Annotated in this window: 113 protein-coding genes and 3 tRNA genes (2 of these 116 running past the window's edge); 58 read left to right on the forward strand and 58 right to left on the reverse strand. The window is 71.3% G+C overall.

The window, feature by feature from the left end; genetic code table 11:
• On the reverse strand, positions 1–262 hold the 5' portion of the coding sequence (locus QDS12_RS01125; protein WP_279876364.1) for a YciI family protein. 110 nt of this gene lie to the left of the window's left edge; the window shows 262 of its 372 coding nt (coding positions 1–262); its start codon is at positions 260–262; its stop codon lies off the left edge, out of view.
• Between the two features lie 153 nt (positions 263–415).
• Here QDS12_RS01125 and QDS12_RS01130 point away from each other — a divergent pair, with 153 nt between their 5' ends.
• Both QDS12_RS01130 and QDS12_RS01135 read left to right on the forward strand, forming a co-directional pair.
• On the forward strand, positions 416–1,690 hold the full coding sequence (locus QDS12_RS01130; protein WP_279876365.1) for an MFS transporter: 1,275 nt from the start codon (positions 416–418) through the stop codon (positions 1,688–1,690).
• A 123-nt stretch (positions 1,691–1,813) separates the two neighbouring features.
• Positions 1,814–3,007 carry a hypothetical protein gene (locus QDS12_RS01135; RefSeq protein WP_279876366.1) on the forward strand — a complete coding sequence of 398 codons (1,194 nt, stop codon included), beginning with the start codon at positions 1,814–1,816 and terminating at the stop codon, positions 3,005–3,007.
• 3 nt (positions 3,008–3,010) lie between these two features.
• On the opposite strand, the gene QDS12_RS01140 is transcribed toward QDS12_RS01135, so the two are convergent.
• Positions 3,011–3,511, reverse strand: a complete 501-nt coding sequence (locus QDS12_RS01140; protein ID WP_279876367.1) for a DUF664 domain-containing protein — start codon at positions 3,509–3,511, stop codon at positions 3,011–3,013.
• Positions 3,512–3,541: 30 nt separating this feature from the next.
• Here QDS12_RS01140 and QDS12_RS01145 point away from each other — a divergent pair, with 30 nt between their 5' ends.
• From QDS12_RS01145 to QDS12_RS01155, 3 genes are all read left to right on the forward strand, one after another.
• Positions 3,542–4,531: an LLM class F420-dependent oxidoreductase gene (locus QDS12_RS01145; RefSeq protein ID WP_279876368.1), complete on the forward strand. Its 990-nt coding sequence runs from the start codon at positions 3,542–3,544 to the stop codon at positions 4,529–4,531.
• 53 nt (positions 4,532–4,584) lie between these two features.
• On the forward strand, positions 4,585–5,076 hold the full coding sequence (locus QDS12_RS01150) for a hypothetical protein (protein ID WP_279876369.1): 492 nt from the start codon (positions 4,585–4,587) through the stop codon (positions 5,074–5,076).
• Positions 5,077–5,139: 63 nt separating this feature from the next.
• Positions 5,140–5,994, forward strand: a complete 855-nt coding sequence (locus QDS12_RS01155) for a sigma-70 family RNA polymerase sigma factor (protein WP_279876370.1) — start codon at positions 5,140–5,142, stop codon at positions 5,992–5,994.
• A gap of 60 nt (positions 5,995–6,054) precedes the next feature.
• On the opposite strand, the gene QDS12_RS01160 is transcribed toward QDS12_RS01155, so the two are convergent.
• From QDS12_RS01160 to QDS12_RS01170, 3 genes are read right to left on the reverse strand one after another with little or no spacing between them, the layout of a single operon-like run.
• Positions 6,055–6,966: a pseudouridine-5'-phosphate glycosidase gene (locus QDS12_RS01160; RefSeq protein ID WP_279876371.1), complete on the reverse strand. Its 912-nt coding sequence runs from the start codon at positions 6,964–6,966 to the stop codon at positions 6,055–6,057.
• Entirely contained in the window at positions 6,959–7,861 is a 903-nt protein-coding gene (locus QDS12_RS01165) for a PfkB family carbohydrate kinase (protein WP_279876372.1), read from the reverse strand. The genes QDS12_RS01160 and QDS12_RS01165 overlap by 8 nt, the downstream gene beginning before the upstream one ends.
• On the reverse strand, positions 7,858–8,463 hold the full coding sequence (locus QDS12_RS01170; protein ID WP_279876373.1) for a TetR/AcrR family transcriptional regulator: 606 nt from the start codon (positions 8,461–8,463) through the stop codon (positions 7,858–7,860). Before QDS12_RS01170 ends, QDS12_RS01165 begins: the two co-directional genes overlap by 4 nt.
• Positions 8,464–8,532: 69 nt before the next feature.
• Between QDS12_RS01170 and QDS12_RS01175 the strand changes: the two genes are divergently transcribed.
• Complete coding sequence (locus tag QDS12_RS01175) at positions 8,533–9,945, forward strand: DHA2 family efflux MFS transporter permease subunit (protein ID WP_279876374.1); 1,413 nt, start codon at positions 8,533–8,535, stop codon at positions 9,943–9,945.
• An 87-nt stretch (positions 9,946–10,032) separates the two neighbouring features.
• On the forward strand, positions 10,033–10,365 hold the full coding sequence (locus QDS12_RS01180) for a cupin domain-containing protein (protein ID WP_279876375.1): 333 nt from the start codon (positions 10,033–10,035) through the stop codon (positions 10,363–10,365).
• A gap of 12 nt (positions 10,366–10,377) precedes the next feature.
• Here QDS12_RS01180 and QDS12_RS01185 read toward each other — a convergent pair whose 3' ends face one another.
• Genes QDS12_RS01185 through QDS12_RS01195 form a run of 3 tightly spaced genes read right to left on the reverse strand, consistent with a single transcriptional unit; the run spans position 10,378 to position 13,346 of the window.
• Complete coding sequence (locus QDS12_RS01185) at positions 10,378–11,367, reverse strand: aldo/keto reductase (protein ID WP_279876376.1); 990 nt, start codon at positions 11,365–11,367, stop codon at positions 10,378–10,380.
• 21 nt (positions 11,368–11,388) lie between these two features.
• Positions 11,389–12,666 (reverse strand): lactate 2-monooxygenase, encoded by a 1,278-nt coding sequence (locus tag QDS12_RS01190; RefSeq protein ID WP_279876377.1) that lies wholly within the window; start codon positions 12,664–12,666, stop codon positions 11,389–11,391.
• A gap of 5 nt (positions 12,667–12,671) precedes the next feature.
• On the reverse strand, positions 12,672–13,346 hold the full coding sequence (locus tag QDS12_RS01195; RefSeq protein ID WP_279876378.1) for a TetR/AcrR family transcriptional regulator: 675 nt from the start codon (positions 13,344–13,346) through the stop codon (positions 12,672–12,674).
• 88 nt (positions 13,347–13,434) lie between these two features.
• Here QDS12_RS01195 and QDS12_RS01200 point away from each other — a divergent pair, with 88 nt between their 5' ends.
• Positions 13,435–14,328, forward strand: a complete 894-nt coding sequence (locus tag QDS12_RS01200) for a sterol desaturase family protein (protein WP_279876379.1) — start codon at positions 13,435–13,437, stop codon at positions 14,326–14,328.
• 32 nt (positions 14,329–14,360) lie between these two features.
• On the forward strand, positions 14,361–15,029 hold the full coding sequence (locus tag QDS12_RS01205; protein WP_279876380.1) for a FadR/GntR family transcriptional regulator: 669 nt from the start codon (positions 14,361–14,363) through the stop codon (positions 15,027–15,029).
• 72 nt (positions 15,030–15,101) lie between these two features.
• On the opposite strand, the gene QDS12_RS01210 is transcribed toward QDS12_RS01205, so the two are convergent.
• The 7 genes from QDS12_RS01210 to QDS12_RS01240 form a co-directional block, all read right to left on the reverse strand.
• Positions 15,102–16,067: an ABC transporter substrate-binding protein gene (locus tag QDS12_RS01210; protein ID WP_279876381.1), complete on the reverse strand. Its 966-nt coding sequence runs from the start codon at positions 16,065–16,067 to the stop codon at positions 15,102–15,104.
• A gap of 114 nt (positions 16,068–16,181) precedes the next feature.
• Entirely contained in the window at positions 16,182–17,177 is a 996-nt protein-coding gene (locus QDS12_RS01215; protein ID WP_279876382.1) for an ABC transporter permease, read from the reverse strand.
• Complete coding sequence (locus QDS12_RS01220; RefSeq protein ID WP_279876383.1) at positions 17,174–18,763, reverse strand: sugar ABC transporter ATP-binding protein; 1,590 nt, start codon at positions 18,761–18,763, stop codon at positions 17,174–17,176. Before QDS12_RS01220 ends, QDS12_RS01215 begins: the two co-directional genes overlap by 4 nt.
• Positions 18,760–19,197, reverse strand: coding sequence for an RbsD/FucU domain-containing protein (locus QDS12_RS01225; RefSeq protein ID WP_279876384.1), 438 nt, complete (start codon positions 19,195–19,197; stop codon positions 18,760–18,762). The genes QDS12_RS01220 and QDS12_RS01225 overlap by 4 nt, the downstream gene beginning before the upstream one ends.
• A gap of 79 nt (positions 19,198–19,276) precedes the next feature.
• A complete protein-coding gene (locus tag QDS12_RS01230; protein WP_279878442.1) occupies positions 19,277–20,104 on the reverse strand; it encodes an amidohydrolase family protein in 828 nt (275 codons plus the stop codon).
• Positions 20,104–21,087 (reverse strand): aldo/keto reductase, encoded by a 984-nt coding sequence (locus QDS12_RS01235; protein ID WP_279876385.1) that lies wholly within the window; start codon positions 21,085–21,087, stop codon positions 20,104–20,106. The genes QDS12_RS01230 and QDS12_RS01235 overlap by 1 nt, the downstream gene beginning before the upstream one ends.
• The gene (locus tag QDS12_RS01240) at positions 21,071–22,357 is read right to left on the reverse strand and encodes an L-fuconate dehydratase (RefSeq protein ID WP_279876386.1); all 1,287 of its coding nucleotides are present in this window, start codon (positions 22,355–22,357) and stop codon (positions 21,071–21,073) included. Before QDS12_RS01240 ends, QDS12_RS01235 begins: the two co-directional genes overlap by 17 nt.
• 185 nt (positions 22,358–22,542) lie before the next feature.
• Here QDS12_RS01240 and QDS12_RS01245 point away from each other — a divergent pair, with 185 nt between their 5' ends.
• The 3 genes from QDS12_RS01245 to QDS12_RS01255 are packed head-to-tail and all read left to right on the forward strand — an operon-like array spanning position 22,543 to position 25,129.
• Entirely contained in the window at positions 22,543–23,403 is an 861-nt protein-coding gene (locus tag QDS12_RS01245; RefSeq protein ID WP_279876387.1) for a fumarylacetoacetate hydrolase family protein, read from the forward strand.
• Entirely contained in the window at positions 23,400–24,152 is a 753-nt protein-coding gene (locus QDS12_RS01250) for an SDR family NAD(P)-dependent oxidoreductase (protein ID WP_279876388.1), read from the forward strand. The genes QDS12_RS01245 and QDS12_RS01250 overlap by 4 nt, the downstream gene beginning before the upstream one ends.
• Positions 24,153–24,172: 20 nt before the next feature.
• A complete protein-coding gene (locus tag QDS12_RS01255) occupies positions 24,173–25,129 on the forward strand; it encodes a LacI family DNA-binding transcriptional regulator (protein ID WP_279876389.1) in 957 nt (318 codons plus the stop codon).
• A gap of 6 nt (positions 25,130–25,135) precedes the next feature.
• On the opposite strand, the gene QDS12_RS01260 is transcribed toward QDS12_RS01255, so the two are convergent.
• Entirely contained in the window at positions 25,136–25,888 is a 753-nt protein-coding gene (locus tag QDS12_RS01260) for an FCD domain-containing protein (RefSeq protein ID WP_279876390.1), read from the reverse strand.
• A gap of 69 nt (positions 25,889–25,957) precedes the next feature.
• Here QDS12_RS01260 and QDS12_RS01265 point away from each other — a divergent pair, with 69 nt between their 5' ends.
• Genes QDS12_RS01265 through QDS12_RS01285 form a run of 5 tightly spaced genes read left to right on the forward strand, consistent with a single transcriptional unit; the run spans position 25,958 to position 30,136 of the window.
• Positions 25,958–26,731, forward strand: a complete 774-nt coding sequence (locus QDS12_RS01265; protein WP_279876391.1) for a (Fe-S)-binding protein — start codon at positions 25,958–25,960, stop codon at positions 26,729–26,731.
• Positions 26,728–28,182 carry a LutB/LldF family L-lactate oxidation iron-sulfur protein gene (locus QDS12_RS01270; RefSeq protein WP_279876392.1) on the forward strand — a complete coding sequence of 485 codons (1,455 nt, stop codon included), beginning with the start codon at positions 26,728–26,730 and terminating at the stop codon, positions 28,180–28,182. The genes QDS12_RS01265 and QDS12_RS01270 overlap by 4 nt, the downstream gene beginning before the upstream one ends.
• Positions 28,169–28,795 (forward strand): lactate utilization protein C, encoded by a 627-nt coding sequence (locus QDS12_RS01275; protein WP_279876393.1) that lies wholly within the window; start codon positions 28,169–28,171, stop codon positions 28,793–28,795. Before QDS12_RS01270 ends, QDS12_RS01275 begins: the two co-directional genes overlap by 14 nt.
• Positions 28,796–28,805: 10 nt before the next feature.
• Positions 28,806–29,663 (forward strand): alpha/beta fold hydrolase, encoded by an 858-nt coding sequence (locus QDS12_RS01280; protein WP_279876394.1) that lies wholly within the window; start codon positions 28,806–28,808, stop codon positions 29,661–29,663.
• 47 nt (positions 29,664–29,710) lie between these two features.
• Complete coding sequence (locus QDS12_RS01285) at positions 29,711–30,136, forward strand: VOC family protein (RefSeq protein ID WP_279876395.1); 426 nt, start codon at positions 29,711–29,713, stop codon at positions 30,134–30,136.
• Here QDS12_RS01285 and chrA read toward each other — a convergent pair.
• Positions 30,131–31,246: a chromate efflux transporter gene (chrA, locus tag QDS12_RS01290; RefSeq protein ID WP_279876396.1), complete on the reverse strand. Its 1,116-nt coding sequence runs from the start codon at positions 31,244–31,246 to the stop codon at positions 30,131–30,133. The genes QDS12_RS01285 and chrA overlap by 6 nt on opposite strands.
• Positions 31,247–31,339: 93 nt before the next feature.
• Between chrA and QDS12_RS01295 the strand changes: the two genes are divergently transcribed.
• Entirely contained in the window at positions 31,340–31,486 is a 147-nt protein-coding gene (locus tag QDS12_RS01295; protein ID WP_279876397.1) for a hypothetical protein, read from the forward strand.
• 123 nt (positions 31,487–31,609) lie between these two features.
• Here QDS12_RS01295 and QDS12_RS01300 read toward each other — a convergent pair whose 3' ends face one another.
• From QDS12_RS01300 to QDS12_RS01325, 6 genes are all read right to left on the reverse strand, one after another.
• The gene (locus tag QDS12_RS01300; protein WP_279876398.1) at positions 31,610–32,962 is read right to left on the reverse strand and encodes a cytochrome P450; all 1,353 of its coding nucleotides are present in this window, start codon (positions 32,960–32,962) and stop codon (positions 31,610–31,612) included.
• A gap of 84 nt (positions 32,963–33,046) precedes the next feature.
• Positions 33,047–34,165: a trypsin-like peptidase domain-containing protein gene (locus QDS12_RS01305; protein ID WP_279876399.1), complete on the reverse strand. Its 1,119-nt coding sequence runs from the start codon at positions 34,163–34,165 to the stop codon at positions 33,047–33,049.
• A gap of 91 nt (positions 34,166–34,256) precedes the next feature.
• Entirely contained in the window at positions 34,257–34,559 is a 303-nt protein-coding gene (locus QDS12_RS01310) for a DUF1905 domain-containing protein (protein ID WP_279876400.1), read from the reverse strand.
• 59 nt (positions 34,560–34,618) lie between these two features.
• Positions 34,619–35,002, reverse strand: coding sequence for a hypothetical protein (locus tag QDS12_RS01315; protein WP_279876401.1), 384 nt, complete (start codon positions 35,000–35,002; stop codon positions 34,619–34,621).
• A 61-nt stretch (positions 35,003–35,063) separates the two neighbouring features.
• A complete protein-coding gene (locus QDS12_RS01320) occupies positions 35,064–35,489 on the reverse strand; it encodes a pyridoxamine 5'-phosphate oxidase family protein (RefSeq protein WP_279876402.1) in 426 nt (141 codons plus the stop codon).
• Between the two features lie 97 nt (positions 35,490–35,586).
• Positions 35,587–36,606, reverse strand: coding sequence for a galactose mutarotase (locus QDS12_RS01325; protein WP_279876403.1), 1,020 nt, complete (start codon positions 36,604–36,606; stop codon positions 35,587–35,589).
• Positions 36,607–36,985: 379 nt separating this feature from the next.
• Here QDS12_RS01325 and QDS12_RS01330 point away from each other — a divergent pair, with 379 nt between their 5' ends.
• The gene (locus QDS12_RS01330; protein WP_279876404.1) at positions 36,986–38,065 is read left to right on the forward strand and encodes a hypothetical protein; all 1,080 of its coding nucleotides are present in this window, start codon (positions 36,986–36,988) and stop codon (positions 38,063–38,065) included.
• Positions 38,066–38,176: 111 nt separating this feature from the next.
• Here QDS12_RS01330 and QDS12_RS01335 read toward each other — a convergent pair.
• A tRNA-Leu gene (locus QDS12_RS01335) sits at positions 38,177–38,260 on the reverse strand.
• A gap of 187 nt (positions 38,261–38,447) precedes the next feature.
• On the opposite strand from QDS12_RS01335, the gene QDS12_RS01340 reads away from it, so the two are divergent.
• Genes QDS12_RS01340 through pknB form a run of 7 tightly spaced genes read left to right on the forward strand, consistent with a single transcriptional unit; the run spans position 38,448 to position 47,174 of the window.
• Positions 38,448–39,149, forward strand: a complete 702-nt coding sequence (locus QDS12_RS01340; RefSeq protein WP_279876405.1) for a DUF3662 and FHA domain-containing protein — start codon at positions 38,448–38,450, stop codon at positions 39,147–39,149.
• Positions 39,149–39,622, forward strand: a complete 474-nt coding sequence (locus tag QDS12_RS01345) for an FHA domain-containing protein (RefSeq protein ID WP_279876406.1) — start codon at positions 39,149–39,151, stop codon at positions 39,620–39,622. The genes QDS12_RS01340 and QDS12_RS01345 overlap by 1 nt, the downstream gene beginning before the upstream one ends.
• Complete coding sequence (locus QDS12_RS01350) at positions 39,619–40,914, forward strand: protein phosphatase 2C domain-containing protein (RefSeq protein WP_279876407.1); 1,296 nt, start codon at positions 39,619–39,621, stop codon at positions 40,912–40,914. Before QDS12_RS01345 ends, QDS12_RS01350 begins: the two co-directional genes overlap by 4 nt.
• Positions 40,915–40,916: 2 nt before the next feature.
• Complete coding sequence (locus tag QDS12_RS01355) at positions 40,917–42,332, forward strand: FtsW/RodA/SpoVE family cell cycle protein (protein ID WP_347882171.1); 1,416 nt, start codon at positions 40,917–40,919, stop codon at positions 42,330–42,332.
• Positions 42,329–43,828 (forward strand): penicillin-binding protein 2, encoded by a 1,500-nt coding sequence (locus tag QDS12_RS01360; protein ID WP_279876409.1) that lies wholly within the window; start codon positions 42,329–42,331, stop codon positions 43,826–43,828. Before QDS12_RS01355 ends, QDS12_RS01360 begins: the two co-directional genes overlap by 4 nt.
• Positions 43,825–45,387, forward strand: coding sequence for a protein kinase (locus tag QDS12_RS01365; RefSeq protein ID WP_279876410.1), 1,563 nt, complete (start codon positions 43,825–43,827; stop codon positions 45,385–45,387). Before QDS12_RS01360 ends, QDS12_RS01365 begins: the two co-directional genes overlap by 4 nt.
• Positions 45,384–47,174: a Stk1 family PASTA domain-containing Ser/Thr kinase gene (gene pknB, locus QDS12_RS01370; protein WP_279876411.1), complete on the forward strand. Its 1,791-nt coding sequence runs from the start codon at positions 45,384–45,386 to the stop codon at positions 47,172–47,174. The genes QDS12_RS01365 and pknB overlap by 4 nt, the downstream gene beginning before the upstream one ends.
• A 42-nt stretch (positions 47,175–47,216) precedes the next feature.
• Here the strand turns inward: pknB and QDS12_RS01375 are convergent, their stop codons facing one another.
• Positions 47,217–47,993: a DUF881 domain-containing protein gene (locus QDS12_RS01375; RefSeq protein WP_279876412.1), complete on the reverse strand. Its 777-nt coding sequence runs from the start codon at positions 47,991–47,993 to the stop codon at positions 47,217–47,219.
• A gap of 65 nt (positions 47,994–48,058) precedes the next feature.
• On the opposite strand from QDS12_RS01375, the gene QDS12_RS01380 reads away from it, so the two are divergent.
• Complete coding sequence (locus tag QDS12_RS01380) at positions 48,059–48,511, forward strand: cell division protein CrgA (protein WP_279876413.1); 453 nt, start codon at positions 48,059–48,061, stop codon at positions 48,509–48,511.
• A gap of 294 nt (positions 48,512–48,805) precedes the next feature.
• On the opposite strand, the gene QDS12_RS01385 is transcribed toward QDS12_RS01380, so the two are convergent.
• Together QDS12_RS01385 and QDS12_RS01390 are read right to left on the reverse strand one after the other, a co-directional pair.
• Complete coding sequence (locus QDS12_RS01385; RefSeq protein WP_279876414.1) at positions 48,806–49,720, reverse strand: rhomboid family intramembrane serine protease; 915 nt, start codon at positions 49,718–49,720, stop codon at positions 48,806–48,808.
• A gap of 12 nt (positions 49,721–49,732) precedes the next feature.
• Positions 49,733–50,239: a peptidylprolyl isomerase gene (locus QDS12_RS01390; RefSeq protein WP_279876415.1), complete on the reverse strand. Its 507-nt coding sequence runs from the start codon at positions 50,237–50,239 to the stop codon at positions 49,733–49,735.
• A 91-nt stretch (positions 50,240–50,330) separates the two neighbouring features.
• Between QDS12_RS01390 and QDS12_RS01395 the strand changes: the two genes are divergently transcribed.
• A complete protein-coding gene (locus QDS12_RS01395; RefSeq protein ID WP_279876416.1) occupies positions 50,331–50,810 on the forward strand; it encodes a hypothetical protein in 480 nt (159 codons plus the stop codon).
• 26 nt (positions 50,811–50,836) lie between these two features.
• Here the strand turns inward: QDS12_RS01395 and QDS12_RS01400 are convergent, their stop codons facing one another.
• The 14 genes from QDS12_RS01400 to dnaA all read right to left on the reverse strand — a co-directional run bounded on the left by QDS12_RS01400 (position 50,837) and on the right by dnaA (position 64,415).
• A complete protein-coding gene (locus QDS12_RS01400) occupies positions 50,837–51,178 on the reverse strand; it encodes a DUF3817 domain-containing protein (RefSeq protein WP_279876417.1) in 342 nt (113 codons plus the stop codon).
• Positions 51,175–51,933: an SURF1 family protein gene (locus tag QDS12_RS01405; protein ID WP_279876418.1), complete on the reverse strand. Its 759-nt coding sequence runs from the start codon at positions 51,931–51,933 to the stop codon at positions 51,175–51,177. Before QDS12_RS01405 ends, QDS12_RS01400 begins: the two co-directional genes overlap by 4 nt.
• A gap of 132 nt (positions 51,934–52,065) precedes the next feature.
• Positions 52,066–52,138, reverse strand: a tRNA-Ala gene (locus QDS12_RS01410).
• 8 nt (positions 52,139–52,146) lie between these two features.
• On the reverse strand, positions 52,147–52,281 hold the full coding sequence (locus QDS12_RS01415) for a DLW-39 family protein (protein WP_279876419.1): 135 nt from the start codon (positions 52,279–52,281) through the stop codon (positions 52,147–52,149).
• Between the two features lie 54 nt (positions 52,282–52,335).
• Positions 52,336–52,409 (reverse strand) — tRNA-Ile (locus tag QDS12_RS01420).
• Between the two features lie 133 nt (positions 52,410–52,542).
• Positions 52,543–53,106, reverse strand: a complete 564-nt coding sequence (locus QDS12_RS01425) for a DUF3566 domain-containing protein (RefSeq protein ID WP_279876420.1) — start codon at positions 53,104–53,106, stop codon at positions 52,543–52,545.
• Positions 53,107–53,108: 2 nt separating this feature from the next.
• Positions 53,109–55,763, reverse strand: a complete 2,655-nt coding sequence (gene gyrA, locus QDS12_RS01430; protein ID WP_279876421.1) for a DNA gyrase subunit A — start codon at positions 55,761–55,763, stop codon at positions 53,109–53,111.
• Positions 55,763–57,853 (reverse strand): DNA topoisomerase (ATP-hydrolyzing) subunit B, encoded by a 2,091-nt coding sequence (gene gyrB / locus QDS12_RS01435; protein WP_279876422.1) that lies wholly within the window; start codon positions 57,851–57,853, stop codon positions 55,763–55,765. The genes gyrA and gyrB overlap by 1 nt, the downstream gene beginning before the upstream one ends.
• 197 nt (positions 57,854–58,050) lie before the next feature.
• Entirely contained in the window at positions 58,051–58,614 is a 564-nt protein-coding gene (locus tag QDS12_RS01440) for a DciA family protein (RefSeq protein WP_279876423.1), read from the reverse strand.
• Positions 58,607–59,749 (reverse strand): DNA replication/repair protein RecF, encoded by a 1,143-nt coding sequence (gene recF / locus QDS12_RS01445; RefSeq protein ID WP_279876424.1) that lies wholly within the window; start codon positions 59,747–59,749, stop codon positions 58,607–58,609. Before recF ends, QDS12_RS01440 begins: the two co-directional genes overlap by 8 nt.
• Positions 59,750–59,785: 36 nt before the next feature.
• Positions 59,786–60,421, reverse strand: a complete 636-nt coding sequence (locus tag QDS12_RS01450) for an HAD family phosphatase (protein ID WP_347882177.1) — start codon at positions 60,419–60,421, stop codon at positions 59,786–59,788.
• The gene (gnd, locus tag QDS12_RS01455) at positions 60,418–61,320 is read right to left on the reverse strand and encodes a phosphogluconate dehydrogenase (NAD(+)-dependent, decarboxylating) (RefSeq protein ID WP_279876426.1); all 903 of its coding nucleotides are present in this window, start codon (positions 61,318–61,320) and stop codon (positions 60,418–60,420) included. Before gnd ends, QDS12_RS01450 begins: the two co-directional genes overlap by 4 nt.
• Before the next feature lie 54 nt (positions 61,321–61,374).
• Positions 61,375–62,508: a DNA polymerase III subunit beta gene (gene dnaN, locus QDS12_RS01460; RefSeq protein ID WP_279876427.1), complete on the reverse strand. Its 1,134-nt coding sequence runs from the start codon at positions 62,506–62,508 to the stop codon at positions 61,375–61,377.
• A 473-nt stretch (positions 62,509–62,981) separates the two neighbouring features.
• Entirely contained in the window at positions 62,982–64,415 is a 1,434-nt protein-coding gene (dnaA, locus tag QDS12_RS01465; RefSeq protein ID WP_279878445.1) for a chromosomal replication initiator protein DnaA, read from the reverse strand.
• Between the two features lie 664 nt (positions 64,416–65,079).
• Between dnaA and rpmH the strand changes: the two genes are divergently transcribed.
• From rpmH to QDS12_RS01505, 8 genes are all read left to right on the forward strand, one after another.
• On the forward strand, positions 65,080–65,217 hold the full coding sequence (gene rpmH, locus QDS12_RS01470; RefSeq protein WP_279876428.1) for a 50S ribosomal protein L34: 138 nt from the start codon (positions 65,080–65,082) through the stop codon (positions 65,215–65,217).
• 42 nt (positions 65,218–65,259) lie between these two features.
• On the forward strand, positions 65,260–65,607 hold the full coding sequence (gene rnpA / locus QDS12_RS01475; protein WP_279876429.1) for a ribonuclease P protein component: 348 nt from the start codon (positions 65,260–65,262) through the stop codon (positions 65,605–65,607).
• Complete coding sequence (yidD, locus tag QDS12_RS01480; RefSeq protein WP_279876430.1) at positions 65,604–65,864, forward strand: membrane protein insertion efficiency factor YidD; 261 nt, start codon at positions 65,604–65,606, stop codon at positions 65,862–65,864. The genes rnpA and yidD overlap by 4 nt, the downstream gene beginning before the upstream one ends.
• A gap of 22 nt (positions 65,865–65,886) precedes the next feature.
• Entirely contained in the window at positions 65,887–66,849 is a 963-nt protein-coding gene (gene yidC / locus QDS12_RS01485; RefSeq protein ID WP_279876431.1) for a membrane protein insertase YidC, read from the forward strand.
• The gene (locus tag QDS12_RS01490; RefSeq protein WP_279876432.1) at positions 66,846–67,346 is read left to right on the forward strand and encodes a R3H domain-containing nucleic acid-binding protein; all 501 of its coding nucleotides are present in this window, start codon (positions 66,846–66,848) and stop codon (positions 67,344–67,346) included. The genes yidC and QDS12_RS01490 overlap by 4 nt, the downstream gene beginning before the upstream one ends.
• A 65-nt stretch (positions 67,347–67,411) precedes the next feature.
• Positions 67,412–68,161 (forward strand): 16S rRNA (guanine(527)-N(7))-methyltransferase RsmG, encoded by a 750-nt coding sequence (rsmG, locus tag QDS12_RS01495; protein ID WP_279876433.1) that lies wholly within the window; start codon positions 67,412–67,414, stop codon positions 68,159–68,161.
• Between the two features lie 161 nt (positions 68,162–68,322).
• Complete coding sequence (locus QDS12_RS01500) at positions 68,323–69,261, forward strand: ParA family protein (RefSeq protein WP_279876434.1); 939 nt, start codon at positions 68,323–68,325, stop codon at positions 69,259–69,261.
• A complete protein-coding gene (locus tag QDS12_RS01505; protein ID WP_279876435.1) occupies positions 69,258–70,265 on the forward strand; it encodes a ParB/RepB/Spo0J family partition protein in 1,008 nt (335 codons plus the stop codon). The genes QDS12_RS01500 and QDS12_RS01505 overlap by 4 nt, the downstream gene beginning before the upstream one ends.
• Positions 70,266–70,423: 158 nt before the next feature.
• Here the strand turns inward: QDS12_RS01505 and QDS12_RS01510 are convergent, their stop codons facing one another.
• A complete protein-coding gene (locus QDS12_RS01510; RefSeq protein WP_279876436.1) occupies positions 70,424–71,746 on the reverse strand; it encodes a PLP-dependent aminotransferase family protein in 1,323 nt (440 codons plus the stop codon).
• 101 nt (positions 71,747–71,847) lie between these two features.
• Between QDS12_RS01510 and QDS12_RS01515 the strand changes: the two genes are divergently transcribed.
• Complete coding sequence (locus QDS12_RS01515; RefSeq protein ID WP_279876437.1) at positions 71,848–72,531, forward strand: GNAT family N-acetyltransferase; 684 nt, start codon at positions 71,848–71,850, stop codon at positions 72,529–72,531.
• Between the two features lie 48 nt (positions 72,532–72,579).
• Here the strand turns inward: QDS12_RS01515 and trxA are convergent, their stop codons facing one another.
• The 7 genes from trxA to QDS12_RS01550 all read right to left on the reverse strand — a co-directional run bounded on the left by trxA (position 72,580) and on the right by QDS12_RS01550 (position 81,131).
• Positions 72,580–72,909 carry a thioredoxin gene (trxA, locus tag QDS12_RS01520; RefSeq protein WP_279876438.1) on the reverse strand — a complete coding sequence of 110 codons (330 nt, stop codon included), beginning with the start codon at positions 72,907–72,909 and terminating at the stop codon, positions 72,580–72,582.
• A 93-nt stretch (positions 72,910–73,002) separates the two neighbouring features.
• Positions 73,003–74,007, reverse strand: a complete 1,005-nt coding sequence (trxB, locus tag QDS12_RS01525; RefSeq protein ID WP_279876439.1) for a thioredoxin-disulfide reductase — start codon at positions 74,005–74,007, stop codon at positions 73,003–73,005.
• A 70-nt stretch (positions 74,008–74,077) separates the two neighbouring features.
• Positions 74,078–74,695, reverse strand: a complete 618-nt coding sequence (locus QDS12_RS01530) for a hypothetical protein (protein WP_279876440.1) — start codon at positions 74,693–74,695, stop codon at positions 74,078–74,080.
• Positions 74,696–74,773: 78 nt separating this feature from the next.
• A complete protein-coding gene (sigM, locus tag QDS12_RS01535) occupies positions 74,774–75,442 on the reverse strand; it encodes an RNA polymerase sigma factor SigM (protein WP_279876441.1) in 669 nt (222 codons plus the stop codon).
• Positions 75,439–77,259 carry a protein kinase family protein gene (locus tag QDS12_RS01540; RefSeq protein WP_279876442.1) on the reverse strand — a complete coding sequence of 607 codons (1,821 nt, stop codon included), beginning with the start codon at positions 77,257–77,259 and terminating at the stop codon, positions 75,439–75,441. The genes sigM and QDS12_RS01540 overlap by 4 nt, the downstream gene beginning before the upstream one ends.
• Before the next feature lie 55 nt (positions 77,260–77,314).
• Positions 77,315–78,937, reverse strand: a complete 1,623-nt coding sequence (gene murJ / locus QDS12_RS01545; RefSeq protein ID WP_279876443.1) for a murein biosynthesis integral membrane protein MurJ — start codon at positions 78,935–78,937, stop codon at positions 77,315–77,317.
• A complete protein-coding gene (locus tag QDS12_RS01550; RefSeq protein ID WP_279876444.1) occupies positions 78,930–81,131 on the reverse strand; it encodes a DUF6049 family protein in 2,202 nt (733 codons plus the stop codon). Before QDS12_RS01550 ends, murJ begins: the two co-directional genes overlap by 8 nt.
• A 74-nt stretch (positions 81,132–81,205) precedes the next feature.
• On the opposite strand from QDS12_RS01550, the gene QDS12_RS01555 reads away from it, so the two are divergent.
• Entirely contained in the window at positions 81,206–82,633 is a 1,428-nt protein-coding gene (locus QDS12_RS01555; protein WP_279878447.1) for a CCA tRNA nucleotidyltransferase, read from the forward strand.
• Between the two features lie 51 nt (positions 82,634–82,684).
• Positions 82,685–83,167 (forward strand): SRPBCC family protein, encoded by a 483-nt coding sequence (locus tag QDS12_RS01560; protein ID WP_279876445.1) that lies wholly within the window; start codon positions 82,685–82,687, stop codon positions 83,165–83,167.
• Between the two features lie 106 nt (positions 83,168–83,273).
• On the opposite strand, the gene QDS12_RS01565 is transcribed toward QDS12_RS01560, so the two are convergent.
• On the reverse strand, positions 83,274–84,356 hold the full coding sequence (locus tag QDS12_RS01565) for an inositol-3-phosphate synthase (protein WP_279876446.1): 1,083 nt from the start codon (positions 84,354–84,356) through the stop codon (positions 83,274–83,276).
• A 13-nt stretch (positions 84,357–84,369) separates the two neighbouring features.
• Entirely contained in the window at positions 84,370–84,966 is a 597-nt protein-coding gene (locus QDS12_RS01570) for a PadR family transcriptional regulator (RefSeq protein ID WP_279876447.1), read from the reverse strand.
• 154 nt (positions 84,967–85,120) lie between these two features.
• On the opposite strand from QDS12_RS01570, the gene QDS12_RS01575 reads away from it, so the two are divergent.
• The 3 genes from QDS12_RS01575 (at position 85,121) to QDS12_RS01585 (ending at position 90,049) form a co-directional block, all read left to right on the forward strand.
• Complete coding sequence (locus QDS12_RS01575; RefSeq protein ID WP_279876448.1) at positions 85,121–87,478, forward strand: transglycosylase domain-containing protein; 2,358 nt, start codon at positions 85,121–85,123, stop codon at positions 87,476–87,478.
• A 10-nt stretch (positions 87,479–87,488) separates the two neighbouring features.
• Positions 87,489–88,928: a glycosyltransferase 87 family protein gene (locus tag QDS12_RS01580; protein ID WP_279876449.1), complete on the forward strand. Its 1,440-nt coding sequence runs from the start codon at positions 87,489–87,491 to the stop codon at positions 88,926–88,928.
• A gap of 146 nt (positions 88,929–89,074) precedes the next feature.
• A complete protein-coding gene (locus tag QDS12_RS01585; protein WP_279876450.1) occupies positions 89,075–90,049 on the forward strand; it encodes a hypothetical protein in 975 nt (324 codons plus the stop codon).
• Positions 90,050–90,402: 353 nt separating this feature from the next.
• Here the strand turns inward: QDS12_RS01585 and QDS12_RS01590 are convergent, their stop codons facing one another.
• The 3 genes from QDS12_RS01590 to QDS12_RS01600 are packed head-to-tail and all read right to left on the reverse strand — an operon-like array spanning position 90,403 to position 93,640.
• The gene (locus tag QDS12_RS01590; RefSeq protein WP_279876451.1) at positions 90,403–91,434 is read right to left on the reverse strand and encodes an alanine racemase; all 1,032 of its coding nucleotides are present in this window, start codon (positions 91,432–91,434) and stop codon (positions 90,403–90,405) included.
• Between the two features lie 4 nt (positions 91,435–91,438).
• The gene (locus QDS12_RS01595; protein ID WP_279876452.1) at positions 91,439–92,575 is read right to left on the reverse strand and encodes a peptidoglycan bridge formation glycyltransferase FemA/FemB family protein; all 1,137 of its coding nucleotides are present in this window, start codon (positions 92,573–92,575) and stop codon (positions 91,439–91,441) included.
• Between the two features lie 57 nt (positions 92,576–92,632).
• A complete protein-coding gene (locus QDS12_RS01600) occupies positions 92,633–93,640 on the reverse strand; it encodes an LLM class flavin-dependent oxidoreductase (protein ID WP_279876453.1) in 1,008 nt (335 codons plus the stop codon).
• A gap of 172 nt (positions 93,641–93,812) precedes the next feature.
• On the opposite strand from QDS12_RS01600, the gene QDS12_RS01605 reads away from it, so the two are divergent.
• From QDS12_RS01605 to QDS12_RS01625, 5 genes are all read left to right on the forward strand, one after another.
• Positions 93,813–94,418 carry a sigma-70 family RNA polymerase sigma factor gene (locus QDS12_RS01605; protein ID WP_279876454.1) on the forward strand — a complete coding sequence of 202 codons (606 nt, stop codon included), beginning with the start codon at positions 93,813–93,815 and terminating at the stop codon, positions 94,416–94,418.
• Complete coding sequence (locus QDS12_RS01610) at positions 94,418–94,897, forward strand: hypothetical protein (protein WP_279876455.1); 480 nt, start codon at positions 94,418–94,420, stop codon at positions 94,895–94,897. Before QDS12_RS01605 ends, QDS12_RS01610 begins: the two co-directional genes overlap by 1 nt.
• 33 nt (positions 94,898–94,930) lie before the next feature.
• The gene (locus QDS12_RS01615) at positions 94,931–96,496 is read left to right on the forward strand and encodes a S8/S53 family peptidase (protein WP_279876456.1); all 1,566 of its coding nucleotides are present in this window, start codon (positions 94,931–94,933) and stop codon (positions 96,494–96,496) included.
• A 33-nt stretch (positions 96,497–96,529) separates the two neighbouring features.
• The gene (locus QDS12_RS01620; protein WP_279876457.1) at positions 96,530–98,956 is read left to right on the forward strand and encodes a CHAT domain-containing protein; all 2,427 of its coding nucleotides are present in this window, start codon (positions 96,530–96,532) and stop codon (positions 98,954–98,956) included.
• A gap of 61 nt (positions 98,957–99,017) precedes the next feature.
• Positions 99,018–99,323 carry a hypothetical protein gene (locus QDS12_RS01625; RefSeq protein WP_279876458.1) on the forward strand — a complete coding sequence of 102 codons (306 nt, stop codon included), beginning with the start codon at positions 99,018–99,020 and terminating at the stop codon, positions 99,321–99,323.
• 62 nt (positions 99,324–99,385) lie between these two features.
• Here the strand turns inward: QDS12_RS01625 and QDS12_RS01630 are convergent, their stop codons facing one another.
• Complete coding sequence (locus QDS12_RS01630) at positions 99,386–100,180, reverse strand: deoxyribonuclease IV (protein ID WP_279876459.1); 795 nt, start codon at positions 100,178–100,180, stop codon at positions 99,386–99,388.
• A 98-nt stretch (positions 100,181–100,278) separates the two neighbouring features.
• Between QDS12_RS01630 and QDS12_RS01635 the strand changes: the two genes are divergently transcribed.
• From QDS12_RS01635 to rplI, 10 genes are all read left to right on the forward strand, one after another.
• Positions 100,279–100,572, forward strand: a complete 294-nt coding sequence (locus QDS12_RS01635) for a metal-sensitive transcriptional regulator (RefSeq protein ID WP_279876460.1) — start codon at positions 100,279–100,281, stop codon at positions 100,570–100,572.
• A gap of 32 nt (positions 100,573–100,604) precedes the next feature.
• Positions 100,605–100,808: a heavy-metal-associated domain-containing protein gene (locus QDS12_RS01640; protein WP_279876461.1), complete on the forward strand. Its 204-nt coding sequence runs from the start codon at positions 100,605–100,607 to the stop codon at positions 100,806–100,808.
• Positions 100,805–101,707 carry a hypothetical protein gene (locus QDS12_RS01645; RefSeq protein WP_279876462.1) on the forward strand — a complete coding sequence of 301 codons (903 nt, stop codon included), beginning with the start codon at positions 100,805–100,807 and terminating at the stop codon, positions 101,705–101,707. The genes QDS12_RS01640 and QDS12_RS01645 overlap by 4 nt, the downstream gene beginning before the upstream one ends.
• On the forward strand, positions 101,697–103,871 hold the full coding sequence (locus QDS12_RS01650) for a heavy metal translocating P-type ATPase (RefSeq protein ID WP_279876463.1): 2,175 nt from the start codon (positions 101,697–101,699) through the stop codon (positions 103,869–103,871). The genes QDS12_RS01645 and QDS12_RS01650 overlap by 11 nt, the downstream gene beginning before the upstream one ends.
• A gap of 176 nt (positions 103,872–104,047) precedes the next feature.
• Positions 104,048–105,022: an acetylxylan esterase gene (locus QDS12_RS01655; protein ID WP_279876464.1), complete on the forward strand. Its 975-nt coding sequence runs from the start codon at positions 104,048–104,050 to the stop codon at positions 105,020–105,022.
• A complete protein-coding gene (locus QDS12_RS01660) occupies positions 105,019–106,254 on the forward strand; it encodes a D-arabinono-1,4-lactone oxidase (protein ID WP_279876465.1) in 1,236 nt (411 codons plus the stop codon). Before QDS12_RS01655 ends, QDS12_RS01660 begins: the two co-directional genes overlap by 4 nt.
• A 131-nt stretch (positions 106,255–106,385) precedes the next feature.
• On the forward strand, positions 106,386–106,673 hold the full coding sequence (gene rpsF / locus QDS12_RS01665) for a 30S ribosomal protein S6 (protein WP_279876466.1): 288 nt from the start codon (positions 106,386–106,388) through the stop codon (positions 106,671–106,673).
• 90 nt (positions 106,674–106,763) lie between these two features.
• Positions 106,764–107,333 (forward strand): single-stranded DNA-binding protein, encoded by a 570-nt coding sequence (locus QDS12_RS01670; RefSeq protein ID WP_279876467.1) that lies wholly within the window; start codon positions 106,764–106,766, stop codon positions 107,331–107,333.
• A gap of 72 nt (positions 107,334–107,405) precedes the next feature.
• Positions 107,406–107,642, forward strand: a complete 237-nt coding sequence (gene rpsR / locus QDS12_RS01675; RefSeq protein WP_153325512.1) for a 30S ribosomal protein S18 — start codon at positions 107,406–107,408, stop codon at positions 107,640–107,642.
• Between the two features lie 15 nt (positions 107,643–107,657).
• On the forward strand, positions 107,658–108,110 hold the full coding sequence (gene rplI, locus QDS12_RS01680) for a 50S ribosomal protein L9 (RefSeq protein ID WP_279876468.1): 453 nt from the start codon (positions 107,658–107,660) through the stop codon (positions 108,108–108,110).
• Between the two features lie 160 nt (positions 108,111–108,270).
• On the opposite strand, the gene QDS12_RS01685 is transcribed toward rplI, so the two are convergent.
• Together QDS12_RS01685 and QDS12_RS01690 are read right to left on the reverse strand one after the other, a co-directional pair.
• Entirely contained in the window at positions 108,271–108,849 is a 579-nt protein-coding gene (locus QDS12_RS01685) for a DinB family protein (protein WP_279876469.1), read from the reverse strand.
• A 9-nt stretch (positions 108,850–108,858) separates the two neighbouring features.
• The gene (locus QDS12_RS01690) at positions 108,859–110,184 is read right to left on the reverse strand and encodes an MATE family efflux transporter (protein WP_279876470.1); all 1,326 of its coding nucleotides are present in this window, start codon (positions 110,182–110,184) and stop codon (positions 108,859–108,861) included.
• A gap of 466 nt (positions 110,185–110,650) precedes the next feature.
• Between QDS12_RS01690 and dnaB the strand changes: the two genes are divergently transcribed.
• Complete coding sequence (gene dnaB, locus QDS12_RS01695; RefSeq protein ID WP_279876471.1) at positions 110,651–112,072, forward strand: replicative DNA helicase; 1,422 nt, start codon at positions 110,651–110,653, stop codon at positions 112,070–112,072.
• 138 nt (positions 112,073–112,210) lie between these two features.
• On the opposite strand, the gene QDS12_RS01700 is transcribed toward dnaB, so the two are convergent.
• On the reverse strand, positions 112,211–112,298 hold the 3' end of the coding sequence (locus QDS12_RS01700; protein ID WP_279876472.1) for a hypothetical protein. 272 nt of this gene lie beyond the right edge of the window; only the last 88 of its 360 coding nucleotides appear in the window; the start codon falls outside the window, past its right edge; it ends in the stop codon at positions 112,211–112,213.

Genomic DNA, 112,298 nt, shown 5'->3' on the forward strand with positions numbered 1-112,298 from the left:
CGGGAACGTCGAGGATCGCGAACCCGCCCATCTGCTCCTTGCTCTCGGCGTAGGGGCCGTCGGTGACGACCGGTGCACCGCTGGAGGCGTCGACGACAGTCGTCGCCTCGGGTCCGTGCAGGCCACCGCCGAAGACGAAGATCCCGGCCGCTCGTGCGTCGGTCACGACGGCGTCGACGTCCGTCATGATCTGCTGGAGCTCCTCGGGGGCCAAGGTGGCGTAGTCGGGCTCGCCGACCACCGCGATGAGGTACTGCGTCATGTCGGTCTCCTCTCGTGGGCAGCCGGTGTGGCTGCTCCCACCCCTCCCACGAAGGGAGCGGCCCCGATCCGACAGCCTTCCTGGATTTCTCGGATTCGGGAAGCAGATAGATCGGCCACTAGGTTGTCGCCCGCAGGAGCAGAGAGGCGAGCGGTGGCGCTGAGAGATCTGGTGGCGGACACGCGTCCGCTGCGCAACGACCACTTCCGGCGGCTGTGGATCGCAGAGATCATCACCGTCATCGGGGCACAGCTCACGGTCGTCGCCATCCCGGCTCAGATCTACGCAGAGACGGGCTCGTCGGCGTACGTCGGCCTGACCGGCGTCTTCGGGCTCGTCCCGCTCGTCGTCTTCGGTCTCTACGGCGGCGCGCTGGCCGACGCCTTCGACCGCCGCACCATCATGCAGGTCACGACGGTCGGCCTGATCGTCATGAGCGCGCTGTTCTGGATCCAGGCGGCGGCCGGGGGTCTCGACGTCTGGCTGCTGCTCGTGCTCTTCGCGGTGCAGCAGGCGTTCTTCGCGGTCAACATGCCGACGCGGGCCGCGCTGATGCCCCGCATCCTCACGGCCGAGGACCTCCCGGCGGCCAACTCGCTGCACTACACGGTCGCGATGGCGGGTGGCATCGCCGGACCGCTGGTCGCCGGCGTGCTCATCCCGATCACGGGCCTGTCGTGGCTCTACTTCATCGACACGGTCTGCCTGTTCGCCACGCTCTACGCGGTCGTGCTGCTGCCCCGGCTGCCGGTCGAGGGCGTCACGGTGAACCCGGGCCTGCGCTCGGTGATCGACGGCTTCGTCTACCTGCGGACGCAGCCGGTGCTGATGATGAGCTTCGTCGTCGACATCATCGCGATGATCTTCGGGATGCCGCGAGCGCTCTTCCCCGAGATGGCGCACGTCGACTTCCACGGACCGGAGGAGGGCGGCCTCGCGTTCGCCCTGCTGTTCGCGGCGATCCCGGCCGGCGCCGTCGCCGGCGGCGTCTTCTCCGGCTGGATCTCCCGCGTCTCGCGCCAGGGCCTGGCCGTGGTGTGGTGCATCGTCGTCTGGGGCGTCTCGATCGTCGTCTTCGGTGTCGCCGTCGCCCTGGCCGGGCACGCCCGCACGGCGATGCTCGTCGTCGCCGTGCTCGCACTGGCCGTGGGCGGCGCCGCCGACATGGCGTCGGCCGCCATGCGTACGTCGATGCTCCAGTCGGCCGCCGACGACTCCGTCCGCGGACGCCTCCAGGGCGTTTTCACGGTCGTGGTGGCGGGCGGGCCGCGGATCGCCGACACCGTCCACGGCGCTGCCGCCGTCGCCCTCGGCGCTGCCGCGACGGCCGCCGGCGGCGGGGTGCTCGTCGTCGTCGGCGTGGTGATCGCGGCAGCCGCGGTGCCGTCGTTCGTGCGCTACCGCGTGCTGCAGACGACGAGGTCCTGACCCGCTTCTCCCGCGAATCGGCGATGGACAACCGCCGTGCGCCGGGCCAGCATCGGCTCCACGTGCTCCACGTGCTCCACGTGCTCCACGTGCACTGAGCCGCCACCTCTCCTGGAGATCTCGATGCCGACCATGACGTCACCGGTCCGGGCGACCGCTCGCGCCCTCGTGGGCGCGGCCTTCGCCGCCACCACCCTTGTCGCCGCCCTGCTGCCGACGGCTGCCGCCCCGGCCGCCGGCGATCCGCCGGGCAAGCCCGTGACGGTGATGACGCGCAACATCTACCTCGGCGCCGACATCAACCGGCCCGTCAACGCCGCGCTCGCGGCCCAGGCGAAGGGCCTGCCTCCGCAGGCGGTGCTCGTCGCTCTCGCCAACGCCACACACGTGACCAGGGCGGTCGTCGACCGCACCGACTTCACCGTGCGGGCCGGGCTGCTCGCGTCGGAGATCGCCGCCCAGGACCCCGACCTGGTCGGCCTCCAGGAGGTCGCCTGGTGGCGGCACGGCCCGCTCCAGCTCGACCAGGTCGGCGTGCCGAACGCCGCGGTCACCGACTACGACTACCTGCAGCTGCTGCTCGACGCGTTGGCCGCCGACGGGGCGCGCTACGTCCCGATCGTCGTCGGCACCCGGGCCGACGTCGAGTCGCCGAGCTTCACCGGAACGGGGTCCGCAGATGCGCGCGACGTTCGGCTGACCATGCGCGACGTCATCCTCAAGCGCGCCGACAGCAGCGTGAAGGTCCTCGACGTCCACGACCAGGTCTACGCCAACAACCTGGCCGTCTCGGTCGCCGGTGTCTCGATGAGGTTCGACCGGGGCTTCGAGTGGGCCGACGTACGCGCCGGGTCGACGTCGTTCCGGTTCGTGAACACGCACCTGGAGTCGGCCAGCTCGGACTACGCCCTCGCGCAGGCCACCCAGCTGCTCAGCAGCGCGCCGGCGTCGGGCACGAGCACCGTGTTCGTCTGCGACTGCAACTCCGACCCGCTCAACCACACCGTCAAGCCGGCGGACCACGTGCAGCACAGCGCGCCGTACGACCTGATCACCCGGACCTTCACCGACGAGTGGCTGCGCTGGCGACCGGCGGCGGAGGGGTGGACCTCGGGTCTCTCCGAGACCGTCGACGACCCGACCGCCGCCCGGTTCGACCACCGCATCGACATGGTCTTCGGCCGGACCGCCGCGGGGCAGCCGCTGCAGGTCGACCGCGGGCTCGTCACGGGTACGTCGGTCGACGACCGCGACCCCGCGACCGGGCTGTGGCCCTCCGACCACGGCGGGGTGGTGCTCCGGCTGCGTGGCCTCTGACGGTCAGCCGAGCAGGCCCCGCACGTAGGCCGCCTGGCCCACGTGCTGGGTCGCGTCGTTGACGACGCTGACCAGGCGGACGCCGAGCGTCACCGGCGGGTTCCAACGCTCGTCGACGACGCGGTCGAGGTCGGCGTCGGTGACCGTGTCGAGGTAGGCGAGCGTCGCCGCATGGGTGGCCCTGAGGTAGTCGGTCAGCAGGTCCGGGCCGGCCCTGACCTCGCCGACCTCCTCGGTCGTCATGCCGTAGCCGCTCGCCGACGGGTCGAGCGGGAGCGCGAAGCGGTCGACGAAGCCCTGCGCGGTCCACACCTCCTCGGTCCCGGCGACGTCGGCGATCTGGGCGTCCTCCCCGCGCGCGATGTGCCAGACCAGCCACGCGATCGTGTTCGCGTCGGCCCCGGGCCGGGCGGTGAGCTGGTCCTCGGAGAGACCGTCGACCACGCGCTCGGCGCTCTCGACGACCCGGGTGAACGCGTCCTTCAACAGCTCAGAAGGGGTCATGGGGTGACGGTAGCCCGGTTACCGCAACGCATGACCAGGTTCGGCTACACCCTCATGACCGAGCAGAGCGGGCCGCGTGAGCTCGTGTCGTACGCCGTCGCCGCGGAGCGCGCCGGCTTCGACTTCGAGGTCTCCAGCGACCACTACTCCCCGTGGCTGACCGAGCAGGGCCACGCGCCGTACGCGTGGTCGCTGCTCGGCGCGGTCGCGCAGGCGACCGAGCGGGTCGGACTGATGACCTACGTGACCTGTCCGACCATGCGCTACCACCCGGCGGTGGTGGCGCAGAAGGCGGCGACGGTCGCCCTGCTCAGCGACGGCCGCTTCACCCTCGGGCTGGGCAGCGGCGAGAACCTCAACGAGCACACGATCGGCGCGGGCTGGCCGGCGCTCGAGACCCGCCACGAGATGCTGGCGGAGGCGATCGAGATCATCCGGGAGCTGCACGCCGGCGGCCTGGTCACCTTCCGCGGGGAGCACTTCGACGTCGACTCGGCACGGGTGTGGGACATCCCCGAGGACGGCGTGCGGCTCGCCGTCGCCGTCGCTGGCGACCGGGCCGTCGAGCGGTTCGCGCCGCTGGCCGACGACCTCATCGCCGTCGAGCCGAAGGCCGAGGTGATCACGGCCTGGAACGGCACGGCGGGGGCGCGCACCATCGGTGAGGAGGCCCGGGCGATCGGGCAGATCCCGATCTGCTGGGATCCGTCCGAGGACGCGGCGGTCCAGCGGGCACACGCACAGTTCCGGTGGTTCGGCGGCGGCTGGAACGTGAACTCCGACCTGCCGACCACGGCGGGCTTCGCGGCCGCCTCCCAGTTCGTGCGTCCCGAGGACGTGGCGGAGTCGATCCCGTGTGGTCCCGACCTCGACAAGATCGTCGAGGCGGTCTCGGCCTACTGGGAGGCCGGCTTCACCGACGTCGCCCTCGTCCAGGTCGGTGACGAGGGCCAGCAACGCTTCCTCGACGAGGCCGCCGAGCCCCTGCTCGAGCGCCTGCGGGCCGCGGCGCCGTCCTGATCTTCGGACGGCGTTGTGTGACCTAGCGCACACCGGCGGGCTACGGTGTGGCCATGCCTCTGCAGCAGGAGCTCGACAGGAAGCTGCGCCGCGGTCTCACGCCGGAGCGGCGGGCGGCGTTGTGGGTGCTCGCCGTCGCGCTCGCCGCGGTCGCGATCCAGTTCCTCTGGGTCGGCGCGACCCGGCTCCTGGAGGGGCCGAGCGCGGGATGCGACCGGTCGGTCGGCAGCTGGCCGTCCGGGCCGCTGACGTTCCTGACCGGCGGCGTCCTCGCGGCAGCACTGCTCTCCATCCCGATCGGGCACCGCGGTCACCGCAAGCCCACGCTGATCATCAGCAGCGGCGCGGTCTTCGTCGTGTCGGTCGCCTCGGTGCTGTTCATCCTCGGCTGGTGGGCGGCGGGGCACTCCCCGTCGTCGGCCTGCGGCAGCGTGGCCGGCTACTTCGGCCCGCTCGTCCCCTTGCTGCTGGTCGCCCACATCTCCGGCTTCCTCTGCCGCGACACGATCAAGGGCGGCACGCCGCAGCCGCTCGCCGAGGACTGACCGTCACACCCTCCGTCCGGCGTTCGTCATGCCTGTGACGACCGCAACCGGGAGGATGTAGGCATGGACCAGCTCGCCACCGACTTCGAGGCGGAGCGACCGCGGCTGCGCGCGATCGCCGCCCGCATGCTCGGCTCGACCGCGGAGGCCGACGACGTCGTGCAGGAGGCCTGGCTGCGGCTGGCTCGCACGCCCGACGTCGACAACGCACCCGCCTGGCTGACCACCGTCGTGTCCCGGCTCTGCCTCGACCAGCTCCGCTCCCGCAAGCGCATCGAGTCCTACGACGCGGAGGCGGCCGCCCTGCCCGAGTCGCCCATCGACCCGGAGGCCGACGCGGTCCTCGCCGACCAGGTCGGGGCAGCGTTGCTCGTCGTCCTGGAGACGCTGTCGCCGGCGGAGCGGGTGGCGTTCGTGCTGCACGACCTGTTCGCGGTCCCCTTCGACGACGTGGCCGGTGTGCTCGGACGCTCGCCGGCCGCCGTACGCCAGCTCGCGTCGCGGGGCCGCCGGGCTGTCGCCGGTGGCGACGTCGAGACGGAGCGACGCACCCACCACGAGGTGGTCGACGCGTTCCTCGACGCCGCCCGCGGCGGTGACCTCGGGCGGTTGCTGTCACTGCTCGCGCCCGACGCGATCATGCAGTCCGACGCGGCCGGGATCGCCATGGGCACCGACCCGGTCTACGCCGGCGCCGACGCCGTCGCGGCCCGCTTCAACGGCGTGCGCGGCGCCCAGCCCGTCACGGTCGACGGCTGGTCGGCCGCTGCCTGGGTCCACCATCGCGACGTCAAGGTGGCGTTCCTGTTCACCGTCGCCGACGGTCTCATCACCGGTGTCGACCTCGTCGCCGACCCGGAGACGCTGGGCCGGATGGAGGTCGAGGTGGGGAGGAACCGGGCGCGCGACGGCAGGTGACCGTCGGTTCGGCCTCCTTCCTGAAGCCTGGCGGGGTCAGGTGGATGACCGAACTGACGGTCACCTGTCGGCGTACGCCGCCGCCACCGCCGCGCCGAACCAGGCGTTGTTCTTCACCAGCGCGATGTTGGCGGTGAGCGAGGCACCGCCGGTGATCTCGACGATCCGACCGAGCAGGTAGGGAGTGATGTCCTTGCCGGTGACGCCGAGCCGGTCGGCGTCGGCCAGGGCCCGCTCGATGATGCCGCCGATCTCGGCGGCCGGGATCTCGTCGTCGACAGGGATCGGGTTCGCGACGACGACGCCGCCCGGGAGGCCGAGCGACCACTTCGCCCGCAGCACAGCGGCGGTCTCCTCGGGACCGTCGACCCGCATGGGGGCGGCGAATCCGGACGAGCGGGAGTAGAACGACGGGAACTCGTCGGCACCGTTGACCAGTACCGGGACGCCGAGCGTCTCGAGCATCTCGAGCGTGAGCCCGATGTCGAGGATCGACTTCACGCCGGCGGAGACGACGGCGACCGAGGTCCGGCCCAGCTCGGTGAGGTCGGCGGAGACGTCGAAGCTCTGCTGTGCGCCTCGGTGGACGCCGCCGAGCCCTCCGGTGACGAACACCCGGATCCCGGCGAGCGACGCCAGCCGCATCGTCGCGGCCACGGTGGTCGCGCCATGGAGGCCGCGGGCGACGACGAAGGGCAGGTCGCGGACCGAGACCTTGACGACGTCGGGGTCGGAGCCGAGCAGCTCCAGGTCGTCGGGCGCGAGCCCGACCCGCGGTACGCCGCCGAGCACCGCGATGGTCGCGGGCACGGCGCCCTGCGACCGCACGATCGCCTCCACTTCGCGGGCCATCTCGACGTTGCGTGGATAGGGCATGCCGTGGCTGATGATCGTGCTCTCCAGCGCGACGACGGGGCGGCCTTCGGCGAGCGCGTCGGCGACCTCGTCGGTCAGCCGGATCTGGTCATGCACTGGTGCTCCTGACGAGGGTTGCGGTGAGGTCCGGGCGGACGGTGGCGGGGCTGGCGACGGTGAGGGCGGCGGCCGCCTGCCCGAGCCGGGCCGCCTGCTCGGGGGTCGCACCGGTGAGGAGGAAGTGGCAGAACGCCGCCAGCATGGCGTCGCCCGCCCCGGTGACGTCGACGACCGTGCCGCCGCGCGGCGGGACGACGACGGCGCCGTCTGGCGTCGACAGCACCGAGCCGGCCGGGCCGAGCCGGAGCCAGACGAGCTGCGCGCCGCACTCGTGCAGCGCGGCGACCGCCGCTTCGCGGTCGGTCTGTCCCGTGAGCGCGGTCAGCTCGTCGGCGTTGGGCGTCAGCAGGAACAGCGGCCGCCTGATCGACGCGGCGAGGCGGCTCGCCTTCGGCACGGAGACCGGGTCCACGACGACGCGTACGCCGGCCGTCTCGGCCGCGTCGAGCACCGCCGTGACGGTCGCCGGCAGCAGGTTGCCGTCGACCACGACCAGGTCCGCCGCGGCGATCCGCTCGCGAACCGCAGTGATGTGGGCAGGGGTGAGCGACTCGACCGCCGCCATGTCGGCGACGGCGACGACGAGCTCGCCCCCGTCGTCGAGGACGGCCGTGTAGGTGCCGGTCCCGACCTCGCTGCGTCGCACGAGCGAGACGCCGACACCAGCGGCCGCCGTGGCGGCGAGCAGGTCGTCACCCAGCGCGTCGGGGCCGATCGCCGTGAGGAGCGTCGTCGCCGTGCCGAGCCGCGCGAGGTTCTCGGCGATGTTGCGGCCGACGCCGCCCGGCGTCAGCGAGGCCGAGCCGGGATTGCTGGTGGCGGCCACGACCGGGGCCGCGCTGCGCGCCTTGAGATCGACGTTGGCGCCGCCGATCACGAGGACCTCGCTCACGCATCACCCCGGTGGTGCTCGGCGACGTACGTCGCGAGGCTGGTGTCGTCCGGGAGGCAGCTCGCGACCAGGTCACCGAGGGGACCGGCCTCGGTCCCGAAGGCCCCCATCGACAGCAGCACGTTGAGAAGCATGCCGTAGGCGACGAAGTCCCGGACCTCCTCGTCCGGCCAGCCGGTCTCCTGCAGGGTCGCGAAGATCGTGCCCATCCCGGCGCGCGCGACGTCACCGATCTCCGGGACCGAGGCCGCCGCGAAGCCGTGCATCAGCACGTGGAGCAGGTCGCTGTCGGCGAGCAGCATCGTGTAGGTGTGGCCCATCCGGGCCTTGTCGTCCTCGCTGGCGGGGTCGAACGGGCCCTCCTCGAGGATGCCCCGGAAGGCCGCGTCGATCCGGCCGCAGGTGCGGTCGAGGACGGCCAGGAACAGGTCCAGCTTGGTGCCGAACATCCGCACGACGTAAGGCTGGCTGACGCCGGCCTCCTTGGCGACCGCATCGGTGCTCGTGCCTGCGTAGCCGCCGGCCGCGAACGCTCGCGTGGCCGCCTGCAGGATCAGCTCGCGGCGTTCCTCAGCAGGCATCCGGATATTCATGGTTGACATGTTATCAGTCGATTACTTATCGTCGTGACAGCGCTTGTAATCATTCGATGCCAACTTCAGGAGTCAGCGATGTCAGCACTCACCAACCAGCGGACGGAGCCGTCCGTACGGCCGACGGCCGCACGCCGCGTGCCGCTGTGGGTGGCGATCGCCGCCGTCAGCCTGCCGATGTTCATGGCGACCCTCGACAACCTCGTGATGACCACGGCGCTGCCGGTCATCCGGGCCGACCTCGGCGCCAGTGTCACCGACCTGTCGTGGTTCCTGAACGCCTACACCCTCGCGTTCGCCACGTTCATGCTCCCGGCCGCGACGCTCGGCGACCGGCTCGGCCGCCGGCGCGTGATGCTCGGCGGCATCGTGGTCTTCACGGTGGCCTCGATCGGTGCCGGCCTCTCCGACTCCTCCGGCGCGCTCATCACGGCCCGCGCGGTCCAGGGCCTCGGCGCGGCGGCGATCATGCCCCTGTCGCTCACGCTGCTCGCGGCCAACGTCCCGGCGCGGCTCCGGCCGGCGGCGATCGGCATCTGGGGCGGCGTCTCCGGCCTGGGTGTCGCGCTCGGGCCGGTGATCGGCGGCGCGGTCGTCGAGGGCGTGAGCTGGCAGGCGATCTTCTGGCTCAACGTGCCGGTCGCCGTGCTCGCGGTGCCGCTCATCCTCGCCGCCGTCAACGAGTCCCGCGGCGCGTGGCAGCGGCTCGACGTGGTCGGGACGGTGCTGCTCGGCGGCGCGGTCTTCCTCGGCATCTGGGGCATCGTGCACGGCAACGACGACGGCTGGACCTCCGCCGGTGTTCTCACACCGCTCATCGCCGCCGCCGTCCTCGTCCCCGCGTACGTCGTCCACGCGCTGCGCCGCACGGACGCGGTGCTGCCGCTGCGGCTGTTCGCCTCCCGCAGCTTCTCGGTCGCCAACGTGGTCGCGCTCGGGTTCACGGCGGGCATGTTCGGCGCGGTGTTCCTGCTCTCGCAGTACCTCCAGGTCGTGCAGGGCTACTCCCCGCTCGGCGCCGGGGTCCGGACCCTTCCGTGGACGGCAGCGCCGATGGTCGTCGCGCCCGTGGCCGGCATGCTCGCGGGGCGCATCGGTGTCCGGCCGCTGCTGCTCTCCGGGCTCGCGCTGCAGGCCGGCTCCCTGGTCTGGTTCGCCGGGCTGGCCGAGTCGGGGTCGTCGTACGCCGCCTTCGTCCCCGCCCTGGCGATGGCCGGTGTCGGCATGGGCCTGGTGTTCCCGTCGGTCTCCAACGCGACGCTCGACGGTCTGCCGGACAGCGACTTCGCGACCGCGAGCTCGGCGAACTCGACCGTCCGGGAGTTCGGCGTGGCACTCGGGATCGCGCTGCTGGTGGCCGTCTTCCTCGGCAACGGCGGCCAGATCGCACCGGACGGCTACGACGGCGCGATCGGTCCGGCGCTGCTCACGGGAGCCGGTGCGGTCCTCGTCGCGTTCGTCGCCGCGCTCTTCGCCCCGCGCCGGTCCTGACCCCCGCAGACGGCCGGCGGACCGGTCGCCGAGGCGACCGGTCCGCCGGCCGTTCCCACGGCGGCCCGAGCGTGGCAGTCTGTGCGGGTGTTACCCCGCACGCACGACGCGCTGGCGATGGGTCTCGAGGACCTGCCACTGGCGGCGGTCGACGTGCGCGACGGAGAGCCGACCGCCGGCATCGTGACGCTGCACGAGGACTTCGGCGTCGAGATCGGCGTGTGGGAGCTCACCGAGGGCACCGTGACGGATACCGAGGTGGACGAGGTGTTCGTCGTGATCGCGGGCGCGGGCTGGGTCACCTTCGCCGACGGCGAGCGGATCGCCCTGCGCCCCGGTGTCGTCGTCAGGCTGCGAGCGGGCGAGCACACCACCTGGACGATCACCGAGACGCTGCGGAAGGTCTGGGTCGGTCCCTGACCTCCGCTCGGCTCACCAGCGCGAGTGGATCGCCTCGCGCAGGTGGGTGTCGTAGAGCCGGTGGACGGCGTCGTCGAAGCCGGCGGGCAGCTCGATCGACCCGGCCACCGCGTTGGCGCGGGCCTGGTCGGGGTTGCGGGCGCCGGGGATGACGGTCGAGACCTCCGGCAGGGAGGCGACCCAGGCGAGCGCGGCCTGGGCGGGTGTCACGTCCGGGAGGCTTCCGCGGACGAGCTCGCTGAAGTCCTGAGCGGCCCGTACGCCGGTCGCGTAGTCGACCCCCGAGAACGTCTCACCGACGTCGAAGGCCTCACCGTGGCGGTTGTAGGTGCGGTGGTCGTCGGCCGCGAACGTCGTGTCGAGGTCGTAGCGCCCGGACAGGAGCCCGCTCGCGAGCGGCACGCGGGCGATGATGCCGACACCGGCGGTGGCAGCGGCGGGCAGCACCTCGTCGAGCGGCTTGAGGCGGAAGGCGTTGAGGATGATCTGCACCGAGGCCACGCCCGGGCGGCGGATCGCGGTGAGCGCCTCCTCGACGGTCTCGACCGAGACGCCGTAGTTGCGGATCCGCCCCTCGGCGACGAGGGTGTCGAGCGCGTCGAACACCTCGTGGCTGGAGTAGACCGGCGTCGGCGGGCAGTGCAGCTGGACCAGGTCGAGGGCGTCGACGCCGAGGTTGCGGCGGGAGCGGTCGTTCCACTCCCGGAAGTTGTCGAGGACGTAGTTCTCCGGGATCTGGTCGACCCGCCGGCCCATCTTGGTGGCGACCGTGACGCCGGAACCGGCGTTCGCCTTCAGCCACGAGCCGATGAGGGACTCCGAGCGGCCGTCACCGTAGACGTCGGCGGTGTCGAAGAACGTCACGCCGGCGCCGTACGCCGCGTCGAGCACCGCGAGAGCGTCGGCCTCGTCGACCTCACCCCAGTCGGCGCCGAGCTGCCAGGTGCCGAGGCCGATGACGGAGACGGAGCGGCCGGTTCGTCCGAGAGTGCGCGTCTGCATGCGCCCACCCTAGGAGAGGCCTCAGGCGAGCAGCTCGGGGGTGAGCTCCTCGACGCAGGCGACCCCGGCGAGGCCCATCGTGAGGTCGAGCTCCGCGACGACGTTCTCGACCACGGCCCGCACGCCTGCCTCGCCGGCGAGCGCCAGGCCGTAGACCCACGGCCGGCCGAGCAGGACCGCGTCGGCTCCGAGCGCCAGTGCGACCGCGACGTCGGCGCCGCTCCGGACGCCGCTGTCGAACAGCACGGGCACCCGCCCGCCGACCTCCGCGACGACGCCAGGGAGCGCGTCGAGGGAGGCGATCGCGTTGTCGACCTGCCGGCCGCCGTGGTTGGAGACGACGATCCCGTCGACTCCCTGCTCGAGCGCGAGCCGGGCGTCGTCGGGGTGCTGGACGCCCTTGACCAGGATCGGGAGGTCGGTCATCCGCCGGAGCCGGGCGAGGTCGGCCCACGTCAGGTCGGAGCGCGAGAAGACGTCGAGGAATGTCTCCACCGACGCCCGCGGGAGCGGCGAGCGGATGCTCTCGCGCAGGGTCCCGCCGGCCCACCGCGCGTGGTGCCTGGCCATCGACAGGAGCGAGCGCACGGCGGCGATCGTCGGTCGCGGGGTCGGCTCGGTGGAGGCGGGGCGTGCCGCCGCCAGGGTCCGGAAGGCGGGGTCGGAGAGGTATTGCGCGATCCCCTCGCCGCGGGCGAACGGCAGGTAGCCGAGATCGAGGTCGCGGGTGCGCCAGCCGAGCAGGTGGGTGTCGAGGGTGACGACGATCGCGTCCGAGCCGATGGCCTCGGCCCGCTCCACGAAGGACCGTACGACGGTCTCGTCGCTGCTCCAGTAGAGCTGGAAGAGCCGCGGGGAGTCGCCGAGCGTCCGGGCGGTCTCCTCCATCGGCACGCTGCCCTGCGTGGAGAGGACCATCGGCACGCCGAGCGAGCGGGCCGCCCGCGCGACGGCGTACTCGGCGTCGGGGTGGGCCATCTCGAGCACGCCGATGGGTGCCAGCAGCAGCGGGGCCGGGATCGTGCGGCCGAGCAGTGTCGTCTCCAGGGAGCGGCTGGTGACGTCGACGAACATGCGCGGCACGATGCGGTGCCGCTCGAACGCGGCGGTGTTGGCGGCGACCGTGCGGTGCTGACCGGCGCCCCCGGCGACGTAGGCCCACGCCTCCTTGCCCATCCGGCGCCGGGCCGCCGACTCCAGCTCACGCGGCTCGACCGGGACGACCGGCCGGTGCCCGAAGAGTCCGGCGCGGTAGATGCGCCCCTGGATGTCGCGCCCGATGCTGGCTCCGATGCTCACGGGCGTCAGTCTGCCGTGGTCCCCGGCGGCAGCGTGGCGCCGAGCACCAGCTGGAACAGCCGGACGCACCGTGCGGTCATCGACGCGGGCGTCTCGTCGGGGTGGTCCAGCCACCACGTCACCAGCGAGTCGGCGACCGACATCCAGACCGCCGTGAGCGCGGAGACGTCGCGGGGATCCTCGTTGCCGGCGAGGCGCATCATCTCGCCGACGCCCTCCTCGGCCAGCGCCGTGAACCGGTCCGTGTAGAGCGCCAGCTCGGCCGCGATGCCCTGCTCGCCGCGCGGGATCGTCGGGTCGAAGAAGAGCCGCCAGATCCACGGCTGCCGCTCGAGCAGCACGAAGGTGCCCTCGAGCGTGCGCAGCGCCCGCTCCAGGCCCACCGCGTCGCCGCGGGCGATCCGCTCGAACTCGCCTGCGAGGATCTCGATGGCGCGGTGCAGGCAGGCCCGCAGCAGGCCTTCCTTGGAGCCGAAGTAGTTGTAGATCAGCGGTTTGGAGATCCCGGCGCGCTCTGCGATGTCGCCGACGGAGGTCGCCGCGAAACCCTGCGTGCCGAACACCTCGGTCGCGACCTCGACGATCTGCTCCTCCCGATCGGCCCGGGGCACGCCCTTCGTGCCGGCGTTGCGCCGTCCCGAGCCTGCCGAGGGAGAGCGTCGCGTCGTCGTACGGGCCATGCCGGGATCCTAGGCACGAGAACTTAACCGGTGGTAACTTACCGCAGAGTCATATTGTTGCCGCGATCACATCCCCAGGACGGAGCCGATGAAGGACTTCTTCGACCCCACGCAGAACCCGGTGGGCTTCGCCATCCCGTTCTTCATCCTCACGATCGTGCTCGAGCTGGCGGCGCTCAAGTGGCTCGACCACGACGACAACGTCACGGGGTACGCGTTCAAGGACGCGCGGACCTCGATCCTGATGGGCCTCGGCTCGCTGGTGACCACGACGCTCTTCAAGCTCGCCTTCTTCTGGCTGTTCGTGCTGGTCTACGAGCAGGTCGCGCCGTGGCACCTGCCCAACACCTGGTGGGCGTTCCTCGTGACGCTGCTGGCCGTGGACCTCTCCTACTACTGGCAGCACCGCTTCGTGCACCGCGCCCGGGTGGGTTGGGCGGCCCACCAGGCCCACCACTCCAGCGAGTTCATGAACTTCGGCACCGCGCTGCGGCAGAAGTGGAACCCCTGGTTCGACGTGTTCTTCCTGCTGCCGCTGCCGCTGCTCGGCGTCTCGCCGGGCGTGATGTACGTCGGCCTGGGCGTGAACCTCATCTTCCAGTTCTTCGTCCACACCGAGATGGTCGACAGGCTGCCGCGCCCGATCGAGCTCGTCTTCAACACGCCGAGCCACCACCGGGTCCACCACGGCTCCGACCCGATCTACCTGGACCGCAACTACGCCGGCATCCTCATCGTCTGGGACCGCATGTTCGGCACGTTCCAGCCCGAGCTGCACCGGCCGCGCTACGGCCTGACCCACAGCGTCGACACCTACAACCTGCTCACGCTCGAGTACGGCCACTACGCCGACCTCTGGCAGGACCTGAGGACCGCCGGCAGCTGGCGCGACCGGCTCGGCTACCTGTTCCGACCGCCGGGCTGGGCTCCCGAGCGGAGCGCCGCCACCGCCACCGAACCGGTCGTCGAGCGCGCATCGTGAAAGATCGGATGTCTGCTCCGTAGACTCCCCTCGTGGCCGTGACTGACGAGGCGATCCTCAAGATCAAGGAGATGCTCCTCAGCGGGGACCTGCGCCCCGGTGACCGGCTCCCGCCGGAGAAGGAGCTGGGCGAGCGCCTCGGCCTCTCGCGCAACTCGCTGCGCGAGGCGGTCAAGGCCCTGGAGCTCATCCGCGTGCTCGACGTACGACGCGGGGACGGCACCTACGTCACCAGCCTGGAGCCGCGCCTGCTCCTGGAGGCGATCGGCTTCGTGGTGGACCTGCACCAGGACGGGACGGTGCTGGAGCTCTTCGAGGTGCGCCGCATCCTCGAGCCGGCCGCCGCCGCCATGGCGACCCGCCGCGCCGACGCCGACGACATCGCCCGGCTCAACGCGCTGGTCGCCGAGGTCGCCCAGCAGACATCGGTGGAGGACCTCGTCGCGCACGACCTGGAGTTCCACCGCTGCATCAGCGAGATGTCGGGCAACTCCTACCTGAGCAGCATCCTGGAGCAGCTCTCCAGCAGCACCCTGCGGGCGCGGATCTGGCGCGGCCTCACCGAGGAGCGGGCGGTGGAGCGCACCCTCGCCGAGCACCAGGCCATCGTCGACGCGATCGCGGCCGGCGACGCCGACCTGGCGCGCTCCTGCCTGACGGTGCACATCAGCGGCGTCGAGCGCTGGCTGGCCAAGGCCTGAGCGGAGACGGCGAAGGGCGGGGCGGCCGCAGCCACCCCGCCCTCGCCTCCGTCGACGGTCCCCGTCAGGGGGTCACTTGTAGAGGACCGCCTGGATCTTGGGGTCGTTGATGTTGGTCTTGTCGTACCAGTAGAAGCCGGTGTCGATGGTCTTCGGCAGGTCCTCGCCGTTGATCGCCTTCATCGCGGCCTTGACCAGCTCGGCGCCCATGCCGACCGGGTTCTGGGTGATCGCGCCGGCCATGATGCCGTTGTTGATCGCGTCGATCTGGGCCTGCCCCGAGTCGAACCCGACGACGACGATGCCCTTCTTGCCGCTCTCCTCGACGCCCTTGACGACGCCGATCGCGGAGCCCTCGTTGGAGCCGTAGATGCCGGCCACGTCGGGGTGCGACTGGATGATCGACTTCGTGATGTCGGCCGACTTGGCCTGGTCACCGGCGCCGTACTGGACCGGGAGCAGGGTGATGCCGGGGGCGTTGGTCTTCATCCAGTCGATGAAGCCGTCACGGCGGTCGGTGCCGGACTTGCTGGTCTGGTCGTGGACGACCATCGCGACCGTGCCCTTGCCACCGAGCAGGTCGGACATGTGCTTGGCCGCCTCGGCGGCCGCCGCCTTGTTGTCGGTCGCGGCGGTGGTGAGGGGGATGTCGCTCTCGACCCCGGAGTCGAAGGCGATGACCGGGATGTCCGCGCTCTTCGCCTGGTCCAGCAGCGGCGCGGCCGCCTTGCTGTCCAGCGCCGCGAAGCCGAGGGCGTCGGGCTTCTTGGTGATGGCGTTGCTGAGCATGGTCATCTGCTGCTCGACATCGGTCTCGGCCGGCGGCCCCTCGAAGGTGATCCGGGCGCCCTCCTTCTTCGCCTCGTCCTCGGCGCCCTGCTTGACGGCCTGCCAGAACTGGTGCTGGAAGCCCTTGGAGACGATGGCGATGTAGGGCTTGCCGCCGCCGGAGGCGCCGTTGTCGTCACTGCCGCAGGCGGCGAGCCCGAGCGCCAGCGTCACCGCGGCCGCTGCCGCTCCGACACGTCGGATGTTCATGAGTCACTCCCTTGTGCTGTTGATACTTCTGGTGGTGGGGGTGCGCCGGCCGCCGAGCAGACCGGTGGCGTGCCGGCAAGAGGCCGGCAGGAGGTCGAGCGGGCAGGCGGTTCGCTAGGCCTCCTTCTTGCGGATCATGTCCGCGTAGACGGCGACGAGGATGACCACGCCGAGGATGACGTTCTGCCACTCCTGGGGGATCGACATGATCTGGAGGCCGTTGTTGAGGACCGAGATGATGAGGGCGCCGATGAGGGTGCCGACGATCGACCCCTTGCCGCCGGCGAGCGAGGTGCCGCCGATGACGACGGCGGCGATCGCCTGCAGCTCGTAGCCCTGGCCGGTCGCGGGCTGGGCGGACGCGAGCCGCGCGGAGATCATCACGCCGGCGAGGCCGATGAAGAGGCCGGCGAGCGTGTAGATGAGGATCTTCCAGCGGCGCACGTTGATGCCGGAGAGCGCGGTCGCCTCCTCGTTGCTGCCGATCGAGAAGGTGTAGCGGCCGAGGATGGTCCGGTTGAGGACGATGGCGCAGATGACCGTGGCGGCGAGCAGGACGAGCACCGCGTTGGGGAAGTCGAAGCCCAGCAGGTTGCCGGTCGAGATCTTCACGTAGCCGGGGTGGTCGGAGAAGTAGATCGGCGCGCTGTGGGAGATCACCAGCGCGAGGCCCTGGGCGACCAGCATCATCGCCAGCGTCGCGATGAAGGGCGGGATCTTCAGCAGCGCGATGTTGACGCCGTTGACGAGGCCGATGAGGCCGCCGAAGAGGACCGCGCCGAGGATGCCCAGCCAGATCGGCAGGTCCCAGTTGGTGATGAAGACGCCGGCCATCACGGCGCACAGCGTCATGCCGGTGCCGATCGAGAGGTCGATGCCGCCGGTGATGATGACGAACGTCGTGCCGAGCGCCAGCGTGCCGATGACGACCGTGGAGAAGAGGATGCTGGTGACGTTGCCGTAGGTGAAGAACGTCGAGTTCGCGATCGAGAAGAACGCGAAGATGACGATCAGGCTGGCGAAGGCCAGCAGCTGCTGCAGACGGCTCTTCAGCCCGCCCAGCCAGCTCGGCATCGCGGCCGTCTCGGCCGCGGTGTTGAGGGTGCTCATCGGTCTCCCACTTCCGGGTCGGTGTCGTTCGGTTGGCCGGACGTCGCTGCAGCGGGCACCAGGCCCAGCTCGGTGGCGTCGGCGACGTTCTCGTCGGGTCGGAGCGTGGCGAGGTGCATGACCCGCTCCTGGGTGGCCTCGTGGTGCTCGAGCACGCCGCTGACGCGGCCCTCGGTCATCACCACGACGCGGTGGGACATCCGCAGCACCTCCGGCAGCTCGCTGGAGATCATCACGATCGACTTGCCCTGCTCGGCGAGCTCGTTGAGGAGCGCGTAGATCTCCTCCTTCGCGCCGACGTCGATGCCGCGGGTCGGCTCGTCGAAGATCAGCACGTCGCAGTCCTTGACGAGCCACTTCGCGATGACGACCTTCTGCTGGTTGCCGCCGGAGAGGAACTTGACGGTCTGGCTGACCGACGGCGTCTTGATCGACAGCGTCTTGACCATGGCCTGGGCCCGCTCGCGCACGGCGCCGAAGTCGACGAACCCGAACCGGCTGAACCGCTCGGCGAGTGAGCTGAGGCCGATGTTGGCGCTGACGTCCTGCTCGAGCAGCAGGCCGAGCGCCTTGCGGTCCTCGGAGAGGTAGCCGATCCGGTGCCGGGCCGCGTCGGCCGGGTTGTGGACGGCGATCTCCCGACCCCGCAGCCGGATCGTGCCGGCGGAGATCCTGTCCGCGCCGACGATGGCGCGGGCGACCTCGGTGCGTCCGGCGCCCATCAGCCCTGCGAAGCCGAGGATCTCGCCCTCACGCAGCTCGAAGCTGACGTCCTTGAGGAGCTCCTTGGTCGACAGGCCCTCGACCTCGAGCAGGACCGCGCGGTCCGGCCGGACGTTCTCCGGCTTGGCGTCGCTCGTGATCGCGCGTCCGACCATGAGCGAGATGACCTCGCGCAAGGTCGTCTCGCGGGTGTCGAGCGTGTCGACGTACCGGCCGTCGCGGATGACGGTGATCCGATCGCTGATCGCCTTGAGCTCGTCCATCCGGTGCGAGATGTAGATGACGCCGGTGTCGGGGCTCTTGAAGCGCCTGATCAGGTCGTGCAGCGTCTGCACCTCGGCGTCGTTCAGCGCCGCGGTCGGCTCGTCCATGATGAGGACCTTGGCGTCGTGCGAGAGCGCCTTGGCGATCTCCACCATCTGCTGCTTGGCGACGGTGAGGTCGCCGACCCGGGCCCGCACGTCGAGCGGCAGCCCAAGCCGGTCGATGAGCTCGGCGGCCTCCTTGTTGAGCGCCCGGTCGGAGAGGAAGACGCCCGAGCGCGGCTCACGCCCGATGAAGATGTTCTGCGCCACCGTGAGGTGGGGCATCAGGTTGAACTCCTGGAAGATGATGCTGATGCCCTTCTCCTGGGCATCCTTCGGCCCGAGGACCTCCAGCGGCTCGCCGTTGAGCCGGAAGGTCCCGCTGTCCGCGGTGTAGACGCCGGAGAGCAGCTTCATCAGCGTCGACTTGCCGGCGCCGTTCTCGCCGACGAGGGCGAGCACCTCGCCGTGACGCAGGTTCACCCGCATGTCGTCGAGCGCCTTGACGCCCGGGAACTCCTTGCTGACTCCCTCGACCTCGAGCAGGTAGTCGCTCATCGGGCGGTTCCTCTCTGCCCGTCGGGCGCCGGCACGACGCCCTTGCGGACGATGACGTTGCCGTAGGTGCGGATCTCGCCGGTGCGGACCACGAGGTACGCCGATCCGGCGACGTCGTAGAACGCGTGCCGGTCCACGAAGCGGACGCCGTCGAGACCGACGCCGGCCGCGTCGGCGAGCTCGCGCTGCACCGGCAGCACCTCACCGTCTGCGCTGGCCATGAGGTCGACCGCCGGGCGGTCGTCCAGCGGCAGCACCGAGCACACCGCGCGGAGCAGGTCGGGCGTGGTGATGCCCGGGAAGTCGAGGAGCCGATCCGCGAGGCGGTCGGCGGGAAAGTGAGCGTCCGCCAGGCAGACCGCATCCGAGTGACCCATCGCGTCGAGCGCGGCGAGCAGGTCGCCGGTCAGCAAGGGGTCGAGGCCGAGAAGCACGTGGAACCTCCTCCAGAAATCGATTTCTGTACCGTAGAGGTGACGCGCGTCACCGTCAACCGGCCACGACGGGGGGCACTCATCGGGCCGCTCCGATCCGGTAGACCCGGGCGGCCGTGGCGCCGAGGACCTCGTCCCGCTCGGCCGGCGCGAGCTCGCCCACGAGGGCGCTGACGACGTGCCAGTGGGGGTCGTAGCCGCCGTCGGGGACCGTCATCGGCCAGTCGCCGCCGTAGAGCAGCCGCGCCGGCCCGAAGGCCTCGAGCGCGAGCTCCCACACCGGGCGCAGGGCCTGGGTGGTGAAAGGCTGCCCGGGCGACTGCAGCCCGGACACCTTGGCGACCGTGTTCGGCCGCTCGGCGAGGGCGCGCAGCGTCTTCTCCCAGGCGGTCATCGCGTCGGTGCCGCGCGGCGGCTTGCCGAGGTGGTCGACGACGATGGTGAGCTGGGGGTGGTCGTCGGCGAAGGACGCCAGGCCCGGCAGGTGGCGGGGCCAGGCGTCAGGGACGTCGAGCGGCAGGCCGCGGGCGGCGAGCAGCCCGAGGCTCTCGCGGACCGCCGGCAGCTCGAGGAAGTCGTCGCGGGGGTCGTCGTGGACCAGGTGCCGCACGCCGCAGAGCCGGTCGCCGTACGCGTGGAGCTGCGCGGCGGCCGTGGCCGGGTCGTCCAGGCGGACCCAGCCGACCACGCCCGCGACGAACGGGTCGCCGGCCGCAGCCAGCATGGCGCGGGTGTCGGCCTCGGTGTCGGCCGCCTGGACGAGGACAGCGGCGTCGACGCCGGCGGCCGCCAGCTCGGTGCGCGCGTCGGCGAGCGAGAACGTCCGGTCGAGCGGGCCCGGCGGGATCCAGCCGTAGTCGCCGCTGGCCAGGTCCCACAGGTGCAGGTGGGCGTCGATGACAGCCATCACGGCACCAGTCCCTCGGTCGCCAGGTCGGCCCACAGCGCCTCGGGGACGTCGGCCGCCAGCCGGGCGGCGTTCTGCCGCACCTGGTCGGGACCGGCGCCGCCGACGACGACAGCCCGCACGACCTCGTGGCGCAGTGGGAAGCGCAGCGCGGCGGTCGGCAGGTCCACGCCATGGGCGCGGCAGACCTCGGCGATCCGGCGGGCGCGGGCGAGCAGCCCGGGCGGCGCGGGCTCGTAGTCGAACCGCGCGTCGTCGCGGGGTTCCGGTCCCGCGGTCAGGCCGGAGTTGAAGACAGCGGCGGCGACGACGCCGACCCCGTGCTTGCGGCAGGCCGGGAGCACCTCGTCGGCCGCTGAGGTGTCCACGAGGGTGTAGCGGCCCGCGACCATGAGGAGGTCGACGGCGCCGGAGGCGGCGGCTCGCGCCAGCGCGTCGTTGACCATCGAGCCGACGCCGACCGCGCGCACCAGGCCCTCGTCACGCAGCGCCGCGACCGCCGGGAGGCCGTCGCCCAGCGCGCGGTCGAGGCCGCCCTCGACATCGGCTCGCTCGGGGTCGTGCAGGTAGACCACGTCGACGGCGTCGAGGCCGAGCCGCTCGAGGGACTCCTCCAGGCTGCGGCGTACGCCGGCGGGCGTGAGATCCCACTGCCGGCGGAGGTCGGCCGGGACGACGAAGTCGTGGGCGAGGTCGAGCGTCCCGGCGCCGGCCGGATCGGGGACGAGCAGACGCCCGACCTTGGTGGAGAGCGTGAAGTCTGCGCGCGGCTTGGTGGCGAGGAAGGCGCCCAGCCGGCGCTCGGACAGGCCGAGGCCGTAGTGCGGCGCGGTGTCGAAGTGCCGGATGCCGGCCTCCCAGGCGGCCTCGAGGATCGCGTGCGCCTGCTCGTCGCTCAGGGCGCGATAGAGGTTGCCGACGTTCGCCGCGCCGTAGCCGAGCCGGCCCAGCGAGGCCGGGGCCGGCTCAGCCGCGCGAGCCATGGCGGTAGGTCTCGAGCGCTGCCTCGAGCATCTCCGCGCCGCTGCCCGGCGCGGTCGGCGTCACATAGTGCCCGTCGCTGATGACCACCGGCGTGACGAAGTGCTCGTGGAGGTGGTCGACGAACTCCACGACCCGGCCCTCGGTGCTCCCCGAGACCGCGACGAGGTCGAACATCGACAGGTGCTGCACGACCTCGCACAGCCCGACGCCGCCCGCGTGGGGGCAGACCCGCACGCCGAACTTCGCGGCAAGGAGCAGGATCGCGATGTTCTCGTTGACGCCGGCGACGCGGGTCGCGTCCAGCTGCAGGACCTGCAGCGCCTCGGCCTGGAGCATCTGCTTGAAGATCACGCGGTTGGCGACGTGCTCGCCGGTCGCCACCGGGATCGGCGCGACGCCCCGCGCGATGGCGGCGTGGCCGAGGATGTCGTCCGGGCTGGTCGGCTCCTCGATCCAGGCCACGTCGTAGGGCGCGAGCTCGCTCATCCAGTCGACGGCCTCGGCGACGTCCCAGCGCTGGTTGGCGTCCACCGCGATCGCGATGTCGGGCCCGACGACCTCCCGCGCGATCGCCAGGCGGCGTACGTCGTCCCGACGGTCGGCGCCGACCTTGAGCTTGATCTGGGTGAACCCCTCGGCCACCGCCTCGCGGCAGAGCCGGGCCAGCTTGTCGTCGTCGTAGCCGAGCCAGCCGGGCGTGGTCGTGTAGGCGGGGTAGCCGGTGCGCAGGAGGTCGGCCTCGCGCTCTGCCCGGCCGGCGACCGCCTGGTGGAGGATCTCCAGCGCCTCGTCGCGGGTCAGCGCGTCGCTGAGGTAGCGGAAGTCGACGAGGTCGACGATCTCCTCGGGGCTCAGCGAGGCGAGCAGCTGCCACAGCGGCTTGCCCTCGCGCTTGGCCCGCAGGTCCCAGGCCGCGTTGACGACCGCGCCGATCGCCATGTGCATGATGCCCTTCTCCGGGCCCAGCCAGCGCAGCTGGCTGTCGTGCACGAGCTCGCGCCAGAAGCCGCCCAGGTCGCCGAGGACCTCCTCGACGTCACGGCCGAGCACGTGGTGCCGGAGCAGGTCGATCGCCGCCACCTGGACGTCGTTGCCGCGCCCGATCGTGAAGACGAAGCCGTGTCCGCTCATCCCGTCGGCCGCGTCCGTACCGATCCGGACGTAGGCCGCCGAGTAGTCGGGGTCCGGGTTCATCGCGTCCGACCCGTCGAGGGACAGCGACGTCGGGAACCGAACGTCGTCGGTGTCGAACGTCGTGAAGCGGCTCACGGGTCTCCTTCGGGATAGGTTGCGTGCTGCCGACAACCGGTGACAGCGGTCACACCCTAGACATCGGATGTTTTGTTGGTCAACAGGCTCGACAGGGCCGTTTTCGATCCGTAATCTCGCCTGCGTCCCCTCGAAAGATCCGACGACTGCCGCCGCCTCATCTGCAGCGGTGTGACGGGAGCACCATGAGATTCGCCCGCCTCGGCCCGCTCGGCGCCGAGCGACCCGTCCTCGTTCGCGAGGGCACCGGCTACGACCTGTCCGCCATCACGCCCGACATCGACGGCGCTTTCCTCGCCGCCGGCGGCCCGGCACGCGCGGCCGCCGCTCTCGCCGCGGGCGAGCTGCCGCAGGTCGACCTCGACGGACTGCGCGTCGGCGCACCGATCGCGCGTCCGGGCTCCGTGCTCTGCATCGGCATGAACTACGCCGCCCACGCGGCCGAGTCGGGCTCGGCTCCTCCGGAGGTGCCGATCCTGTTCCTCAAGACGTCCAACACGGTCGTCGGTCCCGACGACGAGGTGGTCATCCCGCGCGGCAGCGACAAGACCGACTGGGAGGTCGAGCTGGGCGTCGTCATCGGCCGCCGGGCGGCCTACCTCGACTCACCGGACCAGGCGATGGACCACGTCGCCGGCTTCGTGCTCGCCAACGACGTCTCCGAGCGCACCTTCCAGCTGGAGGTCTCGGGCGGCCAGTGGAGCAAGGGCAAGTGCGCTCCCGGCTTCAACCCGACCGGGCCGTGGCTGGTCACCCCCGACGAGCTCGACCACACCGCTCTCGGCCTGCGCAGCTGGGTCAACGGCGAGCCACGCCAGGACTCCTCGACCGCCGACATGATCTTCTCGGTGGAGCACCTCGTGCACCACCTCTCCCAGTACCTCACCCTCGAGCCGGGCGACCTGATCCTGACCGGCACGCCCGAGGGCGTCGCGCTGTCGGGTCGGTTCCCCTACCTGCGGGACGGCGACGTCGTCGAGGTGGAGATCGACGGGCTCGGACGCCAGCGCCAGACGTTCGTCGCGTGGACGGAGGAGGCACGATGAAGGACTTCGACGGTCTGGTCGCCGTGGTCACCGGCGGCGCGAGCGGCATCGGTGCGGCGATCGCGACCACCCTGCAGGAGCGGGGCGCACGGGTCGCCGTGCTCGACCTCGACCCCAGCACGGCGCCGCCCGGCACGCTCGCGGTCCGGGCCGACGTCACCGACGACGCGTCGGTCCGCGAGGCCGTCGACACGGTCGTGCGGGAGCTCGGCCGGCTCGACGTCGTCGTCAACAACGCCGGCATCGGGGCGCAGGGCACCGTCGCGGACAACTCCGACGAGGAGTGGCACCGGGTCTTCGACGTCAACGTGCTCGGCGGAGTGCGGGTCAGCCGGGCCGCGCTCCCCCACCTGCGCGAGTCGCCGTCGGCCGCGATCGTCAACACGGGCTCGATCGCCGCGACCGCCGGGCTGCCGCAGCGGGCGCTCTACAGCGCCAGCAAGGGCGCCGTACTCGCCCTCACCCGGGCGATGGCGGCCGACCACCTCTGGGAGGGGATCCGGGTCAACTGCGTCAACCCGGGCACGGCCGACACACCGTGGATCGGTCGCCTGCTCGACCAGGCGGACGACCCCGCCGCGGAGCGGGCCGCGCTCGAGGCCCGGCAGCCGCACGGACGCCTGGTGAGCGCCCAGGAGGTGGCCGACGCCGTCGCCTACCTGGCCAGCCCGTCGTCGCGCTCCACCACGGGTACGACGATCGCGGTGGACGGTGGCATGAACGATCTCCGGCTCCGGCCGAGGTCCTGACGCCGTACTCTCGGCGCACCATGGCCACGATCTATGAAGTCGCCGCGAAGGCGGGCGTCTCCCCCGCCACCGTGTCACGCGTCTTCAACGGGATCACGGTGAGACCGGGCTACGCCGAGCGCGTCCGGGCGGCGGCCGAGGAGCTCAGCTTCGTCCCCAACCGGACCGCCCGGCGGCTACGGCGGCAGGCCTCCGAGGTGATCGCGCTCGTCATCCCCGACATCGAGAACCCGTTCTTCACCGCGCTCGCCCGTGGGGTCGAGGACCGGGCGATGGCCGGCGGGTTCTCGGTCGTCCTCTGCAACAGCGACGAGCAGCCGGAGAAGGAGACGCGCTACCTCCAGGTCGCGCTCTCGGAGCACATGGCCGGCGTCGTGCTCGCGCCCGCCGGCGACCACCCCGAGCTCGACGCCCTCCTCGGCCGTTCGACGCCGGTGGTCGTCGTCGACCGACAGGCGCCGCACCACGACCTCGACACGGTCGTGATGGACGACGAGGCGATCGGTCGCGACGAGACGCTCCGTCTCTACGACGGCGGTGCCGCGCTCGTCGCCTGCATCACCGGCCCGACCGGCGTCGGCACCGCCCACCGGCGTGCCGAGGGCTGGGCCGAGGCGTTCGCCTCACGGAGCCCGGACGCGGACCCCGCGACCTACCTCGAGCGGGCCGACTACCGCGTCGAGGGCGGCCACACCGCGATGGAGCGGCTGCTCGACCTGCCGACCCCGCCTGACGCCGTCCTCGTCGCCAACAACCTGATGGGCGTCGGCGCGACCCGGGCGCTGGCCGAGCGCTCGTCCGACGTCACGCTGCTCATCCTCGGCGACCTGCCGTTCGGGATGTTCCCGCGGCCGGGCAGCCGGGTCGTCCCGCTCCCGGCCCGCCGGCTGGGCACCGAGGCCGCCGACCTGCTGCTCGCCCGGATCAAGGGCGACCGCACTCCGACCCGGACGGTCGTCCTCGACGCCGGGCTCTGACGGGAGTCAGCGGTCCCCGTCGAGCCGGGCGTGCGCCGACCGGATGTGCGCCTCGACCAGGTCGGCGGCCGCGGCGCCGTCCCCCGCCGCGATCGCCTCGTAGACGCCACGGTGCTCCTCGGACAGTCGCCGGCGCACGGCCGGCCAGTCGTCGCCGAGCCGCTCGAGGCTGGCGAGGATCGGCTGCCGCATCGCCTCGCGGATCGCGATGGTCATGTCGGCGACGAGCCGGTTGCCGCCCGCCTCGGCGATGGCGATGTGGAAGGTGGTGTCGAGGTCGTTGTAGGACCGGCGGTCCTCGTCGACGCCACCCTCCAACGCCTCCATCGCCGCCAGGGGCGCGGCGATCGCGCTCATCGCGGCCCGGGTGGCGTTGGCGGCTGCGAGCGCCGCGCTCGACCGCTCCAGCGTGATCCGGGCCTCGATGACGTCGCCGACCGGGAAGTTGGCGAGCGCGACGTGGACGCGGAGGAGGCGGGTGAGGGCCTCCGACGGCATCGCGGAGACGACCGTCCCGGCGTCCGGACCCGAGCCGACCCCGGCCCGGACCACCCCCTGCGCCTCCAGCGTCCGCATGGCCTCGCGCACCGCGGCGCGGGAGACCTGGAGCCGGGCCGAGAGCTCGCGCTCGCCGGGGAGCCGGTCGCCCACCTTCAGCGCCCCGGCCAGGATCTGCTCCTCGACCTGGTCGACGACGTGCTGGTAGGCGCGGACCCGCTCCACCGGGCGCCAGGCGTCCCCCGCCCTTGCGTCGATCACGGCCGTCACCCTACAGTCGCGCCATGTGGTCTGACCACATCGAGGTCGGCCAGATATGAGGAGGTACCGGTGCGCGTCGCGTTGTTCGCCACCTGCTTCAACGACGCGATGTGGCCCGAGACGCCGAAGGCGGTCGTCACCGTCCTCGAGCGGCTCGGCTGCACCGTCGAGTTCCCGCTCGGACAGACCTGTTGCGGCCAGATGCTCACCAACACCGGCTACGCCCGCGAGGCGCTGCCGCTGGTCGAGCGGTTCGCCGACGTCTTCGAGTCCTATGACGCCGTGGTGGCTCCGTCCGGCTCGTGCGTCGGCTCGGTGCGGCACCAGCACAGCGGCGTCGCCCGGGACTGCGGCCGGACCGACCTGGCCGAGCGCGTGGCGACCGGGGCCCGGAAGGTCTACGAGCTCAGCGAGTTCCTCGTCGACGTGCTCGGGGTGACCGACGTCGGGGCGAGGTTCCCGCACCGCGTGACCTACCACCCGACCTGCCACTCGCTGCGGATGCTGCGCGTCGGCGACAAGCCCCTGGAGCTGCTCCGGGCCGTGCGCGGCATCGACCTGGTGGAGCTGCCCGGAGCCGAGGAGTGCTGCGGGTTCGGCGGGACGTTCGCCCTCAAGAACGCCGACACCTCGGTCGCGATGGGCTCCGACAAGGCCCGGCACGTGCGCGAGACCGAGGCGGAGGTCCTGGTGGCCGGCGACAACAGCTGCCTGGCGCACATCGGCGGCCTGCTGCGACGGCAGCGGGCCGGCGTACGCGTGATGCACCTGGCGGAGGTGCTGGCCTCCACCGAGGCGGACTTCGCGCGCGGCCAGGAGCTCGGGGCGGAGGCCACGCGATGAGCGGGACGTTCGTGGGCATGCCGGCCTTCCCCGACGCCGCGCGCGAGGCGCTGGCCGACTCCCAGCAGCGCCGCAACCTGCACCACGCCACGCACACCATCCGCGACAAGCGCGCCCGCGTGGTCGGCGAGGTGGGCAACTGGGAGGAGCTCCGGGTCGCCGGTGCCGAGATCAAGGACCGGGTGCTGACGCACCTCGACACCTATCTGGAGCAGCTCGAGGAGTCGCTCACCCGGGCCGGCGCGACGGTCCACTGGGCCCGCGACGCCGAGGAGGCCAACCGGATCGTCGTCGAGCTCGTCCGGGCGACCGGCGCCGACGAGGTGGTCAAGGTCAAGTCGATGGCGACCCAGGAGATCGAGCTCAACGACGCGCTCGAGGCCGCCGGGATCGACGCCTGGGAGACCGACCTGGCAGAGCTCATCGTGCAGCTCGGCCACGACCTGCCGAGCCACATCCTCGTGCCGGCGATCCACCGCAACCGGGCCGAGATCCGGGAGATCTTCCTGCGCGAGATGGGCCAGGTCGGCACGCCGGCCCCCGACGGGCTGACGTCGGAGCCGCGCGAGCTCGCCGAGGCCGCCCGCCGCCACCTGCGCGAGAAGTTCCTCCGCTCCCGGGTCGCGATCTCGGGCGCCAACTTCGCGGTGGCCGACTCGGGGACGCTGGTCGTCGTCGAGTCCGAGGGCAACGGCCGGATGTGCCTCACCCTGCCGGAGACCCTGATCAGCGTCGTCGGCATCGAGAAGGTGGTCCCGACCCTCGCCGACCTCGAGGTCATGCTCCAGCTGCTCCCGCGCAGCTCGACCGGCGAGCGGATGAACCCCTACACCTCGATGTGGACCGGCGTGACGCCCGGCGACGGGCCACAGGACGTGCACGTCGTGCTGCTCGACAACGGCCGGACCGAGGCGCTCGCCGACGAGCTCGGGCGGCAGGCGCTGCGCTGCATCCGGTGCTCGGCCTGCCTCAACGTCTGCCCGGTCTACGAGCGGGTCGGCGGCCACAGCTACGGCTCGGTCTACCCGGGTCCGATCGGTGCCGTGCTCAACCCGCTGATCCGCGGCACGTCGACCCCGGTCGACAAGTCGCTCCCCTATGCCTCCTCGCTCTGCGGCGCCTGCTTCGACGCCTGCCCGGTCCGCATCCAGATCCCCGACCTGCTCGTCAGGCTGCGCACCCGTGTCGTCGACGAGAAGCGCGGTGGGATCCCGTCCGGCGAGGAGATCGCGATGAAGGGGACCGCCTGGATGTTCGCCGAGGCCAAGCGCTGGGAGCGTGCGCAGAAGGGCAGCGAGCTGGCCGGACGGGCACTGCGCCGTCGAGACGGGCTCGGCCGGCTGCCCGGCCCGCTCTCGGCCTGGACCGACGCCCGCGACGCACCCGCGCCGCCGGAGGAGACGTTCCGCAGCTGGTGGCGACGAGAGCGAGGGACCGATGAGCGCGCGTGACGAGATCCTCGGCCGGGTCAGGACGGCACTCCAGGACGCCCCGGACAGCCCGCCTCCGGCCTGGACGTACGGCGCCGGGGCGGCCGTGGCCGACGTACCGGCCCTGTTCGCGGAGCGGGTGGAGGACTACCGGGCGACCGTGCAGCGCGTCGGGGCCGGTCAGGTCGCCGATGCCGTGACCGAGGCGCTCGGAAGCGCCGGCACCGTCGTCGTGCCGGACGGCCTGCCGTCCGAGTGGCTCCCCGACGGGCTCGAGACGGTCGTCGACGACGGCTCGCTGGGAGCCGGCGACCTCGACCGGATCGACGCCGTGGTCACCGGGTCGGCGGTCGGCATCGCCGTCACGGGGACGATCGTGCTCGACCACGGGCCCGGCCAGGGCCGGCGCGCGCTCTCCCTCGTGCCGGACCTGCACGTCTGCGTGGTGAGGGAGGCGGACCTGGTGGCCGACGTGCCCGAAGCGGTGGCGCGGCTGCAGTCCTCGATCGACGCCGGTCGTCCGCTCACCTGGATCAGCGGGCCCTCGGCGACCAGCGACATCGAGCTCCAGCGGGTCGAGGGCGTCCACGGACCCCGGACGCTGCGGGTTCTCCTCGTGAGCGAAGGGCCCTAGGCTGCCTGAGGTGACCGAGCACGTGCCCAGCCGCCACGTCCTGTCCGCCGACGGCGTCTCGCTGGCCGTCTACGAGACCGGTGAGCCGGGGCGGCCGACGGTGGTCGCCGTGCACGGCTACCCCGACGACCACACCGTCTGGGACGGGGTGGTCGCGCTGCTCGCCGCGGACTTCCACGTCGTCACCTACGACGTGCGCGGAGCCGGTGCCTCCGCGGCGCCGCAGCAACGAGAGGGCTACCGGATCCCGCACCTGGTCGACGACCTGCTCGCCGTCGTCGACGCCACGGCTCCGGGCGAGGACGTGCACCTCATCGGGCACGACTGGGGATCGGTGCAGAGCTGGGGCGCCGTCGTGGACGAGCGGCTCGAGCAGCGGCTGCTGTCCTTCACGTCGATCTCGGGACCGAGCCTGGACTACGCGAGCGCGTGGCTGCGCGGGATCCGGCGCCACCCGGGGGCGGCGCTGCGACAGCTGGCCGAGTCGTCCTACATCGGGTTCTTCCAGCTGCCGGTCGTCCCCGAGGCGGCGATCCGCGCGGGTCTGCTCGACCGGCTGCTCGCGTGGAGCTCGGGGGTCCAGGCGCCCCGGTCCCAGCGGGACGCGGTCAACGGCCTCGAGCTCTACCGCGCCAACTTCCTCAACCGGATGGCGTCGCCGGAGCCGCGGTCGACCGTCGTGCCGGTGCAGGTGATCGCACCGAGCCGCGATCCCTACATCTCGACCCGGCTGGCCTGCGAGGCCCCCGAGCCCTACGTCCCCGACCTGCGCACGCACGTCGTCGACGGCGGCCACTGGATCGTCTCGCGGAAGCCGGACGTGGTCGTCGACCTGTTCCGGGCGTTCGCGGCCGACGTGACCAGGTGATCGCCGACCCCTGTCGGAGCGCCGGTGGCCGGGTCTAACGTCGCTCCATGGCCAGCAAGCTCAATCCCTACCTGTCGTTCCAGGACACCGCGCGCGACGCGATGGAGTTCTACCAGTCGGTCTTCGGCGGCGAGCTGTTCGTCAGCACGTTCGGCGAGATGGGCGACCCCGACGCGGCGGGGGCCAACCTCGTCATGCACGCGTCCCTGCAGACCCCGGCCGGCTACGTGCTGTTCGCGTCCGACACCCCACCGGGCATGGACTTCACCCCCGGGAGCCAGATCGCGGTGAGCTTGAGCGGCGACGGCGACTCCGCCGACGAGCTGCGCGGCTACTGGAGCAAGCTCTCCAGCGACGGCACCGTCCGGATGCCGCTCGAGCGGCAGATGTGGGGCGACGACTTCGGCATGGTGACCGACCGGTTCGGCATCGACTGGATGGTCAACATCGCCGGCGGCGACGCCAGCTCATGACGCCAGCGCGACGGCCGTGCCCACCACGGCGGCCGTGACCAGGACGGCGACGACACCGCGGCGCAGCACGAAGAGCGCCACGGCCGCACCGGCCAGGACGGCGTACTGCCAGGCGTCGGTGAGCTCGCGTGCGAGCGGGACCGCCGAGCCGTAGATCGCGCCGATCGCGGCCGGCCCGGCCCCGGCGAGGAACGCCTGCGCCCGCCGGTCCGCGCGGAGCCTGTCGAAGTGCCGGCCGCCCAGCAGCACGAACGCGAAGGACGGACCGAACGCCACCACCGCCGCGAGCAGCCCACCGACCAGTCCCGCCGCGGCATAGCCGACGACGGCGACGGTGTGGACGACCGGGCCGGGCGTCACCTGGCCGAGCGCGACCGCGTTGAGGAACTGCGACCCGCTCATCCAGTGGTGCTCCGCCACGGCGTCCGCCTGCATCAGCGGGATGATGACGAACCCACCCCCGTAGGAGAGCGCGCCGACCTTGAAGGAGGTCCACGCGAGCGAGAGCAGTGCGCCGGCCCCGACCGTCCCGCCGCCGGCGACCGCGAGCGGGAGAACGGCGGAGAGGTCCCTGGCCGGGTGCCGGACGATCAGCTCGACGAGGCCGCACGCGAGCAGGACCACCACGACCCACGGACCGAGCAACGCGGCGGCGGCCGCACCCGCCGCGGCGTAGACCGCCCAGCGGGCCGTCGACTCCCGGCGGCCCCAGCTGGCAGGGGTCAGCCCCCAGCCGGCGTGGACGGCCACGGCCGCGACCGCCGCCCCGGCGCCCGCGCCCGCGCCGAGCACCCAGTCCGGCGGGCCGCCGAGGAACAGGGCCGCCAGCGCGAGGATCGCGACGAGCCCCGGCACGATGAAGGCGAGGCCGCCGACGACCGCGCCGGCCGGGCCGCGGACCCGCCAGGCGGTGAAGATCGCCAGCTGGGTCGACGACGGCCCCGGCAGCAGGTTGCAGGTCGCGATCGCGTCCTCGAACTCCTCCGCGTCGATCCAGCCCTCGCGGTCGACGCACAGCTCGCGCAGGAGCCTGATGTGGGCAGGGGGTCCGCCGAAGCCGAGGCAGCCGATGCGCCCCCAGGAGCGGAGGACGGTCAGCAGGCCGGGCACGGAGCCCATTGTCCCGTGACGAGCAGGGCGGCGCGCGACTCCTCGGGACGTGCGCGGATATCCGGCGCGTCCACCGGGTACGAGGGGTCCGCCATGAGCACCGATACGAAGCCCCTGCACGGCCGTCACCGCGCCGCGGTGGAGACCCGTTCCGCGTTCCGGCCTACCGTCCGGCCGATGCTGCTCGGCGGCGCGACCGTCGCGCTGGTGTCCCTGATCCTCACCTGGCAGGTCCTCTGATGCGCCTTCACGTCCGGTCCCTGATCCAGGTGTCCGTCTCGCTCACGCAGGCGGTCGTCCTCCTGAGGGCACGCCGCACCGCCTGACAGTTCCCTACGCCGTCGGCGGGACCGCGTCCCCGCGTCAGGTCAGGCGTGCCGGCAGGTGCTCCCACCCGCGCAGGATGCGGGTGTCGCGACGCCGCGCGCCCGGCTCGAGCCGGAGGTCGGGGAAGCGCTCGAAGACCGCTCGCAGCCCGACCTCGCCCTCCATCCGAGCGAGCTGGGCGCCGAGGCAGTAGTGCCGCCCGGCCGAGAACGACACGTGCTCGCGGGCGTTCGCACGCGTGATGTCGAAGCGCTCCGGGTCCTCGAACACGTCGGGGTCGCGGTTGGCCGCCGCGAGCACCGTCGTGACCGGACGACCGGCGCCGATCTGCTGACCGCAGACCTCCGTGTCGCGCAGCGCGATCCGCCCGGTGAGCAGCACCGGCGGGTCGTAGCGCAGCACCTCCTCGACCGCGTTGGACCACGGGGCACGGCCACCGAGGAGCGCGTCGAGCTGGTCGAGGTGCTCGCGGAGCAGCACGATCCCGTTGCCGAGCAGGTTGACCGTGGTCTCGAAGCCGGCCGCCAGCACGAGGCCCGCGGTGGCCTTGAGCTCCCGCTCGCTGAGGCCGACGCCGTCCTCCTGGGCGGTGAGGAGCTGGCTGAGCAGGTTGTCCCCGGGGTGCCGGCGCAGGTGCTCGAGGTGCCCGGTGAGCCAGTCGTCGAACTCCACGAGAGCGCTCTCGATGGTCCGGAACTGCCCCCAGCCGACACCGAGGTCGAGGGCGGCGCCGGCCTGGTTGCCGAGCTCGAGGATCCGCTGCCGCATGCCCTGGGGGACGCCGAGGATCTCCGAGATGACGATGACCGGCAGCTGCCCGCAGTAGCCGGCGACCAGGTCGACCGGCGAGGTCGGGTCGATCGAGTCGAGCAGCTCGGCCGCGATCTCCTCGGTGCGCCCGCGCAGCTTCTCGACGGCCCGCACGCTGAAGACGCGGGTGACGAGCTTGCGGTAGCGCGTGTGGTCCGGCGGCTCGGTGACCAGCAGCGACGGCGGCTCGACGGGGTTGAAGACGTCGGTCGCCGCCCACCGGGCCAGCCGCGACATCGACCCGGAGGTCGTCGGCAGGCCCGTCGAGAAGTCGTTGCTGCTCAGCACCTCCTTGACGGCCGCGTGGGACGCGGTCATGAAGCTGAACCTGCCCTTCGCCAGCGTCCCGCTGTCGCGCAGCTCGTCGAAGATCGGCACCAGTCGGTCGGTCCGTCCGTTCTCGGCCGCCGCGGTGATCAGGCGGCCCTGCAGGTCGCCCTGGCGGGCGGCGCGACCGATGACGGTGCGGGGGATGCCGTGGCCCAGGCTCCAGCGGACCAGCGGCTTGACGGGCTCCGTGACGCGGTCGGCGAGCCGGCGGGCGAGGCTCGGGGCGGGCACGGTCGACAGCTTGAGCATGGATGACCTCCTGCCTCGCACGATACGGCGTGGCCCCGACGCCGGGACAGCGTCGGGACCACGGGTCGAGCCGGGCGGGCCGCGTCAGGCGACGGGTGCGCGCCCGAGCGTGACGGTCGCGGTGTGCGCCTGGCCGCTCGTGTCGGTCCAGCCCACCCGCACCCGGTCCCCGGCGTCGTGCTTCGCGACAGCGGTCGACAGCTGGTCGATGGACGTGACCTCGGCGCCGCCGAACGACGTGATGGTGCTGCCGGTGGTGATCCCGGCGTCGGCCGCGGCACCGTTGTCGACGAGCCCCGCGACGACCGGGGCACCGGAGGCCCCGTAGAGCTGCACGCCGAGTGCGCCGTCGTACCCGAGCTCGATGTCGCCGGTGGTGTCGCCCGCGATGATCCGCGTCGCGAGGTCGAGCACGGTGCCGATCGGGATCGCGTAGCCGGTGACGTCGGCGCGCCCGCTGGAGGCGGCGACGTTCATGCCGATGACCTCGCCGTCGGAGTCGAGCAGCGCGCCGCCGGAGTCGCCGGAGACGACGTCGGCGTTCACCTGGATGAGGTGGCTGAGGCTCTCGGTGCCGCCCTGGTCGTCGGAGACGGTGATGTTCGAGCTGGGGGCGGTGACGGTGCCGTCCGCGGCGAGCAGCGTGCCGCCGCCCTCGGCGTTGCCGACCGCGGTGACGGCCTGGCCGGTGGTGGCGCCGCCCGTGTCGGTCGTGACGGTCGCCAGGCCACTGGCGTGCTCGAGCTGGAGCACCGCGACGTCGTCGGTCGCGTCGTAGCCGACGACGTCGGCGACGTACTCGCGCCCGGTGCTCGGCACGGTGACGGTGATCGACGTGCTGTCGGCGACGACGTGGTGGTTGGTGAGGACGATGCCGTCCGCGGTCAGGACCAGCCCGGTCCCGGCGGCCTCGCCGGTGCCGTAGTCGACGACGGTGTCGACGAGGACGACGCCGGTCGACTCCTGGGCGGTCGCCTGCTGGGCGTCGAGGGTGCTGGTGGTGGGGTACGACGAGTAGCCGCCGTAGCCGTAGCTCTGGTCGCCCCCGTCGCCGCCGTAGCCCGAGCCGGCCGACCAGCCCCCGCCGAGTCCGGGGTAGCCGTAGTCGGCGGCGGCGACGGCCGCCGGAGCGGCGACGGGAAGTGCGACCAAGGGCGCGGCCAGGACGGTGGCGGCGACGATGCGACGAAGACGGTGAGCCATGGGGAGCCTCCTGGGGACGGGAACGACTCGACTGTCCGCCTGCCCGCTGTGGGGTTCCTGTGGCGCAGCCCGGATCCTCCTACGGAGTCGGCTACGGGCTCAGCGCCGCGCCGACCACGACCAGCCGGACCGTGACCTGGTCGCCGTCGTCGAGCCCCTCGCTGCGCCGGACGGCCGCCTTGACGCCGAGGAGGTAGCGGCCCTCCTTCGGGAACAGCGAGGTCTCGTACGACGTCTCGCCGATCGTCGCCCGCACCGGGATCACGCCCCAGCCGTAGGTCACGGCGTTCGCGATGTCGCGGATGTCCTCGCTCTCCTCGTCGGGAACGGCGACGTAGTAGAACGGCGCCGGCCCGCGCCACGTGAAGATCGGGCCGGAGAAGGTCAGCTCCATGTGATGCTCCGGTGATGCTCCGGTGATGCTCAGGTGGTCCTCGGTCGGTCGTCGCGGGCTCAGCCGGCGAGCTCCGCCGCCACCATGAGCGGTCGGACGCCACTGAGCCGCTTCTCGTAGCGGACGTGGTCGGCGTACTGCTCGAGAACGTGCCAGAGCGCCTCGTGCGCCGCCCACGGCAGCGGCTCGTCGCCGCGGTGCCAGGTCTCGCCGAAGCTGATCCACACCGGCACCCACTCCCCCGCGCACTCCCAAGCGCCGCGCTTGGCGATCAGCAGGGTGCGCCGCACCTGGAACGCGGTGCGGGGGCCGTCCAGGCAGATCGGCGCGGTCCGGATCGGCCACAGGCGCAGGTCGCGCTCCATGAGCTCGAGCTCGAGGTCGACGAGGGCACGCGGCTCCACCAGGACTGTCGCAACGATCTCGTGGGGCCGGCGCCTCATGGAGCGACGCTAACCCGCGGTCGCCGCTGACGAAAGGTCCCACATCCAGGGGCAGCGACGGTCAGCGGTTGGCGTCCGCCCGGCCCCAGAGCCGCCGGCCGGTGACCTCGACCGGGTCGACCCGCACGACGAGGCTGCGCGGGCCGGGGACCCAGACCCGCATCTGGAGCACGGAGTCGGGCACCTCGTCGCCGTCCACCACCTGCGCGGTTCCGATGGCCACGACGCTCCACGCGGACTTGTCGACGTGGTCGACGTGGTCGACCTCGACGGCCACGCGGCCGCCGTGCACCTGGCGCCCCAGCGCCGAGTAGGGCTGCGTCCGGAACCACAGGGACTGATGGGTCACGGTGTAGTTGACGGGGACGATCGCGGTGCCGTCGGGTCCCGACCACGCGACCCGGGCGACCTCCTCCGTGGGAAGCAGGCGCCAGCAGTCGTATGCCGTCAGGACCGCTGGAGGCCGGGTGCCGGACGGGGTCGTCACGGCGTGCCCCGCATCAGGCGCGGACGTTCACGCACAAGTCCCACCTCCTGGCCGTCGGCTCCTCCCAGTACCCAGGTCCGGCCGCCTCAGCGGGCACTCAGAGCGTTCCGAACCGCCACTCGATCGTGGAGCGGTAGGTCTCCCCGGGCGCGAGGCGCGCGGACGGCCAGGTGGGGTGGTTCGGCGTGTCCGGGGACAGCTGCGGCTCCAGCGCGATCCCGTCGCCGACGCGGTAGCGCCGACCGTCGCGGCCGGGGCCGCCGAGGACGTTGCCCGTGTAGACCTGCAGGCCCGGCTGGTCGGTCAGCAGCTCGAGCGAGGTGCGCGTCCGCGCCGAGGACAGCAGCGCCGCGGGACGCAGTCCGGCGCCCCTGACGACGAAGTTGTGGTCGATCCCGCCGGCATCGGCCAGCTGCGGCTCGTCGACCCGCAGCACCGGACCGAGCAGCGTCGGCGTGCGCAGGTCGAACGGCGTGCCGTCGACCGGGGCGTGGTCGCCGAGCGGGATCCCGGTCGCGTCCACGGGCGTGAAGTGGTCGGCGTAAACCGCGAGGGTGTGGGCGTCGACCGTGCCCGCACCGTCACCGTCGAGGTTGAAGTAGCTGTGGTTGGTCATGTTGACGACCGTCGGCGCGTCGGTGGTCGCCGTGTGGATGATCCGGACCGTGGCGCCGTCCACCTCGTAGGTGACCGACGCCGTCACGGTGCCGGGGAAGCCCATGTCGCCGTCGGGGCTGACCAGCGTCAGCGTCACGGAGGTGGCGGAGGACGACGCGACGGTCCACAGGCGCTTGTCCCAGCCGTCGGGGCCGCCGTGCAGCGAGTTCCCACGGTCGCTGGTCCCGATCGTCACGGGCGCGCCGTCGAGCGGAAACCGCCCACCGGCGATCCGGTTGGCGTAGCGGCCGATCGTCGCGCCGAGGAACCCGTCCACGCCGAGCAGGTGCGCGACCGTGTCACGGCCGAGCGCCACGTTGCGTCGTACGCCGTCCCCGCCGGTGACCTCGACCCGGTGGGCCGTCGCCCCGAGGGTGAGGACGTCGACCACGACCCCCGGCGCCGCACCGATCGTGACCCGCTCGACCGGCCGCCCGTCCGGCATCTCCCCGAAGCCCATGGGCGGAACGCTATCGAGCGCCTCGGAGGACCGACCGCACCGCCTCGTCGGTCCGCGCGGCACCTCGAGGCAGGCGGGGCTGATCCAGCTCTCCACCCGGGCAGTCCGGCGACCCATGCCTCACCGCATCGATCGCGGCGGCCACGACGGCTGCTGGGACACCGACGGTGCCATCCGAAGACGCTCCGCCGGATGCGGTGGGCCAACGCGAAGATCAAGGAGACGTCCGCCCAGGCCATGGTCACCGGCTGAGCCGGCGGCGGCCGCGCCGGGCGGAGGACTGGTCCCACCGGTCGCCGGGGCGTAGAAAGGACCCACGGTCGAGCGGACGACGGTCCTCGTGGTCGGTCACGACAGCCTGACACCCGGAAGGCGGAAGATGCCGCACGAGACAGGCAGCGAAGTCCAGGACGAACAGCTCCCCCGGCCGACCCGGTCACTGCGCGCGACGTGGATCCGGCGAGCCATCCTCCTCGTCCTCGCCATCGCCTGCGCGCGCATCATCATCGACCTCGTCGGGTCGATCGACTGGCACGCGGTCTGGGACGGCATCGACCACCTGCACACCTGGCAGCTCGCGCTCCTCATCGTGCTCGTCGTCATCCGCCAGACGCTCAACGCGATGCCGCTGGTCTACTTCATCCCCGGCCTGTCGGCGTTCCGCGCGACCGCGTCCGACCAGGGGGCGACGCTGATGTCGATGATCGCGCCGCCCACCACCGACCACGTCTTCCGGCTCGTGGTGCTGCGCTCGTGGGGCATCGACCTCGGGCGGGGAGCCGCCGGCAGCACGGGCAACATCCTCGTCTTCTACATCGCGCGCTGGATCGCCCCGCTCGTCGGCGTCGTGCTCCTGGCCCCCGTGAGGTTCGACCTCACCTACCTGGTCGTCGCCGCCGCGTCGCTCGTGGTCGCCGTGGCGATCCTCGTGGGCGGTCTCCTGGTGACCCGGTCGCAGGCGCTCGCCCAGCGGCTCGGTCGCTGGGCAGGCACCTGGGCGGCGCGCGTACGCCGCTCGGTCGACCCCGAGGCCTGGGCGTCGGCGACGGGCGGCTTCCAGACCCACATCGCCGACCGCTTCAACACCGGCGTGATGCTGTCCATCCCGACGCTCGTCGCCAAGCTCCTCGTCGACGCGACGATCGCCCTGTCCGCCATCCGGTTCGTCGGCGTCAGCGGCGACCAGCTCGCGGCGGTGGAGGTCATCGCCGCCTTCCTCGTGGTCTTCCCGCTCACGCTGTTCCCGTTCCAGGGGATCGGCCTGCTCGACGCGACCCTCGTCGCCGCGCTGACCGGCGTCGGCGGCGTGCAGCTCGAGGCCCAGCTCGTGGCCGCGATGGTGACCTACCGGGTCGTCACGCTCGGCGTGCCGGCGCTCATGGGCCTGCTGTTCATCCTCGTCTGGCGGCACACGACGCAGGAGCCGGTGCGGTTCCGCTCGACGGGGCGGTCGGACTGACCTCTCGAGCCTCCTCGGATGCCTCCGGAGATGAAGGCCCGAGATGACGGCCGGAGATGACGGCCGGAGATGAAGGAAAGCCCCAGGGAGACCCTGGGGCTTTCGTTCACGTGCGCGAGGGGGGAGTTGAACCCCCACGTCCTTTCGGACACACGGACCTGAACCGTGCGCGTCTGCCTATTCCGCCACTCGCGCGTGAAGCAGTCCGAACGTTATCCCAGGCCCGGCTCGGCGCCCAAACCGGCGTGCGCCGCCCCCACCGAACCCGCCCCGGCGGCGCGCGTCCGAGCCACCCCTGAATGGCCCCGATACGATCGACAGGCCCGCCGGAGATCCTGCGGGCTTTCATGCATGTGGACACGACTGGACGTGAGGAGGCGCCGTGGGCGGGCTGCAGCGGTTCGAGCAGCGCCTGGAGTCGATGATCTCCGGCGTCTTCGCCCGGGCCTTCCGCAGCGCAGTGCAGCCGGTGGAGATCGCCGCCGCCCTGCAGCGCGAGTGCGACAACAACGCCCAGGTGCTCTCCCGGCAGCGGCGGCTGGTGCCCAACGACTTCCACGTCGAGCTGAGCCAGCCCGACCTCGACCGGCTGCAGCCCTTCGACACGGCACTGGTCGACGACCTCACCCACCAGCTGCAGGACTACGCCGAGGAGCAGGGCTACGTCTTCCCGGGCCCGATCGCGATCGACTTCGAGCGCGCCGACGACCTGACCACCGGCCGCTTCCGCATCAAGAGCGGCGCGAAGGCACAGGTCAGCGGCAACGCGACCGAGACGCGGATGACGCGTGCGTCGGCGTACCTCGAGGTCAACGGCACCCGGCACCCCCTCGACCGCAACCTGGTGGTCGGCCGCGGCAACGACGCCGACCTCCGCATCAACGACCCGGGCGTGAGCCGACGGCACGTCGAGTTCCGCGTGAGCCACGGTCCGGTGCCGCAGATCGAGGTGCACGACCTCGGCTCGACCAACGGCATGCTCGTCAACGGCCAGCGGATGGTCCGCGCGCTGGCCGACGACGGCACCGAGGTACAGATCGGGAACACGACCATGACCGTCCGCCTGGTGGAGGAGCCGGCCTGATGTCCGAGCTGACTCTCTTCCTCATCCGGATCGCCTATCTCGCGATCCTCTGGATCTTCGTGCTGAGCGCCGTCTCGGTGATCCGCTCCGACATGTTCGGCGCACGCGTGCCCGAGCCCACCCGAGGCGGCGGCGCCGCTGCCAAGGCACGCAAGCAGCCGAAGGCTCGCCCCAGGAAGGGCGTCCCCACCCACGTGCTGGTCGTCGAGGGCGCCAACGCCGGGGAGCGCGCCGACCTGGCCGACGCCCCGGTCCTGATCGGCCGCGGCACCGACGCCGCCATCAGGCTCGACGACGACTACGTCTCCACGCGGCACGCCCGGATCGCGGCCAGCGGCGACCAGTGGTTCGTCGAGGACCTCGGCTCGACCAACGGCACCTACATCGGCACCGTGCGGATCAACCAGCCGACCACGCTGACGCTCGGCACCCAGGTGCGCATCGGGAAGACGATCCTGGAGCTGCGCAAGTGACCCTCCAGCTGCGCTTCGCGGCCATCTCCGACGTGGGGCGGGTTCGCAAGGACAACCAGGACAGCGGGTACGCCGGCCCCTGGCTGCTCGTCGTCTGCGACGGCGTCGGCGGCGCCGCGCGCGGCGACCTCGCCTCCAGCACGGCCGTCCAACAGCTCCGCAACCTCGACGCCGCGCCCGACCCCGAGCACACCGCCGACGAGCTCGTCGGCCAGGTGGCCGGTGCCCTCCACCGCGCCCACGACCGGATCGCCGAGCTGGTCGACCACGACCCGGCCCTGAGCAGCACGAGCACGACCGCGACCGTCTGCCTCTTCGACGGCGAGCAGCTCGCCGTCGGCCACGTCGGCGACAGCCGCGCCTACCTCTTCCGCGAGCACGGGCTCAGCCAGGTCACGCACGACCACACGTTCGTGCAGACCCTCATCGACGACGGCCGGATCACCGAGACCGAGGCGCGCTCCCACCCGCACCGCAACCTGATCCTCAAGGCGATCGACGGTCAGCGCGAGGCCGAGCCCGACCTCTTCGTCGTGCCGCTGCAGGCGGGCGACCGGCTGATGCTGTGCAGCGACGGCGTCTGCGGCGTCCTCGACGACGGCCGGATCGCCGACGTACTGGCCGGCGGCAGCGCCGACTACGCGGCCGTCGAGCTGGTCAGGGCCAGCCTGGAGGCCGGCAGCAGCGACAACGTCACCTGCATCGTCGCCGACGTCGTCGAGGCGGGCGCGGTCGACGGGGCTGACGGGGACCTCGAGCCGCAGCTCGTCGGGGCGGCCGCCGAGCTGCGCCGTCGCCGGCTGTTCAAGGGTCACCGCAGCGGCGACACCGGCGAGCTCGAGCCGATCGTCGCGGACGGCCTCGGCGATGACATGGAGGGCCTGCCCCCGGGCGCCATCCCCGACGACCCTCTCGACCCGGACCTCCACGAGGCGCTGCGCTACGCGCCCCGTGCCCCGCGCCGCGCCGTCTGGCTGCGCCGGATCCTCGCCCTCGCCGTGGTCGTCGGCATCGTCTGGATCGGCGCCGCGGCCGCCTGGTCGTGGGGCCAGAAGCAGTACTTCGTCGGCGTCGACGGCGACGACGTCACGATCTTCCGGGGACTCAACACCTCGTTCGTCGGGATCGACCTGTCCACGCCGTACCTCCGCACGGACCTCGCGGTCGACCAGCTCGCCAGCTATGACGCGCACCAGGTCCGCCAGGGCGTGACGCAGAGCGACCTCACCGACGCGCGCCGCTACGTCGACAGCCTCGCCTCGCGGATCGGCACCGACACGGGAGCCGAATGACGATGGCAGCACTCTCCCCGGTCCGGGCCGTCACGCAGGCCACGATGTTCCGCAGCCGTCGCGGCGCGGAGCTGTTCCTGCTCGTCCTCGCCCTCTTCGTCGGCATCGGCGCCTACGCGGCGGTGGGGCTCGGCGTCGACCAGCAGGTCCCGCCCGACATCGTCGGTTACGGCGGCTGGCTGGTCGCCCTCGTCGTCGCGGCCCACCTGACGGTCCGCTTCGTCGCGCCGTACGCCGACCCGGTGCTGCTGCCCGTGGTGGCCGCGCTCAACGGGCTCGGTCTGGCGGTCATCCACCGGATCGACCTCGCGAAGACCGACACCGACTTCGCCGCGAAGCAGCTGTTCTGGATGACGGTCGGCGTCGGCCTGTTCATCGCGACCCTGGTCTTCCTCTCCGACCACCGCGCGCTGCAGCGCTTCACCTACACGTCCGGCCTCGCGGCGGTCCTGCTGCTCCTGCTGCCCCTCGCGCCCGGCCTCGGTACCGAGATCAACGGCGCCCGGATCTGGATCCACGTCGGCGGGCTGAGCTTCCAGCCGGGCGAGATCGCGAAGGTGCTCCTGGTCATCAGCTTCGCCGGCTACCTGGTGCTCCACCGCGACGCCCTCGCGCTGGCCGGCCGCCGGTTCGCCGGCATCGACCTGCCCCGCGGTCGCGACCTGGGTCCGATCCTGGCGATGTGGCTGGTCAGCCTGCTGGTCCTGGTCGCGCAGCGCGACCTCGGCTCCGGTCTGCTGTTCTTCTGCCTGTTCATCGTGATGCTCTACGTCTCGACCGAGCGGGCCGGCTGGCTCGTGGTCGGCGGGTTCCTCTTCGCGGCGGGCGTCACGGCGACGTACGTGCTGTCGGGGAGCATCGGGTTCCTCGTCCACGTCCGCAACCGGTTCGACATCTGGCTCAACCCGATGGAGTACTACGACCGCACGCCGGGCAGCTTCCAGCTCGTCGAGGGCCTGTTCGGCATGAGCTGGGGCGGGCTGCTCGGCCGCGGCTTCGGCGAGGGCCGGCCGACGCGCGTGCCCTACGCCGAGTCGGACTTCATCATGGCCGCGATCGGCGAGGAGCTCGGCCTGACCGCGGTCATGGCCGTGATCCTGCTCTACGGCCTCATCGTCGAGCGCGGCCTGCGCATCGCGCTGATCTCCCGCGACAGCTTCGGCAAGCTGATGGCGACCGGTCTCGCGGCCCTCGTCGGCCTCCAGGTCTTCACCGTCGTCGGTGGCGTCACCCGGCTCATCCCGCTCACCGGACTGACCACACCCTTCTTGTCCTACGGCGGGTCGAGCCTGGTCGCCAACTGGGTGATCATCGCGCTGCTGCTGCGCATCTCCGACCACGCCCGCCGTCCCCTGCCCGACCTCTCCGTCCCCGACGACCAGGACGAGATGAACACCCAGGTCGTGAAGCTGCCATGAACAAGCCCATCCGAACCATCTCGATCTTCCTGATGCTGCTCTTCGCGGCACTGCTGATCAACGCGACCTACCTGCAGTACTACGCGTCCGGGAAGTACAACGACGACGCGCGCAACCGCCGGGTCGTCGACGCCGACTTCTCCCGCCACCGCGGCGCCATCCTGGTCGGCCGGGACCCCGTGGCGGAGAGCGTGAAGTCGGACGACCTCTACAAGTTCCAGCGCACCTATCCCAAGCCGCTGCTCTACGCCGCCCTCACCGGCTACTTCGCCTACGGCGGCTCGATCACGGGTGTGGAGAAGTCGCAGAACGCCGTCCTCTCCGGCAACGACTCCCGCCTCTTCGTCAACCGGCTCATCGACCTGCTGGGCAACAAGGGCCCCGAGGGCGGCGACGTCGAGCTGACGGTCAACGCGAAGGCGCAGAAGGCGGCCTACGACGCGCTCACCTCGCTCCCGGGCAACGTGAAGGGCTCCGTCGTCGCGCTCGAGCCGAGCACCGGCAAGATCCTCGCGATGGTCACCACGCCGACCTTCGACCCCAACAAGGTCGCGACGCACGACTTCCAGGCCAACCAGAAGGCGTTCAGCAAGCTCGAGGCGGACCCGGGCAAGCCGCTGCTCAACCGAGGCGTCCAGATGGCGCTGGCGCCGGGCTCGACGTTCAAGGTGGTCACGGCGAGCGCCGCCATCAGCTCCGGCAAGTACAACGCCGACTCGATGGTCCCCGGCGGGGCGACGTACCAGCTCCCGCAGACCTCGGGCGAGTCCGGCCTCATCGACAACGAGGGCCGCGACTGCGGCGTGAAGACCGTGAAGTTCACGCAGGCGATGGAGAACTCCTGCAACACCGTCTTCGCCCAGCTCGCCGTCGGCGTCGGCGCCGACGCGATGCAGAAGCAGGCGGAGGCGTTCGGGTTCAACGCCGACCCGTCCTCCGTCTTCAACGACCTCCAGGGCACCAACGGCAAGACCACGCTGGTGAAGTCGAACTTCCCCACGGACATGAACCCGCCGCAGACCGGCCAGAGCGGCATCGGGCAGTTCGAGGTACGCGCGACGCCGCTGCAGATGGCGATGGTCGCGGCAGGCATCGCCAACCACGGCACGGTCATGAAGCCCTACCTCGTCGACCAGGTGCAGTCGGCCGACTCAGACACCGTCGCGACCACCGAGCCGGAGAAGTTCTCCCAGGCGGTCACTCCCGAGACGGCCCGCGAGGTGACCAAGCTGCTCGTCGCCACGGTCAACGAGGGCACGGCCTCCCCCGCAGCCATCACCGGCATCCAGGTCGCCGGCAAGACCGGCACCGCCCAGAGCGGCCAGGACAACGTGCCGCCGTACGCCTGGTTCGTGTCGTTCGCGCCCGCTGACAACGCCAAGGTCGCGGTCGCCGTCATGATCGAGAGCGCCGACATCCCGCGTGACGACATCGCCGGCGGCAAGTGGGGCGGTCCCATCGCCAAGAAGGTCATGGAGGCGGTGTTGAACCAGTGATCCCGCCCGACAACGGCACCGAGGACGGCACCGTCTACGCCGACGACGCAGGCCGCTACCAGCTCCAGAGCCGCATCGCCACCGGTGGCATGGGGGAGGTCTGGCGCGCCCGCGACACGGCCCTGGGACGGGACGTCGCGATCAAGCTGCTCAAGCCCGAGCTGGCCGGCGACCCGGTCTTCCGCACCCGCTTCGAGGGTGAGGCGAGGCACGCCGCCGGGCTGCACCACCCGGGTATCGCCGCGGTCTACGACGTCGGCGAGCAGATCCTCCAGGACGGCTCGGTTCGCCCGTTCCTCGTGATGGAGCTGGTGGACGGCCGGCCGCTCTCCTCGGTCATCCGTCCCGGCGTCGGGATGGACCCGGCGGTGGTGCGCGACCTGCTCGCCCAGGCTGGCGACGCCCTCGCCACGGCCCACGCGGCCGGCATCGTGCACCGCGACGTCAAGCCGGCCAACCTCCTGGTGACGCCCGACCGGAAGCTGAAGATCACCGACTTCGGGATCGCCCGCGCGCTCTCCTCCGCCGCCGTGACCGGGACCGGCGCTGTGATGGGGACGCCGCAGTACCTCTCGCCCGAGCAGGCCCGCGGCGAGGTCGCCACGCCGGCCTCCGACGTCTACGGGCTCGGCGTCGTCGCCTACGAGTGCCTCGCCGGGCGGCGGCCGTTCGAGAAGGAGACGGCAGTCGCGACGGCGTTGTCCCACCTCAACGACCCGGTCCCGCCGCTCCCGGACACCGTCCCCGCCGACCTGGCGGCCGTCGTGATGCGGGCGCTCGCCAAGAAGCCCGCCGAGCGCTTCCCCGACGCCGCCGCCTTCGCCGCGGCGCTGCGGGGCGAGCCCGGGCCGGGCGAGGCCCCGACCCAGGTGGTCGCGCCCATGATGGCCCCGCCCCCCGACGCCACCCAGGTCATCACCGGGGTCGGCGCGCCCGTTCCCCCGACCTCGGCCACGCCCGCCCAGGAGGCCGAGGAGGAGCCCCAGGAGGAGCGCCGTCGCGTGAGTCCCTGGCTGATCGCCGGCATCGTCGCGCTCGTCCTCGCGATCGCACTGGTGATCTGGCTGCTGCTGCGCGACGGCGGGAACGACACGCCCCCGCCCGAGCCGACCACCCCGACCGCGACGGCCACGACCCCGACGCCGACCGAGGCCACGTCGCCGACCGAGACGGCGCGGACGTTCGACCTCGACGAGGCCGACTACGTCGGTCGGGACCTCGACGAGGTCCTCGCCGACCTGCGCGGCCTGGGCCTGGAGACCCGCACCCGGGAGGTCGCCAACCCCGGCGACCAGACCGCCGAGACCGTCACGGCCGTCTCGCCGACGCGCGGCCTGCAGGAGGGTGACCGCGTCGAGGTCGCCTACTACGGCCGGCCGACTCCCACCCGGTCGCCGACGACGCAGTCGCCGACCCAGGAGCCGACGACGCCCGCCCCCACGACCACTGCGCCGCCCACGCCCCCCGCGACGACGCCGCAGACCGCCCAGACCGACACCAGCACCGCCACCGCGAGCGACACCCTGACGCCCGCAGCCCGGAAGGACATGTCCCGATGACCAACGCAGAGCCGACGATCGTCGGCGGCCGTTACGAGCTCGGTGAGCTCCTCGGCCGCGGCGGCATGGCGGAGGTGCGCAAGGGCACCGACACCCGCCTGGGCCGGGTCGTCGCCGTGAAGCGGCTGCGCACCGATCTCGCCAGCGACGCGACGTTCCAGGCTCGCTTCCGCCGGGAGGCGCAGTCGTCCGCTTCGCTGAACCACCCCGCGATCGTGGCCGTCTACGACACCGGCGAGGAGGTCACGCCGGACGGCGTCCACCAGCCCTACATCGTGATGGAGTACGTCGCCGGCCGGACGCTGCGCGACATCCTCCGCGAGGGCCGCAAGATCCTGCCCGAGCGGGCGCTCGAGATCACGTCGGGTGTGCTGTCGGCCCTGGACTACAGCCACCGGGCCGGCATCATCCACCGCGACATCAAGCCCGGGAACGTGATGCTCACGCCGTCGGGCGACGTCAAGGTGATGGACTTCGGCATCGCCCGCGCCATCAGCGACGCGCAGTCCACGATGACGCAGACCGCGGCCGTGGTCGGCACCGCCCAGTACCTCTCCCCCGAGCAGGCCCGCGGCGAGACCGTCGACTCGCGCTCGGACGTCTACAGCGCCGGCTGCCTCCTCTACGAGCTGCTCACCGGCCGTCCGCCGTTCGTGGGCGACTCGCCGGTGGCGGTCGCCTACCAGCATGTCCGCGAGCAGCCGCAGCCGCCGAGCGACCATGACACCGAGCTGCCGCCCGAGGTCGACGCGATCGTCATGAAGTCGCTCGCGAAGCGCGTGGAGGACCGCTACCAGTCGGCGGCGGCGATGCGCAGCGACATCGAGCGCTACCTCGACGGCCGCCCGATCTCGGTGGTGGCTGCCGCTGCGCCCGTCGGCTCCGCGCAGGGCGGGCCGCCGACCTCGACGGTCGTCGCCGCTCCGCTCACGGCCGCCGGCACCGGGCCGGGCGCACTCGAGGAGGAGGCCGAGGACGAGCACCGCTCCCGCACCGGCCTGCTGATCTTCCTGGGCGTGCTCGTGATCGCGCTGATCACCGCCGCCGTGCTCCTCTGGCCCAAGCTCTTCCCGAGCTCTCCCGACCAGATCCAGGTGCCCCGCCTGGTGAACCTCACCGAGGCACAGGCCCGGTCGGCGATCGGCGACGCCGGGCTGACGGTCACCAACGTCGAGTTCGACAACAGCGACACCGTCGCGGCCGGCAGCGTGATCCGGCAGCAGCCCCAGCCCGACACCTACGTCGACCCCGGCTCGGGCGTCGAGATCACCCTGTCGGCGGGCAAGCCGCAGGTAGCGGTGCCGAACGTCGTGGGCATGCAGCTCAAGGACGCGAAGGCGGCCCTGGAGCAGGCCGGGCTCACCGCGAAGACCCAGGAGCGGGAGTCCGACGAGCCGAAGAACAAGGTGCTCGAGTCCAACCCGACCCCAGGCCTCAAGGTCGACGCCGGGCAGCCGGTGACGCTCTACTACTCCGACGGGCCCGAGCAGGTGCCGGACGTCCGCGGCAAGACGCAGGCCCAGGCCGAGCAGATCCTGCGCGACGCCGGCTTCGACCCGGAGGCCAGGCCCGAGCCCAACACGACCCAGCCGAAGGGCACCGTCGTCGACCAGTTCCCGCAGGCGCCGGAGACCCGCAAGCAGGGCGAGAAGGTGCTGATCTTCGTGTCGACGTACGAGCCACCGCCGCCGGTCACGACGCCCAGCACCCCGTGCATCACGCCGACGCCCGGCATCCCGCCGCTGCCCGGCGAGCCCTCCGCCTGCCCGACCAACGGCCAGCAGTGACGGGTCGGCGCATCCCCGGACGGCGGGGATGCGCCACCCGGTTCAGTCGATCGGGCGCGCGTAGGTCAGGTCGCGCAGGCCGCCGTACGCCGGCGCGGTGACCCGGCTCCGCTCCTGCATGCCCCAGCCGATCGCGATGTCGGGGTTGGCCGCCTGGTCGCGGTAGACCTTGACGTAGGCGTCGTCGTCGATCGAGCGCGTCAGGTCGGCGGGGTTGCCGACCGCCTCGATGACGAACGGCTGGGGATAGGGCACGCCCTGGAGCTGGATCGTGCTGCCCGAGCACTTGATGCCGGTCGTGCTGATCACGCGCTGCCCCTGGATGGTGACCGCGTTCGCGCCGCCGCGCCACAGGGCGTTGACGACGGCCTGGACGTCCTGCTGGTGGACGACGAGCACGTTGGCCGCCTGGTCACCGACCTTCTCGAGCTTGTCCTGGGGTGCGTCGGAGAGCGTGATCCGGACGCCGGGCCCGCTGTGCGCGACGAGGCCGGCCGGGTCCTTGAGCTCGTCGACCTCCCGCTTGTAGCGCTTGACCGTGTTGTCGTCGACCTGCTGGGTGAGCCGGCTGACCTCCTTGTCGGTCTGCGCGACGCGTTCCTCCAGGTGGGTGTAGCGCAGCTTCTCCGAGCCCGTGACGGTGGCGAGGTCCGTGTAACGGCCGGGCCGCAGGTCGGTGCCCTCGCTGTTCTGGGCGCTGACGACGAACAGGCCGCCGCAGATCAGGATGACCAGCGGCGTGCCGACCCGCCACGCGGAGAGCCGACGCGCACCCCGCCCGGACCCGTGGGTCGGGGCTTTGTGCGGGTGGCCGGTCATGGCGACTAGGCTACGGCGCACGTGCGCCAGCACCACAGTCGTCACCGAACCCAGGAGTCTTCCTCGTGCCCAAGCTGAAGCCCTCGAAGGACTTCGTCGACCCGACGCGAGGACCGGTGTTCAGCGTCCGCTTCATCGTGTCGCTGATCCTGATCGTCGTCGGGATCGCCTGGATCGCCTACTACTACGTGGCGGTCCGGCCCGGTGACGACGGCAAGGCGGGCAGCCCCGCGTTCATGGCCGACTGGGGCAACTGGAACTACCTCATCGGGTTCGGGCTCTTCTTCCTCGGCCTGTTCGTCTCCGCCCACCCCTCGACGCCGCTCGGTCGTGGCCGGGGAGTCGTCGTGGGGATGCTCGGCTGCTTCCTGCTCGGCCTGGCCTGGATCTGCGTCTTCTACATCTTCTCCGACGACCTGTCGAACCTGTGGGTGTTCAACGACCTGGGTCAGAAGAACCTCGTCGTCGGCATCGCGTTCATGGCCACCGGGTTCGCCTTCGCGACCAGGTGGGAGTGACGGCACCGGTTCGTCACGTTTGAGAACGCCGCTCCTGGGCAACCAGGGCGGCGTTCCTGCTTTTCGGGGCGGTTCTTCACAACTCGGGATAAACCTGTGGACGAATCACAAGCATGTGATTCGTCCACAGGTGTGTGCACAGGGTGTGCATTTTCACGCCGATTCGCGGCTGTTCACGTTGGCGCGCGACCCGCCGAGGGGTCGCGCGAACGACAGTCGAGCAGCCCGCACACACCGGTGGGCGGCGGGCACCCGCGCGTACCCCTCAATTGGGTACGGCGGCCGGGCTCGGGCTCAGACGAGGGCGGCGGTCCGCAGAGCGATCGTGACCGCGATGGCGACGGCGACCAGCCCCATCCCGCCCCACTGGATCTGCCGGCGGCGCTTGCGCGGCGCCCACACGATGACGGCGGAGACGAGCACGCCGCCGATGAAGCCGCCGAGGTGGCCCTGCCAGGAGATGTTGGGCACCGAGAGGGTCAGCACCGCGTTGATGGCGATCCACACCAGGATCGACGAGGCGTTCGTGCGGGTGCGCACCGCGACGACCAGCAGCGCGCCCATGAGGCCGAAGATCGCGCCCGAGGCACCGACGGTCGGCGTGTAGAGGGGGGCGGTCGCGTAGACGAGAGCCGAACCGGCCAAGCCGGAGAGGAGGTAGAGCGCGAGGAAGCGCGCTCGGCCGAAGAGCTGCTCGACCTGCGGACCGAGCACCCACAGGGCGAGCATGTTGAAGCCGATGTGCAGCACCTCGACGTGCGTGAAGGTGCTGGTGATGAGCTGCCAGTAGGCGCCGTCACTGACCCCCGGGTGATAGGTCCCGGCGTGCGCGGTGCACGTCTCGCGGGAGACGTCGAAGCCGGCCGGTCCGATCTCGCACAGCCCGCTGGGGCGCAGCTCTAGGTAGGACAGCAGCCTGCTGCTGTTACGGCCCGTGACCATCACCAGGAGCCACACGACGGCGTTGATCCCGATGAGCACCATCGTCACGAAGCCGGGGGCGGACGGGCGCAGGCCGCCGTACGTCGTCCGGACCGGACGCTGCGTGCTGCGCCCCTCCTTCACGCACTCGGGGCACTGGAACCCGACCGACGCAGCGGTCATGCAGTCGGGGCAGATCGGGCGCTCACACCGCTGGCAGCGGATGTGAGCCTCGCGGTCGGGGTGCCGGTAGCAGGTCGGCACCCCGGCCGCGGAGGACTCCGTCACTGTGGGGCCGCGTCAGACGATCTCGACGGACTCGATGACGACGGCGTCCTTCGGACGGTCGCCCGGGCCGGTCGCCGTGGTGGCGATGGCGTCGACGACGTCGCGGGAGGACTGGTCGGCGACCTCGCCGAAGATCGTGTGCTTGAAGTTCAGCCACGACGTGGCGCCGACGGTGATGAAGAACTGCGAGCCGTTGGTGCCCGGGCCGGCGTTGGCCATCGCGAGCAGGTAGGGCTTGTCGAAGACGAGCTCGGGGTGCGGCTCGTCCTTGAAGGTGTAGCCCGGGCCGCCGGTGCCGGTGCCGAGCGGGCAGCCACCCTGGATCATGAAGCCCTCGATGACGCGGTGGAAGGTGAGGCCGTCGTAGAACGGGCCGGTCTTGCCGTTGCCGGCGTCGTACGCCTTCTCCCCGGTGGCCAGGCCGACGAAGTTCGCGACCGTCTCCGGCGCGTGGTTCGGGAACAGGTTGAGGGTGATGTCACCCCGGTTGGTGTGGAGGATGGCCTGCTGGTCCGCCATGACTGTCCTTCTCTGATGTGGGTACTGCTGATTGAGTGCGGGTCGATCCTCGCACGCCTGCCCAATGCCCACGACGTCAGGAGGCCCCACGATGACCAGGCAGACAACGCTCCTCGAGCGCGCCACCGACCGGACCACCGATGCGGTGGAGATCGCGGTCGAGGCGGCACAGGAGTTCATCGAGAACACGGCCAAGCCGTTCGTGGAGAACACGGCCAAGCCGGCGATCCAGGGAGCGGCCGCCAAGACGGCCCCGATCGTCGCCGCGGGCGCCGGCATCGCGGCCGAGCGCGCGACGCAGGCCAAGCAGTTCGCCGAGGCGAAGTCTCAGGAGCTGACCGGCCACCCGAAGAAGAAGCGCAAGGGCCGCAAGCTGCTCATGTTCGCCCTGCTCGGCGGCCTGCTCGGCGCCGCGGCCGTGCTGGCTCGCAAGTTCATGGGTGACTCCGGTGAGTGGACGTCGGCCGGGCCGGCCTCGACGCCCGACAGCCCCGGCGAGACGCTCTACACCGACGAGCCGGTCGACGACCTGACCACGCCGGTCAACAAGCCGCCCTACAGCCCGAGCTGACCCGAGCTGACCCGAGCTGCCGAGCCTCAGACGGTCGCGAGCTCCGGGTGGTCCGCCTGCACACGGCGGATCGCCCGGAACTCCGCCCAGAAGCTGGCGATGGGGATCGTGCCGCAGATGAGCGTCACGATCGTGAAGGGCAGGTCCCATCCCGCCTTCCGCGACAGGATGAACGTCGTGACGAGGTAGACCATGTAGAGCCACCCGTGGGCGACGCCGACGTTCTGGGAGATCCAGCGGCCGGCGTCGTGCGCGGAGGTGCCGTCGGCCGCGAACAGGTCCATCGGCAGTCCGACCAGCACGAGGACGATGAGCAGGACCCCGACGACCGTCGCGATCACCTTGTAGAAGTTGAGCGTGCCCTTCACGTCCCTGAGGGTACGGCGTCCGCCTGAGCGTCCTTCTCAGGGGCCGGTCGAGTGACGTCCAGCATGTGACGCCACCAGATGTAGATGACGAACCCGCCGAAGACCCACCACTCGAGGCCGTAGAGGAAGTTGCGCAGCCCGGTCGTGGTCCCGGCGTCGGGCAGCTGCTCGACGGTGGCCGCCTGGAGGCCGGCCCCGGGCTGGCGGTCGATCACGAAACCGCCGTAGAGGTCCTGGTCGACGTGCTGGATGACGTCGGCGATCCGCAGCTGCGGGAGGACGTCGTCGGTCGGGTCGTCGTCGACGACGCCCTGGTCGCCCTCCGGCGGCTGCAGCCAGCCCGTGAGGTCGACCGATCCCGTCGGCGGGGCCGGCGCGTCCGCGGGGCTCTGCACCCATCCCCGCACCACCGGCATGGCCGGCTTGCCCGGACCCCCGACCGCGACCGGGGTGACCACCCAGTAGCCGTCGACGCCGTGGTGCCGGCGACCGCTGATGTAGAGCGTGCCGTCGGGCACCCAGTCGCCGCTGATCTCGACCGGGTGGCCGACCATCAGGCCCGGGAACGGGTCGTCGGGCCCCATGACGTCGCCGAGCGGCTTGACCGCTGCCTTCGTGGCGTCCTGCTTCTCCGCCGTGCGGTGGTCCTGCCACACGCCCAGCTGCCAGAGGCCGAGCCCGACCGTGCCGGCCAGCAGCACCAGTGCCAGCAGGTGAGCTCCCCACAGACGCGGGGACCAGATCTTCGGCGGCACGCCTGTCAGGGTACGTCCGGGCAGGTCAGGACGCGCAGACGGCGAGAGTCGCCCGGGTGTGATGTCCGCCGCGGTCCCCTCGGAGACGCCGCGAGGCCCTCGTCCGCGGGACGAGGGCCTCGTGCGAGTGAGTGGAGCGTAGGGGACTCGAACCCCTAACCCCCTGCTTGCAAAGCAGGTGCGCTACCAATTGCGCCAACGCCCCTGATGCAGTCAGGCCTGGTGGGTGGGACTGACGGTGTCGGTGGCCTCCGCCCACTGGGCCCGCTCGGCGTTGCTCTTGTCGAGCTGCTTCTTGGCGAGCACGGCGCCGGCGGCTGCGAGTGCGATCAGGATCAGCTTCTTCACTGTCGTCTCCTTGTGAAAAGCCCCGGTCCGCTGTCGCGTCCGGGGCTTGTTCCGTGGGCCTAGGAGGACTTGAACCTCCGACCCCCACATTATCAGTGTGGTGCTCTAACCGTCTGAGCTATAGGCCCGGGTGGCTGCCGGGTGGAAGCCCCGACGGCCGATGGCAGACATTACCCGAGCGGCCGAGCGGCCGCCAAAACGGCGGGACGTCAGACGTTCCGGCGGCCAGGCCGACCGGCTCGTACGACGTCCCGGCGCCGGTCAGCGGTCTTCGGTCAGGGTGACGTCGATGCCGCCGAGCAGCGCCGCCGCCATGTTGTAGAGGAACGCGCCGAGCGTGGCGACAGCGGTCATCAGGACCACGTCGATCACCGCGACGATCATCGTGAAGCCCATGACGCGCGACATGCCGACGTAGTCGGTGACGTCGAACGAGCCGGCGTCCTGGCCGCCGACGATGTCCTGGACCGTCTGGTTGATCGAGTCCCAGACGCCGGCGGCGCCGAGCACCGACCAGACGATGAAGACCGACACGATGGTCACCACGCCGAGCGCGATGGACAGCAGGAACGACGTCTTCATGACCGACCACGGGTCGATCCGGGTCAGCCGCAGCCGGGCCCGCCGCGGGGGACGGGCCCCCTGGCGACTCCGCTGTGGCGGCGTCGATCCGGTGTTCGCCGCGCGGAACTCGTCCGCCGCGGCGCTCAGTCTGTCCTTGACCTGCTGGGCGAACCCCGGGCGTACGGCGGTGTCGTCGTCGCGCTGCTGCGCGGGACGCCCGCCCACCCGAGTGGCGGTTCGCTCGCCGGGACGCTCAGGCATCCTCACTCCTCCGTGTCGTCGGCTGTCTCAGCCGCACCTGCGGCGTCGGCCGCATCGATTGTTGCATCCGCGTCCACATCGACCTTCGGAGCGGCGCCCGGCTCGCGGGACGCATCGGCCACGGCCGCGGCCAGCTCCTCGTCCATCTCCTCCTCGCGGGTCTCCACCGAGCGGGCCACCACGGCGACCGAGTCACCGTTCTTCGGCGACACGAACTTCACGCCCATGGTGGAGCGGCCCTTCGCCGGGAAGTCGGCGTCGATGGGCGAGCGGACGACCTGTCCGTTGGTCGTGATGGAGAGGATCTCGTCGCCGTCCTTGACGATGAACGCACCGGCGAGCACGCCGCGCTTCTCGTCGGTCAGCTGCATGGCGCGTACGCCGAGACCGCCACGGTTCGTGATGCGGTACTCCGAGATCCGCGACCGCTTGGCGAAGCCGCCGTCGGTGATCGTGAAGACGTACTGCACGTCCTCGTCGGACTCCTCGTGCGCCGCGTCGGCGGCGCGGATGATCGACATCGACAGCACCGCGTCGCCGTCGCGGAACTTCATGCCCGTGACGCCGGAGGTCGCGCGGCCCATCGGCCGCAGCTGCTCGTCGCTCGCGACGAACCGCACCGCCTGGCCCTTCCGCGAGACCAGCAGGATGTGGTCGTCGGGGTTGACCAGCTCGGCGCCGACCAGCTCGTCGTCGTCCTCGCGGAAGTTGATCGCGATGACGCCGGCCTGGCGCGGCGAGTTGTAGTCGGCCAGTCGGGTCTTCTTGACCAGGCCGCTCCGCGTCGCGAGGACGAGGTAGGGCGCCTGCTCGTAGTCGCGGATCGCCAGCACCTGGGCGATCGACTCGTCCGACTGGAACGACAGCAGACCGGCCACGTGCCCGCCCTTGGCGTCACGTGCCGCCTCGGGGAGGTTGTAGGCCTTGGTCCGGTAGACCCGCCCGGCGGTGGTGAAGAACAGCAGCCAGTGGTGGTTGGTCGTGGCGATGAAGTGCTCGACGACGTCGTCGCCGCGCAGCGTCGCACCGCGCACGCCCTTGCCGCCGCGCTTCTGCGAGCGGTACTGGTCGGCGCGGGTCCGCTTGGCGTAGCCACCGCGGGTGATGGAGACGACCAGCTCCTCGTCGGGGATGAGGTCCTCCATGGAGAGGTCCCCGTCGGCCGCGATGATCTGCGTGCGTCGGTCGTTGCCGAACTTCTCGACGATGCCGTCGAGCTCCTCGACGACGATGGCCCGCTGGCGCTCCGGCTTGGCGAGGATGTCCTTGAAGTCGGCGATCCGGACCTCGAACTCGGCCAGCTCGTCGATGATCCGCTGGCGCTGCAGGGCGGCCAGCTGGCGCAGCTGCATGCCGAGGATCGCCTCGGCCTGCAGCTCGTCGATGTCGAGGAGCTGGATGAGGCCCTCGCGGGCCTCGGCCACGTCGGGCGAGCGGCGGATGAGCGCGATGACCTCGTCGAGCATGTCGAGCGCCTTGACGAGACCGCGCAGGATGTGGGCCCGCTCCTCGGCCTTGCGCAGGCGGTACGCCGTGCGCCGCTGGATCACGTCGATCTGGTGCGCGACCCAGTGCGAGATGAACGCGTCGATCGGCAGGGTCCGCGGCACGCCGTCGACCAGCGCCAGCATGTTGGCGCTGAAGTTGGTCTGCAGCTCGGTGTGCTTGAGCAGGTTGTTGAGGACGACGCGAGCCACGGCGTCGCGCTTGAGCACGACGACGATCCGCTGACCGACCCGCGAGGAGGTCTCGTTGCGGACGTCAGCGATGCCCTGGACCCGGCCGGAGTCGGCCAGCTCGGCGATCTTCACGATCAGGTTGTCCGGGTTGACCATGTAGGGCAGCTCGGTGATGACGAGCATCGTGCGGCCCGACTTGTCCTCGTCGACCTCGATGATCGCGCGCTGGGTGATGGAGCCGCGACCGGTGCGGTAGGCCTGCTCGATGCCCGAGCGGCCCACGATGAGCGCGCCGTTGGGGAAGTCGGGACCCTTGATCCGCTCGATGAGCGCTTCCTGCAGCTCCTCGCGGGTCGCCTCCGGGTGCTCGAGCGACCACTTCGCGCCCTCGGCCACCTCGCGCAGGTTGTGCGGCGGGATGTTGGTCGCCATGCCGACCGCGATGCCGGCGCTGCCGTTGACCAGCAGGTTGGGGAACCGCGCCGGCAGGATCGTCGGCTCCTGGGTCTTGCCGTCGTAGTTGGCGGTCATCTCGACGGTGTCCTCGTCGATGTCCCGCACCATCTCCATGGCGAGCGGCGCCATGCGGCACTCCGTGTAGCGCATGGCCGCGGCCGGGTCGTTGCCCGGCGAGCCGAAGTTGCCCTGGCCCTGCACGAGCGGCGCCCGCATCACCCACGGCTGCGCGAGGCGCACGAGGGTGTCGTAGATCGCCGAGTCGCCGTGCGGGTGGTAGTTACCCATGACGTCGCCGACGACGCGGGCGCACTTGTTGAAGCCGCGGTCGGGCCGGTAGCCGCCGTCGTACATCGCGTAGAGCACGCGACGGTGCACGGGCTTGAGCCCGTCGCGTACGTCGGGCAGGGCCCGGCCGACGATGACGGCCATGGCGTAGTCGATGTAGGACTGCTGCATCGACTGCTGGAGCTCGACCGGCTGGACCCGGCCTCCGGCCGGGGGAGTGGGAGTCTCAGTCATCAGATATCGAGGAACCTAACGTCCTTGGCGTTGCGCTGGATGAAGGAGCGACGCATCTCGACGTCCTCACCCATCAGGATCGAGAAGATCTCGTCGGCGTGGGCGGCGTCCTCCAGGGTGACCTGGAGCAGCACGCGGTTGTCGGGGTCGAGCGTGGTCTCCCACAGCTCGTCGGCGTTCATCTCGCCCAGACCCTTGTAGCGCTGGATCGGCGCTTCCTTGGGCAGCTTCTTGCCCTGGGCCTGCCCGTCGCGTACGACGGCGTCGCGCTCCGCGTCGGAGAAGACGAACTCGTGCTCGGCCGGCTTGTTCCACTTGATGCGGTAGAGCGGCGGCTGTGCGAGGTAGACGTGGCCGGCCTCGATCAGCGGCTTCATGAAGCGGAACAGCAGCGTGAGGAGCAGCGTGTTGATGTGGTGGCCGTCGACGTCGGCGTCGGCCATCAGCACGATCTTGTGGTAGCGCAGCTTGGCGATGTCGAACTCGTCGTGCACCCCGGTGCCGAGCGCCGAGATGATCGCCTGCACCTCCTGGTTGGCGAGCACCTTGTCGAGGCGGGCCTTCTCGACGTTGAGGATCTTGCCGCGGATCGGGAGGATCGCCTGGATGCGGTTCTCCCGGCCCATGACGGCCGAGCCGCCGGCGGAGTCACCCTCGACGATGAAGATCTCGCACTCTTCGGGGTTGTTGGAGCTGCAGTCGCGCAGCTTGCCGGGCAGGCCGCCGCCACCGAGGATGCCCTTGCGGTTGCGGGCGAGGTCGCGTGCCTTGCGGGCCGCGATGCGGGCGGTCGCCGCGGCCTGCGCCTTGCGGATGACCTCCTTGCCCTCGGCCGGGTGCTGCTCGAGCCAGGCGCCGAGCTCGTCGTTGACGACGCCCTGGGTGAAGCCCTTCGCCTCGGTGTTGCCAAGCTTGGCCTTGGTCTGGCCCTCGAACTGCGGCTCGCCGATCTTGAGGCTGATGATCGCCGTGAGGCCCTCGCGGATGTCGTCACCCGTGAGGCGGTCCTCCTTCTTCTTGATCAGGTTCCACTCCTCGCCCCAGCGGTTCATCAGGCTGGTGAGCGCGGCGCGGAAGCCCTCCTCGTGGGTGCCGCCCTCGGGAGTGTTGATCGTGTTGGCGAAGGTGTGCACGGCCTCGTTGTAGGACGACGCCTGCCACTGCATCGCGAGCTCGAGGCTCATCGGGTTCCGAGCGTTGCCGGCGGTCTCGGCCTCGAAGTGGATGACCGGGGAGACCGGCGTCTTCCGCTTGTTGAGGTACTCGACGTAGTCGGCGAGCCCGTTCTCGTACTTGAAGATCTGCTCGAGGATCTTGTGGCCGCCCTCCTCGGCCGCGTGGACCTCGGAGGCGCCGTCGATCTCGACGGTCTCGTCGGCGACGGCCTCGGCGATCTCCTCGGTCTCGGGCCGCTCGTCGCGCAACACGATCTGCAGGCCCTTGTTGAGGAACGCCATCTCGCGGAAGCGGGTCGAGATCGTCTCGAGGTTGTACTCGACGGTCTCGAAGATGTCGGGCGAGGCCCACCACGTGACGGTCGTGCCGGTGCGCTCGCCGTCCTCGAGGGGGCGGACCTGCCGGAGCGGGTAGTCGGGCGTGCCGAGCGAGAACTCCTGCTCCCAGAGGAAGCCGCGGTTCTTCACCTGCAGGTGAAGACGCGTCGAGAGCGCGTTGACCACCGACGAGCCGACACCGTGGAGTCCACCGGAGACCTTGTAGCCGCCGCCGCCGAACTTGCCGCCGGCGTGCAGCACGGTGAGCGCGAGCGTCGCTGCCGGGAGCTCCTGGCCGGGTGCAGTGTCGGTCGGGATGCCGCGACCGTTGTCCTCGACGCTCACCGAGCCGTCGGGGTTCAGGGTCACGAGGATGTTGTCGCAGTATCCGGCCAGCGCCTCGTCCACCGCGTTGTCGACGATCTCCCAGATCAGGTGGTGGAGACCTCGCGCGCCGGTGGAGCCGATGTACATGCCCGGCCGCTTGCGCACAGCCTCGAGACCTTCGAGGACCTGGATCGCGGAGGCGTCGTACTCCACCTGAAGGGGGGTGGTGGGGGTGGGCTGGATGTCGGCGGTCTCGTCGGCTTCGCTCACGGCCCTATGTTACCGGTTGGAAGGCCGGAATCCACGATGCTGCCTTCCGGAGGGGGACATCTGGGGAGGAAAGGTGCCCCGAGACGCCGCATAAGCGGGGCTGCGAGCGCCGTACGGGGAGACGGATGGGTCCCGGTACCGTCGTGCGGACGTCAGAAGGGCAGAGACACCGCGACGACACCGCGACGACACCGCGATCAGCCGTAGGTGTCCCGTGGGCCCCGACCGTCCCGTGAGGAGAGTCGGCCCTTCTTCCATGACGGCCCGTGCGGGCCGAGCACCTCGATGGCGGTGACGGTGCCGTGACCGAGCTCCTCGTTGAGCCGGCGGACCACCGTCGGCCCGAGCAGCCGCAGCTGGGTCGCCCAGGCGGTGGAGTCGGTGCGGACCACCAGCCGGCCCTCGCCGAACGACTCCGGCGTCGCGTGGTCGGCGATCTCGGAGCCGACGATGTCGGACCACCGGCCGAAGACGCCGTGCACGCGGAGGTCGAGCTCCCACCCGTGGTCGGCGACCAGCCGGCCCAGGGTCGCGTCGAGGAGCTGGGGGTCGCGGTCGTCGGGGTGGCTGCCGCTCACCCGGCCGCGCGCGGGCGGCTGGTCCCGGCGCCGCTTGCGGGTGACCTTGCGCGTCGACGAGCCGGCCGTCGCACGCATCAGCGCGCGGGCCAGGTCGAGCCCGTCGGCGGCCGGCGTCTCGTCGTCGGCGTCCGCGTCCCCACGAGCCGTCTCGGGCAGGTCGGGTGCGTCGTCGTCAGTCATCGCTGGTCACCTCCCCGCCGGACACGAGGTAGCGGGTGCCACGGAGCGCCTCGGGTACGTCGGCGCCGACCGCCGCCGTGACGAGCACCTGCTCGGCGCCGGCCACCAGCGCCGCGAGCTGCTCGCGTCGCTCGCTGTCGAGCTCGGCGAAGACGTCGTCGAGGATCAGGATCGGGTCGTCGCCGTCGGCCCGGAGCAGGTCGTAGGACGCGAGCCGGAGGGCGAGCGCGAAGGACCACGACTCCCCGTGCGACGCGAAGCCCTTCACCGGGAGGTGTTGGTCACCGGCGCCGATGGTGAGCAGCAGGTCGTCGCGGTGGGGTCCCACGAGCGAGACCCCGCGGTCGAGCTCGTCACGCTGGCGCCGGGCGAGCTCGGTGTGGATCGCCTTCTCCAGCTCCGGCTGCGTGGTCGCGCCCTCGAGGTCGAACGACGGCCGGTAGGCGATCTCCGCGTCGTCGCGGGACGCGCCGCGGGCGACGGTCTCGTAGGCCTTGCCGACGTACGGCCGGAGCGCGTCGGTGAGGGCGAGCCGCTCGGCGAGGATCTCGGCGCCGGTGCGCGCGAGGTGGTCGTCCCAGACGGCGAGCGTCGCGAGCACCGAGTCCTGGCCGCCGCGGCCGCCGGCCCGGCCGCTCTTGAGGAGCGAGTTGCGCTGCTTGAGGACGCGGTCGTAGTCGGCGCGCGCGCCTGCGAGGCGCGGCGTGCGCAGCACCATCAGGTCGTCGAGGAAGCGCCGTCGCTCGCCGGGGTCGCCCTTGACGAGGGCGAGGTCCTCGGGCGAGAAGACGACGGTGCGCACCAGCCCGACCAGCTCGCGGGTGCGCGGCAGCGGCGACCGGTTGATCCGAGCGCGGTTGGCCCGGCCCGGGTTGATCTCGACCTCGAGGATCGCGGTGCGGCTGTCCTTGACGACGGCCGCCCGAACCACCGCCTGGTCGGCGCCGGCCCTGACGAGTGGGGCGTCGGAGGCGACCCGGTGCGACTGCAGCCGCGAGAGGTAGTCGATCGCCTCGACGAGGTTGGTCTTTCCCTGGCCGTTGCGGCCGACGAACGCGGTCGCGCCCGGCCCGAGCTCGACGTCGGCGCTCTCGTAGGACCTGAAGTCGTGGAGGGTCAGGTGCGAGACGTGCACGACTCCTCCTCCCCGAACGCCGGTCCGGAGGCAACTCTAAGCGGGAGCGGGGACGACGCCGTGCTCGGCCAGCAGCTTCTCCAGCTGGTCGTGCCCGTCACGCAGGTGCCAGTGGATGCCGGCCATCCCGACCTCGCGGGCGCCGTCGACGTTCGGCTCCACGTCGTCGACGAAGAGGACCTGCTCGGGCGGCGCGCCGATCAGCTCCAATGCCCTGCGGAAGTACGCCGGGTCGGGCTTGGCCAGCCCGAGCTCGGCCGAGTAGCAGGACACGTCGAAGAGGTCGTCGTACCCGAGCTCCTCGCGCATGTACGCCGCCCGGCGCAGGCTCTGGTTGGTGCCCAGGTGCACCCCGAACCCCGCGGCCCGCAGCCGGCGCACCAGGTCGAGACTCGCCGGCACCGGCTCGATGCGGTGCCAGACGGACTCGAAGACCTCGTCCGGCGAGGCCGTCACGCCGTAGCGGTCGAGGACCTCGCCGAGCACCTCGACGGCGTCGCGCTCGCCCCGGATCGCGGGCTTCTCGGCGGCGAACATCTCCTCCAGGAACACGTTCGCGCGTACGCCGAGCCACTCCTCGAACGCGGACTCCCACCCACCGGGCCGGTGCTGCAGGACGCCGTCCGCGTCGAGGAGGACGTGTCGGATGCCGTTGGCCGACAGGGCGATCAGGCCTCCGACTCGGAGATGACGGCGTGGCCACCGAAGCCGTTGCGCATTGCGGCGATCGCCTTCATCGCCACGTCGTCCTCCTGGCGGGAGACGAAGCGGGCGAAGAGCGACGCGGAGATGGCCGGCATCGGGACCGCATTGTCGATCGCGGCCTGGACGGTCCAGCGGCCCTCGCCCGAGTCCTCGGCGTAGCCCCTGATCTTGTCCAGGTGCTCGTCGGCGCGGAGCTGGTCGACGAGGAGGTCGAGCAGCCAGGAGCGGACGACCGTTCCGGTGCGCCACGACGCGAAGATCTCGGGCACGTTCTGGACGATGTCGACCTTGTCGAGCAGCTCCCAGCCCTCGGCGTAGGCCTGCATCATCGCGTACTCGATGCCGTTGTGGACCATCTTGGCGAAGTGGCCGGCACCGGCCGTCTCGCCGCAGTGGACCAGGCCGTCGTCGGTGCCCTCGGGCTTGAGCGCCTCGAGAGCGGGCATGACCTTCTCGGCCTCGGTGGCCTTGCCGCCGTACATCAGCGCGTAGCCGTTCTGGAGGCCCCACACGCCACCGGAGACGCCGCAGTCGACGAAGCCGATGCCCTTCTCGCCGAGCGAGGCGGCGTTGAGGGCGTCGTCGGTGTACTTGCTGTTGCCGCCGTCGACGACGAGGTCGCCCTCGTCGAGGATCTCCTTGAGCTCGGCGATGGTCGACCGGGTCGGCTCGCCCGCCGGCACCATCACCCAGACGACGGTCGGGCCGTCACCCAGCTTCCGCAGCTGCTCGACCATGTCGGACAGGCTGCTCGAGTCGGTCAGGTCTTGGTTGCGGTCATAACCGACGACGGTGTGGCCGGCGTTGCGCAGACGCGTGCGCATGTTGCCGCCCATCTTCCCGAGGCCGACGAGTCCGATGTGCATGGCGATCCTCTCGTGGTTGGTCCCGATCTCCCTGGTGCCCACTTGGGGCCGAGATCAGGACAGCAGGCGACGCGGCATCAGCAGGTAGCGGAACCCGGGGTCCGCGTCGGCGGCCGAGCCGCTGAGGACGACGGGCTTCGATGCCTGCGTGAACGCGAGCTCGACGGTGGGCTGGTCGATGGCGGTGAGACCGTCGAGCAGGAACTGGGGGTTGAAGCCGGTGGTCAGCTCCTCGCCCTGGATGTCGGCCTCGATCGACTCCGAGGCCTGGGCCTCCTCGCCGGACCCGGCGTCGAGGGTCAGCACGCCGTCGGAGAACTTCAGCTGCACTGCGGTGTTGCGCTCCGCGACCAGGGAGACCCGCTTGACCGACTCGACCAGCGCCGCCTTCTCGACGAGCGCCTTCGTGAGGTGCTCGTTGGGGAACAGGCTGCGCACCTTCGGGAACTCCCCGTCGAGCAGCCGGGTCGTGGTCCGTCGTACGCCGCCCGCTGCGGCGCCCTCGAAGCCGATGATGCCCTCGCCGGCACCGCCGGTCGACAGGGCGATCGTGACCTCGCTGCCGTTGGTCAGCGACTTGGCGGTGTCGGCGAGCACCTTCGCGGGGACGAGCGCGGCGAGCGTCTCGTCGGGGGTGCTCGGGTTCCACTCGAGCTCGCGGATGGAGAGCCGGAAGCGGTCCGTCGCGAGCAGCGAGATCGTGGAGCCGTCGATCTCCAGCCGGACGCCGGTGAGCACCGGCAGCATGTCGTCACGGCCTGCGGCGGTCACGGCCTGGGACACGGCGTGGGCGAAGACGTCACTCTTGACGGTGCCGGCCGCGGTCGGCATCTCGGGCAGCGTGGGGTAGTCCTCGACCGGCATGGTCTGGAGGCTGAAGCGCGCCGAGCCGCAGGTCAGGCTCGCGCGGGCACCGTCGAGGGTGAGCTCGACCGGCTTCGCCGGCAGGCTGCGGACGATGTCGGCGAGCAGCCGGCCGCTGACGAGCGCCTTGCCCTCGTCGGAGACCTCGGCGGACAGCGTGGCGCGGGCCGACGTCTCGTAGTCGAAGGTCGACAGCACCAGGCCCTCGTCGCTCGCCTCGATGAGGAGTCCGGAGAGAACGGGAGTGCTCGGCCGGACGGGCAGGCTGCGGGCAGCCCAGGCGACGGCATCCGCGAACACGTCGCGGTCGACGCGGAACTTCACGATGTGTGGTCCTTCTTGCTCGGGCGTGGGTGGTGCTCCAGGCGTGGGATCTGAATCCTGCCACGCGATGGGGACGCTCGGCACGGGCGGGTGAAAGGAAGGCTCACAAGTTGTCGTTCGCGGGCTGTTGTCCCCAGGAAAGGGGCGTTGTGGGTTTTCACGGAGGATCGATCAGGATGTAGGTCCGACGGAGTCATAGGGTCCGTGGAAACTGTGGAGAACCGACGTCGTTGCAGGTCGCGGGCCGGAACGGTGCGCACAGGGCATGTGGATTCGGTCGTGGAGAGACGACGGGTCGTGTGAGCGGCGTGGTCGCTGTGTGGGTTCCTCCCGGGCTCGTCCTCAGATCCTCCCCGTGTAATTCCGACTGTTCGGCCCTCGAACTACACAAGTCTCGTGATGTCGCGCGGGAAGACGGAAGTCCCCCGCGAGCTGGGTCGCGGGGGACTTCGAACACGGTTGCCGTCGGGGGCCTAGGTCTGGCGCGCCTGCAGCTTCACGCGGTTGGTGAGCTCGCTGACCTGGTTGAAGACGGCGCGGCGCTCGGCGAGCAGCTGGTTGATCTTCCGCTCGGCGTACATGACGGTCGTGTGGTCGCGGTTGCCGAACTGCGCGCCGATCTTGGGCAGCGACATGTCGGTGAGCTCGCGGCACAGGTACATCGCGATCTGACGCGCCATGACGAGGTGCCGGCCGCGCGACGGCCCGGTGAGCTCGTCGATGGACAGCCCGAAGTAGGCGGCCGTCTGGGCGATGATGAGGCCAGCGGTGATCTCCGGCTCGCCGCCCTCGGGGATGAGGTCCTTGAGGACGATCTCGGCCAGGGTCATGTCGACCTCCTGGCGGTTGAGGTTCGCGAACGCCGTGACCCGGATCAGCGCACCCTCGAGCTCGCGGATGTTGGTCTGGATCTTCGTGGCGATGAACTCGAGCACGTCCGGCGGCGCGGTCAGCCGGTCCATGGCCGCCTTCTTGCGGAGGATCGCGATGCGGGTCTCGACGTCGGGCGGCTGGACGTCGGTGATCAGGCCCCACTCGAACCGGTTGCGCAGCCGGTCCTCCAGAGCCTCGAGCCGCTTCGGTGCGCGGTCGGAGGTGAGCACGATCTGCTTGTTGGCGTTGTGGAGCGTGTTGAACGTGTGGAAGAACTCCTCCTGCGTCTGGGTCTTGCCCTCCAGGAACTGGATGTCGTCGATGAGCAGCACGTCGACGTCGCGGTAGCGGCGCTTGAACCGGTCCTGCCGGTCGTCGCGGATCGCGTTGATGAACTCGTTCGTGAACTCCTCCGAGCTCACGTAGCGCACCTTCGCCCCGTTGTAGAGGCTGCGGACGTAGTGGCCGATGGCGTGGAGGAGGTGGGTCTTGCCCAGCCCGGACTCCCCGTAGACCAGCAGCGGGTTGTAGGCCTTGCCGGGTGCCTCGCTGACGGCCACGGCCGCGGCGTGCGGGAAGCGGTTCGACGAGCCGATGACGAAGGTCTCGAAGGTGTACTTCGGGTTGAGCCTGGTCTCGAGCGCGCTCGGCCGGGCGTCTCCCCCTGGCGGCGGGGTCGACGGCACCGCGCCCAGATCGGGCATTGTCGACATATCGACTTGTGGACTTGACGAGCTGCCGAGCTGCTCGTCGAGCGGGGCCTGCGGTGCCGTCGGCGCCTCCATGGAGACGATCGGCTGGATCTCCAGCTCGGGGTTCACCGTGACGGCGATCCTGACCTCGCGGGCCAGCTCTCGGCTCAGCGCGTCCTCGAGGTCCTTGCGGAGTGCACCCTCGAGCCGGTTGCGCGTGAAGTCGTTGGGGACGGCGATGATCGCGGTGTCACCGTGGATGGCGACGGGCTGGCTGGTCCGCACCCAGGCCTGCTGGCTGGGCTGGAGCTCGCGGACCACGGCCGACCACGCTGACTCCAGCGACGCCTCGCCGGAGTCGCTCGCCGACCCCTCTGGTCCTGTCGTCGCCGGCTCCGGAGCTGACGTGTCGTCCACGCTGGTCAGCCTTCCCTGTCAGGAGTCGCAGGCGTCGGTACGACGGCCGCGATCGATCGTGGTCGTGATGGTCTCCACAAGTTTGTCCACAAGCTGTGAACCCGACTCGCACTGTGTGGACCGAGCCGGACCGAGACACGGCGCCGATCGGGATCCTCGGACATCTTCGCAGGTCAGAGCGGTTTCCGAGTGATCTTCCGGCTGCTCCCCCCGCGGAAGCGTCCGAGGTTTCTCGGCGACGGCAGGGAACCTCGGTACCTGAGGAAACTAACCCTCGCGGCTGGTTCCGAGCAACCCGTTGTCCACAGGCCACGACGATCGTCCCGCGGGTACTGTCCGAAGGAGTGACCGGGAGGGTCGCCGTGGTTTGACCCTGTGAGTTGCCACCGCGTACCGTTGGGCGGTCGCCGGTAGCAGAAAAGAGCGTCGACCGACGCCGCATGTCCACGGAACCCCGATGCCTCGGGGCTCGACCGCGGGCGGGCGGTGCCAGCCGACCGGGTCGATCCACCGTGGTCTGCACAGTGGATCACGGTGCTGCCGACTGTTGCCGGGCGACACGCCAACCCGATCCACCGAAGGAATTCTCGTGAGCAAGCGTACGTACCAGCCGAACAACCGTCGTCGCGCCAAGACGCACGGCTTCCGCCTGCGCATGCGCACCCGCGCCGGCCGCGCGATCCTTGGGGCTCGCCGCCGCAAGGGCCGCAAGACCCTCGCCGTCTGAGTCGGCCCGGTCCCCCGCTGACCCTCGCGTCGGCGCACTGCTGTGCTGGCCCGTGCTCACCGGCTCACCGACGCCGCTGACTTCGCCTCAGCGGTTCGCGGTGGCCGCCGCGCGGGCAGCCGCACGCTGGTCCTCCACCTCGAGAGCCTCGAGGGTGAAGGACCGGTGCGCGTCGGCTTCGTCGTCAGCAAGGCCGTGGGACCGGCGGTGACCCGCAACCGCGTGAAGCGGCGACTTCGACACCTGGCCCGGGAGCAGCTCTCCGTCACGGAGACGCCGCTCCCGGGCTCTGCTGTGCTCGTGGTCCGGGCGCTCCCGGCGGCTGCCGGCGCCGACTACGAGGAACTACGCGCTGACCTGGCTCGTTGCTGGGAGCGGGTGACCTCGTGATCGATCCGGTGAAATACCTGCTCATCGGCCTGCTGAAGGCCTACCGGCTGCTGATCAGCCCGCTCTACGGACAGGTGTGCCGCTACCACCCGAGCTGCTCGGCGTACGCGCTGGAGGCGGTTCAGGTGCACGGCAGCCTGCGAGGGAGCTGGCTGGCCGTACGCCGGGTCGGGCGCTGTCACCCCTGGGCCGCTGGCGGCTACGACCCGGTCCCCGCCCCTCGACCTTCCCGTGTGCGCACGGGCACGTCCCACTGACCCCGTTAGGAGCCCTGACCTCGTGGGAGATCTGCTGAGCACCATCGGCACCCCGCTCTATTACGCCATCTCGGCGATCTGGTTGGCCTGGCACCGGCTCTTCGCCCTGCTGCCGATCTCGTCGGGATGGGCGTGGACGCTGGCGATCATCGGCCTCACGGTCACGATCCGGGCGCTGCTGATCCCGCTGTTCGTCAAGCAGATCAAGTCCAGCCGCAACATGCAGCTCATCCAGCCGAAGGTGAAGGAGCTGCAGAAGAAGTACGGCCACGACCGTGAGCGTCTCGCCCAGGAGACGATGAAGCTCTACAAGGAGACGGGCACGAACCCGTTCGCCTCGTGCCTGCCGCTCATCCTGCAGATGCCGATCTTCCTCTCGCTGTTCCACCTGCTGCGCAACGCCGCGAACGGCGAGGCCAAGGGCTTCCTGACGACGGCCGACGCGAAGGAGATCCAGAACGGCGAGATCTTCGGCGCGAAGATCTCCGAGTCGCTGACCAACCACACCACGACGAACGTCGTGGTCCTCGCGATCATCCTGGTGATCGCGATGACGGCGACGACCTTCACCACGCAGCGTCAGCTGATGAGCAAGAACATGCCGACCGACGCGATGAGCGGTCCGTACGCCCAGCAGCAGAAGCTGCTGCTCTACGTGCTCCCGATCGTCTTCGCCGTCGGTGGTATCGCGTTCCCGATCGGTCTGATGCTCTACTGGACGACCTCGAACATCTGGACGATGGGCCAGCAGTTCTACGTCATCCGCAACAACCCCGCGCCGGGCACTCCTGCCGCGAAGGCCAAGGAGGAGCGCGACCGGGCGAAGGCCGCCCGTCACGGCGTCGTCGCCGTGGACGGTCCTCCCGCGACCGACGTCCCCGAGGCCGATCGCCGGCCCGCCCAGCGCCAGCAGCCGAAGCGCCAGTCGCGCGAGCAGCGCAAGTCTTCCCGCCCGAACCAGCCGAAGAAGGACGACAACCCATGACCGAGGAGATCACCGACCCCACCGGCCACGACGCCGACCGCGTGAAGCAGCTCGAGCAGGAGGGCGACATCGCCGCCGACTACCTGGAGGAGCTGCTGGACATCGCCGACCTCGACGGTGATCTGGACATGGACGTCGAGGGCGACCGTGCGGCCGTGTCGATCGTCGGCGCTGAGCTCTCGCAGCTCGTGGGGCGGGATGGTGAGGTCCTCGACGCGCTCCAGGAGCTGACCCGCCTCGCCGTCTACCGCGAGACCGGCGAGCGCTCGCGGCTGATGCTGGACATCTCGGGCTTCCGCGCCGACAAGCGCACGGCGCTCGAGAAGGTCGCTGCGGAGACCGTGGAGAAGGTCAACGCGACGGGTGCGCCCGTCGCGCTCGACCCGATGTCGCCGTTCGAGCGCAAGGTCGTCCACGACGCCGTCGCCAGCGCGGGCCTGACGTCCTCGTCCGAGGGCGTCGAGCCGCGGCGCTACGTGGTCGTCCAGCCGGCCTGACGGCCTCGTTTCACGTGAAACCCCCGGCTTGCGGCCGGCCCGTTTCACGTGAAACATCGACCACGATGACTGACCAGACAGACCACGGAGCACCCTCCCTGCCCCCGGCGATGCCGGACACGGCAGGGAGGGTGTTTCCTCTTGAGCGGCTGCCACTCGCCGAGCGGTACGGCGGCTGGCTCGCGGACGACGGCGTCGTCCGTGGCCTAATCGGGCCCCGGGAGGTCGATCGGCTGTGGGACCGCCACATCCTCAACTGTGCGGCTCTCGCGGCTGCCCTCCCGGAGAGCGGGACCGTCGCCGACGTCGGGTCGGGCGCCGGACTGCCCGGGCTGGTGGTGGCGATCGTCCGTCCGTCGCTCGAGGTGACCCTCATCGAGCCGCTCTTGCGCCGGACCACGTTCCTCAGCGAAGTCGTCGCCGACCTGGGCCTGGCGAACGTCGAGGTGGTCCGCGGGCGTGCCGACGCGCTGCACGGTCACCGCACCTTCGACGTGGTGACCTCCCGTGCCGTCGCTCCCCTGGGCCGACTGCTCGAGTGGTCCATGCCGCTCGTCGCGCCGACAGGTGCGCTCGTCGCCATGAAGGGCTCGGGGATCGCCGCTGAGATCGAGGAGGCGCGACCGGTGCTGGACAAGCTCGGCTGTGCCGAGCCCTCGATCTCCGAGCTCGGATCCGGCCTGGTGGAGTCGACGACCTTGTGCGTCCGGGTGGCCTGGGCAGATCCGGCGAAGGTATCTTTGCCCTCTGCTCGGCGGCCGACGGGCTCGGCGAAGAAGAAGCGTAGACAACGAGACCGGAGGCGGAACGCGTGACCGACGGGGACCAGCGCAACATCGGCCAGCCGGAGTTTTCCACCGGTGGAACCGTGCCCTCTGAGCGTGAATATCCACAGAACGGTGTGTCTCATCCACAGGATGGCAATGCAGGCGCGGACGATGTTTCACGTGAAACACGGACCGGGACGACGTTCCAGGTGAAGACCGCGGCCGACCTCGCGGCGTTCTCCGTGGACCTCGCTGACAGCGAGACTCCCCTCGCGCGGGCAGCAGAGAACAGCGTCCTGGCGCGCATCGGATCCCAGAACCGGCCGGCGATCCCGCGACCGGTGGCGACCCGGATCTTCGTGGTCGCGAACCAGAAGGGTGGCGTCGGCAAGACGACGTCGACCGTCAACGTGGCTGCGGCACTCGCCCAGCTGGGCCAGCGGGTGCTCGTCATCGACCTGGACCCGCAGGGCAATGCCTCGACGGCGCTGAGCATCGAACACTTCCAGGGGACGCCGGGCACCTACGAGCTCCTCGTCGACGGCTCCCCCCTGGAGGACGTCGTCGTCCCCTCCCCCGAGATCGCCGGGCTGGACGTCGTACCCGCCACGATCGACCTCGCCGGCGCAGAGATCGAGCTCGTCAGCGTCGTCGCGCGTGAGAGTCGGCTGCAGAGGGCCCTGAGCGCCCACGCGCGGGTCGGCGCCGCCGACGAGGCGGGCGAGGACCGCTGGGACTACGTCTTCATCGACTGCCCGCCGTCGCTGGGGCTGCTGACCATCAACGCGCTCGTCGCGGGCGCCGAGCTGCTCATCCCGATCCAGGCTGAGTACTACGCCCTCGAGGGACTCGGCCAGCTGCTCAAGACCGTCGACATGGTGCGGGCCCACCTCAACCCCGAGCTCGCCGTGTCGACCATCCTGGTCACCATGTACGACGCCCGCACGCGACTGGCGTCGGGGGTGGCCGAGGAGGTCAAGGCGCACTTCGGCGACCAGGTGCTGCGCACCTACATCCCCCGTTCGGTGCGCGTCTCGGAGGCGCCGTCGTACGGCCAGACGGTGATGACCTACGATCCCGGGTCACCGGGCGCGCTCAGCTATCTGGAGGCGGCCCGTGAGATCGCCTCGAACGGAGTGAGCAGATGAACAAGCCTGCGGCCAAGCGCGGCCTCGGTCGAGGGCTAGGATCGCTCATTCCCACGGCCCCGGTTGTCAACCAGGACGTCCGGGATCCGGACTTTGCCCCAGGATCGACGAACAGCCACACCGCGGACCCCGGGTCCATCGCCCCCACGAACGGCCGCCAGATCGAAGAATCGGTGCTGGCGCCCGTCGAGGGGGCTCATTTCGCCGAGATCCCGGTCGGGTCGATCCGACCGAACGCGGTCAACCCGCGCCAGGTCTTCGACGAGGAAGCCATGGCCGAGCTGGTCCACTCGATCAAGGAAGTGGGCCTCCTCCAGCCGGTCGTCGTGCGCAAGACGGGCGACGACGACTACGAGCTCGTCATGGGCGAGCGTCGGTGGCGCGCGACCCAGCAGGCAGGGCTCGACACGATCCCCGCGATCGTGCGCGAGACCGACGACACGGCGATGCTGCGCGACGCGCTGCTGGAGAACCTCCACCGCGCCCAGCTCAACCCCCTCGAGGAGGCGTCGGCTTACCAGCAGCTCCTCGAGGACTTCGAGTGCACGCACGATGAGCTCGCGAGCCGGATCGGTCGCTCGCGTCCGCAGATCAGCAACACCATCCGCCTGCTCAAGCTCTCCCCCGCCGTCCAGCGCCGGGTGGCTGCCGGCGTACTGTCCGCCGGCCACGCCCGGTCCCTGCTCGCCGTCGAGGATGCAGGGGTCCAGGACCGGCTGGCGCAGCGGGTCGTCGCGGAGGGCATCAGCGTCCGCGCGCTCGAGGAGATCGTGGCGGTCGGCGACGGCACCGACGGCAAGCCCCAGCGGACCGTGCGCGCCAAGCCGGTCGCCCCGGGCCTGGCGGAGATCTCCGACCGACTGGGTGACCGCCTCGAGACGCGGGTCAAGGTCGACCTGGGCCGGGCCAAGGGCAAGGTGACCATCGAGTTCGCGACGCTCGACGACCTGCGTCGGATCGTCGAGATCATCGACCCGCGCAACCGCACCGACCGCCCGATCTGACCCGCAGATCGATCTAGCGATAAGTCGGTTTGTCGACAAAGCGACGAATCGCCCTGCGGACGGAGTACCCGGTTCACCGGGTAGAACGGAACTCCCGGGGTGCCATGACGCCCCGGAAGTGACGGAGTACCCGGTGAACCGGGTACTCCGTCCCAGCGTCAGTGAACGTCGGTACCCGGGTTGTCGAGACCGGCGCCGAGACGCAACTCGCGGGTGTCGCCGAACGTGTCGAGCAGCTCGAGCTCGGCCTCGATGACGCCGGCGAGGCGACGTACACCCTCGCGGATCCGCTCGGGCGTCGGGTAGCAGTAGGACAGCCGCATCGACGACGAGCCGAAGCCGTCGGCGAAGAAGGCGGTGCCGGGCACGTACGCGACGCGGGCGGTCACGGCACGGGGAAGCATCGCCTTGGCGTTGACGCCCGGCGGCAGGGTGAGCCAGACATAGAAGCCGCCGTCGGGGACGTTCCAGCGGACCGACGCCGGCATCATGTCGGACAGGGCGCCGATCATCGCGTCGCGGCGCTCGCGGTACATCTCGCGGAACTGCTTGATCTGACCCTGCCAGTCGTGCACCGAGAGGTAGGCCGAGATCGCCATCTGGCTGAACTGCGGCGGGCACAGCGTCGCGCTCTCCTGCGCGAGCACCAGCTTCTCCCTGACCGAGTGCGGGGCGAGCGCCCAGCCGACGCGGAAGCCCGGCGCGAAGGTCTTCGAGAACGACCCGAGGTAGATGATGTTGTCGCTCTGCAGCGACCGCATCGCCGGGAGCGGGTCACGGTCGAAGCCGAGCAGGCCGTAGGGGTTGTCCTCGAGGATGAGGATGCCCTCCTCGGCGCAGATCTCGACGATCTCGTGGCGGCGCTCGACCGACAGCGTCACGCCGGCGGGGTTGTGGAAGTTCGGGATCGTGTAGAGGAACTTGATCGTCTTGCCGGCGGCCTTCGTCGCCCGGATGGCGTCGCGCAGCGCCTGCGGCACGAGACCGTCGGCGTCCATGTCGGCGTGGACGACCTCGCACTGGTAGCCCTTGAAGACGCCGAGGGCGCCGACGTACGACGGCGCCTCGCAGATGACCACGTCGCCGGGGTCGCAGAACACGCGCGTCACGAGGTCGACCGCCTGCTGCGAGCCGACCGTCACGACGACGTCGTCGGCGTGCGCTGCGATGCCCTCGAGCCGCATCACGTCGCAGATCTGCTCGCGCAGCTCGGGGACACCCTGACCGGAGCCGTACTGCATCGCCGTGGGGCCGTCGGTCGCGACCAGGTCGGCGATGGCACCACCGACGACGTCGAGCGGCAGGCCCGAGATGTTCGGCATGCCACCGGCCAGCGAGACCACCTCGGGCCGCGACGCCACCGCGAAGAGGGCGCGGATCTCGGAGGCGGTCATCCCTGCCGTGCGGGCTGCGTACCGGTCGACGTAGGGGTCGAGGACTGACGGTTGACGCGTGGGCACGGAGGATGGCAGAGATTCCATGATCCTCCTAGCATGAACGATGACCCGCGCCGACGTACACCGTCTCGGACAACGGTCGCGTCACATCTGCGCCGCCGGCAGGAGGACCAGGAGGGCATCGCGTGTCCCGGAAGGTTGCCAGGCTCACCCTCGACCGTTTCGAGGAGCTCCGTGCGCCCTGTCGCAGCTGCCTGTTCTGGGAGCTCGACCCCGTACGCCGGGCCCAGGTGTGCGACGGCGAGGAGACCGACGAGAAGGAGGCGTGGCTCTCCGGGGTCCTGCGTGAGTGGGGCTCGTGCGGACGGGTCGTCCTGGTCGACGACCGGCCGGTCGGCTACGTCGTCTACGCGCCCGAGGCGTTCGTGCCCGGCGCGGCGAGCTTCCCGACCGCGCCGATCTCCTCTGACGCCGTGCTGCTGACCACCGCGTGGGTGCACCCGGACCACCGCGGCGGGGGGCTCGGCCGGATGCTCATCCAGGGCATGGCCCGCGACCTCATCGAGCGCGGCGGGATCAGGGCGGTGGAGGCGTTCGGTGACCGCGGGTTCAGGAGCGGCGTCCACGGGCAGCGGTGCGCAGCACCCGAGCAGTTCCTCGCGCGGGTCGGCTTCAAGACCCACCGCGCACACCCGACGGCCCCGAGGCTGCGGATGGAGCTGAAGGGCGCCGTGCGGTGGCGCGAGGAGGTCGAGGGGGCGCTCGAGCGGCTGCTGGGGGTCGTACGGCCGAAGCAGCCGGCGCCGAAGGCGACCCGCGGGACCCCGAAGACGCCACTGCCCCAGCACCGTGAGGTGCCGGGGCAGTGAGAGGGTCTCGATGCCCTCGCCGAGCGGCTCGGGCCGGTCGACCAGCGATCAGGCGATGAACTCGGAGAGCTCGTTGAGGATCGCGGCCTTCGGGCGGGCACCGACGATGGACTTCACGACCTCGCCGCCCTGGTAGACGTTGATGGTCGGGATGCCGGTGACGCGGTAGTTCGACGGAGTGACCGGGTTCTCGTCGACGTTCATCTTGAGGAACGTCACCTTGTCGCCGTGCTGGCCGGCGATCTCGTCGAGGATCGGGGCGACCTGCTTGCACGGGCCGCACCACTCGGCCCAGAAGTCCACCAGGACGGGCTTGTCGGACTTGAGGACCGCGCTGTCGAACTCGGCGTCGGTCACGGCGGAGATGTTGTCAGCCACTTCGGGCCACCCTTCGGTGTCGGTTGAACGAAACGTCTGTGGAGAGAACCTACGGCGTACGTCGGGCATTCCCGGCCGACGTACGCCTGCGGCTCAGGCGTCGGCGAACGCCGCGTCGACCTCGGACTCCTCGGCGGCACGGCGGGCCGCGGCCGTCTCGTGCTCGAGGATCGCGAGGAACCGCTCGGCGTCGAGCGCCGCGGCGCAGCCGGAGCCCGCGGCGGTGATCGCCTGGCGGTAGGTGTGGTCGACCAGGTCGCCGGCGGCGAACACGCCGCGCAGGTTGGTCGCGGTCGAGCCCGTGTGCGTCAGGACGTAGCCCTCGGCGTCGAGGTCGACCTGGTCGGTCAGGAGCTCGGAGCGCGGCTCGTGACCGATCGCGATGAAGAGGCCGGTGGCCGGGAGCTCACGGGTCTCGCCGGTGATGGTGTCCCTCAGCGTGAGCGAGGTGAGCCGGTCGTCGCCGTTGATGCTGTCGACGACGCTGTTCCACTCGATCTCGAGCTTGGGGTCGGCGAAAGCGCGCTCCTGCATGATCTTGGAGGCGCGCAGCTCGTCGCGGCGGACGATGAGGGAGACCTTCGAGCCGAAGCGGGTGAGGAAGGTCGCCTCCTCGATGGCGGAGTCGCCACCGCCGACGACGGCGATGTGCTGCTCGCGGAAGAAGAAGCCGTCGCAGGTCGCGCACCAGGAGACGCCCTTGCCGGACAGCGCGTCCTCGTTGGGCAGGCCGAGCTTCTTGTAGCCCGAGCCCATCGCCAGGATGACGGCCTTGGCGTAGAACGTGCCGCCGTAGGTGACGACCTTCTTGACCTCCCCGGTCAGGTCGACCTCGATGACGTCGTCGGCGACGAGCTCGGCGCCGAAGCGCTCGGCCTGCGCGCGCATGTTCTCCATGAGCTCCGGGCCCATGATGCCGTCGCGGAAGCCGGGGAAGTTCTCGACCTCGGTGGTGTTCATCAGGGCGCCACCGGCGGTCACCGATCCCTCGAAGACGAGGGGCGCCAGCGACGCGCGGGCGGCGTACACGGCGGCCGTGTAGCCGGCCGGGCCGGACCCGATGATGATGACGTTGCGCGGCTCGGACTGGTCGGTCATTGCTCTCCTCGGTTGACTCCTTGGCTCCAACGGATCCTAGGTGAGGTTTGTTCCGTGTCCGGTCACGCCGTCAGCGAGCCGGAAGCGTCACCGACGCGAGGACGTCGGCGGTTCCGCATTGGAGGACCTCGGCCTTCTGCCGGCCGTGCGCCGGCGGGCGCAGCGCCAGCATCGCCGCCCGGCCGTCGAACATGACCGGGTGCACGGATCCGGTGCCCCAGTCGGCGCCGGCGCACGCGAAGTCGGGGGGCGCGGACGGCTGCGAGAGCGCCGCACCGGTGCTCGGCAGGACGACGACGGCCCGCCGTACGTCGGCCTCGAGCGTGGCGCTGTGCAGCTCCGGCAGCACCGCCTGCTCGGCGCTGGGGGACGCGGCCCGGCCGCCCGACGAGGCGCTCGAGGACTTGTCGGAGGCCGACGACCCCGGTCCCTCGGGCCACAGCGCGCGCAGGCTCACTCCGCCGACCACGACGGCGGCGGCGGCGACGAGAGCGGTCGCCCAGCGGCGCCGGCGACCGACGGGATGCGCCCGTCGGAGCGGGGTGGCGGCGGACTGCTCACGCCGCTCGGCCGCCAGGTCGTCGAGGACACCCTCGAGCCGCGCGGCGACGTCGGCCGGCATCGGCTCGTCGGCGCGCGCGTCGGCGAGCAGCCGGCGAACCAGCTCCTCGTCGGGGGTGTCGGGCATGTCGTCCTTCTCTGGGCTCTGGGGGTCGTGCATCGGGCGGCTCGGAGACGGTTGATGGCTCACCGCCGCCAGCGAGGCTCAGCCCGGTGGCGCCCGGGCGGGCGGGTCCGCGGATGGGACGGGCGGGAGCGGCTGCTGGTTCCCCTCGGCGGCGACCGGCGGCACCGGGTCCAGGACCCCGGCGTCGCGCAGCAGCACCGCCAGCCGTGCCCGGCCGCGGGAGCATCGGGACTTCAGCGTGCCGAGCGGTACGTCGAGCACGGCCGCCGCCTCGAGCACGGGCATGCCCTCCATGTCGACGAGCACGAGCGCTGCACGCTGGTCGGCCGGGAGCTCGCCGAGGGCGGCCAGCACGAGGCGGCGCTGGTCGGAGCGCTCGGCGGCGAGCGCCGGGTCGCTCGCGTCAGCGGCCGCGGCCGGGAGAGGAGCGTCGTGGTCGTCGGCCAGGGCTGTGGTGCGTCGTACGGATGCGGCGCGGAGGCGGTCGACGCAGGCGTTGACGACGACGCGGTGCAGCCAGGTGCTGACGGCCGCATCCCCGCGGAACGTCCCGGCCCGGCGGTACGCCGCCACCAGCGCGTCCTGCAGCCCGTCGGCCGCGTCCTCGGGGTTGCCCATGGTGCGCAGCGCGACTGCCCAGAGCCGGTCGCGGTGCCGGGCGAACAGCTCGGCGAAGGCGTCGCGGTCGCCGGCGACGTGGGCGGCGAGCAGCTCACGATCGGGGCGCCCGTCCGCCCGGTCGGTCACGCCCGCGTGCCGATCACGGAGACCTCGGACAGCTCGGCCCGGAAGCCGCCGGCGACCTGCGGCAGCGAGGTGAGCCAGACCGTGACGAACCGGCCGGTCGCCGCCGGGTCGATCGGGACCTGGGTCCGCTCCGCCGCCGTGGCCCTGGCCGCCGGGGTGCCGAGGTCGTCCGCCGACGTCGGGGCGGACGCCCCGACGTAGATCGAGACGCCGACGCCCGGCTGCGCGAAGGTCAGGTCGACGCGCGAGACGTGGTGCGCGGTCTTCAGGTCGACGATGAGCCCGACGCCGCTCTTGATGCCACCCGGGCCGAGGTTCTGCCGGTAGGTGGAGGTGCGCCAGCTGGTCGAGGGGTCGCCGTCGACGGCCCGGGGCGCGAGGTCGCTGTTCTCGGCCGGGGGCGAGCCGAGCGGGTCGAAGTCGTTCGCCGTCGTGCCGGAGATCGGCCGGGCCGCGGGTGTGGAGGTCGGGGTCGCCCGGGGCGACGTCGTGGGCGTGTCCGCGGCGTGGTCGCCGCCGTCCCGGACCTGCCAGGCGACGATGCCGCCGATGACGAGCAGCAGCAGGGCGCCGAGCAGCAGCCCGAGCCGCAGCCAGCGCCGTCCCGGGACCGGCGGCTGTTCGGGCTCCGCGTCGAACGGCCAGTACGCCGCCGAGTCGGCCGCCCGCTCCGAGGTCGACGCGGTCGACGGGGTCGACGGACGCGCGCGGCGGGCCGGTGCGCCGTCGGACGGTTCGGGCGCGAACAACGGTCGCTCCGGCGGCGGCTCGAGCGGTGGCGGCGGCTCCGGCGCGTCCTCGCGAGGCGCGAACCAGGCGTCGTACGGCGTATCGGCGGGGTCCTGCGCCCCGGGGGCCTCCGTGTCGTCGAAGACCGGGAGGCCGGCCACGGTCGCCTCGGGCTCGGCGGCGGCCGGCGGCTCGTCCTGCTCGGACTCCTCCTGCGCCGCCGCCTCCTCCGGCTCGGCAGCCGGTGCCGGCGCAGGCGCAGGCGTCCGGCCGACCACCGACGTCGGCGAGTTGTCGGCGAGCTCGTCGGAGAGCCCGTTGCGGTCGCCGACGTAGCCCGCGAGCACGGCGTGGATCTCGCCGGCGGTGTTGGGTCCGGCGTGCCGGCCGTGCGACCGGTTCAGCACCTCGTCGACCAGGTCGTCCAGGACCCGCGGTACGCCGGCCCGGATCTGCCGCGGCCGCAGCACGCGGTACTCGGTCCCGTGCTGCTCGCGCGGGGCCCGCGGCACGGCGGACTCCGAGAGCCCCGGCCACTTTCCGGTCAACGCGAAGTGGAGGAGGCCGGCCAGGTCGACCACGTCGATGCCGATCCGGTCGCCGTCGAGGCCGTAGAGCGCCGCCTCGACGGCGAAGCCGATGATCCGGACCGAGCCCGTCGTGTCGATGAGCACGTTCTCGGGGTTCAGCCGGCCGTGCGCGACACCGCGGTCGTGCGCCGTCTCCAGCGCGCTCGCGACCTCGTCCACGATCCAGGCGGCGCGCCGCGGTGGGAGCGGTCCCTCGGCGGCGACGAGGTGGTCGAGCGACGTGCCCTTGCCCCACTCGTTGACGACGTAGCAGATCTCGCCGTCGTTCTCGACGTCCAGCACCCGGAGCAGACGCGGCTCGACGATGCCGGCGGACTCGCGGGCGGCGTCCAGGAGCCGCTCCGCGCGCTCGTCGTGGGCGTCGATGACGTGGATCGCGACCGGCCGGGAGAGGACCCGGTCGTGGCCCCGCCAGAAGCGGCCCTGCCCTGACTCGGTGAGCAGGTCGTCGAGCCGGTAGCGCCCCGCGAGCACGTCCCCAGGACGCTTCCTCGTCATGGCACCTCCCCCCGGTGACCGACCCGCACCCCGTCGGGTCGCCATCGTAGGACGATCAACGTCCCAGACGTCGTGTCATCGTGTCGACGACGTCGGTGAGCTCGGTGATCCGCATCGCGCGGGCGACCACGAGCAGGACCCCGAGGCCGACCGCGCCGACGACCGCGCACTGGACGAGCGAGCCGGCCAGGCCGTAGGTGTCGGACATTCCCGGCACGACCAGGACGACCGCGAGGGCCACGGCGACCGCCGCGACGACGGCGAGCGCCAGCCGGACGAGGAAGCGCAGCAGCGTGCGGGTCGTGAGGCCACCGAGCCGGTGCGACAGCGTCAGGTAGGAGACCAGCGCGCCGACGGCGTACGACAGGCCGTAGGCGATCGCCAGCGCCGGAGTCGTCTGCTTGTCGGAGGCCAGGCTCACCAGCACGAGCGCGGCGACGATGTTGGTCGCGGCCACGGCGCACTGGATGTAGAAGACGACGCGGTTCTCCTCGCGCGCGTAGAAGCCGCGCAGCAGGAGGTAGTGGACGGTGAAGAACACCAGCCCGGGGCCGAAGAGAACCAGCGTGGGCACGTAGTTCTGCACGTCGGCCCTCGCGGCGCCGTAGCCCCACAGCACGTGGGCGGCCGGGCTGGCGACCAGGGGCAGGAACGCGGCGAACGGGATCATCACGGCCAGCGCCGTGCGGAGGGTCGGCGCGAGCGTGCCGGCCAGGCCGCGCCGGTCGCCGGCCTCGGCGTACGACGACATCCGCGGCAGGATCGCGGTCGCCAGCGAGACGGTGACGATCGCGTGCGGGACCATGATGATGAGGAACGTCTGGCCGTAGACGGTGTAGCCGGTGCCGGTCGACGTGCGGTCCGCCGTACCGGTCGAGGCCAGGTGCACCACGACGGCGTACGCGATCTGGTTGGCGATGACGAAGAGCACCGTCCAGCCGCCGAGCCGCAGGGTGTGGCCGAGCCCGGAGTTGCGCAGGTCGAAGCGCGGGCGCAGCGACACCCCCGCCGCGCGGAGGTAGGGCACGAGGACGAGCAGCTGGGCGACGATGCCGAGGGTCGAGCCGACACCGATGAGGAGGCCGCGCCCGCCGGTGAAGGCCCCGTGCAGCGGGTCGTCCGGGCCGAAGACCACCAGGTAGGTGATCAGCACGGCGACCGAGATGACGTTGTTGGCGATCGGCGCCCACATCATCGGGCCGAAGTAGCGCCGAGAGTTCAGCACCTGCCCGACGAGTACGAACATGCCGTAGAAGAACACCTGGGGCAGGCAGTAGCGGGCCAGCGTCACCGCCGAGTCGTACGACGCCGCGCTCCACGAGTTCGACACGAAGATCCGCATCCACCACTGCGCGGTGAGCATCAGCACCACGGTCACCGCCGCGAGGAAGACGCCGACGAGGGTGATCACCCGGCTCGTGTAGGCCTCGCCCCCGTCCGGGTCGTTCTTGAGGGACCTGACCAGCTGCGGCACCAGCACGGCGTTGACGACGCCGCCGGCCAGCAGGATGTAGAGCATGTTCGGGATCGTGTTGGCGATGTTGAACACGTCCGCGTGGATGGCGTTGCCGAGCGCCGCGGCGAGGAGGGCCGACCGGACGAACCCGGACGCCCGCGAGACGAGCGTGCCGGCCGCCATCACGGCGCTGCTGCGGAGGACTGACTGCTGCTCACTCACCGGCATGCACCTGGTGCTCCGATCGGGCGGCCGGAGCGTCGTCGTCCGGGAGGTCGGGTCGGCGGGCGGCGCGCACGCGGCGCACCAGTCGGACGGCGATGGCCCCGAAGAGCAGGGCGCCGCCGACGGCGAGGAAGAGCCAGATGATCCGGCTGACATGGGCGGCCCGGATCGGCACCCGCACCGACTCGCCGAGGCGGGTGCCGTCGGAGTCGACGAGCTGCAGCTGCACGTTGTGGACGCCGGCGCGGGTGGCCTTCGCGTCCAGCAGCACGGTGATCCGCCCCAGCGCGGCGATCTGGACCGAGCGCGGCGCCGAGACGGCGATGCCGGGGTCGTTCTGGAGGGCGCGGATCGCGACGGTCACGGGCTGGTCGAGCCCGTTGACGACCGTGGCGGCGAAGCGCCCCGACGCACCGGACAGGGTCACGCCCGACGGCGCCTGCACCCGGATCTGGCCGAGCTGGGTCTCGATCCAGCCGCGCGAGGAGGCGGCACCGTCGCTGACGCTGTCGCGGGCCGGGTAGCCCAGGTCGGTGAGGGCCTCGTCGACGACCTCGGCGGCGACCGTGTCGTTGCGGGCGAGCACCCGCTGCAGCGTGCGGCCGGTCCTCATGAGCGCGTTGGCGGAGGCGAACCGGGTGCCGGGGAGCTGCTCGCGCGCGGCGCTCGCCGGGTAGTGCAGGTCCTTCTCGTCCACCTGGGTGGCGAGCTGGCTGTTCATCGCCGCCCCCAAGCCGTTGAGCTGCAGCCACGGCTGCGAGAGGCCCCTCACGAAGCCGGCCGGGTCGGCCACGTGCCACCGCTCGGGCAGGGTCACGACGAGCGGCGGGTGGGTCGGGTCCAGGGCGCGTACGGCGGCCTCGGCGAGCACGCGCTGCCGCAGGGAGACGCCGGCCAGCGGGTCGTCGGGGCCGGGCCCGCCGCTGGCGGCGGCGCTGGAGGAGACGGCGACCCGCCACGCGCCCGCGCTGAGCACGGCCGGTGCGGCGCTGCCGGTCGACGCGAGGTCTTCCGGCAGCGCGGCGTCGGAGAGCACCATCGGCGTCCCGGTCTCCGTCATGGTGAGCGCGTCGGGGCTCAGTACGCCACGCGGCGGGGCGTTGACCTGGGTCGCGGTGATGCCGAGACCCTCGAAGAGGGCGACGCTCCTGCTCCGGGCGGTCTCGTAGACCTCGGGGTCATGAGCGGCTGCAGCGGACAGGTCGAGGTCGCCGTACGGCAGGGCGAGCACCTCGGACTGCTTGAGCACGGGCAGGATCGCGTCGAGCCAGCTGCTGGCGAGCGTCGCCACGGTCGTCGTCTGCGAGTCGGCCGCCGGGTCCGGCTCGGCGGATGGCGACGGGGTCGGCGAGGCGGACTCGGTCGCGCCGCCGTCGGACTTCTCGGTCGGCGCGATGTTGCGCGGCGGGTTGCCGGCCGCGAGCTGGCGCACGGCGTCGACGACCCCGGGGTCGACCAGCCAGCTGAGCGACTGGCCGCCGCTCGACGTCGCCGCCTCCCGCGCCCGGGCGAGGCGGCCGGTCGGCGAGAGCAGCCGCTGCCAGGCGTCGAGGTCGGCGACGGAGCCGTCCGGGTTGTGCACCACGTGGGCCCGCAGCGGCACCAGCACGGCCGCACTGACCGGGGCGGTGTTCCCGCGCAGCAGCGGCAGGAACGTCCGGGCGCGGCCGTCCGCCACCTTGTCGTTGCCGTCGGGCCCCGAGCCGAGGGCGTGGACCCCGAACCAGTAGACGCCCGGCTGGGTCGACGGCAGGTCCTTGCGGGGGACGATCAGCGTGTAGGGCGTGGCCTCGCCAGGCTGGAGGTCGCCGATGCGCACCAGGTCGGTGAGGATCCGCGGACCGACCTCGACCGTCTGGTCGACCCCGGCGGCGGCGGCCAGCTCGCCGGTGGTCGTCATGGGCGCGGCGGACGCGAACGGGTACAGCGTCACGTCGACCCAGGGCTGGTCGTCGGTGTTCGTCACGGTGCCGGTGACGGTGACCGTCCCACCCCGGTGCGGCGTCATCGCCGACGGGGTCAGCGTGTCGATGGTGACGGCGAGCGGCGCGGCGTCGTCCGTCCGGTCCGCCGCGTGCGCCGGAGCCGGCACCAGCCCGATGAGCCCGATCAGCACCGTCAGGAGTCCCCCGAGCACCGCGGCGAGCACGGCGGTCTGGGCGCGACGAAGCGCCGCTCGGGGTCGAGGCATGCAGGCGAGGATATCGGCCGCGTCTGAGTGGTCTCTTAGACTGCTCACCCGTGTCCGAAACTGCCCTCCCGCCCCTGACGATCGCCGACGTGCAACGCTCGGTGACCGCCGAGCTGGACCGCATCGGACCAGTGATCGACGAGCTCGGCGAGCTGTTCGCCGCGGCCGGCCACGAGCTGGCCCTCGTCGGCGGGCCGGTCCGCGACGCGATGCTCGGCCGCCAGCACAACGACCTGGACTTCACGACGTCGGCGCGCCCGGACGACACCGAGGCGATCCTCAAGCGGTGGGGGGACGCCACCTGGGACATGGGCCGCGACTTCGGCACGATCGGCTGTCGCAAGGGGCCGTGGCAGGTCGAGGTGACGACGTACCGCTCGGAGACCTACGACCCGAGCTCGCGCAAGCCCGACGTCGACTTCGGCGACTCGCTCGCCGGCGACCTCGGCCGCCGCGACTTCACCGTCAACGCGATGGCGGTCCGGCTGCCCGGCCGCGAGGTCGTCGACCTGTACGGCGGCGTGGTCGACCTGGCCACCCGGGTGATCCGCACCCCGGGGACTCCGGAGGCGTCCTTCTCCGACGACCCGCTGCGGATGATGCGCGCCGCGCGGTTCGCCGCCCAGCTCGGCTTCGACGTCGCGCCCGAGGTCGTCACCGCGATGACGGAGATGGCCGACCGGATCTCCATCATCAGCGCCGAACGGGTCCGCGACGAGCTCGTGAAGCTGGTCACCGCGCCCCACCCACGGCGCGGGCTGACCCTGCTCGTCGACACCGGTCTGGCCGACCGGGTCATCCCCGAGCTGCCGGCCCTGCGGCTCGAGCGCGACGAGCACCACCGCCACAAGGACGTCTACGAGCACACCCTCACCGTGCTCGAGCAGACCATGGACCTCGAGTCGCGGCTCCCGGGCGGCGGACCCGACTTCATCGCCCGATTCGCCGCCCTCATGCACGACGTCGGCAAGCCCAAGACGCGGCGCTTCGTCGACGACGGCACCGTCACGTTCCACCACCACGACGTCGTCGGCGCCAAGCTGACCCGCAAGCGGATGCAGGCGCTGAAGTTCTCCAACGCCGACATCGACGCGGTGGCCCACCTGGTGGAGCTCCACCTGCGCTTCCACGGCTACGGCTCGGGCGAGTGGACCGACTCGGCGGTACGGCGCTACGTCCGCGACGCCGGCGACGAGCTGCAGCGCCTCCACATCCTCACGCGTGCTGACTGCACCACCCGCAACCGGCGCAAGGCCGAGCGGCTCTGGCGCACCTACGACGCCCTCGAGGAGCGCATCGAGCGGCTGGCCGAGGAGGAGGAGCTGGCCTCGCTGCGGCCGGCCCTCGACGGCAACCAGATCATGGCGATCCTCGGGCTCACCCCCGGCCGCGAGGTCGGCGAGGCCTACCGCTACCTCATGGACCTGCGCCTCGACGAGGGTCCGATGTCGCCGGAGGAAGCCGAGGCCCGGCTCCGCGAGTGGTGGGCGGCCCGCGGCTGATCACGATCAGCACCTCGCCACGGAAGTGACTGGTCAGTAACGTGTGGCGGCATGACGACCACAGCCGCCGCCTCCGCCACCGGGTCCGAGCTCAAGGCCACCCTCACCGTCGCAGCCGCGCCCGCCCAGGTCTGGGCCCTCGTGACCGATGTCGCCCGGATGGGCGAGTGGAGCCCGCAGGTGGTGAGGACGTTCGTGCTCCGTGGCCCGGTGCGGCGCGGCACCCGCTTCCTCAACCTCAACCACCAGGGCTGGAAGCACTGGCCGACCACCGCGAAGGTCGTCCGCTTCGAGCCGCACCGCGACTTCGCCTTCCGCATCAGCGAGAACCGCACGGTGTGGTCGTTCCAGCTCGAGCCGACCGCCGACGGCGGCACGTTCATCACCCACCGGCGCGAGACGCCGCACGGGATCTCGCCGGTCTCCAACGCCCTGGTCGGCGCCGCTCTCGGCGGTCAGGCCGCCTTCGTCCCGGAGCTCCTCGAGGGGATGAGCCGGACGCTCGAGCGCATCAAGGCCGAGCTCGAGGGCTGACCCTCACCCGACACGAAGGCGAAGGCCCCGCCTCCCGGGTGACGGGAGGCGGGGCCTTCGTAGTCTCGATGCGCTAGGTGGCGCTCGCTAGTCGACCAACGAGGGGTCACTCGCCGGAGATGAACTTCTCCAGCAGGGCGCGACCCTCGGTGTCCTCGATCTGGACCGGCGGGCTCTTCATGAGGTACGCCGACGCCGGGATGATCGGGCCGCCGATGCCGCGGTCCTTGGCGATCTTCGCGGCGCGGACGGCGTCGATGATGATGCCGGCGCTGTTCGGGGAGTCCCAGACCTCGAGCTTGTACTCCAGGTTGAGCGGGACGTCACCGAACGCACGACCCTCGAGGCGGACGTAGGCCCACTTGCGGTCGTCGAGCCACTGGACGTAGTCGGACGGGCCGATGTGGACGTTCTTGTCCTCGACCTTGCCGGCGAGCTCGCCCTTGAGGTTGGACGTGACGGCCTGGGTCTTCGAGACCTTCTTGGACTCCAGACGCTCACGCTCGAGCATGTTCTTGAAGTCCATGTTGCCGCCGACGTTGAGCTGGTAGGTGCGGTCCAGCGCGACGCCGCGGTCCTCGAACAGCTTCGCCATGACGCGGTGGGTGATGGTGGCACCCACCTGCGACTTGATGTCGTCACCGACGATCGGGACGCCCGCGTCCTCGAACTTCTTGGCCCACTCGGGGTCGGAGGCGATGAAGACAGGGAGGGCGTTGACGAAGGCCACGCCGGCGTCGATCGCGCACTGGGCGTAGAACTTGTCGGCCTGCTCGGAGCCCACGGGCAGGTAGGAGACGAGGACGTCGACCTGGGCGTCCTTGAGCACCTTGACGACGTCGACCGGCTCGGCGGCCGACTCCTCGATCGTCTGCTTGTAGTACTTGCCGAGGCCGTCGAGCGTCGGGCCGCGCTGGACCTCGACGTGCTTGAACGGGACGTCGGCGATCTTGATCGTGTTGTTCTCGGAGGCGTTGATGGCCTCGGAGAGGTCCTTGCCGACCTTCTTGTCGTCGACGTCGAACGCGGCGACGAACTCGACGTCGCCGACGTGGTACTCGCCGAACTTGACGTGCATCAGGCCGGGCACCGTCGAGGACGCGTCGGCGTTCCCGTAGTACTCGACACCCTGGACGAGGGAGCTGGCGCAGTTGCCGACTCCCACGATTGCTACACGTACCGAACCCATCAGGGCTCCCTTCCTAGTTCTGAGAAGCGTGCGGGTCGCTCTCGGTGGAGCTCCGCTGAATCGGATGTGTTGAAGGGTTCCTCTCGGCGTTGATGAGGTCGGAGAGCCACCGCACCTCTCGCTCGACCTGTTCGACGCCGTGCCGTTGCAGCTCGGCGGCGTACCGGTCGACCTCCGCCTGGGTCATCGACAGCTCGCGCTGAACGCGGTCCAGCCGCTCCTGGAGGCGGGTACGGCGTCCCTCGAGGACGCGCAGCCGGATCTCCATGTCGGTGCGACCGAAGAACGCGAACCGGATGTCGAAGTTGTCGTCTTCCCATGCGGTGGGACCGACCTCCGACATCAAGCGCTCGAACTCCCGATGGCCCGCCTCGGTCACCCTGTAGACGATCCGCGGGCGACGGGTCACCGGGGTGACCGACGCCGTCTCCTCCTCGATGAGGTGGGCCCGCAGCATCTTCTTCAGGGTGGGGTAGAGCGAGCCGTAGGACAGCACCCTTCCCCAGCCGAGCATGAGGTTGAGCCGCTTGCGCAGCTCGTAGCCGTGCATAGGACCCTCGTGCAGCAGTCCGAGGACTGCCAGCTCGATGGTCTCTGCGCGACGTGCCATGCGACCTATCGTAGCGATATATCCGCGTGTTGCGAACCCCCGGTACATCGGCGGGTCATGTCGGAGTCGAGGAACGGCTCGCGAGGGTGGGACAGGGGCGCGGCGTACTTCGGGGATCTGCGATCGCTGGGGACAGTGCGTACCCTGTTCACCCGTGAGTTCTCCGACCCCGAGTGGTAAGCGCCGTGCGCCCGAGAAGAAGGCACCCGCCGGGGGGCGGGGCAAGGCGGCCACCACCAAGACCCCACGCAACCTGAAGGGCTGGCTGCTCTGGGCTCTCAAGTGGGGCCTGGTCAGCCTCCTCGGCCTGATCGTGCTCGGCGCGATCGTCCTCGTCGTCGCCTATCAGAAGACCTCGATCCCGAACCCGAACAAGGCCTTCCAGACCCAGACGACGAACATCTACTACGCGGGCGGCAAGAGCAAGATCGGCCAGTTCGCGGTCCAGAACCGCGAGTCGATCGCCTACGACGAGATGCCGGCCTGCATGAAGACGGGCGTCGTCGACGCGGAGAACCGCTCCTTCTGGACGGACAAGGGCATCGACCCGAAGGGCATCATCCGCGCGGCCTTCACCAACGCGAAGAGCGGCGGCACCACGCAGGGAGCCTCCACGATCACGCAGCAGTACGTGAAGATCCTCTACCTCAACCAGGAGCGCACCTACACGCGCAAGATGAAGGAGGCCTTCCTCTCGCTCAAGCTGCAGCGCACGCTGAGCAAGCAGGAGATCCTCGAGGGCTACCTCAACACCATCTACTTCGGCCGCGGCGCCTACGGCGTTCAGGCGGCCTCCCACGCGTACTTCGACAAGCCGGCCGCGAAGCTCACCGTCCCGCAGTGCGCCGTGCTCAGCGCGGTGCTCAACAACCCCTACCGGCTCGACCCGGCCAACGGCGACGCCAGCGAGGCGGCGCTGCTGTCCCGCTACCGCTACGTGCTCAACTCGATGGCCGACGCCGGTGACATCACCGACGACGAGGCCGCGAAGGACGAGGCGGCGCTGCCGAAGTTCCCGAAGGTCAAGGCGAACTCGTCCAAGGGCGGCCAGAAGGGCCACATGCTCGCCCTCGTCAACAACGAGCTGCACCAGCTCGGGTTCAACGACGAGGAGATCGCCGGCGGCGGACTCAGGGTCACGACGACGTTCGACAAGCAGGCGATGGCCAACGCCGAGGAGGCGGTGAAGGAGGCCGCCCCGACCCAGGCGAAGGACGGGTCGAAGATCACCGACAAGCAGCTCCATGTCGGTGTCGCCTCCGTCGTGCCCGGCACCGGAGCGCTCGTCGGCTTCTACGGCGGCCAGGACTTCCTCAAGTCCGAGATCAACTGGGCCTCGGCCGGCGGCATGGCGGGCTCGACCATGAAGCCGTTCACGCTCGCCGCTGCGCTCGAGTCCGGGTTCTCGCTCAAGGACACCTTCGACGGCAACTCGCCGTTCACCTACCCCGGCTCCACGCTCCAGGTGCACAACGAGGGTGAGCAGGCCGGCGAGGCGAACGGTCACTCGTACGGCTCGCAGATCACCGCGATCACCGCGCTGGAGCAGTCGGTGAACACCGCGTTCGTCGACATGTCGAGCGCGATCCCGAACGGTCCGAAGAAGGTCTACGAGACCGCCACGAAGATGGGCCTGGCTCCCGAGCAGGCGCAGCAGGACCTGCCGGGCATCCCGTCGAAGACCCCCGACCTGTCCCCGAAGGACAGTCTCATCACGCTCGGCCGGGCGCAGGCCAGCCCGATCAACATGGCCAACGCCTACGCGACCATCGCTGCCGGCGGCAAGCGGGCCAACGTGCACGTCATCACGAAGGTCGTCGACCGCACCGGCGCCGTCCGCTACCAGTACAAGAACCACACCGAGCAGGTGATCCCCGAGGACGTCGACGCGGACGTCGCCTACGCGATGCAGCAGGTCGTCAAGAACGGCACCGGCCGTAGCGCCCTGCCCCTCGGTCGGCCCACCGGTGGCAAGACCGGCACCGCCACCAACGACAAGGGCGAGGTGTCCTCCGCGTGGTTCGTCGGCATGACGCCCCAGCTGTCGACCGCCGTCATGTACGTGCGCGGCAAGGGCCGTGAGGCACTCGACGGCTGGATGCCGTCGTACTTCGGTGCCGACTACCCGACCGACACCTGGCTCGCGGTGATGAAGCGTGACCTCGAGGGCAAGGAGGTCCTGGACTTCCCGCCGCCGGCCTGGGTCGACGGCAACGCGCCCGCCCACGGTCACGAGCCGGTTCCGACCAAGGCGCCGGAGCCGCCGAAGCCCACGAAGACCAAGACGCCGAAGGCGACCAAGACCGCCTCGCCTCCGCCGCCGCCGACCAGCTCGGCCGCGCCGTCGCAGACGCCCACCCCGACGCCGACGCAACCGACCTGCGGTGTCCTGAACCCGTGCGACACGCCGACCGGCAACGGCAACGGCAACGGCAACGGGAACGGTAACGGGAACGGTGGCGGCAGCACTGGCACGCCACCACCACCCCCCGGGCGTAACGAGACTCCCTGAGCCGATGCCCGTGGCCGTCGTACACCCGACCGAGGACGACCCCGTCGCCCGTGCGCTGAGCGAGGGCATCGGGGGTCCCCGGGGTGTGCACGCCCGCGGGCACCGCTGGTGGACGCCGGTGCGGCTGCTGCTGGCGCTGACGGCGCTGACGTTCGCGCTGGGGATGGTGCAGAAGTCCGGCTGCTTCGCCGACACCTGGGAGGACGGGACCGCCCGCTACACCCAGATGTGCTACTCGGACCTCCCCTACCTCTACACCGCGCGGGGGTTCGCCGAGCTGAACTGGCCGTTCAGCTCCGACCCGCAGGTGCGGGCGCGCTACGAGGTGATGGAGTACCCGGTCGGCATCGCCTACTGGGCCTACGGCGCCGCCTGGGTCACGCACTGGCTGAACGGCTCGCCGTCGCTCGACGAGCGCTACGTGGCGCCGGTGGAGAGCCTGTGGGGCATGCCGGACGTGCATCGCGAGATCCGGCTGTACGTCGTCGTCAACGCGATCGGCTTCGCGGTCCTGGCGCTCCTGTCGACGTGGCTGCTGGCCGGCGTACGGCGTGACCGGCCGTGGGACGCGGCGGGATTCGCCCTCGCGCCGACATTGCTCGCCGCCGGGCTGGTCAACTGGGACCTCGTCGCCGTCGTGTGCGTCGCCGGCGCGCTGTTCGCGTGGTCACGCGATCGACCCGGCTGGACCGGCGTCATGATCGGGCTGGGGACGGCCGCGAAGCTCTACCCGCTCTTCCTGCTCGGCGGGGTGCTGGTGCTGGCCTGGCGCTCGCGGCGATGGGCGTCGTTCGGTCGAGCGCTCGCGGGCGCGGTCGTCACATGGGGTCTCGTGAACCTGCCGGCGTACCTGTCCGGGCCCGACCAGTGGAAGGTGTTCTGGTCCTTCAACTCCGGCCGGACCGCCGACCTGGGCTCGCTGTGGCTGGTCGCCTCCGACGTCTTCCACACCACGTTCGACGCCCCGACCATCAACCACTGGTCGTGGCTGCTCTTCATCGCGTGGTGCGCGGCCGTGCTGGCGGCGGGGGTGCGCGCCCGACGTACGCCGACGCTCGCAGAGCTGGGGCTGCTGATCGTGACGGGCTTCCTGCTGGTCAACAAGGTCTACTCGCCGCAGTACGTCCTGTGGCTGCTGCCGTTCGCCGTCCTCGCCCGGCCGCGCTGGCGCGACCAGCTCGTCTGGCAGGGCGCCGAGCTGGTCTACTTCGCCGCGGTGTGGTGGTACCTCGGTGGCTTCCTCACCTCGGGCCGGGGCGACTCCCACCCGGTCTACGACCTCGCGGTGCTCGTCCGCGTCGCGGGGCAGCTGTTCCTCGTCGCGCTGGTGGTGCGGTCGTGGTTCCCGCGGGTGTCGGGCGCTGCCGCCGTGGGTGGTGAGCCATCAACCGATGACGCCGGGCGGATGGTTGACGAGTCCCCGCTGGTGGGGGCTGCTGTCGGGCGGTGAGTGGTCGACCGTTCGGTGGGCGCGGACGGTTCATGAGTGACCGCTGGGCCGGGCTGCGTGCACAGAGCGGCGCTGCAGCAGGCTTCTCCACAGACGCGCGACTGACCCCTGCCGGGGGGACGTCGTGACCGCTTGCCTGAGCGGTCATGAAGGAGATCCCGTCCGAGCTGATGTCCGGACCCTTCACACGACGCCAGGCCCGCGCAGCCGGTGTCACGGACAGGATGCTGCAGAGCAAGCGGTTCGTGAGGGTGCATCACGGGGTGTGGCGACTGGCGTCGTACGAGATGACCGGCCCGGACCTGGTCGTCGCTGCGCGACTGGCGCTACCAGATCGGGCGCGCATGACCGGGCTCACGCGCATCCAGGCGCTCGGGCTCGACTTCGGGCCGAGTACGCCGGTGCGCTTCGTCATCGAGGGCGACCACCACCTGGCGCTCAAGGGCGTCTTCCTGCACCGGACCCGGAAGCTCGCGCCGGGTGGCGCGATCGCCGTATCGCCGGCTGCCGCCTTCCTCGCCTTCTGCGCCGAAGCCCGGGCGATCGATGCCCTCAAGGTCGGGGACTGGCTGCTGCACCACGCCCACATGACGGTCGAGGAGGTCCGCGAGCTCGCCCTCGCGGCCCTGTGGCGCGACGGCGCACACGAGGCGCTCTTCGTGCTGGAGGACCTCGACCCGCGATCGAAGTCCCTTCCCGAGTCCGAGACGCGTGCGGTGCTCACGTGGGCCGGACTCCCGCGCCCGGAGGTGAATCCCGTGGTGCATCTCGACGAGAGCGTCAGCGTCGAGCTCGATCTGCTCTACCGCGAGCAGCGGATGGCGGTCGAGTACGAGGGAAGCCAGCACCAGCTGGATCGGGAGCAGTACGCGTCCGACATCGACCGGTATGCGCTCTTCCGGGAACGAAACATCGCCTATGTGCAGGTCACCAAGGAGAAGCTCAGGTCGCCGCGTCGCCTGGTCGCGGAGGTCCACCGAGCGCTCGTCACACGTGGGTACGCCGGCTCTCCGCCGGACTTCGGCGAGCGCTGGGCGATGTTGTTCGAACGGGTGTCGAGCGCCGTCGGGTCTCGGAAGGACCGGATCCTCGCCGCGTACCGCGAGGGCGTGGTGAGCTAGCAACCGATCCGAGGCCGACTTCGGTTGATGGCTCACCGCTGGCTGGGGGGTGTGCCACCCGGCGGTGGGTGGTGAACCGTTGGTCGGGTCCGAACGGTTGATAGGTCACCGCTGGCTGGGGGTGTGCCGTAGGCCGGTGGGTGGTCAACCGTTGGCGGTGCCGGAACGGTTGATAGGTCACCGCTGGCTGGGTCGGGTGCCGTAGGCCGGTGAGTGGTCAACCGTCGGAGATGCCGGAACGGTTGATGGCTCACCGCCGCCGACGCTGGCCGCCGGAGGCCGGTGAGTGGTCAACCGTCGGAGATGCCGGAACGGTTGATGGCTCACCGCCCGAGCCACCCCCGCCACAGCGCTCAGCTGACCGTGACCGAGTCGAACGTGGTGGCGGTGTAGCGGACGCGCACGTCCAGCTTCTCGCCGACCTCCGGCACCCGGGTGCCACGCGGGAGGAGGAGCATCGAGGCCTGCATGTGCGGGGGCTCGGCGAAGTGCAGTGGCTTCCCGTCCAGGACGTACGGCGACCGCAGCACGCCCAGCGTCTCGAGCCCGCCCTTGGCGGCGACCGCAGCGCGGCCGCGGAGCCCGGCGTCGCCGGAGGGGGCGGCCAGGCCGATGCCGTGGGCGGTGCCGCCGGACGCGATGACGAGGTGGCCGGATGCACCGTGCCGCTGCCGGTAGCCGTAGGACTCGCCTCGCGAGAGGGGGTGCACGTCGAGCACCTTCGCGGTCACGGAGAGCGCGCCCCGGTCGCCGAGCCAGAGGCCGGTGCCGACGCGGGGGCGGATCGTGATGTCTGGGTAGGCGGCCTGCAGGCTGCGCAGCTCGTCGAGCGTCAGGTGGCTGATCCAGACGGTGGACGCTTCCGCGCCGACGACGTCATCCATCAGCCGCCGCGCCTCGGCCAGGTTGCCACCGGTCATCGGCAGGTGGATGGTCACGCCCTCGATCCGAGCCCGGCGGCGCGCGATCGGGGCGGTGTCCCAGAGCTCGGCGGCGCTCAGGCCGTGCCGGCGCATCGACGTCATCCGCTCGAGCACGACCCGGGGAGCCTGCTGCCGGGCGGTCAGCGCGCCGAGGTCGGCGGGGCGCGAGATGGTGTGGATGACGCGCCGCTGCAGGTCGGGAGCCAGCGGCGCGACCCAGGGCCGCCACGGCGTGAGCACCAGCAGCGAGCCGGGGAAGCGCGACGCCACCTCGGGCAGCTCGTCGTAGGTGCCGACCGCGAGGGTGTCGACGCCGAGCCACTCGGCGCGGCGGGCGAGCCGGCCCAGGCCGAGGCCGTAGCCGTTGCCCTTGGCGACCGGTACCAGCCCGGGCGTGGAGGAGGCGACGGTCCGGAGGTGGGCGCGCCAGCGCTCCCCGTCGACGATCAGGTCGAGACTCATGGCATCACCGCCTGCTCATGTAGAGGGTGAAGGCCTTGTAGAGCACCGACCGCAGCGGCAGGTCCCATTCGCCGGCGTACTCGACGGCCTGGCCGCCGGTGCCCGCCTTGAACTGGATCAGCCCGACGTGCGGGTCGTCGGCCGACAGCGTCGGGGTGATCCCGCGCAGGTCGTAGACGTCGCAGCCGGCCGCGATCGCGTCGCGCATCATCGCCCACTGGAGGGCGTTGGACCCGCGCACGTCGCGCTTCTCGGTCGATGACGCCCCGTAGGAGTACCACGCGTGCGCGCCGACGCGGACCATGATCGTGGCGGCCACCAGGTCGCCCTCGTGGCGGGCGAAGTAGAGCTTGATCCGCTCGGGGTCCTCGGCGCTCATCGCCTCGACCATCGTCCGGAAGTAGGACAGCGGCCGCGGCGTGAAGTGGTCGCGCTGTGCCGTGTGGACGTAGAGGTCGTGGAACGCCGCGAGGTCCTCCTCACGACGGGCTCGACCGGCGGCGGGGTCGGAGACGGTGACCTCGACGCCCTCCTTCTCCGCGCGCTTGATGTTGCGCCGCCAGAGCTGGTTCATGCCCTTGAGCACGTCGGCCTCGGTGCGGTCGGCCAGCGGAATCTCGTAGGTGTACTGCGGCTGCCCGACGCCGAAGCCGTCCTCCGGCGACTGCGCCAGCCACCCGGCCGCCCGCAGCTGGGACACCACGCGGGCACCGGCGGCGTCTCGGTGCTCGGGGGCGAGGTCGGTGAGCCGGCGTACGTCGTCCGACGCGACACCCTCCTTGACCTGCGCCGCGCTCCAGGTCGCCGTGCGGACCGGCGGCCCGAGCCGGACGGCGAAGGCGCCGTGCGCCTTGAGGTAGGCGGCCAGCGGGTCGAGCCACTCGGCGAGGTCGCCCGACCAGTCGATCGACGGTCCCTCGGGCAGGTAGGCGAGCGTGTAGCGCTTCAGCCTCGGGATCGGACGGTGCAGCACCAGGCCGGCCCCGACCAGCTCGCTGCCGCGGAACCAGCCGAGCGACTCGGAGCGCCACTCCGTCTTCACCCGGGCCCACGCCGGCGTCTGCAGGAAGCTCACCGACCGCTGTCGCGAGACGTAGGCCAGGTGCTCCTCGGCACTGATCGGTCGGACGGTGAGAGCCACACCGAGACCCTAAGGGACGCCCCCAGAGGGACGGGCACGCGCACCTGGCGGGCGCCGCTAGTCGGCCGCCGGCGACCACCCCAGCGCCGGACCGAGATGCTCGGCCATGTCGGTGAGGATCTGGACGTAGTCGGCGTGGCCGAACGTGAACGGCAGCGCGAAGGCCACCTCGTCGACCGACTGGAAGCCGGCGTGCGCCTGCAGCGTCTCGGCGATCTGGGCCGAGGTGCCGACGATGTCGGGGGCGAAGAGCAGGCCGGCCGGGCCCTGCGGCTCGCGGGTGCGGGGCAGTCGCGCGTCGGCGTACGCCGCGTAGCGGGCGACCTGCTCGGGCGTCGCGGAGTCGGTGGGGATCACGACGAGCCCTTGGGACACGCGCGCGGAGGCGCCGGCCGGATGGACCGAGCGGAACAGGTCGATCTGCCGCCGCTGGATCGCGGCGAAGGAGTCGGCCGAGCCCTCCGCCTTCACGACGCTCGAGGAGAGCAGGTTGAGTCCGTGCTCGCCCGCCCACCGGGCGGAGGAGAGCGAGCCGGCGCCGTACCAGACCCGTGACGCGAGCCCCGGCGACTGCGGCTGGACCAGGCGCGAGAACGTCTCGATCCCGACGGTGCCCTCGAACTCGCTCACCGGCGAGCCGGAGACGTAGGCGAGGAAACGCTCCAGCCGCGGGTAGCCGAGCTCCTCCTGCGCGGCCGTGTCCGGGTAGAGGGAGGAGCTGAAGCGGTCGTAGTTCATCGGCGGCCCGACCGAGAAGCCGGGGTTGATCCGCCCGCGGGAGAGTACGTCGACGGTGGCGAGGTCCTCGGCGAGGCGGAACGGGTTCTCCGCGCCCAGCGGCGTGACGGCCGTTCCGAGCTCGATGCGGGAGGTCCGCTGCGAGGCCGCCGCCATCACGGCGACCGGCGAGGAGATGCCGAACTGCAGGTGCCGGTGGCGCAGCCAGGCCGAGTCGAAGCCCAGCCGCTCCCCCAGCTCGATGATCCGCAGCGTCTCCTCGTGCCCGGCGGCCGGGTCGGCCGGGTCGAAGAGTCCGATGGTCAGGAAGCCCAGGCGGCGCAGCACGGATCAGAGACTAGTTGTCCGGAATGGTCGCCGGACCGCCCCGATCGGTGCCACGCTGGGCAGTGGCCGGCCTCCGGCCCGTACCTAAAAAATTCTCGGGCCGTGTATCAACCGGTCCCCCCGGTGCTCCTCGGGGGGCGTGACAGTGACGAGCACTCGGGGAGCAAGACCCATGAGCAGCAGCACGATCACCGAACGCGGTGACGCCGGGCAGTCGCCCGGTGGCGTGTGGGCACAATCGGCCGACGCCTTCGACCGGTGGATAGCGGGGGATCCATCGGCGTTGGACGACCTGGTGCGGGCGATGACGCCCGTGCTGTGGCACGTCGTGCGCGCCTACCGCCTGGACGCCGACGCAGCGGAGGACGTCATCCAGAGCACCTGGCTGGCGTTCGTCCGCAGCAGCGCGACGATCCTCGACACCGCGGCCGTCGGCGGGTGGTTGACCATGACGGCGCGCAGGGAGGCCTGGCGGGTCTCCAAGGGCGCCGGTCGCACCACGCCGACCGACGAGGAGGAGCTGGCGCCGCACCTGCCTCGGCAGCGCTCGGCCGAGACCGATGTGGTCGAGGCCGACCGTCGTGACCGCCTGTGGGGGGCTGTCGACGGGCTGCCGGAGCGGTGCCGCCGGCTCCTCCGGGTCGTCGCGTTCGAGAACCGACCTGACTACGCGAGCCTCGCCAGCGAGCTCGGCATGCCCATCGGCAGCATCGGCCCGACCCGCGGCCGATGTCTCGCCAAGCTGCGGGTCGCTCTGATCGAGGCAGGAGAGCTGTGATGAGTGAGATGAGCCGCGAGCTGATGCTGTCGGTGGTGCGTTCCGTGTACGACGACCGCGACCCCGTCCCCGACGGGCTGGTCACCCGGATGCAGGCAGCCGCGCGTGAGGCGGCCGACGATCTCGGGTTCAGCCTCGAGGTCGAGCTGATGACGCTGCTCGAGCGGAGCTCGGAGCTCGTCGGCACGCGCAGCGACGCGGCGACCCGCGCCGTCTACACGCTCCGCTTCGTGCACGGCCAGGTCGACCTCCTCCTGCGCGTCGCCCCCGAGGGCGAGCGCTCCCGCATCGACGGCTGGGTGGTCCCACCCGAGCCGATCACCGTCCGGGTCGTCCACGACGACGGCAGCACCTTCGCCGCGATCATCAGCGACACCGGCCGCTTCGAGATCCCGGACGTACCGCTCGGCCTGGTCCGGCTCCGGCTGGAGCCGCACGACGACCGGGCGCCCTTCGTCACGCCCTCGTTCGAGATCTGACCCGAGTTCCCACCACCCCACAGGAGCCAACCCATGCTGGACTTCGATGACCCGCGCCGTCAGAAGCGCCGCGGTCGCCTGCCGCAGATGCCCCAGCCGGAGCAGATGCCGTCGATCAACGCCCGTGCCCTCGACCCGAGCCGGGCCCTGCCCGGTGCCACGGTCGACGGCATCGAGATCTACCCGACGTTGTACGTCGGCAACCGCCTGCTGGTCTCGAAGGCGGTCGACTTCCAGACCGCCTTCGCGGCGATCACCGAGGCGGCGAAACCGCTGGGCTGGGGGGTGGAGGAGGTCCACGACCCCGTGACGGGTGGGCTCCCGTTCGGCGTGCGGAGCGTGAAGCTCTTTCTCGAGGCGGAGGACGTCGCCCTCGCCCCCGACGCCTGGGTGGTCCTGCAGCAGGCACGCCGGCAGGACCGCGACGCCGTCAACGGGGTCAGCCTCGACCACGTCGTGTTCGACAGTCCCTACAACGCGGGTCATCCCTACAACGCCGGCCACCCTTACAACGCCGGCCACCCCTTCGGGGAGACCAACCCGGTCAGCAGCTACGCCGTGCCCGGCAGTGGCGGCCTGCAGCCGATCGCCTACACGGGTCCGGCCCCGGCGCGGAAGGACGAGGTCGAGCCGCGCCGTCCCGTCGTCGCCATCCTCGACACCGGCTGTGGCAAGCACCCCTGGCTGGACCACGTCGTCAAGACTGACGTCAAGCTCGACGGCCACACGATCGGCTTCGACCACACCGTGCCGGACCCCGAGGAGGACGGCGACACCGTCGGGGGGCTGGACGGACTGCTCGACCCGCACGCCGGCCACGGCACGTTCATCGCCGGCCTCGTCCTCCAGAACTGTCCCGATGTCGAGATCCTCTCGTGGCGGATCATGCCGCCCGACGGCCCGGTGTCGGAGTTCTACTGGGTGACGGCGTTGGCCCAGATCGTCGAGCTCGTCCGCCGCCACCAGGAGGGCCTCCCGGGTGGCCACGCGATCGACGTGCTGAGCCTGTCGATCGGCTACTACCACGAGACGCCGGAGGACGCGCTCTTCGACATCTCGCTCTACTCGGTGCTCGACGAGCTCTGCAAGCGCGGCGTCGTCGTGGTGTGCTCGGCGGGCAATGACGCGACCGCGCGGGAGAACTACCCAGCCGCTTTCGCCCCGTGGCGGAACGGCAAGGGTCCGATCAAGCCGAGCTCGGCGCACACGCCGATCGTCTCGGTCGGCTCCCGGAACCCGAACGGCACCGTGGCGCTCTACAGCAACAGCGGCCCGTGGGTCCGCACCTATGAGCAGTCGTCGGGGGTGTTCAGCACCATGCCACCGTTCCAGGGTGGCCTGGAACCGGAGGCCGAGACACGCGCGTACGGCCACATCCGCGAGTCGATCGATCCCGACGACTTCCGCGGCTGGAGGAAGCGCGGCGGGTTCGCGGTGTGGAGCGGGACGTCGTTCGCCGCCCCGATCGTCGCCGGAAAGATCGCGCACGCACTGATGCCGTGGCTCGACCGCGGTGACGACCCGACGGTCGCCGTCCAGCGCGGCTGGGAGGCGGTCACCGAGGTCACCAAGATCTCGCTCGCGGACGGAAACGACTGACGCGAGGGCCTCGGCGCACGCCATGATGGAGGCGTGCTGTCCGCCGAGGAGCTCCATCGCCGTGGCGTCGTCGCGATGAACGCCGGACGCCTGGCGTTCGCGTCGCGCTACATGGCGCAGGCTCTCGGGCGGGCGGACGATCCGTCGCTTCGGGCGAGGATCGAGGCGAGCCTGGCCTACGTCGCCACTGACAAGTCCGACCTGGCGAGCGCGCTGGAGCAGTGCGACCGCGCGCTCGCCTTTCCGGACATCCCGGAGCAGGTGCGCGGCGTGCTGCTCTGCCAGCGCGCGCTGATCCTGAGGCGCAGCGGCCGCGCCTCGGACGCGCTGGAGAGCTTCAGTGAGGCGATCGGAGCCCTCGGTGACCTGCCGACCGACGTCGGCAAGGCCTACCTGAACCGCGGCACGGTCCACCTCGACCGCGGTGAGCCCGAGGTCGCCGCTCGCGACTTCGCCGACGCGGCGCGCTACTTCAGTCGGGCGGGAGAGACAGAGCTGCAGGCGATGGCCGACCACAACATGGGGTACGCCCTGTTCCGGTCCGGCGATCTGGTGAGCGCGATGCAGGCGATGGCGGAGGCCGCGCGCGTGCTCGGTCCGGTCAGCGCGGTCAGCCGTGCCGTCGGCGAGCAGGATCGCGCCGAGGTCCTCCTGGCTGCCGGGCTGGTCACCGAGGGCTCGGCACGGCTGCGAGGCGCGGCGACCGACTACGGCAGCCGGCGCCTCCGACAGCGACAGGCCGAGGCTGAGCTGACCCTGGCCGCGAGCCTGCAGAGCTACGACGCCGCGGCTGCGCGGCGGGCCGCCCGCTCGGCCGAGCGCCGGTTCCGCCGGCTCGGGGCCGAGGAGTGGCGCGCCCGGGCGGAGGCGGAGGCGCTGCTCGCCGAGACGGAGCTCGGCGGGACCGGTCAGCGTCTCGTCGACGAGGCGGACCGACTGTCCGCCGCGCTCGAGGCGCAGGGACTCCAGTGGCCGGCGGCCCGGACGCGTCTGCTCGCCGCCCGGGTCGCCGTACGGCGGGGCGCCTTCGCCGATGCCGAACGGCGGCTGACCGAGATCCGGGCCGCGGGGGCGCCGCTGGACGTGCGCCTGCTGGCGGCCGACGTCCGTGCCGAGCTGATGGCCGCGCAGGGCGGTCGGGCGACGGCGTTCAAGCACCTCCGCGCAGGCCTCGAGGGCCTGCACGCCTGGCAGTCGTCGTTCGGCTCGCTCGACCTGCAGACCAACGTCGCCGGGCACGGCGTCCGACTCGGCACCAGGGGCCTGGCCCTGGCGGTGGAGTCGCGCCGGCCGGCCACCCTCTTCGAGTGGTCCGAGCGCGCCCGCATGCTCGCGTCCCGCGTGCAGCCCGTGCGCGCACCCCAGAGCGCCGAGATCGCCGGCCAGCTCACGGAGCTGCGCGGCGACGTCGCGCCCGACCGCGAGGCGGAGCTGCGGACCCGGGTCCGCGAGCTCGCCTGGCAGCACGCCGGATCGCGTGCGGTCATCGACCCGGTCGCGCTGCGCGACCTGCAGGCGTCCCTCGGCGAGGAGACAGCACTCGTCGCGTATGTCGTCGCTGCCGGTCAGGTCGTCGCCCTCGTGGTGACCAGCGATGGTGCTGCCTGGCGCGACCTCGGACCGGACGGCGCCCTCCGTGAGCTGCTCGGCGGGCTGCTGCCGGACCTCGACATGGCGGCCTCCGACCTGCCCGACCCGATCGGCCCCGTGGTGCGGGGCGGACTCGTCGACCGGCTCGAGAAGCTCGCAGCGCTCCTGGTGGCGCCCCTCATCGCGGACGTCGGCGATCGAGCCGTCGTGCTGACCCCGTCCGGCGTGCTCGCCGGTCTGCCGTGGACGCTGCTGCCCGGCCTCGCGGGCCGTCCCGTGACGGTCGCACAGTCGGCCACGTCGTGGCTGGCGCGGCGGGCGACGCCCTTGCGGACCGCGTCGGCCGGTTTCGTCGCCGGCCCTCGGGTTGCCCGCGCCGAGGACGAGGTCACGGCCGCCGCCAAGGAGTGGCCGAACGCAGCGGTCCTCACGAACTCGGCGGCGACCGCGGAGGCCGTCTCCTCGCTCGCGGCCGGCGTCGACGTCCTCCACGTCGCTGCCCACGGCCAGCACTCGGCCGAGAACCCGCTCTTCTCCGGTCTCCAGCTCCATGACGGGCTCTGGTTCGGCTACGACATCGACCAGCTCGCGGCCGTGCCGGACGTGGTGCTGCTCAGCGCCTGCGAGGTCGGCCGTTCCACCGTGCGTTGGGGCGAGGAGCTCATCGGCATGGCGACCGCGTGGCTGCACGCCGGCGCGCGCTGCGTCGTCGCGTCTCCCGCGGCGGTCGCCGACCAGGCGGCCTACGACGCGCTGGTCGCCGTGCACCGCGGTCTAGCGCAGGGGCTGGACCCGGCCGCGGCGCTCGCCGCGGCGGTGCCGATGGCGACGGCCGATCGGCCACCGGTGCCGTTCCTCTGCTTCGGCTGAGCTGTATCAACGCGCGTCGGACGCGCTCCTCAGGGGAAAGCCATCCCGGGAGGAGCCAGCCATGACCACCCTGCAGAGCAGTGCCGACACCATCGAGATCTTCACCGTCAGGAACCCGGCCACCGGCCAGGTCGTCGAGATCGACGCGGGCAACCGGCTGGACGTGAGGTTCAGCGGCACCGGCCTGGTCTCACGCTGGGAGATCGTCGAGCGACCGTGCAACCTGGTGCCGCTCGCGGTCGGCCGGGCGTCGTTCAGCTTCCTCGCGTTCCGGTCCGACGTCCCGGTGCAGGAGCTGGTGCTGCGCCGTAGCGGCGGCGTGCGGGGCGACGAGACCCGCAGGTTGCGCGTCGTCACCCACCCCTGAGACCGGGCCAACGGTCTCGAAACGCCTTCGCCTGGTGGCTGCGGCAGTCGACCAGCGAGCCGTCAGGCGATCCGCTCCCTCATCCACTCGAAGTCGGCGCGGTGCTCGGCCGCACCACCGGGCGTCTCGCAGATCACCGGAGCGCCGGCGTCGCGTACGACGGCAGCGAGCAGGTCAGGATCGATCCGTCCGGCTCCGAAGTTGGCGTGCCGGTCGGCCCCGGAGTCGAAGTCGTCGCGCGAGTCGTTAGCGTGGACCAGGTCGATGCGACCAGTGATCTTGCGGACGTCGTCGACGATGGTCTCCAGCGGGTTGCCACCCGCGTGCGCGTGGCACGTGTCGAGGCAGAAGCCGACCTGGTCGAACTGCTCGGTCGACGCGATGGCGTCCCAGACCCCGGCGATCCGCTCGAGATAACGCGTCATCGCGTTGTCGCCACCGGCGGTGTTCTCGATCAGCACGGGCAGCTTGAGGTCGGTCGCCTCGACCGCCTTGCGCCAGTTGTCGAACCCCTTGGCCGGGTCGTCGGCCTTGTTGACATGGCCGCCGTGCACGATCAGGCCCTTCGCGCCGATCGACGCCGCCGCGTCGACGTGCTGCTGGAGCAGCTTGCGCGACGGGATCCGGATCCGGTTGTTCGTCGTCGCCACGTTGATGATGTAGGGCGCGTGCACATAGAGGTCGATCCCGGCGGCCTCGGCGTCCGCGCGCAGCGCCTCGGCGCCGCCGGCGTACGCGAACTCGGGGCCTTGGTAGCCCTGGGGGTCGCCGAGGAAGAACTGCACGACGGTCGTGCCGCGCGCCTTCGCCTCTGCGATCGGGTCGGCCTGGTCGACATGGGCTCCGATGACCACCATGGCCCCAGCGTAGGTGCCGGCACGGACACTGCGGCCGGAGCCGTCGTTCCTCGCTCACGACCTGGGGTTCTGGTACCCACCAGGGGTATCCTTGGACCATGACGCACGCACACCCCGGATACGTCGACCGCAAGGCCGACCACCTCAAGCGACTGCGCCGGATCGAGGGTCAGGTCCGCGGCCTCCAGCGCATGGTCGAGGAGGAGCAGTACTGCATCGACGTGCTGACCCAGATCTCCGCCGCGTCCAAGGCGCTCCAGTCCGTGGCGCTGAGCCTGCTCGACGAGCACATCGGCCACTGCGTCGCCGACGCGATCAAGGAGGGGGGCTCCGACGCCGACGCGAAGATCAAGGAGGCGAACGACGCGATCGCGCGCCTGGTGAAGTCTTGATCCAGATACCCTAGGGGGGTATGGTTCCCGACATGGAGACCACGACCTACACCGTCATTGGCATGACCTGCCAGCACTGCGTCGCCTCGGTGACCGAGGAGGTCACCGACATCCCCGGTGTCACCGCCGTCGACGTCGACCTGGCCACGGGCGCGCTGAACGTCACCTCCGAGCAGCCGATCCTCGACGAGGCCGTGCGCGGCGCCGTCGAGGAGGCCGGCTACCAGCTCGCATGAGCACGCCGGTCCGGCTCGCCACGTTCGTCGTCGCGATCGCGGCAGTGTTCGGCGTCGCCGCCGTCGTCGGCCGGGCCCTCGGCCCGGAGGCCGCCGACGAGCCGGTCGCTCACGACATGGCGATGGACGAGGGCGCCCACGGAGACTCCGAGCACTCCGAGCACTCCGAGCACTCCGAGCACTCCGAGCACTCCGAGCACGCCGCCGCCACGCCCGCCGGGCTGACGGCGACGCAGGACGGCTACACGCTGAGCCTCGGCGCCGACCGTGCCCGTCCGGGGAGCGCGGTGCCGCTCTCGTTCACGATCGCGGGGCCTGACGGCGCCCCGGTCACCGACTACGACGTCCAGCACGAGAAGCGCCTCCACCTCATCGTCGTACGACGCGACGCGACCGGGTTCCAGCACGTCCACCCGACGCTGGCGGCCGACGGCATGTGGTCGGCGCCCGTCGACCTGACGCCGGGCGCGTGGCGGGTCTATGCCGACTTCAAGCCCGCGGCCGGCGAGGCGATGACGCTCGGCGCCGACCTGCTGGTGGCCGGCGACTTCCGGCCGGCCGCCCCGCGCGCCGACACCCGGAGCGCGACGGTGGACGGCTACACCGTCACCCTCGACGGCGACCTCGCCGCCGGGGACGACACCGTCCTCACGCCGCGCGTCACCCTCGACGGCCGCGACGTCACCGGAGAGCTCGAGCCCTACCTCGGGGCCCTCGGCCACCTGGTCGCGCTGCGCCGCTCCGACCTCGCCTACCTGCACGTGCACCCCGAGGGGCTCGACTTCCACACCTCGGTCCCGACCGCCGGGACCTACGAGCTCTACCTCGACTTCCAGCACCGGGGCGTCGTACGCACCGCTCACTTCACGATGACCGCAGGAGGTGGTCATGCCCACTGACCTGTTCGCCTCGGACCTCGCCCACTCGATCGAGCTCGAGATCGGCGGGATGACCTGCGCCTCGTGTGCCAACCGCATCGAGCGCAAGCTCAACAAGCTCGACGGCGTGACCGCGAGCGTCAACTACGCGACCGAGAAGGCACGGGTCGAGTACGCCGCCGGCGTGACGCCCGAGCAGCTGGTCGACACGGTGGCGGCGGCCGGCTACACCGCCAGCCTGCCGCAGACCGAGGCGACCGCGGCCGGCGAACCGGTCGACCGGGACGCCCCGCTGCGCCAGCGGCTGATCGTCTCCGCGGTGCTCACCGTGCCGGTGGTGGCGATGGCGATGGTGCCGGCGCTGCAGTTCACGAACTGGCAGTGGCTCTCGCTCGCGCTGGCCGCTCCGGTCGTGACGTGGGGCGGCTGGCCGTTCCACCGGGCGGCGTGGCTGAACCTGCGCCACGCCACCTCGACGATGGACACCCTCGTCTCGCTCGGCACGCTCGCCGCGTTCGGCTGGTCGGTCTACGCGCTGTTCTGGGGCACCGCAGGGACGCCCGGCATGACCCACCCGTTCTCGTTCGCGATCGAGCGGACCGACGGGTCGGGGGACATCTACCTCGAGGCGGCCGCGGGCGTCACGACCCTGATCCTGGCCGGCCGCTACGCCGAGGCGCGCTCCAAGCGACGCGCCGGGGCGGCGCTGCGGGCGCTGCTCGAGCTCGGCGCCAAGTCGGTGTCGGTGCTGCGGGGCGGCGTCGAGACCTCGATCCCGGTCGACCAGCTGGCCGTCGGCGACCTGTTCGTCGTCCGGCCGGGTGAGAAGGTCGCGACCGACGGCGTCGTGGAGTCCGGTACGTCGGCCGTCGACGCGTCGATGCTGACCGGGGAGTCGGTCCCTGTCGACGTCGGCCCCGGTTACGCGGTGGTCGGCGCGACGGTCAACGCCGGTGGCCGCCTGGTCGTCCGCGCCACGCGGGTCGGGTCCGACACCCAGCTCGCGCAGATGGCCCGGCTCGTCGAGGAGGCCCAGCACGGCAAGGCCGAGGTCCAGCGCCTCGCCGACCGCGTCTCGGGCGTCTTCGTCCCGATCGTCATCGGCCTGGCCGCCGCCACGCTCGGCTTCTGGATCGGCGCCGGCTGGGGTGCTGCGGCCGCCGTGACCGCCGCCGTGTCCGTCCTGGTCATCGCGTGCCCCTGCGCGCTCGGGCTGGCGACGCCGACCGCGCTCATGGTCGGCACCGGGCGTGGCGCCCAGCTCGGCGTGGTCATCAAGGGTCCCGAGGTGCTCGAGTCGACGCGGCGGGTCGACACGGTCGTGCTCGACAAGACCGGCACGGTCACGACCGGCGTGATGGCGGTGACCGGCGTACGGCCGGCCGACGGCGTCTCCGCCGAGGAGCTGCTGCGGATGGCCGCGGCCGTCGAGGCCGCCTCCGAGCACCCGATCGCGCGGGCGATCGTGGCGGCGGCGGGCGACGCCCCGCCCGTCACCGACTTCGTCGCCACCCCCGGCATCGGGGTCGAGGGCACCGTCGAGGGTCGCCGGGTCACCGTCTCCCGGGCGGTCTCGACGCGCTCGGCCGACAGCAGCGACACGGCCGTCGACGTGGTCTGGGACGACCGCCGGCGCGGCACGATCAGCGTCGCCGACGAGATCAAGCCGACGTCGTACGACGCCCTGCGAGAGCTGAGCTCGCTCGGACTGCGTCCGGTCCTGCTCACCGGCGACGCCCGCGGTGTGGCCGAGAAGGTGGCCGCCGACCTCGGCATCGCCGAGGTCCACGCGGAGGTGCTGCCCGCCGACAAGGTCGACGTGGTGAAGCGGCTGCAGGACGAGGGTCGGGTCGTCGCGATGGTCGGCGACGGCGTCAACGACGCCGCCGCGCTGGCGACTGCCGACCTCGGGATCGCGATGGGGACCGGTACCGACGTGGCGATCGAGGCCTCGGACCTGACCGTGACCAGCGGTGACCTCCGCAAGGCGGCCACCGCGATCCGGCTCAGCCGGCGGACGTTGGCGGTCATCAAGGGCAACCTGTTCTGGGCGTTCGCCTACAACGTCGCGGCCATCCCGCTCGCGATGGCGGGACTGCTCCAGCCGATGATCGCCGGCGCCGCGATGGCCTTCTCGTCGGTGTTCGTGGTGGGCAACAGCCTGAGGTTGCGCCGCTTCCAGTAGCGACCGCGCCGCCTCGTCGGTCGAGTAGCCCAGCCTCGCTGGTCGAGTAGCCACCGAGCGCCAGCGAGGTGGCGTATCGAGACCGAGGGTCTCGATACGCCCGCTCGTTCCTCGCGGGCTGCTCGACCAGCGACGGGCGGGCTGCTCGACCAGCGAGGGTGACCTAGAGTCACTCCGTGCCACGGATCGACCTGTCCCTGCCCGAGCTGTGGGAGTACCACCCGGAGCTGCCCGAGCCGCCCGACGTCGACGCGTTCTGGGCGCGGACGCTGGCCGAGCAGTCGGCGTACCCCCTCCACGCGAGCTTCGAGCCGGTCGACAACGGGCTGGTCGCCGTGGACACCTACGACCTGACCTTCGCGGGGTTCGGCGGCGACCCGGTGCACGGGTGGCTGCACCTGCCGGCGGCGCCGCTGCGGGGCGACGGGCGGCTGCCCGGCGTCGTGCAGTTCCAGGGCTACAACGGCGGCCGCGGCATGCCCCACGAGCACGTGTTCTGGGCGGCGGCCGGCTACGCGCACCTGGTCATGGACACCCGCGGCCAGGGCAGCGGCTGGACGACCGGGGCGACCGGTGACCCGCACGGCTCGGGGCCGAGCACGCCCGGCTTCCTGACCCGCGGCATCGGCCACCCGGACGCGCACTTCTACCGTCGCGTGTTCGTGGACGCCGTCCGCGCGGTCGCCGTCCTGCGCGACCACGAGCTGGTCGATGCCCGCCGGGTGGCGGTCACGGGCATCAGCCAGGGCGGCGGGATCGCCCTGGCCGCCGGCGCCCTCGCGGAGGGCGTCGTGGCCGTCATGCCCGACGTGCCGTTCCTCTGCGACTTCCGCCGCGCCGCCGACCTCCCGACCCTCGACCCGTACGCCGAGATCGGCCGCTACCTCTCCGCGCACCGCGACGAGGTGGAGCTCGTCTTCGCCACGCTGGCGCACTTCGACGGCGCGATCCTGGACCGCCGGGCGACGGCGCCCGCGCTGTTCTCCGTCGCGGTCATGGACACGATCTGCCCACCGTCGACCGTCTTCGCGGCCTACCGGTCCTACGGGGGACCGAAGGACATCGCCGTCTACGAGTTCAACGACCACGAGGGCGGCGGCCCCTACCAGCAGGCGCGCCAGGCGGCCTGGCTCGCGGGCGTCCTGTCATGAGCGTCGGGACCACCTGGGCCGGCTCGCACACGTACGCCGCCCGCGCACTGCGTCGCCCGACGTCACTCGACGAGCTGTCCGCGCTGGTCGTCGCGGAGCCGCGGCTGCGCGCGCTCGGCAGCCGGCACTCCTTCACCGACCTGGCCGACTCACCGGGAGTCCTGGTCGACGTCACCGGCCTGCGGGGCGAGGTCACGATCGACGCCGCCCGACGGGTGGCCCGCGTCCCGGCCGGCCTGCGCTACGGCGACGTCGCCACCACGCTGCACGAGGCCGGCTGGGCCCTCGGGGCGCTCGCCTCGCTGCCGCACATCAGTGTCGCCGGGGCCGTCGCCACCGGCACCCACGGGTCGGGCAACACGGTCGGGTCCCTGGCGTCGACCGTCGCCGCGGTCGAGCTGGTCGACGGCCGGGGCTCCCAGGTCCGGCTGGAGCGCGGCGACGCCGACTTCGCCGGGGCGGTCGTCGCCCTCGGTCTGCTGGGGATCGTCACCACGCTCGAGCTCGACGTGGAGCCGACGTACGACGTCAGCCAGGTGGTGCTCGAGGGACTCACCTGGGACGCGCTGCTCGCGCGCGTCGACGAGGTCACCGCGGCGGCGTACTCCGTCTCGGTCTTCACCCGCTGGACGGGCGACCTCGTCGGGCAGGTGTGGCTCAAGGAGCGTGGCACGCCGCGGGAGCTCGCCGGGACGCACCCGGCGCCCGAGCAGCGGCACATGATCGCGGGCATGTCGGTCGAGAACACGACCGAGCAGCTCGGCGTACCCGGGCCGTGGCACCAGCGGCTGCCGCACTTCCGGATGGGCTTCACGCCGAGCGCCGGCGAGGAGCTGCAGTCGGAGTACTTCGTGCCGCGCGCCCGGCTCGCCGAGGCTCTCGCCGCGGTCCGGGCGATCGGTCACCTCGTCGAACCGGAGCTGCTGGTCAGCGAGGTGCGCACTGTCGGCGGCGACGACCTCTGGCTCTCCGGCGCGTACGGCGGCGACGCGGCCGCCCTCCACTTCACCTGGCAGCGCCACCCGGCGCAGGTCCTCCCGCTGGTCGACCGGCTCGAGGAGGTCCTGCTGCCGCTCGGTGCGCGGCCGCACTGGGGCAAGGTGTTCCGCGCCCGCGCCGACGTGGTGAGGCCCCGCTACCCGCGGATGGACGACTTCCTGGACCTGGCCGCGCGGTTCGACCCCGAGGGGCGGTTCCGCAACGAGTGGACGGCCCGGACCTTGGGACGGTGAAGGATTTCGGGCCGACGTACGGCTCTTGGTAACCTGACGCGTCGCTCTCCGTCCTGGGAGAGCGCAACCGCATCAGCCCTCCTGCCACGGAGAGACCGTGGCCGCTGAGTCCAGAGGAGGTGGAGATCGCTATGCGTGCTTATGAAGTGATGGTCATTCTCGACCCGAGCCTCGACGAGCGCACCGTCGCTCCGTCGCTCGACAAGTACCTCAACGTGGTCCGCAACGACGGTGGAACCGTCGACAACGTGGACGTGTGGGGTCGCCGTCGCCTGGCGTACGAGATCAAGAAGAACCCCGAGGGCATCTACGCCGTGGTCACGCTGACCGCGGAGCCCGCGACGGTCAAGGAGCTCGACCGCCAGCTGACGCTGAACGAGTCCATCCTGCGCACGAAGGTCATCCGCCCCAGCAAGTGAGCTGTGGATGATCCCCGTCCAACTGTCGGTCCGATCCGCGAGGATGGGCCCGACACACGGACACCGATCAGAACGAGCTAGGGAGAACCCATGGCAGGCGACACCGTCATCACCGTGATCGGCAACCTCACCGACGACCCGGAGCTTCGCTTCACGCCGTCGGGCGCTGCGGTCGCCAACTTCACGGTGGCGTCGACCCCCCGCACCTTCAAGCGCGAGTCGAACAGCTGGGAGGACGGGGAGACCCTGTTCCTGCGCTGCTCGGTCTGGCGTCAGGCTGCGGAGAACGTTGCCGAGTCGCTCACCCGCGGCACCCGCGTCATCGTCCAGGGGCGGCTCGTGTCGCGCTCCTACGAGGACCGTGAGGGCCAGAAGCGCACCGTCTTCGAGCTGCAGGTCGACGAGATCGGCCCGTCGCTCACCTGGGCCACCGCCAAGGTGACCCGCGCCTCCCGCCAGGGTGGCAGCGGTGGCTTCGGCGGCGCTCCGTCCGGCGGTGGCGGCGGTCAGCAGTCCGCTCCGACCAACGACCCGTGGGCGACCCCGGCGGCTCCGGCCGGCGGCGGTGGCGGCGGGTACGGCGGCGGCGGCCAGCAGTCCGCTCCGGCGAACGACCCGTGGGGTGCTCCCGGGGTCGGCTCCGACGAGCCCCCGTTCTGATCGAGAAACACCCCGTAACCGAATCCGAAACCATTCCGGCGCAAGCCGGGCTTCTAGAGAGGAAGCACCACAATGGCCAAGGCAGTGATTCGCAAGCCCAAGAAGAAGGTTTGCCAGTTCTGCAAGGAGAAGGCGACCGGCGTCGACTACAAGGACGCCACGCTGCTCCGGAAGTTCATCTCCGACCGCGGCAAGATCCGCGCGCGTCGGGTGACCGGCAACTGCGTCCAGCACCAGCGCGACGTGGCCACCGCCGTCAAGAACGCCCGTGAGGTCGCCCTGCTGCCCTACACCTCGACCGGTCGCTGAGAGAGGAGCTGACACATGGCTACCAAGATCATCCTGACCCAGGAGGTCACCGGCCTCGGCTCCGCCGGCGACATCGTCGAGGTCAAGGACGGCTACGCCCGTAACTACCTCGTCCCGCGTGGCGACGCGATCCGTTGGACGCGTGGCGCCGAGAAGCAGGTCGAGGCGATCAAGTCGGCCCGTGCGGCCCGCGCCCTGCGCGACGCCGACCACGCCGGCGAGGTCAAGACCAAGCTCGAGTCCGCTCCGGTCCAGCTCAAGGTCCGGGCCGGCAAGGAGGGTCGTCTGTTCGGCTCCGTCACCGCTGGTGACGTCGCCGAGGCCCTCTCCGCCGCCGCTGGCGAGTCGGTCGACAAGCGCACCGTGGTGATCGGCAACCCGATCAAGTCCCTCGGCGCGCACCAGGTCTCGGTCCGGCTGCACGACGAGGTGTCCGCTTCGGTGGCCCTCAACGTCGTTCCTGCCTGACGTTCGAGTCACTCGGACGGGGTCGGCCCTTCGGGGCCGGCCCCGTTCGGCATTTCTCGGCCCGTTCCTCCGGCGGGCGGGGGGTGAGTGGTGAACCGTCTCCGTGGGGGGATTCGGTTGATGGCGTACCGCCGCAGGACGCCCAGCGACGAGCCGGCGATCAGTACCGCTCGGCGATCGCGGTCAGCCGGGCGACGTACGCCGGCCAGTCGATGTCGCCGGGGACGTTGCTGTTGCGGACGTTCATCCCCGCGGCGCCGTCGATCTCCTCGCGCAGGATGTCGGCATGGCCGGCATGCCGGGCGACGTCCTCGATGACGTGGAGGATGATCCGGTGCAGGGTGACCTCGCCGCGATCCGGCGGCCACCACGGGACCCGGCCGCGTGAGTCGAGCGGCAGCTCCTCGACGGTGGCGTCGACGTAGTCGCCGACGCGCCGGTAGAGGTCGATGAGGCCGGCCGCGGTCTCGGACTCGGTGGCGTACCAGTCGACCTGCGGGTCGGACTCGTAGGCCGAGAACGGGACCAGCTCATCGGCCATCGGGACCCGTCGACCGAACGTCGGGCCGAAGTAGCCCGCCTCGATGTTGAGGCAGTGCTTGACGATGCCGATGAGGCTGGTGCCGGTCGGCGTGCGCGGGAGGCGCAGGTCGCGCTCGGAGAGGCCCTCCGTCTTCCAGAGGACCGCCTCGCGGGCGGCGCGCAGATAGAGCAGAAGGGCTTCCTTGTCGGACGTCATGTGCCGACGCTAGGCCGGAGCACCGACCACGAGCCAGGAGTTTCCCCGAGCGCGATGCACCACCACGACCAGCCGCGCGCCCATGAAGAGCGCCGAGAACACGAGCCACACCGCGACCAGGCTCGGGTGGAGAAGCAGCACGACGGGTGCGTAGACGGCCAGCGTGACCAGCCCGCCGTAGGCCAGGTAGCGGCCGTCGCCTGCCCCGATGAGCACGCCGTCGAGCACGAAGACGATCCCGCAGATCGGCTGCCCCACGGCGACGACGACCAGCACCGGCACCAGCAGGTGCCGCACGTCCGGGTCGCCGGTGAACAGCGCCCCGATGAACGGGCTGGCGGCGATGAGCAGCACGCCGGTCACCACGCCGGACACCACGCCCCACCAGACCATCCGCGCGGTGATCGAGCGGGTGCCGTCGACGTCGCCCGCGCCGAGCGAGCGCCCGGTGAGGGCCTGCGCGGCGATGGCGATCGCGTCGAGCACGAACGCCAGGAACGTCCAGATCGTGAAGGCGATCTGGTGGGCGGCGAGCTGGGCGTCCTGGTCGGAGCGTGAGATCAGCGTGACGGCGTACGTCGTCACCAGGAGCGCGGCCCGCAACGTCAGGGTGCGGACCACCAGCGCGACGCCCGCCCGCGCAGCCTGGCGGATCCCGGCGAGGTCGGGTCGCAGCGGTGCCCGGTGCCGCCGGGCGCCGCGGACCACGACGCCCGCGAGCGTCGCGGCGGAGAGCGCCTGGGCGATCACCGAGCCGGTCGCCGAGCCGGCGATGCCCCAGCCGTCGAACGAGCCGACGCCGTAGACGAGCAGCAGGTTGAGCACGACATTGATCGCGTTGCCGCCGACGGCGACCACGAGCGGCGTACGCGTGTCCTGCAGGCCGCGCAGCACGCCGGTCGCGGCGAGCATCACCAGGAGCGGCGTGACGCCGAGGACGGCGATCCGCAGGTATGTCGTCCCCTGGTCCACCACCACGCCGTGGGCCCCCACCGCGCGGACCAACGTCGGAGCAGCGAGCAGGCACGGGATCGTGACGAGGACGCCGATGATGACCGCCAGCCACAGCCCGTCGACGCCCTGCGCGACCGCGCCGCGCAGGTCGCCGGCCCCGAGCCGGCGGGCGACGCTGGCGGTCGTTCCGTAGGCCAAGAAGACGCAGATGCCGACGATCGTCTGGAGGACCGCGCCGGCGACCCCCAGCCCGGCGAGCTGGGCCGTCCCGAGGTGACCGACGATCGCCGAGTCGACGAGCAGGAACAGTGGTTCGGCGACGAGGGCGAGGAAGGCGGGGACCGCCAACCGCACGATCTCGCGGTCGTGGGTGCGGTCCATTCAGAGCAGGATAGGGGGCCCGATCGGACCGGTGGATAACCGGGGGATAACTGGGGTCCCAGGACGGTCCTCGCCACTTTGTCGACAAACGGGCACGAAACCGGCACATGGCCGGAAAGTGAACTGGATCACGTCGAAAGTATTTCTGCTCCACATCCGGAGGAAAGCGTTTCCGCAGGTCAGCCCGCGATTTGAGAGGGATGTGGGAGCGTGGTCCACAGCCGTCTCCCCAGCCCGTGCACATCTCACCGCGTGTCGTCCACGGGCTTCACCGGGTTATTCACACCCCCCTGTGGACAAACCGATTTCCCAGCGGTCCCCACGAGACCTACGGTGACACGTCGCCACACCCGGGCGGGACCTCGCACAGGGGTGTCGGGGCGCGCTTGCGACGGCTGTCGGTGGGTCGCGGCTAGCGTGCTGGGCAGTGGGTCGAGTCGTCGCGAGGAACGCGGAGGAGCAAGCAGTGAGCGTGGCGCAGTCCGACTCCCGGGACGCTCCGGAGCCCCCCTACGACGACTGGGGCGACGGCCCGGTCGCCTACGAGCCCGGTGAGCGCCGGAGCTCCTCGCCGGTCGACCGGACCCCGCCGCAGGACATGGCCGCCGAGCAGTCGGTGCTCGGGGCGATGCTGATCTCCAAGGACGCCATCGCCGACGTGACCGAGGCGATCCGCGGGGTCGACTTCTACCGCCCGGCCCACGAGACGATCTTCGACGTCGTCATCGACCTCTACGGCCGCAACGAGCCCGTCGACATGGTCACCGTGGCCGCCGAGCTGCAGCGCCGGGGCGAGCTGCAGAAGATCGGTGGCGCGCCTTACCTCCACACGCTGGCCGCCAACGTGCCGATCGCCTCCAACGCGGCGTTCTACGCCGAGATCGTCAAGGAGAAGGCGACCCTGCGCCGCCTGGTCGAGGCCGGCACGAAGATCGTGCAGATCGGCTACGCCGGCGAGGGCGACGTCGACGACATCGTCGACGAGGCCCAGGCCGAGGTCTTCAAGCTCACCGACAAGCGCTCCACGGAGGACTACGCCCCGCTGAGCGACATCATGGGCGGCGTCCTCGACGAGATCGAGGCCATCTCCAACCGTGAGGCCGGCATCTACGGCGTACCGACCGGCTTCGCCGACCTCGACGAGCTCACCAATGGCTTCCACGGCGGCCAGATGATCATCGTCGCGGCGCGTCCCGCGATGGGTAAGTCGACGCTCGCCCTCGACTTCTGCCGCGCGGCGTCGATCCACAACAACATGACCAGCGTCTTCTTCAGCCTGGAGATGGGTCGCGCGGAGATCACCATGCGTCTGCTCAGCGCCGAGGCGAAGGTCCCGCTCAACCACATCCGCAACGGCAACATGACCGACGACGACTGGAACAAGCTCGCCCGCAAGATGGGCGAGGTCTCCTCGGCGCCGATGTTCATCGACGACTCGCCCAACATGACGATGATGGAGATCCGCTCGAAGGCGCGCCGGCTCAAGCAGAAGCACGACCTCAAGCTGATCGTGCTCGACTACCTCCAGCTGATGAGCTCGGGCAAGAAGGTCGAGTCGCGCCAGCTCGAGGTCTCGGAGTTCTCCCGCCAGATCAAGCTCCTCGCCAAGGAGCTGGAGGTCCCGATCGTCACGCTCTCGCAGCTCAACCGTGGCTCCGAGCAGCGCGCCGACAAGCGGCCGATGGTCTCCGACCTGCGTGAGTCCGGCTCGCTCGAGCAGGACGCCGACATGGTCATCCTGCTGCACCGTGACGACGTCTACGAGAAGGAGTCGACCCGCCCCGGCGAGGCCGACGTCATCGTGGCCAAGCACCGCAACGGGCCGACCCGCGACATCGTCGTGGCGTTCCAGGGTCACTACAGCCGGTTCGTCGACATGGCGCACTGAGGACACTCGTCCGTCGGTTGTCGCGGTGCTCGGTGCCGACGCGAGGACCTCCGGACCGAGGCAGCGGTCGGGTTGCCGATGCCTTGGTGCGGAGGTCTCCACGTGGTCGGTAGGGCCAGCGCGCCTGTCCGCGGTCCGCTAATCGCCGAGCGTCTCCTGCTTCAGCCGGTAGGCGCGGACTGCGAAGACCGCTCCGGCGAGGGATACGACGACGGCGATGGCTGGG

It is taken from the genome of Nocardioides sp. CER19 (genome assembly GCF_029846275.1).
In the GTDB taxonomy this organism is placed as follows: Bacteria; Actinomycetota; Actinomycetes; order Propionibacteriales; family Nocardioidaceae; genus Nocardioides.

Excerpts from the sequence above, each read along its gene's own strand:
- QDS12_RS01140 (WP_279876367.1), bottom strand. The coding sequence starts at position 3,511 with ATGACCCCTTCTGAGCTGTTGAAGGACGCGTTCACCCGGGTCGTCGAG.
- QDS12_RS01355 (WP_347882171.1), top strand. The coding sequence starts at position 40,917 with ATGGCAGCACTCTCCCCGGTCCGGGCCGTCACGCAGGCCACGATGTTC.
- QDS12_RS01300 (WP_279876398.1), bottom strand. The coding sequence starts at position 32,962 with ATGCTCAAGCTGTCGACCGTGCCCGCCCCGAGCCTCGCCCGCCGGCTC.
- gyrA (WP_279876421.1), bottom strand. The coding sequence starts at position 55,763 with ATGACTGAGACTCCCACTCCCCCGGCCGGAGGCCGGGTCCAGCCGGTC.
- QDS12_RS01510 (WP_279876436.1), bottom strand. The coding sequence starts at position 71,746 with ATGGAATCTCTGCCATCCTCCGTGCCCACGCGTCAACCGTCAGTCCTC.
- QDS12_RS01505 (WP_279876435.1), top strand. The coding sequence starts at position 69,258 with ATGAACAAGCCTGCGGCCAAGCGCGGCCTCGGTCGAGGGCTAGGATCG.
- QDS12_RS01210 (WP_279876381.1), bottom strand. The coding sequence starts at position 16,067 with ATGAACATCCGACGTGTCGGAGCGGCAGCGGCCGCGGTGACGCTGGCG.
- QDS12_RS01560 (WP_279876445.1), top strand. The coding sequence starts at position 82,685 with ATGACGACCACAGCCGCCGCCTCCGCCACCGGGTCCGAGCTCAAGGCC.
- QDS12_RS01685 (WP_279876469.1), bottom strand. The coding sequence starts at position 108,849 with ATGACGTCCGACAAGGAAGCCCTTCTGCTCTATCTGCGCGCCGCCCGC.
- QDS12_RS01230 (WP_279878442.1), bottom strand. The coding sequence starts at position 20,104 with ATGGCTGTCATCGACGCCCACCTGCACCTGTGGGACCTGGCCAGCGGC.
- QDS12_RS01155 (WP_279876370.1), top strand. The coding sequence starts at position 5,140 with ATGGACCAGCTCGCCACCGACTTCGAGGCGGAGCGACCGCGGCTGCGC.
- QDS12_RS01275 (WP_279876393.1), top strand. The coding sequence starts at position 28,169 with ATGAGCGCGCGTGACGAGATCCTCGGCCGGGTCAGGACGGCACTCCAG.
- QDS12_RS01270 (WP_279876392.1), top strand. The coding sequence starts at position 26,728 with ATGAGCGGGACGTTCGTGGGCATGCCGGCCTTCCCCGACGCCGCGCGC.
- QDS12_RS01145 (WP_279876368.1), top strand. The coding sequence starts at position 3,542 with ATGACCAGGTTCGGCTACACCCTCATGACCGAGCAGAGCGGGCCGCGT.
- QDS12_RS01305 (WP_279876399.1), bottom strand. The coding sequence starts at position 34,165 with ATGGCTCACCGTCTTCGTCGCATCGTCGCCGCCACCGTCCTGGCCGCG.
- QDS12_RS01670 (WP_279876467.1), top strand. The coding sequence starts at position 106,764 with ATGGCAGGCGACACCGTCATCACCGTGATCGGCAACCTCACCGACGAC.
- QDS12_RS01375 (WP_279876412.1), bottom strand. The coding sequence starts at position 47,993 with ATGACCGGCCACCCGCACAAAGCCCCGACCCACGGGTCCGGGCGGGGT.
- QDS12_RS01330 (WP_279876404.1), top strand. The coding sequence starts at position 36,986 with ATGCCGCACGAGACAGGCAGCGAAGTCCAGGACGAACAGCTCCCCCGG.
- QDS12_RS01345 (WP_279876406.1), top strand. The coding sequence starts at position 39,149 with ATGTCCGAGCTGACTCTCTTCCTCATCCGGATCGCCTATCTCGCGATC.
- QDS12_RS01550 (WP_279876444.1), bottom strand. The coding sequence starts at position 81,131 with ATGCCTCGACCCCGAGCGGCGCTTCGTCGCGCCCAGACCGCCGTGCTC.
- QDS12_RS01220 (WP_279876383.1), bottom strand. The coding sequence starts at position 18,763 with ATGAGCGACTACCTGCTCGAGGTCGAGGGAGTCAGCAAGGAGTTCCCG.
- QDS12_RS01530 (WP_279876440.1), bottom strand. The coding sequence starts at position 74,695 with ATGCCCGACACCCCCGACGAGGAGCTGGTTCGCCGGCTGCTCGCCGAC.
- QDS12_RS01135 (WP_279876366.1), top strand. The coding sequence starts at position 1,814 with ATGCCGACCATGACGTCACCGGTCCGGGCGACCGCTCGCGCCCTCGTG.
- QDS12_RS01255 (WP_279876389.1), top strand. The coding sequence starts at position 24,173 with ATGGCCACGATCTATGAAGTCGCCGCGAAGGCGGGCGTCTCCCCCGCC.
- QDS12_RS01195 (WP_279876378.1), bottom strand. The coding sequence starts at position 13,346 with ATGGCCCGTACGACGACGCGACGCTCTCCCTCGGCAGGCTCGGGACGG.
- QDS12_RS01590 (WP_279876451.1), bottom strand. The coding sequence starts at position 91,434 with ATGAGTCTCGACCTGATCGTCGACGGGGAGCGCTGGCGCGCCCACCTC.
- QDS12_RS01490 (WP_279876432.1), top strand. The coding sequence starts at position 66,846 with ATGACCGAGGAGATCACCGACCCCACCGGCCACGACGCCGACCGCGTG.
- QDS12_RS01310 (WP_279876400.1), bottom strand. The coding sequence starts at position 34,559 with ATGGAGCTGACCTTCTCCGGCCCGATCTTCACGTGGCGCGGGCCGGCG.
- QDS12_RS01650 (WP_279876463.1), top strand. The coding sequence starts at position 101,697 with ATGCCCACTGACCTGTTCGCCTCGGACCTCGCCCACTCGATCGAGCTC.
- QDS12_RS01540 (WP_279876442.1), bottom strand. The coding sequence starts at position 77,259 with ATGACGAGGAAGCGTCCTGGGGACGTGCTCGCGGGGCGCTACCGGCTC.
- QDS12_RS01360 (WP_279876409.1), top strand. The coding sequence starts at position 42,329 with ATGAACAAGCCCATCCGAACCATCTCGATCTTCCTGATGCTGCTCTTC.
- QDS12_RS01285 (WP_279876395.1), top strand. The coding sequence starts at position 29,711 with ATGGCCAGCAAGCTCAATCCCTACCTGTCGTTCCAGGACACCGCGCGC.
- QDS12_RS01325 (WP_279876403.1), bottom strand. The coding sequence starts at position 36,606 with ATGGGCTTCGGGGAGATGCCGGACGGGCGGCCGGTCGAGCGGGTCACG.
- QDS12_RS01625 (WP_279876458.1), top strand. The coding sequence starts at position 99,018 with ATGACCACCCTGCAGAGCAGTGCCGACACCATCGAGATCTTCACCGTC.
- QDS12_RS01610 (WP_279876455.1), top strand. The coding sequence starts at position 94,418 with ATGAGTGAGATGAGCCGCGAGCTGATGCTGTCGGTGGTGCGTTCCGTG.
- rplI (WP_279876468.1), top strand. The coding sequence starts at position 107,658 with ATGGCTACCAAGATCATCCTGACCCAGGAGGTCACCGGCCTCGGCTCC.
- QDS12_RS01570 (WP_279876447.1), bottom strand. The coding sequence starts at position 84,966 with ATGGCACGTCGCGCAGAGACCATCGAGCTGGCAGTCCTCGGACTGCTG.
- QDS12_RS01250 (WP_279876388.1), top strand. The coding sequence starts at position 23,400 with ATGAAGGACTTCGACGGTCTGGTCGCCGTGGTCACCGGCGGCGCGAGC.
- QDS12_RS01645 (WP_279876462.1), top strand. The coding sequence starts at position 100,805 with ATGAGCACGCCGGTCCGGCTCGCCACGTTCGTCGTCGCGATCGCGGCA.
- QDS12_RS01170 (WP_279876373.1), bottom strand. The coding sequence starts at position 8,463 with ATGTCAACCATGAATATCCGGATGCCTGCTGAGGAACGCCGCGAGCTG.
- QDS12_RS01440 (WP_279876423.1), bottom strand. The coding sequence starts at position 58,614 with ATGACTGACGACGACGCACCCGACCTGCCCGAGACGGCTCGTGGGGAC.
- QDS12_RS01690 (WP_279876470.1), bottom strand. The coding sequence starts at position 110,184 with ATGGACCGCACCCACGACCGCGAGATCGTGCGGTTGGCGGTCCCCGCC.
- QDS12_RS01150 (WP_279876369.1), top strand. The coding sequence starts at position 4,585 with ATGCCTCTGCAGCAGGAGCTCGACAGGAAGCTGCGCCGCGGTCTCACG.
- QDS12_RS01185 (WP_279876376.1), bottom strand. The coding sequence starts at position 11,367 with ATGCAGACGCGCACTCTCGGACGAACCGGCCGCTCCGTCTCCGTCATC.
- QDS12_RS01395 (WP_279876416.1), top strand. The coding sequence starts at position 50,331 with ATGACCAGGCAGACAACGCTCCTCGAGCGCGCCACCGACCGGACCACC.
- QDS12_RS01585 (WP_279876450.1), top strand. The coding sequence starts at position 89,075 with ATGAAGGAGATCCCGTCCGAGCTGATGTCCGGACCCTTCACACGACGC.
- QDS12_RS01295 (WP_279876397.1), top strand. The coding sequence starts at position 31,340 with ATGAGCACCGATACGAAGCCCCTGCACGGCCGTCACCGCGCCGCGGTG.
- QDS12_RS01235 (WP_279876385.1), bottom strand. The coding sequence starts at position 21,087 with ATGGCTCGCGCGGCTGAGCCGGCCCCGGCCTCGCTGGGCCGGCTCGGC.
- QDS12_RS01565 (WP_279876446.1), bottom strand. The coding sequence starts at position 84,356 with ATGGGTTCGGTACGTGTAGCAATCGTGGGAGTCGGCAACTGCGCCAGC.
- QDS12_RS01630 (WP_279876459.1), bottom strand. The coding sequence starts at position 100,180 with ATGGTGGTCATCGGAGCCCATGTCGACCAGGCCGACCCGATCGCAGAG.
- rpsR (WP_153325512.1), top strand. The coding sequence starts at position 107,406 with ATGGCCAAGGCAGTGATTCGCAAGCCCAAGAAGAAGGTTTGCCAGTTC.
- rsmG (WP_279876433.1), top strand. The coding sequence starts at position 67,412 with ATGACTGACCAGACAGACCACGGAGCACCCTCCCTGCCCCCGGCGATG.
- QDS12_RS01315 (WP_279876401.1), bottom strand. The coding sequence starts at position 35,002 with ATGAGGCGCCGGCCCCACGAGATCGTTGCGACAGTCCTGGTGGAGCCG.
- QDS12_RS01200 (WP_279876379.1), top strand. The coding sequence starts at position 13,435 with ATGAAGGACTTCTTCGACCCCACGCAGAACCCGGTGGGCTTCGCCATC.
- QDS12_RS01615 (WP_279876456.1), top strand. The coding sequence starts at position 94,931 with ATGCTGGACTTCGATGACCCGCGCCGTCAGAAGCGCCGCGGTCGCCTG.
- trxB (WP_279876439.1), bottom strand. The coding sequence starts at position 74,007 with ATGACCGACCAGTCCGAGCCGCGCAACGTCATCATCATCGGGTCCGGC.
- QDS12_RS01605 (WP_279876454.1), top strand. The coding sequence starts at position 93,813 with ATGAGCAGCAGCACGATCACCGAACGCGGTGACGCCGGGCAGTCGCCC.
- gnd (WP_279876426.1), bottom strand. The coding sequence starts at position 61,320 with ATGCACATCGGACTCGTCGGCCTCGGGAAGATGGGCGGCAACATGCGC.
- QDS12_RS01425 (WP_279876420.1), bottom strand. The coding sequence starts at position 53,106 with ATGCCTGAGCGTCCCGGCGAGCGAACCGCCACTCGGGTGGGCGGGCGT.
- QDS12_RS01635 (WP_279876460.1), top strand. The coding sequence starts at position 100,279 with ATGACGCACGCACACCCCGGATACGTCGACCGCAAGGCCGACCACCTC.
- rpsF (WP_279876466.1), top strand. The coding sequence starts at position 106,386 with ATGCGTGCTTATGAAGTGATGGTCATTCTCGACCCGAGCCTCGACGAG.
- QDS12_RS01245 (WP_279876387.1), top strand. The coding sequence starts at position 22,543 with ATGAGATTCGCCCGCCTCGGCCCGCTCGGCGCCGAGCGACCCGTCCTC.
- QDS12_RS01215 (WP_279876382.1), bottom strand. The coding sequence starts at position 17,177 with ATGAGCACCCTCAACACCGCGGCCGAGACGGCCGCGATGCCGAGCTGG.
- QDS12_RS01640 (WP_279876461.1), top strand. The coding sequence starts at position 100,605 with ATGGAGACCACGACCTACACCGTCATTGGCATGACCTGCCAGCACTGC.
- QDS12_RS01175 (WP_279876374.1), top strand. The coding sequence starts at position 8,533 with ATGTCAGCACTCACCAACCAGCGGACGGAGCCGTCCGTACGGCCGACG.
- QDS12_RS01390 (WP_279876415.1), bottom strand. The coding sequence starts at position 50,239 with ATGGCGGACCAGCAGGCCATCCTCCACACCAACCGGGGTGACATCACC.
- pknB (WP_279876411.1), top strand. The coding sequence starts at position 45,384 with ATGACCAACGCAGAGCCGACGATCGTCGGCGGCCGTTACGAGCTCGGT.
- QDS12_RS01660 (WP_279876465.1), top strand. The coding sequence starts at position 105,019 with ATGAGCGTCGGGACCACCTGGGCCGGCTCGCACACGTACGCCGCCCGC.